Here is a 115,343-nt window from a genome sequence, read left to right on the forward strand (position 1 = left end):
CACGCTGGTGAAGCTGGGCCGTCTGTACGCCGAGCGGGGTGAGCGCGCGCAGACCTCGCTGGCGCTGGAGAGCGCGGCCCGGATGTACGCGCGCAGCGGTGACCGGATGGCTGAGGCGGCCAGCTGGCAACTGCTCGGCGAACTGGCCGCCACCCAGCACAACGCCGACACCGCGCGCGTGCACCTGAACGTGGCGCTGCGCCTGTGGCAGGACTTCGGCGCCGACGACCAGGTCACCGAGCTCAAGTCGAAGCTGCACCGCCTCCCGCACTGACGTCGTTTCGCCCCTGACCCCGCAGCCGCACCGGCAACCGGCTGTACCCGGTGAACAGGGTGGAGTAGATCCGTTCCGGGGTGCCGCGGCGCTCGATTCCGCCCACCTGCCGCCGGAACCCGTCGAGCAGGGCGTGCAGTTCGACCCTGGCCAGGTAGGCGCCGATGCAGAAGTGCGGGCCGTAGCCGAAGGTCAGGTGGTTGTTGGGGGTCCGGCCCAGGTCGAACTCGTCGGGCCGGTCGAACGCGCGCTCGTCCCGGTTCGCCGAACCGGCCCACAGCGTGACGATGTCGCCCTCGGCGATCGGCTGCCCGGCGATTTCGAGGTCCTGCTTGGCGACGCGCCCGTAGTACTGGGCGGGGGTGGTCCAGCGCAGCACCTCTTCGACCGCGGTGTCGAGGCCGGCCTCGCCGTCGCGCAGGGCCCGCCACTGCTCCGGGAAGTCGATGAGCGCGTCGATCCCGCCCGCCATGGCCAGCCGGGTGGTCTCGTCACCGCCGAGGATCAGGTTGTAGCAGTTGAGCACCACCTCGCTCTGGCTCAGGTGGCGGCCGTCGACCTCGCTCGTGGCCAGCAGGCTGACGATGTCGGCGTGCGGGTTGTCCTTGCGCTCCTCGGCCAGTTCCGCGAAGTAGAACAGGATGTCGTTCTTGGCCATCCAGCCGTCGGTGGCGGTGGCGTCCGGGTCGTCCGAACTGACCGCGGACTTGGTCAGCCGCAGCAGTTCCGCGCGGTCGGCGTCGGGGATGTCCAGCAGGTCGCAGATGGTGGCGAGCGGCACGTGCGCGGCCACGTCGGCGGCGACGTCGCAGTCCCCCGCCTGCACCGCCTCGGCGATCAGCCGGTCGGTGCTGGCCCGCACGCGGTCGACGACGATCCCCAGCGCCCGTGGCGAGAACGAGCGCAGCAGCAGCTTGCGCAGGTGCGTGTGCCACGGCGGATCGGAGGTGGTCAGCATCTTCCCGCCGGACGGGTCGGTGCCGAGCAGGAGGGTGTCCAGCGAGTTGCCGCGTTCGGAGGTGTAGCGCTTGACGTCGCGGGCCGCGGCCTGCACGTCGGCGTACCGGCTCACCACCCAGAAACCCGGCCCGCGCGCGGTCTCCGGGTGCCGGTGCACCGGCTGCTCGTCGCGGAGGTACCGCCACAGCCCGGACAGGTCGTGCCGAACGTAGGTGTGGGGATCGGTCAGGTCGATCGAGCCGAGTCCGGCCACGCTCTTCACACCGTCACCTCGCCTTTCCCGTCGTCTTCCTCGGTATGGCCGGAGAACCGCCGCAGCGTCCGGTTCAGCGCCGCGAGCACGGCAGGCACCAGCAGCAGGGCCGCGCAGCCGAACAACGCGGTCCGGCCGGAGGTGAACTGCACCAGCACCGAGCCCACCAGCGGGCCGAGCGCGGCCGCCACGTTGTCGAACACCCCGACCGCCGCGGACACCCGGCCGCGCAGGCCGTCCGGGGTCAGCACCAGCTGGTAGGTGATGATCGTCGTGTTCGCCAGCGGGACCAGCGCGCCGACCAGCGCGAACACCACGCCGGCCACGACCATGTTCGAAGTCAGCGCGAGCAGCGGGGTCAGCAGCGCGGCACCCCACAGCACGGCGCTGATCGAGACGTAGGGCCGCAGCACCCGCTGCAGGCGCCCGGCCAGCAGCGCGCCGACCAGCGCGCCACCGCCGAGCATCGCCACCACCACACCGACCTGCCCGGACGGCACCCCCGCGGCGTTGGCGATCAGGATGAAGGCGGTGAGGAAGGCGCCGAAGCCGAGGTTCACCAGCACCCCGCAGGCGGTGATCACCCGCAGCGTCGGGTGCCGCAGCAGCCAGCGCAGGCCGCCGGTCAGCTCCGGCCAGAACCGCCGTGCACTGTCCACTGAGGACGTCTCCCGGCCGTGGTGGCGCGGGATGCGCACGAACAGCAGCGCCAGCGTGGCCAGCAGCTGGAGCACCGCGTTCGCCGCGAACGGCAGCGCCCTGGTGAGCCCGTAGAGCACGCCGCCGAGGCTGTTGCCGCCCATCTGCCCCACCGACGACCGCGCGGTGTTCAGCGCGATCGCGTCCGGCAGCTGGCCGGTGGTGACCACCTGGGGCAGGGCGGCCTCCTCCGCCGGGAAGATCGCCGCCAGCGCGAGCCCTTCGACGATGGCGACCGCCAGCAGGTGCAGGTAGGACCCGGCGTCCAGCCAGATCGCCACCGCCAGGCTGCCGTGCGCGAGCGCCCGCGCCGCGCTGGCCAGCACCAGGATCAGCCTGCGGTCGTAGCGATCGGCCAGCAGCCCGGCGGGGAGCCCGAAGGCCAGTTGCACCCCGGTCGCCAGGAAGCCCAGCAGCCCGGCGGCGATCGGCAGGTCGGTCAGCGCCACCGCGAGCAGCGGGTAGGCGATCAGGAACACGTGCTGGCTCAGCTCGGACCCGGTCTGCGCCAGCCACAGCAGCTGGAAGTCGCGATTGCGCGAAAGCGGGACGGCGGTGGCGGGACGGCCGCTCACCGGCCCGCACCTCGGATACCCATGTCTGGCTCCTCGTCAGGCGATGATGCGCGAACGCGTGTCGCTGATCGCGTAGAGGCGGCGGATGTCGCGGATCAGGTTGAGCCGCTTGAGCCACCGGTCCTTGCCGTCGTAGCGGGGCACGAAGGGCTCCCGGCCGTGCACGACGCGGTAGTTGTCCACGAACACCGCGTCCCCCGGGGCCAGCACGACCCGCTCCACGGACCTGGCGAAGCAGTCCACCGCGGTGCGGATGGCGTGCTCGGCGTCGTCGTCGGCGCCGGACATGAAATCCACGTCGAAGCGCAGGTACGGGCGTTCGGCCGGACCGAAGATGGCCGAGCCGGGGTCGTACTCGCGGTCGGTCACCCTGGCGTCCGCGGTCTCGTCCCCGTCGAGGGCGTTGAGCACCGCGCCCACGTGGGAGTCGTCCGGGTAGAAGCGGAAGCGCTGTTCCGCCAGCGTCCGGCGGGTGTCCGGTGGCAGGTCCAGCGCCCCGATCCGGACGAACGTGGTGCCCACGGCGTCCGGGTTGCGCAGGCAGAACAGGGACACGTAGTCACCGCGGCACGGGTGGTGCACGTCCTCGGTGTGCAGCGACAGCGCGACCTCACTGCTCGCGCTGGTCAGCGACTTCTCCATGCCCGGCGCCGGGCACACGTCGTGCACCACGCGGCCGTCCTGCTGGGTGGCCCAGCCGAACGGGTCGCCGAGCACCGCGCCGCACAGCAGCAGCACCAGTTCCTCGCGCTGCCCGGCGCCGGTCTTGGCGGCCAGGTCCCAGCCGACCGGCGTGGGCACCAGTTCCTCGTCCACCGGCAGTCCGGAGATCACCGTGATGTCCGATTCGCTGATCCGCGAGTGCACCAGGAACTCCCGCAGCCGCAGCGGCAGGCGCTCGGCGAGGCCGGTCACGTCGTCGACCAGTTGCAGGGGGTCCCACACCTCGACCCCGCTGAGCACCTCGTCGGCGAGTGCGGCGACTTGGGCGCGTTCTTCGGCCTCCAGGACGATTCTGCTCACTTGTCTGCTCCGTTCTCGAGTTCTTCCACCTGCCGCACGAGCGCGCGCAGGGCTTCGATGACCGAGCCGGCGACGCGCCGCACGGTGGCGTCGTCGTGCACGTTGCGCGAGTAGGTCCAGCCCAGTTCCAGTTCGCCGCCCTGCACGCCGCCCAGCACCTCCAGCAGGTGGGTCCGGATCTCCTCGCCCGGCTGGTCGGTGCCGATCTCGGACACCTGTCGCCGGATGACGCCGCCGGGCGTCATGGCGGTGTCCCACTGGCCGAGGTAGTTGAGCGCGACCTGCGCACCCGGGCCGTCCACGAGGCCACCGCCCGCCGAGAGGTACTTCAGCGCGCCGTAACCGACCCCGCGGCCGGGTACCGCACGCAGTTGCTTCCGGATCGACCTCGCCAGCGCGGGCCAGTCCGGTTCGTCCCCGGCCGGGTCGACCGACAGGGCGACCGGGTAGATCGCGGTGAACCAGCCGACGGTCCTGGACAGGTCGGCCCCGTCGAGCAGTTCCTCGCGGCCGTGGCCTTCGGCGTCGATGGCGACCGTGCGGTGGCCGGTCCACCGGGCCAAGCCGTGGGCGACCGCGCCGAACAGGATGTCGTCGATGCGGGTGCGGAACCGGCCGGGGACCTTGCGCAGCAGCACTTCGGTCTCGGACGCGGTCAGCCGGGTGGACACCGTCGCGGCGGACCCCACCGTGTTCAGGCCGCCGTGGTCGATCGGCACCGCGGTCGCGGCGACCGTGGCGTCCACTTCGGACCAGTGCGCCAGCTCGTGGTCCAGTTCGCCCGCGGCCACGTGCTCGGCGAGCCGGTTCGCCCAGTCCAGGTAGGAGGTGGTCTTGGCACCGAGCGTGGGCCGCTCCCCCGCCAGCAGCTGCCGGTAGGCGACGTCGAAGTCGTCGAGCAGGATGCGCCACGACACCGCGTCGACCACGGCGTGGTGCACGCCGAGGAACAGCGTCGGCGGCACCTCGCCGCCGGTGAACAGGACCGCGCGCACCACCGGCCCGCCGGTCAGGTCCAACCCGTCGCGAGCCGCGTTCACCTGCTCGCCGATCACCCGGTCCCGTTTCTCGGTGTCCACAGAGGACAGATCGACCAGGTCGAACACCGGGCGTGCCTCGGCCACCGGCAGCACCCGCTGCCGCCAGCCGTCGCCGGTGCGGACGAACCGGGTGCGCAGCGCGTCGTGGTGTTCGGTCAGCGCTTCGACCACGCCCTGGACGAGCTCGGCGTGGACGTCCTCGGCGAGTTCGACGAACAGCGACAGGTCGAATCGGTCGGGCTCGACCGGGTGCCGCCGCAGGAACCAGTGCTGGATCGGCGTGAGCGGGCCCTCGCCGGTGACCGGTTCCGCTTCGGCCACCGCCGAGGCCTCGGTCACCTTCGCCGCCAGTTCGGCCACCGTCTGGTGGGTGAACATGTCCTTCGTGGACATCTCCAGGCCGGTCCGGCGCACCTGGGTGAGCACCTGGATGCTCAGCATCGAGTCGCCGCCGAGTTCGAAGAAGTTGTCGAACGCGCCGACGCGCTCGATGCCGAGCACGCCCGCCCAGATCGCGGCGATGGTCCGCTCGGTCCCGTCGCGGGGTTCGACGTACTCCTTGCCCGCCAGTGCGCCGTCCAGCGGCGTGGCCTGCAGCGCGCGCCGGTCGACCTTGCCGCTGGGGGTCAGCGGGAGGTGGTCGAGCAGCAGGAACGCCGAGGGCACCATGTAGTCGGGCAGCTCCCGGGCCGCGAAGGCCCGCAGTCCGGCCACCTCGGGCTCCGCATCGGCGGGGACGACGTGTGCCACAAGCCGGGCGGTTTCCCCGTCGCGCTGGACGGTCACCGCGATCCCGGCGACCTGCGGGTGCCGGGCCAGCGCGGTCTCGACCTCGCCGAGTTCGATGCGGAACCCGCGGATCTTGACCTGGTCGTCGCACCGGCCCAGGTACTCCAGCCGGCCGTCGGGCAGGTACCGGGCCAGGTCACCGGTGCGGTACAACCGCTCCCCCGCCACCTCCACGAACCGCTCGGCGGTCAGCTCGGGGCGGTTCAGGTAACCACGGGCGACCCCGGCGCCACCGACGTGGACCTCCCCGGCCACCCCGACCGGGACCGGGCCACCGTCCTCGTCGAACAGGTACATCCGGTAGTTCGGCAGCGGGCGGCCGATCCGGATCCGGCCCGCCGCCTCGATCTCCGGCCAGTCCAGTTCCTCGAAGGTGACGTGCACGGTCGTCTCGGTGATGCCGTACATGTTCACCAGCCGCACCGGGGAGTCACCGAAACGCTCGAACCACTCACGCACGTGACCCGGCTCCAGCGCCTCACCACCGAAGACGACCACCCGCAGCCGAGAGGGCGCGGTGTCCGCCGAGCGCACCAGGCCGCGGAAGCTCGCGGGGGTCTGGTTCAGCACGGTGACGCCTTCATCGGTGAGCAGCCGCCAGAACTCCTCCGGCGCCCGCGTCACCGACTTCGGCACCACGACCACCCGGCCACCGGTGCTCAAGCCGCCCCAGAGTTCCCACACCGAGAAGTCGAAGGCATACGAGTGGAACATCGTCCACACGTCCTCGGTGCCGAACTCGAACCGGGGGGCGGTGGTCAGCAGCAGGTTGGTGACGTTGCGGTGCTCGACCTGGACCCCCTTCGGCTTCCCGGTCGACCCCGACGTGTAGATCACGTACGCCAAGTCCTCTGAAATAACGCCGGTTTCCGGTGCCGTGGCCGGGTATGCGGCGATGCGCTCGGCGTCCGCGGCCAGACCGGCGTTCGTGAGCACCACCCGTGCGCCGGAATCGGCCACCATGAACGCCAGCCGGTCCTCCGGGTAGTCCGGGTCCAGCGGCAGGTAGCCGCCACCGGCCTTCAGCACACCCAGCAGCGCCACCGGCAGACCGAGGTCGCGCTCCAGGCTCACGCCGACCAGCACACCCGGGCCGACACCTTCGGCCACCAGGTGATGCGCCAGCCGATTCGCCCGCGCGTCCAACTCCGCGTACGTCAGGCTTTCGCCGTCGAAGGTCACCGCGACCGCGTCCGGGGTCGCCGCCGCCTGCGCGGCCACCAACTCGTGCACACACCGGCTCGTGTCCACCGGAACGGTCGTCTCGTTCCAGGTGACCGTCTGCTCGTGGCGCTCTTCGGCGGTGAGCATCGGCAGTCCGGCGAGCGTGGTGCCCGGCTCCCCCGCGATACCGTCCAGCAGCCGGATCAGGTGGCCGGACATCCGGTCGATGGTGGCCGCGTCGAACAGGTCGGTGTTGTACTCGACCAGGCCGAGCAGCTCGCCGTCCCGTTCGGTGAACTCCACGGACAGGTCGAAGATCGCCAGCGCGGCGGGCAGTTCGTACTCGTCGATCACCAGTTCTCCGGACTCGATCCGCCCGCCCGGCGTCTGTTGCAGCACGACCAGGGCCTGCACCAGCGGGTTGCGGCTCGGGTCACGCACCGGGGCGAGCAGGTCGACCAGTTGCTCGAAGCCGACGTCGGTGTGCTCGAACGCCTCGATCGCGGTTTGCCGCACCTGGCGCAGGAACTCCTCGAACGTCAGCGCTGGGTCCACAGTGGAGCGAAGGACCAGCGTGTTGACGAAGAACCCGGCGATCCGCTCCAGCTCCACCCGGTCGCGGCCGGAAACCACCGTGCCGACGGCGACCTCGCGCTGCCCGCTGTACCGGGCGAAGAGCAGCTGGGTCGCGGCGACCAGCATCATGAACAGCGTGCTGTCACCGGCGTTCGCGACCTTCTTCAGCCGGGTGAGCAGCGCGGCGGGCACGTCGAACCGGTGCACCGCGCCGTGGGCCGTCTTGACCGGCGGCCGGGGCCGGTCGGTCGGCAGCTCCAGCGGTTCGAGTCCGGCGAGCTTGGCCTTCCAGTAGTCCAGTTGCTCCTGGCTGCTCCCCCGCTCCCGTTGCCACACCGCGAAGTCGGCGTACTGGATCGGCAACGGCTCGAGTTCCGCGGGCCCCCCGCGCACCCCGGCGGTGTACAGCTTCGCGAGTTCGCCGGTCAGCACGCTCATCGACCAGCCGTCGGTGACGATGTGGTGCAGGCTCAGCACCAGCAGGTGCTCCTGTTCGGACAGTCGTACCAGCCGGGCGCGGAACAACGGCCCGGTGCGCAGGTCGAACGGGGTGCCGACCTCGTCCGCGAGGGTCTGGCGCACGCGTTCGTCCGCGACTCCGACGCCGTATTCGGACAGGTCGGTCAGCGCGAGCGGCACCACGACCTCGGCGTGCACCCGCTGGACGCCGTGCCCGTCGACCGAATCGAACGTGGTCCGCAGCGACTCGTGCCGCTGTGCCAAGGCGTTCAGGGCCTCACCGAGCACATCGAGATCCAGCGGGCCGGTGAGCCGTAGTCCGGTGCAGCTGTTGTATTCGGCGCTGCCCGGCGAGAACTCGTTCAGGAACCACATGCGCTGCTGCGCGTGGGACAGCGGCAGATCACCGTCACGCGAAGCACGTGGGATCAGCCCGCTGCCGGTTCCGCCGGCCGGGATGGCGCGGGCGAGTCCTTCGAGCGTCGGTGTGGTGAACAGCGCTCGCGGCGTGAGTTCCGCGCCGAGCACCGAACGCATCCTGGAGACCACCTGGATGCTGAGCATCGAATCGCCGCCGAGTTCGAAGAAGTTGTCCAGCGCGCCGACGCGCTCGATCCCGAGCACGTCGGCCCAGATCCCGGCCAGCGCCCGCTCGGTCTCGTTCCTCGGTTCGACGTACTTCCCGCCTTCGAGTGCCCCGTCCAGCGGCCTGGTCCGCAGCGCGCGCCGGTCGACCTTGCCGCTGGGGGTCAGCGGCAGCCGGTCCAGCGGCACGAAGACCGAGGGCACCATGTGGTCGGGTAGTTCCCGCGCCGCGAACGCCCGCAGTTCGGCGACCTCGGGCTGCGCACCGGCGGGCACCACGTAGGCGACCAGCCGGGCCGTCTCGGCTTCCCGCTGCGCCACGACCGCCACCCCGGCCACCTGCTCGTGCCGTGACAGCACGGCTTCGACCTCGCCCAGCTCGATCCGGAACCCGCGGATCTTGACCTGGTCGTCGCACCGGCCCAGGTACTCCAGCCGGCCGTCGGGCAGGTACTTGGCCAGGTCACCGGTGCGGTACCACCCGTCCACGAACCGCTCGGTGGTCAGTTCCGGGCGGTGCAGGTAACCTCGTGCCACCCCGGCGCCACCGACGTGGATCTCCCCGGCCACCCCGACCGGCACCGGCGCTCCGTGTTCGTCACGCAGGTCGATCCGGTAATTCGGCAGCGGGCGGCCGATCCGGATCCGGCCAGTCGCCTCGATCTCCGGCCAGTTCAGCTCCTCGAAGGTGACGTGCACGGTCGTCTCGGTGATGCCGTACATGTTCACCAACCGTGCCGGGGAGTCGCCGAAGCGCTCGAACCACTCACGCACGTGCCCGGGCTCCAGCGCCTCACCACCGAAGATCACCGTCCGCAGCCGGGGCAGGGCATCTCCGGCCGACCGCACCAGCGCGCGGAAGCTCGCGGGGGTCTGGTTCAGCACGGTCACGCCCTCGTCGTGCAGCAGCCGCCAGAACTCCTCCGGCGCCCGGGCGACCGACTTCGGCACCACGATCACGCGGCCACCAGTGCTCAAGCCGCCCCAGAGTTCCCACACCGAGAAGTCGAAGGCATACGAGTGGAACATCGTCCACACGTCCTCGACGCCGAACTCGAACCGGGGTGCAGTGGTCAGCAGCAGGTTGGTGACGTTGCGATGCTCGACCTGAACACCCTTCGGCTTCCCGGTCGACCCCGACGTGTAGATCACATAGGCCAGATCTTCCGGCGTGACACCGGTTTCCGGTGCGGCGGCCGACCGCGCGGCGATCTGCTCGGCATCCCGGTCCAGGCAGACGACCTCCGCTTCACCGGCAGGCAGGCCGTCCGCCAGATCCGCGGTGGTGATCACCACCCGGGCACCCGAGTCGGCCACCATGAACGCCAGCCGGTCCTCCGGGTAATCCGGATCCAGCGGCAGGTAACCACCACCGGCCTTCAGCACACCCAGCAGCGCCACCGGCAGGTGCAGATCGCGCGCCAGGCCCACTCCGGCGAGCACGCCCGGGCCGACCCCGTGGGCGACCAGGTGCCGCGCCAGCCGATTCGCCCGCGCGTCCAACTCGGCGTACGTCAGGCTTTCCCCGTCACACGTCACCGCGACCGCGTCCGGCGTCGCGGCCACTTGCGCGGCCACCAGCTCGTGCACGCACCGGCTCGTGTCGACCGGAACCGAGGTCTCGTTCCAGGCGGCCAGCCGTGCCCGGTCGGCCTCGACCAGCATCGGCAGTGTCCGGAGTGGACGGTCCGGCTGATCGACCATCGCGGCCAGCAGATCACCCAGGTGGGCCGACAGCCGGCGGACGGTCTCGGCGTCGAACAGGTCACGGTCGTAGGCCAGTTCCAGCCCGAGCCGCCGCAGCGGGTAGGCCCGCAGGGTCAGCGGGAACGTCGTGTCGTCGAGCGCGGTAATGTTCCAGACCTGGAGCCCGTGCCCGGTCTCGCTGCCGTCGAACGGGAAGTTCTCGAACGCCACGATGCTGTCGAACAGGTTCGCCGCCGCGTCCAGTTCGCTCCAGTTCCCCAACTGCACCAGCGAGACGTGCTCGAACTGGCGGGCCTCGGCCTGCGCCTGCTGCAACCGGCGCAGCCACGGCACCAGCTCGTCGGCACCATCCACCCGCACCCGCACCGGGATCGTGTTGATGAAGATGCCGTCGATCTCCTCGGCACCGGGCAGGTCGGCGGGCCGCCCGGACACCGTGGCACCGAAGACCACGTCGTCCCCGCCGCCGTACCGCGACAGCAGCAGCGCCCACGCGCCCTGCACCACCGCGTTGACAGTGAGCCGGTGGCGCCGGGCGAACTCGTTCAGCCGCTCGGTCCGCGCGGGCGTGAGGTCGAGGCGGACGTTGTCGGTGGACCGGCTGGTGTGCGCGGCCAGCGGCGGCCGGTCGTAGGGCAGCGGGGTGGGCGAGTCGAAACCGCCGAGCACACCGCGCCAGTGCCGTTCGGCCTCGGCCGGGTCCTGCGCCGCCAGCCAGTCCAGGTAGGCGCGGAACGGGCGGCGGGCCGGTGCCGGGCGCTCCCGGCCGTCCCGGATCGCGGCGTACTCCTCGAACACGTCGGTGAGGATCTGCGCGTTGCTCCAGCCGTCCAGCAGGATGTGGTGCGTGCTGCGGACGAGCCACACGCTGCGATCGTCGGTCCGCACGATGTGGACGCGCAGCAGGGGCGGGGCCGCGAGGTCCACGCCCGCTGCGGCGTCCTCGTCGAGCAGGCGCCGCAGTTCGCGCTGACGCACCGGTTCCGAGCAGTGGCGCCAGTCGTGCTGGGTCACCGGTACCTCGACCGCGCGGTGCACCGCCTGCAGCGGCTGGTCCAATCCCCGCCAGTGCACGGAAGTGCGCAGGATCGGCGTGCGGTCCACCACCCGCTGCCAGGCCAGGGCGAGAGACTCGGGCTCGGACACGCCCTCCAGCAGCAGCGTCATCTGGTCGAAGTAGGTGTCGGCACCCGCGTCGACCATGCTGTGGAAGAGCATGCCGTGCTGCATCGGGGTGAGCGGGTACAGGTCCTCGAGGTCACGGCCACCGCCGAAGGCACCGAACACCTCGTCCAGCGCGCGCTGGTCGAGCTTGGCGAGCGGGAAGTCCGACGGGGTCCGCCCGCCCGCGCCGGGTCCGGCGCAGTGCTCGGCGATCCCGCGGAGGTGGTCCAGCAGCTTCTCGGCCAGCGACCGGATGGTGGCCTCGGCGAAAAGGTTCTCCGAGTAGAACCAGCTGATTTCGAGCTGCCCGGAGGTGGTGATGCCGACGACGTCGATCAGGTACGGCCGCGCCTCATCCGGGCCCATGTCCTGGCCGAGGTCGCCGAACCCGGCCGTGCGATAGAGCCCGGTGCCGTCCTCGCCGCCGTCCCACTGCCCGTGGTAGTTGAAGCTGATCTGCGGCAGCGGGTCCTCGCGTAAGGCGTGCCCGGCGGACCCCGGTGCGCTCAGGTAACGCAGCGCGTCGTACCCGAGCCCGCGGCCGGGAATCGCTCGCAGTTGTTCCTTGACCGCCTTGAGGACCCCGCCCCAGTCCTCGGTCCGCCGTGATCCCGGCACGGTCAGCGCGACCGGGAAGTGCGTGGTGAACCAGCCGACCGTGCGCGAGAGGTCCACGTCGTCGACGATCTCCTCGCGGCCGTGGCCCTCCATGCCGAGCAGCACGCGGTCGCGCCCGGTCCAGTCGGCCAGCACCGCGCCCATCGCGCCGACCAGCACGTCGTTGACCTGGGTGCGGTAGACCCCGGGCACCCGGTGCAGCAGGGCCTCGGTGGTGGCCGCGTCCAGCCGGACGGTCACCCTGGCCGCCGAGCCCGCGGTGTTCGCGCCTTCGGTGTCCACCGGCAGTTCGCCGACCGGCTCGTTCCGGATCGCCGACCAGTAGCCGAGTTCACCGTCGAGCGCACCACCGCGCACGTGCCCGGCGAGCTTGCCCGCCCATTCGGTGAACGAGGTCGACCGGCTGCCGAGGTCGATCTCCTCCCCCGCGCGGGCCTGCTCGTAGGCACGGGACAAGTCGTCCAGGATGATCCGCCACGACACCCCGTCCACGACCAGGTGGTGGATCGCCAGGAACAGCACCGAGGGGCGGCGGCCGCGGTGGAACAGCACCGCGCGGGTGAGCACTCCCCGCTCCAGGTCCATTCCGGACTGGGCGGCCAGCGCGGCTTCGCTCATCGCCGAACGCTCGGTCGCGTCGTCTACTTCGGACAGATTGACCCGGCGGAACACGGCGGTCTCGTCCAGCGGCGCGATGTCCTGACGCCACTGGCCGTCGGCCTTGAGGAAGCGGGTCCGCAGGGCTTCGTGCCGCGTGACCACGGCGAGCACCGCCGCCCGGACAGCGAGCTCGTCGGCGTCCTCGGCGAGTTCCAGCGACACCGACATGGCGTAGTGGTGCGGTTGTTCGGTGTGCGTCTCCAGGAACCAGTGCTGGACGGGGGTCAGCGGCGCGGCCCCGGTCTCCCCCGCGCGGGCCGGAGCCCGGCGCACCGGCGCGGTACCGGCCACGCCGGCCAGCGCGGCCACCGTCTGGTGGGTGAAGATGTCCTTGGCCACCAGGCGGAGCCCGGCCCGGCGGGCCTTCGACACCAGCTGGATGCTCAGGATCGAGTCGCCGCCGAGTTCGAAGAAGTTGTCGTCGACGCCGACCCGCTCGACCTTGAGCACCTCGGCCCAGATCGCGGCCAGCTTCTCTTCGACCGGTGTGCGGGGCGCGACATAGCCGGATTCGACGGCCGGGCGGGCTTCCGGACTCGGCAGCGCGCGCCGGTCCACCTTCCCGCTGGGTGTCAGCGGCAGTTCGTCGAGCGTGACGAACACCGAGGGCACCATGTACTCCGGCAGCCGCTGCTCGACGAACGAGCGCAGCGAGGCGGTCGTCGGGGCGGGATCACCGGGCACCAGGTAGGCGACCAGGCGCGGTTTGCCGTCGTCGTCCGCCCTGGCCACCACGGCGACCTGACGCAGCATCGGGTGCTCGGCGAGCACGGCCTCCACCTCGCCCGGCTCGATCCGGAACCCGCGGATCTTGACCTGGTCGTCGGCCCGGCCGAGGAACTCCAGCGTGCCGTCCGGGAGGTAGCGGCCGCGGTCGCCGGTGCGGTAGACGCGGCCGCCACCGCCGAAGGGGTTGTCGAAGAACCGCTGCGCGGTCAGGTCGGGCCGGTTCCAGTAGCCCCGGCCGACGCCGTCACCGCCGACCACGATCTCGCCGGGGATCCCGGTCGCCACCGGGTGGAGCTCGCGGTCGACCAGGTACACCCGGGTGTTGGCCAGCGGCCGCCCGATCGGCACGATCGGCGTGCGCCGCGCGGATTCGGCGGAGTCGAGCTGGTGGATCGTCGAGTCGACGGTGATCTCGGTGGAGCCGTAGGCGTTGACCACCAGCGAACCCGGCCCGACCCGGTCGAGCAGGCGGGCGCAGTCCTCGGCACGCCAGCCTTCCGAACCCACCGAAACCAGGCCCATCCGGGGCAGCCGGGTGCCGCGGTCGGTCAGTTCGGTCACCAGCGCGTTGGCGAGGCTGGGCACCAGTTCGATCGCGGTGCCGTCCCGCTCTTCGATCAGGTCGAGCAGCCGGGCCGGGTCGGTGACGACCTCGGCCGGGGCGATGATCATCGTGCCGCCGAAGAACGCCGACCGCAGCAGGTCCGAGAAGAACAGGTCGACCGCCAGCGTGGTCACCGAGACGAAGCGCAGCTGCTTGCCCGCCAGGTGGTAGCGGCGGTTCCAGGCGTCGGCGATGTAGGCGAGGTTGCGGTGCTCGATCATCACGCCCTTCGGCGTGCCGGACGAGCCCGAGGTGTAGACCACGTAGGCCAGGTCGTCCGGTCCCACCGCGGTTTCCGGCGGGGTCACCGGGTGCCGGTCGAGCCCGGGCCACGCCTCGTCCAGGCAGAGCACCTGGCAACCGGTGTCCGGCAGGCGGTCGAGCAGGCGCCGCTGGGTGAGCAGCACCGGGGCGGCGGAATCGGTGAGCATGAACGAGAGCCGGTCGGCGGGGTGCCCGGGGTCGAGCGGGACGTAGGCACCGCCCGCCTTGAGCACACCGAGCAGGCCGACCACCATGTCCAGTCCGCGCTCGACGCACAGGGCGACCAGCACGCCGGGGCCGACGCCGCGGGCGGCGAGTTCGTGCGCGAGCTGGTTGGCCCGCTCGTCCAGTCGCGCGAAGGTCAGCACACTGTCCTGGTAGGACACCGCGACGGCGTCCGGGGTTCGCGCGGCCTGGCGCTCGAACAGTTCGTGGATGGCGCCGGGCACCTCGTACCCGGCCGCGGTGTCGTTCCACTCCACCAGCAGCCGCCGACGCTCCGCCCCGGTCAGCCACGGCAGGTGCGCCAGCTGGGCGCCCGGGTCGGCGACGATGCCGCCCAGCAGCGTCATCAGGTGCTCGGTGAACCGCTCCATGGTGGCCGCGTCGAACAGGTCGGTGCTGTACTCCAGCGCGCCGAGCACCCCGCCGGGGCCGTCCTGGAACTCCAGGCTGAGGTCGAAGGTCGACGACTCCCGCGGCAGGTGGAACTCCCGCACGGCCAGTCCGGGCAGCTCCAGCGCGGCCTGCTTGGCCCCGCGGAAGGCGACCATGGACTGGAACACCGGGGTGCGGCTCGGGTCGCGGGGCAGCCGCAACGCCTCCACCAGCCGGTCGAACGGCACCTCGTCGTGCGCGAGCGCGTCCAGCACGGTGGCCTTGACCTCGCCGAGGAAGTCCGCGAAGGACTGCTGCCAGCTCAGTTCCGTGCGCACCACCACGGTGTTGGTGAAGAAGCCGACGGTCCCGCCCAGTTCCGGCCGGTTGCGCGCCGCGGTCGGGGTGCCGACGGCGATGTCGTCCTGCCCGGAGTACCGCGCGAACAACACCTTGCAGGCCGCGAGCAGCACGGTGAACAACGTCGTGTCGTGCGCCCGGCTCAGCTCCCGCAGCCCGGCGGCCAGCTCGTCCGGCAACCAGAACGTGCGCAGCGCCCCCGCCTGGCCGCGTTGCGGTGGCCGCGGCCGGTCGGCCGCCAGCTCCAGCGGGACGATCCCGGCCAGCCGCTGCTTCCAGTACGCCAGTTGCTCGTCGAGTGCCCGCCCGGACATCCGGTTCCGTTGCCACACCGCGTAGTCCGCGTACTGGACCGCCACCTCGGGCAGGTCCGCGGCACCCGAGTACAGCGCCCCGAGTTCGCGGAGCAGGACCTCCAGCGACCAGCCGTCGATCACGATGTGGTGCATGCCGAGCACCAGCAGGTGTTCCTGCTCGGACAACCGCACCGGCAATGCGCGGAACAGCGGCCCCTGACGGAGGTCGAACGGCTGGTTGAACCGGTCGAGTTCGGCGCGGATGCCCGCTTCCGGATCGTCCCTTCCGGACAGATCGACCAGCGGCGCCGACGGGTCGTACGGCGCCCGCACGTACTGCACCGCCTCGCCGTCGACGGTGTCGAAGGTGGTGCGCAACGCCTCGTGGCGGACAACCAGCTCACGCAGTGCGCCGGTCAGCGCGGCCCGGTCGAGTTCCCCGGTCAGCCGGACCGCGAAGCCGCTGTTGTACTCCACCCCGCCGCCGTCGAGCTCGTCGAGGAACCACAGCCGTTGCTGGGCGAAGGACAGCGGCAGCGGGCCGCGGCGGCCGTCCGGGGTGTCGTCGCCGACCCTGGTGATGCCGTCCTCCTCGGCCCGCGCCCGGCCTGCCAGCCGCTGGCGCAGCCGTTCGCGCAGGTGGGCAGGCAGTGCGGCGATGCGATCGGCGTGAGCTGAGGTGTCCACGTTTCCTCCTCGGGGTACGCGCTCGGTGGGTCAGCGGGCGGGGAACAGCCGCTCGTAGACCGGGTGCGCGCGGAAATCGGTCGGTCGGTGCCGGACGTGGTGCTCGCCGCCCGCCTCGCCGTCGGCGGTGTGCAGGCGCGCGGTCACCGAGTAGTCGGGGTGCACGCCGTCCTCGGCCGGTGCGTAGCGGAACCCGAGGTCCAGCCGGTCCCCCGGGCGCACCTCGCGGGGCCGGTCGAACAGCGGGAGGTACACCGGCATCCAGTTGGTGCGCATGGTCAGCGAGTTGACCGGCTCACCACCGGGCAGGCAGCGCAGCTCGATCCACAGCAGGAGCCCGTCCACCCGGCCGGGCCGGCGCACGGTCAGGGTCGCCGAGGTGTCCCCGGTGACCGCGAGGTCCCCGTTGAACTCCAGCTGCTCCAGCCGCGCGTGATCGGTCACCAGCGCTTCGGGTCCCGCGTTGGCCACGCCGAGCAGCACGTCGAACGGTCCGTTGTGGATGGTGAACGCCTGGCTCAGCAGGTCCAGCGACTCGGCGAAGAAGCCGGTCTCACCGCCGAAGATGTCGTCGAAGCAGGCGGCACCGGCGAAGGTGGCGCAACTGTCCGGCACGAACACCGCGTCCGGGGTGGTGAGGCGGCGCCGGGCGTCGGCGAGCACCACGGCCGCGCCCTCGGCACCGCCGATGTCGCCGATGATCTCGGAGACGCACAACTCGGCCCGGCGGTCCAGGCTCAGGTCGGTGGACAGGCCCTGGCACAGCTTGATCCGGTCACCCCATTCGAGGTCGGCGAGCCGTTCCCTGGCCATTTCGTAGGTTTCGGGCATGCCCTCCACGGCGACCACCTCGGTGGCGCCACCCGCCACCGCTTCGATGGCCCAGTTGAGGTCGCGGCCGGTGCCGATGTCGAGCGCCGAGCGGCCGGGTGCGGTGCGCTCCAGCGCGGTGCGGTACGCGGTGTTGCGCACCTCGTCCAGCGTCATCAGGTCGTAGAGCAGCTCGTCGTAGCACGGGTACATGCCCACCGACGGCCACAGCTGCGGCCGGCTCGCGTCCCAGCCCGCCGTATCGACCAGCACGTCGACCGCGCCACCGGCGTAGCCGATCCGGTTGGTCTCCACCACGTCCATCCCTCCCGGTCCCTCAGGCGCCCTCGGCGGCCAGTGCGCGTTCGATGTCCTCCAGCACGGCGACCTCCACCGCGGCGGCCAGCGCCCGCACGGTCCGCTTGTCGAACACGACGCGCGGCGAGAGCTTCACGCCGAAGAGGCCGCGGATCTCCGAAAGCAGCCGGATGGTCAGGATCGAATCGCCGCCGATGTCGAAGAAGTCGTCTTCCACGCCCACCCGCTCCACGCCGAGCACTTCGCTCCACAGCCCGGCGAGGCCTTCCTCGGTGGGCGTTTCCGGGGCCAGGTAGGCCGCGGCGAGTTCCGGGCGCCCGGCGGGTTCGGGCAGTGCGGCCCGATCGACCTTGCCGGTCGAGGTCAGCGGCAGTGCGTCGATGACCACGAACGCGGCGGGCACCAGGTAGTCCGGCAGCCGTTCGGCCAGGAAGTCCCGCACCGCGGCCACGTCGCAGGAACCGGCGGGCACCAGGTAGCCGATGAGCCGCCGCACCCCCGGCTGGTCCTCGCGCAGGGTCACCGCCGCGGCGGCCACGTCCGGGTGCCCCAGCAGCGCGGTCTCGATCTCGCCGGGTTCGACCCGGTGCCCGCGGATCTTGACCTGGTCGTCGGCCCGGCCGAGCATCTCCATCGTGCCGTCCGCGCGCCACCGCACCACGTCCCCGGTGCGGTAGAGCCGCGAGCCCGGCGGGCCGAACGGACTGGCCACGAACCGCTCGGCGGTCAGCGCGGGCCAGCCGAGGTAACCGCGGGCCAGGCCGTCACCGCCGATGTACCACTCGCCGGCCACGCTCACGGGGACCTGGTTGAGGTCGGCGTCCAGCACGTAGCCGGTGGTGTTGGGCATCGGCGCGCCGATCGGGATCAGCGGGCCGGTGTCGGCGGTGGAGATCTGGTGCGTGGTGGCGAAGACCATGCTCTCCACCGGGCCGCAGCCGTGCACCAGCCGCAGGTCCGGGTAGCGACGGCGGGCCGCCCTGATGTGCGGGGTGGACGCCGCCTCGCCCCCGGTGGCCACCTGCTTGACCTGGTCGAGCACGCCGGGGTGGTTGTCCACCACCGCGTTGAACAGGCTCGCCGACAGCCAGAGCGTGGTGACCCGGTGCCGCTCGATCAGCGAGATCAGCAGCGGCAGGTCGAGCTTCGGGCTGGGGCACACCACCGAGGTACCGCCGTGCAGCGTGGCGCCCCACAGCTCCAGTTGCGCGGCGTCCCAGGACATCGGCGAGTACTGCAGGAAGACCTCGTCCGGGCCGAATTCGAGGAAGTCCTGGCCGGTGAACGTGCGGACCATGGCGCGGTGCGGGGCGCACACGCCCTTCGGCCGCCCGGTGGACCCGGAGGTGAACATGACGCAGGCGAGGCTGTCCGGGGACGCGCCGCCGTCCGGCCGGTCGGCGGGCCGGGCCGCGATCGCCGCGGCGTCGCTGTCCGGGCGGACCACCGGCACACCTGCGTCCGGTACCTTCGCGGCCAGCTCCTCCTCGGCCACCACCACAGCCGGACGCAGGTCGCCGACGAGTCGCGCGATCCGGTCCTCGGGGTACTCGGGATCGACCATGGCGTACGCGCCGCCCGCCTTGTGCGCGGCGAGCATGCTCACCACCATGCCGAGGTCGCGCCGGCTCAGGATGGCGACCACGCCGTCGGGCCCGGCCCCCGCCTCGATGAGGTGGTGGGCCAGCCGGTTCGCGCGCTCGTCGAGCTCGCGGTAGGTCAGTTCGCCGTCGCCGCCGATCACCGCCACCTTGCCGGGCGTGCGGTCGGCCTGCTGCTCGAACAGGGCGTGCAGGGTGTGCTCGGCGGCGTAGTCCGTGGTCGTGTCGTTCCACCGCGCCAGTTGCGCGTGCTCCGCTTCGCTGAGCAGGCCGATCCGGGCCAGTGGCTGGTTGCCTGCCTCCACAATGGACTCGAGCAGGGCGGTGAGGTGCTCGCCGAGGCGTTCCATGGTGGCGGCGTCGAACAGCGTGCCGTCGTAGGCGAGCATGAACGAAGGCTCGTCCGCGGCGAAGAAGACCAGGGTGAGCGGGAAGTTGTTGGCGTCGGCGGCGTTCAGGTCGCGGATGCCGAGCCCGTGCGCCGCGGCCACGTCGTAGCGGACCGGGTAGTTCTCGAACACGACCGCGCTGTCGAACAGATCGGACCCGCCGTCTTCGAGCCAGCCGGTGAGCTGGCGCCGCGAAACGTAGCTGAACTGCCGCGACCGCGCCTGCTTGCGCTGCAGCTCGTGCAGCCAGTCCAGCACCCCGCCGGCCCCGTCGATCCGGGCACGCACCGGGATGGTGTTGATGACCATGCCGCAGATGTCCTCGACCCCGGCGAGGTCGCCGTCGCGGCCGGACACCACCGAGCCGAAGCACACGTCCCGCTGCCCCGAGTACCGCGACAGCAGCAGCGCCCAAGCACCCTGCACCAGGGCGTTGAGGGTGAGCCGTTCCCGTTTGGTGAACTCGGCCAGCCGACGCCGGAGTCCTTCCGGCAGCGCGCGGCGGACCTGCTCGGTGCCGCGGGCGCGGTGCGCCTGCACCGGCGGGCGGTCGTAGGGCAGCGCGGGTGGTTCTCCCAGGCCGGCCAGTTCCTCCCGCCAGTACTCCCCGGCCGCGGCTTCGTCCTGGCGCTCCAGCCAGGCGACGTAGTCCGAGAACGGACGGCGCCGGACGGGATCGGCGGCACCGGGCACACCGGACAGCCGGGCGTGGGCGGCGAAGAGCTCGGCCAGTACCTGCTGCACGCTCCAGCCGTCGAGCAGCACGTGGTGGAAGGTGAACACCACCGCGGCGCTGTCGCCGGGCAGCGCGGCGATCGCGACCCTGGCCACCGAAGGCTCGGCCAGGGTGAACTTCGCGGCCCGGTCGCGGGCCAGGTGGGCCCGCAGTTCCTCCCGCTGCCGGTCGGGGGTCAGCGCCGAGAGGTCGAACCGGGTGACCGGCAGCACCACCCCGCGGCGCACGACCTGCACCGGGGTTTCGACCTCCTGCCAGACCAGCGAGGTGCGCAGCACGTCGAGCCGGTCGGTCACCTCCTGCCAGGCCCGCGCCAGGGTGTCCATATCGGACACACCGTCCAGCACGAACTCGACCTGCGCGTGGTAGACGTCCTCCTCGGGCTCGGCCAGGCTGTGGAAGAGCATGCCCTGCTGCATCGCGGTGAGCGGGTAGATGTCCTGCACGTCCCGTCCGTCACCGGCGATGCGGTCGACCGCGTCCTGGTCCAGGTCCGCCAGCGGGAAGTCCGACGGCGTGCACCCGCGAGCGCCGCCGGCGCAGTGCGCGATCAGCGCGCCGAGTTCGTCCAGCATGAATTCGGCCAGCGCGGTGACGGTGTGCTCGGTGTGCGCCTCCGGGGAGTAGGTCCATTCGAGTTCCAGTTCCCCGGCGCGGATCGAGCCGACCACGTCGAGCAGGTGCTCGCGGCGGTGCCCGGGGTGCCGGTCGAGGCCCATGGCCAGCGAACCGCCGTCGTAGAGCGATCCGCCGTCGGCCGCGGAATCCCACTGCCCCAGGTAGTTGAAGCTGATCTCGGGGTTCGGCCGGTCCTCGGGCAGGCTGCCGTTGGCCAGCAGCGCGCCGTGGCCGAGCCCTCGCCGCGGGACCGCACGCACCTGCTCCTTCACCGACTTGAGCAGCGCGTCCTCGCCGATCCCCGGCGCCACGGTGAGCGGAACCGGGTACAGCGTGGTGAACCAGCCGGTCGTCCGAGACAGCTCGGTGCCCGCCGGGGCGATGTCGGCGCCGTCCTCGCGGCCGTGTCCCTCGACGTCGATGAGCAGGTCCGGGCTCCCGGTCCACGACGCCAGCGCGGCGGCGAGCGCACCGAGCAGGACTTCGTGGGGTTGCGCCCGGTAGGCCGACGGCACCTGCTGCACCAGCGCGCGGGTCTTCTCCGCGTCCAGCCGGACCGTGACGGCCTTGGCGGTACCGGCCGGCCCGGCTTCACCGTCACGCGGCAAGGGTGCCGGGGCGGACACGGCACGCCAGAAGTCGAGTTCGTCGTCGAACCGGCCGTCCCGTGCCGCGTCCGCGACCAGCTCGGCCCACGCCTTGACCGAGGTGGTCCGGCCCGGCAGCCGGAGTTCCCGGCCCGCGGTGAGGGCTTCGTAAGCGGTGCCGAAGTCTTCGAGCAGGATCCGCCAGGACACCGCGTCCATCACCAGGTGGTGCGCGATGAGCGTGAGCTTCGCGGGCCGGGTGAGCACGGCGCGCAGCAGCGGCCCGGCGGCGAGGTCGAACGAGTGCACGGCCGGGTCCACTTCGGACTGCTCCTGCTCGACCCAGTCGAGCGTGGTCGCCTCGGGGTCGAGGCGCTGCATCGGGCCGAAACGCAGCTTGAACCCGTCGTGGTGCCCGGCGGCCAGTTCGAGTGCCTGGCGCACCACGGCCGGATCGGCTTCCGGCGACAGTTCCACGCGCACCCACTGGTTGAACCGCTCCGGGTGCTCGGGGTGCCGGTCCAGGAACCACCGCTGGATCGGCAGCAGTGGCACCGGACCGGCGACGGGCCCCTCCGAGTTCTCGGCCACTCCGGCCGGAACCACGGCCGCGGCGAGTTCCGCCACGGTCTGGTGCCCGAAGATCAGCTGCGAACTGACCGCGAGCCCCGCCTGCCGGGCCTTCGAGACCACCTGCAGGCTCAGGATCGAGTCGCCGCCGAGCTGGAAGAAGTTGTCCGTGACGCCGAACGACGCGGTGCCGAGCACCTCGCCCCAGATCCGCGTGAGCGTCTCCTCCACCGGCGTGCGCGGCGCGACGTACTCCCCCGCGCCCGCGGCCCGGCCGGTGGGCGCGGGGAGCGCGCCGCGGTCGAGCTTCCCGTTGCGGGTCAACGGGATTTCCGGCAACACCACGATGTCGGCGGGCACCATGTACTCCGGCAGGCGTTCCGCCGCCACCGCGCGCAGGCTCGCCACGTCGAGTGCGTCCACCGCGTGACCGGCGGCGGGCGCGACGTAGGCGGTCAGCCGTTTGACGCCGGGTGTGTCCTCCCGCACCAGCACGGCCGCCTGGCCGACGCGGTCGTCGTCCGCGAGCACCATCTCGATCTCACCGGGCTCGATCCGGAAGCCGCGGACCTTGACCTGGTTGTCGGCGCGGCCGAGGAACTCCAGCAGCCCCTCGGTGGTCCACCTGGCCAGGTCACCGGTGCGGTAGAGGCGGTCGCCGGGCGCGCCGAACGGGTCGGCGACGAACCGCTCGGCGGACAGCGCCGGCCGGTTCACATACCCGAAGGCCACGCCGGGCCCGCCGATGTACAGCTCACCGGACACGCCGTCGGGCACCGGGCGCAGCGAGCCGTCGAGCACGTACAGCCGCCGGTTGCGCAGCGGCGGGCCGATCGGCACCAGCGGCCGGTCGTCCGCGACGTCGCGCGGCCGCACGCGGTGGCAGGCGGCGGCGACCATCGTCTCCACCGGGCCGTAGCCGTTGATCAGGCGCAGCTCCGGGTAGGTCCGGGCGACCGCGCGGATGTGTGCCATCGAGGCGACGTCCCCGCCGAAGAGCACCTGCCGGACGTCCCCGAACAGGTCGAGGTGGTTCTCCGCGAGCAGGTTGAACAGGCCCGCCGCCAGGCACATCGTGGTGACCCCGTGCCGCCGGACCTCGGAGACCAGCACGTCGGCGTCGATCGAGCGGCCGGGGTAGAACACCAGCGAGGCTCCGTGCAGCAGCGCCGACCACAGTTCGAGCGAGAGCCCGTCCCAGGACACGCCCATGCTCTGCAGGATCACTTCGTGCTCGTCCAGCTCGAAGAACCCGGTGCCGTACAACGCGTGCACGGTGGCGCGGTGCGGGGACACGGCGCCCTTGGGCCGTCCGGTGGAGCCGGAGGTGAACAGCACGCAGGCGATGTCGTCGCCGCTGACCGCGATTTCCGGAGCCTGCGCAGGCAAGTCGGGGTGGTCGGCGCCCAGCGGGACCGCGGTGGCGACCAGTTCGCGGTACTCGCCGAGGTGGTCGTCCCCGGCCAGCGCGACCGAGACCCCGGCTTCCTCGATCATGAACCGGGTGCGCTCGGCGGGCTGGCCGGGATCGACGGTCAGGTAGGCCGCCCCGGTCTTGAGGATGCCCAGCAGGCCGACCGGCAGGTCGATCCCGCGCTCGGCGCAGATCGCGACCACCTCGCCCGGTCGCACGCCCAGGCCGATCAGGTGGTGCGCCAGCCGGTTCGCCCGCGCGTCGAGTTCGCCGTAGGTGAGCCGCGCGTCGTCGTAGACCACCGCGGTGGCGTCCGGGCTCGCGCCGGCGTGCCGCGCGAACAACTCGTGCAGCGGCACGTCGAGCGGCTGCTCACCGGCGGAGTCGTTGTACTCCAGGGTGATCCGCCGCTGCTGTGCCGGGGCCAGCGAGGGCAGCCGGGACAGCGGACGGTCGGCGTCGGTGGCCACCGCGGTCAGCAACGTCAGGAAGTTCTCCGCCATCCGCTCGACGGTGGCGGGCTCGAACAGGCTCGTGTCGTAGCCGAGTGCGCCGTTGAGCCTGCCGCCGGACTCCTCGAAATCGAAGACCAGGTCGGTGACCGCCACGGTGTCCGGCAGGCTCGCTCGCTCGACGCGCAGGCCGCCGGTCTCGCGGCCGGGAAGCCAGTTGTCCTGCAGGGCGACCACGGCCTGGAACAACGGCGTGCGGCTGGGGTCGCGGGGCACGCCCACGGCGTCGACCATGCGGTTGAACGGCACGTCCTGGTGGGCGAGCCCGTCCCGGATGGTGGCCTTGACCGAGCGCAGGAACCCGGTGAACGACACCTGCTCGTCCACTGTGGACCGCAGCACCAGCGTGTTGATGAAGAAGCCGAGCATCCGCTCCAGCTCGGGCCGGTTGCGGCCGTCGGTCACCGTGCCGACGGCGATGTCACGCTCACCGGTGTAGCGGGCCAGCAGCACCTGCACCGCGGCGACCAGGGTGGCGAACAGCGTGGCGTCCGCACCCGAGCTGATCCGCCGCAGCCGGTCGGTGAGCTCGGCGGGGATCTCGAACTGGTGGCGCGCCCCGGCCCCGCGACGCACCGGTGGGCGCGGGTGGTCGGCGGGCACCTCGGCCATCGGCAGATCGGCCAGCTGCGCCCGCCAGTAGTCGAGGTGCCCGGCCGGATCACGCCACTGTTCGCGTTGCCACACCGCGAAGTCCGGGTACTGCACCGCCTGCGCCGGCAGGTCCGCCTCGGCGCCCCGCGTCCCGGCGTCGTAGCGGGCACACAGTTCCTCCGCCATCAACCGGATCGAGGTGCCGTCGGTGATGATGTGGTGCAGTGAGAACACGAGCACGTGCTCGGTTTCGGAGAACCGGTAGAGCCACCAGCGGCTCGGCTGCTCACGCCGCAGGTCGAAGGGGCGCACCAGTTCGGGCCGCACCTGGCGCTCGAAGGCCTCATGGCCGACGCCGGAAAGATCGATCAGCGGCAGGTCCACGTCCCGCGGCGGTGACACCAGCTGGTGCCCGGTGCCGCCGGTGGAAGCGAAGGCGGTCCGCAGCGAATCGTGTTCGGCGACCAGCTCGCCGAGCACCCTCCGCAGCAGGCCCTCGTCGAGGTCACCGTGGAAGCGCAGGCCACCGGCCACGTTGTACTCGAAAGATTCCCGGTCGAACTCCTGCAGGAACCACAGGCGCTCCTGGACCGGGGACAGCGGGATCGGGCCCTCGCGCGGAACACGGTCGATGGTGGACGGAGCCTGCCCGGCGAGCGCGTCGACAGCGGCTGCGAACCCGGCGAGCTTCGGCTCGTCGAACAGCACTTCGGGCGAGATGTGCACACCGAACACCGACATCGCCTGGCGCAGCACGCGCAGGGCACGCAGGGAATCGCCACCTTTGGCGAAGAAGTCGTCCTCCGGGTGGGCCTCGTCCAGTTCGAGGACAGCGCACCAGATCTCGGCGATCCGGCGCTCGGTTTCGGTGGCGGGCTCGGTGCGCGTGCCGCCGCGGCCGGCCAGCAGCGTCCCGGAAGACGGCTCGGGCAGCGCGTCACGGTCGATCTTGCCGTGCGGGGTCAGCGGGAATTCGTCGTGCAGCAGGTAAAGCGAGGGCACCATGTACGCGGGCAACCGCGCGCCGAGAAACTCACGCAGCTGGTCGCTGTCGAGCGCACCGGCATCGTTGGCCACCACGTGGGCGACCAGCCGCGGCTCGCCTTCACGGTCCTGGCCGAGCACCACGGCCGCGCGATCGACGTGCTCGAAGGCGGCCAGCGCCAGCTCGATCTCACCCAACTCGACCCGGAATCCGCGGATCTTGACCTGGTTGTCGGCGCGACCGGCGAACAGCCATTCGCCGCCGTCGGTCACCCGGACCAGGTCACCGGTCCGGTACATCCGCTCCCCCGGCGCCCCGAACGGGTTCGCCACGAACCGTTCGGCGGTGAGCCAGGGCCGGTTGAGGTAACCGCGGGCGAGCCCGGTCCCGGCGAGGTAGCACTCGCCGATCTCACCCGGGCCGACCGGCCGCAGTGAAGCGTCCAGCACGTAAGCCGTGGTGCCGTCGACCGGCGTGCCGAGCGGGGGCACCACCGCACCCCGCAGCGGTTCGCTGACCGTGGTGCAGATCGTGGCCTCGGTGGCGCCGTAGCCGTTGACCACGAACCGGCCCTGCGCCCACTTCTCCAGCAGCGTCGGCGCGAACGCCTCACCGGCCAGGTACAGCGACACCCCCGGCGGGAAGGTGCCAGGGGACATCGCGGCCAGCGCGGCGGGCGGGATGGTGGCGTGGGTGATCTCCTGCTCGACCAGCAGTTCGGCCAGCGCGAGGTCGGAACTCGTCCGCTCGGCGGGCGCGGCGACGATGGCGCCCCCGGTCAGCAGCGGCGTGAAGATGTCCCACAACGCCGCGTCGAAGCCGGTCGGGGCGAACTGCAGCGCCCGGCTGTGCCGGTCGAGGCCGAAGCGCCCGGCCAGCCTCGGCACGGTGTCCGCGCCGACGTGACTGATGATCACGCCCTTGGGCCGCCCGGTGGAGCCCGAGGTGTAGATGACGTAGGCGGTGTGGTCCGGCAGGACCGGCGCGGCGCGGTCGGCGTCGGTCAGGTCGCCGTCCGCGTGCGCCGCCAGTTCCGCCACGAGCGCGGGGTCGTCGAGCGGCACCCGGCCGGCCCGGTGGTCCGCCGGTACCGCGGCCTCGGTCCCGCTCTCGCAGACCACGAGCCGGGGCGCGGCATCGGCGAACAGGAACCGGATCCGGTCCTCGGGGTAGCTCGCGTCGATGGGCAGGAACGGTGCGCCCGCCTTGAGCGCGGCGAGCACACCGACCACGAACTCCGGCCCGCGCGGGAGCAGCAGCGCGATCAGCCGCTCCGGTTCGGCGCCCCTGGCCACCAGCGACCTGGCGAGCCGGTTGGCCCGCCCGTTCAGCTCCGCGTAGGTCCACGAGCGCCGCTCGTGGACCAGCGCGGTCGCCGCCGGGGACCGCCGGACCTGTGCCTCGAACAGCTCGGTGAACGTCGGTGGTGCGGCGCCATCCACTTCAACCTCCGCGCGCTTTCTCGGGCCGGATCGCCCATTCGGATTCGTGACTCGATCGGGGAAACGGTGACTCAGCGGCTGTCCATCCGGGCCGCGAGACTCACCGGGCGCATATCGGTCCAGTGGCGTTCGACGTATTCGCGGCACTCGTCCAGTCCCGCTTCGCCGTGCACCGTTTCCCAGCCCGCCGGAACGGCCAGGTGGGTGGGCCACAAAGAATGCTGACCCTCGTGGTTGCGCAAGACCAGGTAATTGCCTTCCGGGTTCTCGAACGGATTGGTCACGCGTGCTCCAATTCGAAGACGACGGACAGGGTCAGCGATTCGATGAGGTGCTTGTTCACGCAGCGCCAGCCACCGTCGGCGAACACGCCGTCCCACTCGTCCATCGTGGGCAGGTAGACGTCCATCATCGCGTGCCCGAGTTCGAAGCCGAGGGTGAACACCGGCACGTCGTCCTCGGTCACCGCGCCCCCGGTCTGCGGGTCGCCCAGCAGGATGCGCGTCGCGTCGCCGAGCAGGAACCGCCGCACCTTCGGGAACGCCTCGCGCAGTCGCCGCAGCGTCGCGACGCAGTTCTCCCGCGGCCAGAAGTCGTGGCCCATCATGAAGCAGGTCAACAGGTCCACGTCGGCGAACTCGTCGCGGTAGGTGATCTCGCGGGCGTCACCCTCGACGAAGGTGAGCCGGTCGGACAGGCCGCGCTCCTTGGTCTCGGCGACCGCCACCTCCAGCGCGGGCCCGGCCAGGTCCACCCCGATCCCGGTGGCGCCGGGATGCCGGTCGAGGATCTGCATCAGCCGCTCGCCGCTGCCGCAACCGAGGTCCACCACCGAGCTGAACTCGTAGCCCAGGCCGTCCATCGCGCCCCAGAACGCCGGGTCGAAGTACTGGGTGTTGATGTCGCGGCAGGCGTAGGCGATGGCCGCGGAGTCACGGCGATCCAGCGCGCCGGTCCGGTTCTCGTTGCGCAGCACGTACTGCATGCGGGAGAACAGCTGGCCCGAGCCGAGGCTGAGCCAGTGGAACAGCGACTTCGTCCGGTACGCCTCGTCGAAGTGGCGGCCCGGCACCACGGTGTCGCGGTCGCGCTCGACCACGCCCACCACCGCGAGCGCGGTGACCAGCCCCTGCGCCGAGCGGATGTCGAGGTCGTGCTGCAACGCGAAGCTCGGCAGATCCGCTTTCCGGTTTTCCCGCAGTTCGTCGAGTATGCCCAGTTCCCAAGCCGCACCGATCGCGGCCGAGGCGACCGCCGAGTTGAAGATGGACGCGACTGCCCGTTCCGAATCCGAATCGACAAAAGACGAAGTCATCTGCGTTCACTCCATTCACCGAGAGAGGCAAAACGGAAAAGTATTTTCGGGTTACCCGACCATATGGGCGCTCGCCGACGGGGGTCAAACACCTTAAGGGAGAGCTTAAAAAGGGCTAGCGCACCAGTTGCCTGCCGAGCACGGTAAGGCTGTGGTGCACGGTGTTCCGCTGCCGCGCGGTGGTGATCAGGCCCGCTTCACGCAGGATTCCGGTGTGCTGGCTGACCGTGGCCGCCGAAACGCCCGCGCGTTTCGCGAGTTCCCCGGTCGTGCAAGTGTCGCTCAACTGCCACAGCAGCGTCGCCCGGGTTCTCCCGAGCAGCGCGCTCAACGCGGCGACGGAGGGATCGCGCTCACGCGACCAGCGCAGGCGCCCGGCGATCTGCGGCAGCGCGGACACCACCAGCGCCGGCGGATCCGTCTCACTCCCCCGGCCGATCAGCACGGCGGGCGCGGAACTCAGGAAGGCCGAATGCACCACGGTCAGGCCCCGCCCGGCGAGCCGGATCTCCGCCGCCCGGTCGTCGTCGATGTCGAGAGCTGGGCCGTGCCAGCGGATCCGGGGGTGCAGCGTGCTCAGCAACGCGTGCACCCCGCCACCCGACTCCCTTTCCTTGCGCCGCACCATGGTGCCGAAGTGGTTCGCGATCGAGGGCCAGCACGGCACCACCACACCCTCGGCGAACTGCCGGGCGAGCGAAGCCACGCCTGATCCGGTGAGCCCGGCGGCGGCCAGCCGGTCGTCGTCCGGTCTCGCGCGCCGGTCGGTCAGCCACAACAGGTCCGGCACCGGCCGGAGTTGCCGGCAGAGCGCCGCGACGACGTCGGTCAGCTCGCCCAACCGCCGTACGGCCGTGCGCCGCCAGCTCGCGAGCGCGGTGTTCTGCTTGTCGGACAAGGCATCGAGGGCGAACACCGCTTCCTCGGCCGGGTTGAGCGATTCCGCCAGGCAGGTCCTTGCGATGTCGTCGAAGGTGAAGTGGATCCTGGTCATGGCGCGACCCGCAGGCGCGCGACCCGGCCGCTGAACTGCAGTGCGGCCACCTCCCCGCCGGGGTCACGCAGGAACCGGCCCACGTGCGTGCCTTCGTCCATGCCCAGCACCTGGACCAGATCGCCGTCGCCCACGCGCAGCACCGCGTCCAGCCCGGTGCCGTCGGACAGTCCGAGCTCCCCGTGCCCGCGTCGGCTGACGGTGAAGCACGTGGTGTCGTTGTGGTAGTCGCCGACGAATTCGGTGCCATCCGGCGGATTCGTGAACTCCACCCGCGGCGGCCGGTACGCCCCGACGCCGATCTCGGCGGCGATGCGCGTCCACAGGTCCAGCCCGGCGCTGCCGTTGGCCAGCAGCGCCACCGCGGTCCGGGACGGCGCGTGCACCCGGACCGAACAACTGCTCCCGGCCAGGGTGCCGTCGTGGCCGTACCACTGTCCGTCCGGCGAGTCATACAGCGCCCAGCCGAGCCCCCAGCCGTCGGCGACCCCGAACGGCTCCGCCGCCACCGGTTCCCGCATGGCCGCGGCGAACTCGGCGGGCACCAGTTTCCCGTCGAGGTGCGCCAGCGCGAACCGCACCAGCGCCTCACTCGTCGCGGCCAGCCCGCCCGCGGGGGCCCAGCCGGCGGGCAGCGCGGGTTCCACCGCGGTCAGGCCACCGGCCGCGGGCACGTGCGGCACCGCCATGCCGGGCGCCGGGTCGTCGATCCGGCTGACATCGAGCCCCAGCGGCGCGTTCACGAACGAATCGACCGTCTCCCACCAGTCCATCCCGGTCAGCCGCTCCACCAGGTGCCCGGCGAGCACATATCCGGTGTTGGAGTAGGAGAACGCGTTGCCCGGCCGCCACACGTCCGGGCGGTCCAGCAACGCCTGCACGTACCGGCGCGGGGAGACGGGACCGTCGGTGTCGAGCTCGAAATCGGAGATCACGCCGCCGGTGTGGCTGAGCGCCTGGCGAAGGGTGACCACGCGCAGCGCGCGGGACCGGGCGCCCGCCAGTTCGCCCAGGTACTCCGACAGCGGCGCGTCGAACTCGGCGTCGCCGTCCGCCACCAGTTGCACGGCCACGGTCGCGGTGAAGGTCTTGGTGACCGAGCCGAGCGGGAACATCGTTCGCGGTCCCACGGTCGCGGCGCCGGTGAGCGCCGGGCGTCCGCAGGTCACCGTCACGGTCTCGCCCGCCCGGTGCAGGGTCAACTGCGCCCCGGGCACGCCCGTCCGTTCGGCCAAGCTCCGGAAGGTCTCCGGCAAGTCGGCAAATCCCATGAGCCGCCCCTTCGCTGCGTCACTGTCCGGAGCGGGTGGCCGCCGCGCGCAAACGGCACCCCAGCCCCGCTTCCGTAACCTGAGCGTTACAGGGACACCTGTAGAGGGACTGTAGTCAACCTGTAGTAGTCGACATGTGGCCCAATGTGACAGATGCTATGGTGATGTACCGCCTGATTGCGCATCTAGTGATTTCCTCACTTGACTTGAGCAGCGTTCAGTCACCGAGGGTGGCGTCACTCGAAAGGGTGGCCTGCGCCTTCGCGTAGGCCTCGCCCCACTGCTCCAGCCAGTCGACCACCGGGCCGAGAGATCGGCCCAGCTCGGTGAGGGAGTACTCGACCCGGGGCGGCACCTCGGGGTAGACGGTGCGCGTGACGATCCCGTCGGTCTCGAGCTCGCGCAGGGCACGGGTGAGCGTGCGCGGCGTGACCTCTCCGACAGCACGCTGCAGTTCGCCGAACCGGTGCGTGCGCGTCAGCAGGTACCGCACGACGCTCAGCTTCCACGCTCCGCCGAGCACGGCGATCGACACTTCGACGGGGCACACGTCGAGCGCGGCGCGCACCGGATCCCGCATCCGAGCTCCTCACTATCCGAAGTGTCAGTATGTGCCGAGAATGTGCGTACTTGTCCCGAGCGTACTTCGTTCCTAGCGTTCGCCTCATGGACGCTTTCGTGGTCATCGCGCATCCCAGCGCCCACTCGCTCAACGTGCGCCTGGCCGAGGTCACCACCAAGACGCTGCCCGACCTCGGCTACGCGGTGACGACCTCCGACCTCTACGCCATGGACTGGAACGCCGCGGTGACGCCACAGGACTTCGGTGTACCCGCGCGCCCGGACCTCCCGGTCGGCGACCAGTCGGCAGAGGCGTACGAGCGCGGCTCACTGACCGAGGACATCGTCGCCGAGCAGGAGAAGCTCCGGCGCGCTTCGCTCGTGGTGTTCCACTTCCCGCTGTGGTGGTACGGCATGCCGGCGATCCTCAAGGGCTGGTTCGACCGCGTCTTCGTCAAGGGTTTCGCCTTCGGGCTCAAGGATTCGGCGGGTCGCACCCGCAAGTACGGCGACGGCGGCCTGGCCGGGAAGCGCGCCCTCGCCGTGATCACCGCCGGAGACCGCGAGACCGCGTTCGACCCACGAGGGATCAACGGCGAGGCGGGCGAGCTGTTCTTCCCGTTCCTGCACGGGATCTTCTGGTACACCGGCATGCAGCCGCTGCGGCCGCACCTCGTCGCGGGCACCGACCGCCCCGGCTGGAACCAGCTCGACCACGAGGCGGACCGCTTGCGTGCCCGCCTCACCACGCTCGGCTCGGAACCGCCCATCCCCTACCGCGCCCTGGCCGACGGCGACTACGACACCGATCGGCATCTTCGCCCTTCCGCAGCCCCGGGACGTGAGGGCTTGAGCATTCACTTGAAAAACCGCACAGAGCCGCGCTGAATAGGGCGTTATACACCCGTCTGGCTCCCGTTTCTCCAAGACCGCCGGGCGCCGAGCCGCGAGAATCGGCCGATGATCGAACGAATCCTCCCCTACGCCGGCGGGAAAGACGTGGCCGCGTCCCGGGAGTTCTACGTCGGCGTGCTCGGCCTCGAGGTCGCCATGGAAGACCCCGTCCTCTGCCTGCGCTCCCCCGGCAACCCCACGGCCCAGCTCATCATTCCCCCGCACGGCACGGAAAAGCCGGACTTCGGGATCGACGTGGGCACGGCGGCAGCGGTCGACGCGGCGCACGCCGAGGCCGTGCGCCGCGGGCTGCGGGTGGTCTATCCCCTGACCGACGAGCCGTGGGGCGTGCGCCGCTTCTTCGTCGAGGACCCCGGCGGCTCGGTGGTCAACGTGCTCGCCCACCTCGAGCCCGGCTGACCTACCGGCGGCGGGCGATCGCCACCCCGGCCAGGCAGATCGCCCCGCCGAGCAGGCCGTAGACGGTCGGGACCTCGGCGAGCAGCAGCCAGGACAGCAGCACCGACACGGCGGGCACGGCGTAGGTCGTGGCGCTGAGGCGGCCCGCGTCCATCCGCCGCAACGCGTAGGCCCAGGCGGTGAAGCCGATCGCGGTCGGGAACAGGCCGAGGTAGACCACACCGGCCACGGCACTGGCCGGAGCGGCGCTCAGTTCCGCGATCAACCGCGGTACCCAGGGCAGCAACACCGCGGTGCCGATGAGGCAGCCGAGCCAGATCGCGGTCAGCCCGTCCACCGCGCGCAGGGTCAGCTTCTGCACCAGCACACCGGAGGCGTACAACACGGCCGCGAGTACACAAAGGACCACACCGAGCCAGTCGCGCTGGGAATCGGCGCCCGCCGCGATGACGGCCACACCGCCCATCGCCACCAGGGAGCCGATGATCAGCGGCCGCGAGTAGCCCTCGCCGAGGACCTTCCCGGCCACGACGGCGACCAGTAGCGGCGCGATGTTCACCAGCAGCGCCGCGGTGCCCGCGTCCACGTGCCGTTCGGCGGCGTTGAGCGCGACGGTGTAGCCCGCGAGCCAGAGCACGGCGTACACGGAGATCAGCAGCAGGGACTTGCGCGCCGGCAGCACGATCGGGGCCCGGCGGTGCCGGAGCAGCACGAAGAAGGTGAGTGCGACGGCCGCGACGGCGAGCCGGGCCAGCGCCATGGGCGCGGGCGAGATCGTGTGCCCGACATCGCGGATGGCGACGAAGGCCGAGGCCCACAGCACCACGGTGAGCACCACGGCCGCGGCGGTCTTGACGGTGTCCGGCGCGCGGCCGGCGGAAACGGCGGGGGCGGTCTGGAGTTCGGTCACGCGGCCATCGTCACCCGGCAGGTTTGGACAGCACAAGCGATTAATACTGCATGATTGTTAAGTCACACTGTACAGTTGCCGCCATGCTGGATCTCCTCAGACTCCGCGTACTGCGTGCCGTCATCGCGACCGGTTCGATCCGGGCGAGCGCCACCGCGCTCGGGTACACCCCGTCCGCGGTGAGCCAACACCTCGCCACGCTGCAACGGGAAACCGGGCTCCGGCTGTTCGAACGAGCCGGGCGCGGCATCGAAGCGACGGCTGCCGGACGCACCCTGGCGGCCGAGGCCGAGACCCTGTTCGAGGCGCTGAGCCAGCTCGAGCAGGTGGTCGGCGACCTGCGTGCCGGGCGGGTGGGCAGCCTGTCGATCGGCTACTTCGGCTCGGCGGGTGAAAGCTGGCTGGCACCGGTGGTGGCCACCCTGCGGGCCGAATTCCCCGAACTGCGGCTGGACCTGCGCATGACCGAGTTCACCGGCGGCGACCCGGACGTGGACATCTTCGTCGAGGACGCGTCGGTCGAACGAGCCGCCCACGTCGAGGTGCACCGGCTCGTCGACGACCCCTACCTCGCCGTCGTCCGCACCGACGACCCGCTCGCGGGCTCGGCGGAGGTCCCGCTCGCGGACCTGGCCGAACGCTCCTGGGTGGACAACGACCTGCGGCAGGGCGCCTGCCGTCAGATCCTGCTCACCGCGTGCGCGCAGGCTGGGTTCTCCCCCAGCTTCGCCGTCGAGACCCACGACTACCGGACCGCGATCTCCTTCGTGGCCACCGGAATCGGCATCACGGTGATCCCGGAGCTGGGCATCCGCGAACTCCCCGGCGGCCTGACCACGATCCCGGTGGTCGCCCCCCGGCCGGTGCGGCACATCAGCGCCGCGGTGAAGAAGTCCGTTGTGGACCATCCGGCCGCGCGGCGGACCGTCGACCTGCTGAAGACCTTGATCGGCTGAGCGCGTCGGCGAGTTGCGCGCGGACGGTGTCCAGCGCCGCGAGCTTCTCTTCGACCACGGTGAGCCGGCGGGCGATGATCCGGGCGCTGTCCTCGCAGACAGGACCGGTGAGTTCCCGGTCCAGGCACGGCAGCAGGGCACGGACGTCCTCGGCGGTGAGGCCGCTCGCGAGCAGCAGCCGGATCTTGCCCACGCGGGCGACCGCGGTCTCGTCGTAGTCCCGGTAGCCGTTCGGCGCGCGGCCGGACCGGAGCAGGCCCTGCTGCTCGTAGTACCGCAGCGCCCGGGTGGTCGTCTTGGCCCGGTCGGCCAGCTCACCGATCAGCATCAGCCCGCAGCACCCAGCCCTCCGTCGACGCGGACGATCGTACCGGTCAGGTAACCGGCTTCGGGGCGCGTGACGTTCACGATCCACCAGGCGATCTCGTCGGGCTGGGCGATCCGGCCGAGCGGGATCCGGCGCCGGAGGTCCGCGGCCGCCGCGTCGATCCGCTCGGCGGACCAGCCCGCGTGGCCGAGCACCGGCGTCGCGGTGATGCCGGGGGCCACCGAGACCACGCGGATGCCGCGCCCGGCGAGTTCCACCGCCCAGGTGTGGGTGAGGAAGTCGAGTGCGACCTTCGTGGCGCCGTAGACGGAATTGCCCGGCCAGCCCTGGTGGGGCGAGTTGGAGGTGATGTTGACGATGGTGCTGCCGGAATCCAGGTGGGGCAACGCCTGCTGGGTGAGGAACAGCGGCCCCAGCAGGTTCGTCGCCAACTGTTCTTCCGCCACTTCGCGGTCGATCGTGCCGAGGGCCGCGGGCCGGGTGATCGCGGCGTTGTTGACCAGGACGTCGAGACGGCCGAACGCGTCGAGCGCGGCGTTGACGATGCCCTCCGGATCCTCGGCCACATCGGCGACGCAGGTGCGGATGTCCGGGTGATCCTCGGCGGTCTCCGCCAGCCTCTCGGCGGTCCGGCCGACAACGAGCACATCGGCCCCTTCGGCGGCGAACCGGCGGGCGGTGGCGCGGCCGATCCCGGTGCCCGCGCCGGTGACGAGCACGGCTTTCCTGGTTTCCATGGCGCGGACGCTAAACCTTGACGCCGGGGTCAAGGTCAAGCGCGAGCTATCAGCTCTCCTTATGGTGGTCTTCGGAATTGCCGCCTACCGGGGGCGATGTTCCTGTGTTCTGCTCTCGCAGCAAGGCGTGGTCGCGACGAGGCGGCCTGGCGGGAGAGGATTCGCACGTTGATTGTGTTGCACACGGCAATCGCGATTGTCGTCGTGGTGCTGCTCATCCTGGTGACCAGGGTCGACCCGGTCATCGCACTGGTCATCGGCTCGCTCTACCTGGGGCTCACCGGCGGACTCGGGTTCGACGGCACCATCGAAGCCATCGCCGGGGGATTCGGCGACATCATGGCCGAAGTCGGCTTGCTCATCGGCTTCGGCGTCCTGCTGGGCTCGTTGCTGCATTCGATGGGCGCCCTGCGGAAACTGGTCGAACTGCTGATCCGCGGATTGGGGCCGCGCAAAATCCCTCACGTACTCGGCGTGGTGCTGAGCACCATTTTCCCGTCCATCTACGTGGACGTGCAATTGGTGCTCGCCGCTCCGCTGGCCCGCGCGGCGGCGCCCCGGATGGGCCGCGACGGGCTCGCGATGATGGGCGGCGCGCTCACCGCCGGGATCCTGGTCGGCTACGTGTTCGTGGTGCCGGGGCTCGGCACGGTCGCCATCGCCGGACTGCTCCACCTGCCGCTCGGCACCATGCTCCTCTACGGGTTCGTGCTCGGCCCGATCACCGTCGTGCTCACCATGCTGGTCTACGGCCGCCTGCTCAAGCGCGGGTTCTGGAACGCGGCCAAGGACGAGGTGTCCGACGCGCTCCCGCTGGAGGCCGACGACACCGGGGAGCCGGTGCGGGCCAGGCTGCCGCTGGCCGTCTCGCTCCTGCCGATCGTGGTCCCGCTGCTGCTCATCGCGACCGGCGCGATCACCGAAGCCGCCGGTGTGGGGTCCAGCGTGCTCGCCTTCCTCGGCGACCCCGTGTTCGCCCTGTTCACCGGCCTGCTCGGCGCCTACCTGCTGGCGCGCCGGACGCTCGGCCGGGAGCGGGTCGCCGAGTCGATGACCAAGGGGTTCAACTCGACCGGGCAGATCCTGCTGATCACCGGCGTCGGCGGCTCGCTGGGCGCGGTCATCGGCAAGGCCGGGCTGGAGGACGTGCTCGGCGGGTTCTTCTCCGCCGAAGCCGGGGTGCCGGTGGTGGTGACGATCCTGCTCGCGTGGCTGGTCGCGGCCGTGCTGCACCTGGCCATCGGCTCCATCTCCGTCGCCGCCATCACCGCCGCGGGCATCCTGGCCCCGATCATGGGCGGGCTCGACGTGCCACCCGCGGTGCTCGGCCTCGCGATCGGCTCCGGCGCGTTGTTCGCCTTGCACGTGAACAGCAATTTCTTCTGGATGTTCCAGACCATGCTCGGTGTCACCACGCGGGGCGCGTTGAAAGCGCTCACCTTTGTCACCGCGCTCGCTTCGGTGATTTCCCTGGTGCTCGTCTCGGCCCTCAGTTTCGTGGTCTGATCCCCTTTTCTACCCAGGAGCAGGATATGCAGCCCCTCCGTGGTGTGACCGTCGTGTCGCTGGAACAGGCGATCGCCGCTCCCTATGCCAGCCGCCACCTCGCCGATCTCGGTGCCCGGGTGATCAAGGTGGAACGGCCGGGGGCCGGCGATTTCGCCCGCGCCTACGACACCCGCGTCAACGGCCTGAGCTCCCATTTCGTCTGGGTGAACCGGAACAAGGAATCACTCACCCTGGACATCAAGAAACCACGCGGGAAGGAGATCCTGCGCCGCTTGCTGGCCGACGCCGACGTGTTCATCCAGAACCTCGCACCCGGCGCGGCCGCCCGCGCCGGGCTCGGCGCCGAAGAACTGCGGGCCGAACACCCGCGGCTGATCGTCTGCGACATCTCCGGCTACGGCACGCCGGGCCCGTACGAGACGATGAAGGCCTACGACCTGATGGTGCAGAGCGAAGCCGGGCTGGTGTCGGTCACCGGCAACGGCGACGACCTGGCCAAGGCGGGCATCTCGGTCTCTGACATCGCCGCGGGCATGTATGCCTACAGTTCCATCCTCGCCGCCCTGCTCGAACGCGGCCGGACCGGGAAGGGCGCGCACGTCGACGTGTCCATGCTCGAGGCCACTGTGGAATGGATGGGTTTCCCGCTCTACTACGCCTACGACGGCGCCCCGCCGCCGGTGCGGGCCGGGGCCGCGCACGCGACCATCTACCCCTACGGCCCCTTCGAAGCCGGGGACGGCGGCGTGGTGATGATGAGCATCCAGAACGACCGCGAGTGGCGGGCCTTCTGCGAGCGATTCCTGGGCCGCCCGGAACTCGCCACCGATCCCGACTACGCCACCAACGCCGACCGCAACACCCATCGCGAGGCGCTGGGTTCGCTCATCTCCGCCCGGTTCGCCGCGCTGACCGGCGCCGAGGCGATGGACCTGCTCGCCGCGATCCCGGTCGCGCACGCCAGGGTGAACTCGATGGCCGAGGTCTGGGCGCACCCGCAACTCGCCGCACGCGGGCGCTGGCACGAGGTCGGCACGCCGGCGGGCCCGGTCCCGTCGCTCTCGCTGCCGGGCCTGGTCACCGGCGAGCCGCGCATGGACCCCGTGCCGGAACTCGGCGAGCACACCCGCTCGATCCTCGCCGAACTGGGTCTGGCCGAGGCGGACATCGACGCGCTGATCGCGGAGGGCGCGGCGTGACCGGCCCGCTCGCCACCGCGGTCAGCTGGCTGTTCGTGCCCGCGTCCCGGCCGGAGCGGTTCGCCAAGGCCGCGGCCGGCGGCGCCGACGTGGTGATCATCGACCTCGAAGACGCCGTGGCCTCGGCGGACAAAGCCACCGCCCGCGTCGCCCTCCGGGAGCACTGGCCGGTGGAGTCGCCGGTGCCGGTGGTCGTGCGGGTCAACGCCATCGGCACGCCGGAAGCCGCGGAGGACCTGGCCGCCTGCCGTGCGTTGTCTCCGGCCGCTGTCGTGGTGCCCAAGGCGGAGAGCGCCGAAGACGTGCGGGCCGCCGCCGAGGCGGCCGGGGTCGCCGTGCTGCCGCTGATCGAGTCGGCACGGGGGCTGGTGAACCTGGCCGGGATCGTCGCGGCCGGGCCGGTGGTCCGCCTGCTCTTCGGCAGCATCGACCTCGGGCTCGACCTCGGCGTGACCGCGGACGCGGCGCTCGACCCGTCGCGCGGCGATCTCGTCCGCTGGTCGGTGGTGGGTTCGCTGCCCGCCCCGGTCGACGGGGTGAGCACGGCCATCCGGGACACCGAGGCCGTCAGCCGGGAGGCGGCGCGGGCGAAGGCCTGGGGGTTCGGCGGCAAGCTGTGCATCCACCCGGTGCAGGTGCCCCTGGTCCACGCGGCTTTCGCGCCGCCGGAAGCCGAGGTGGGCTGGGCGCGCCGGGTGCTGGCCGCCGACCACGGAGGGGCGGCGGCGGTGGACGGTGAGATGATCGATCGTCCGGTCGTCGAACGGGCCAGGCGGATCCTGCGGGAGGCGGAGCGGGGCCGGTGAGGGAAGGTGGGAGCGTGGACATCGCCCATCTGCGCGACCTCATCGCCGTCGTCGAATCGGGCAGCCTGTCCCGCGCGGCCACGCGGCTGCACGTCTCGCAGCCCGCGATCAGCCAGCGGATGGCGCAGCTGGAAGCGCACCTGGGCGTGCGCCTGCTGGACCGGGGCCCGCGGGGCGTGGTGCCCACTTCGGCGGGCCGGGCGCTCTACCGCGACGCCCAGCAGCTGGTACGGCAGTTCGACCGGCTGTCCGAGACCGCCGCCGACGGGCGGCACCACATCCACGGCCCGGTCGCCGTCGGCCTGCCGACGACGGTGGCCACCCCGCTGGCCGCTGCCCTGTTCTCGTGGACCAAGGCGCGGCACCCGGGGATCCACCTGCAGTTGTTCGAGTCGATGAGCGGGTACATCCACGAGTTGCTGCTGGTCGGCAGGCTCGACCTGGCCGCGGTCTATCCCGAGACCGACGCGCCACGGCCGGGTGAGACGCCGCTGTACTCCGAAGAGCTGTACCTGATCGGCCAGCCGTCGCCGAGGCCACGGTCCGAGGACGAGGTTTCGCTGGTGGAGCTGCGGTCGGTGCCGCTGGTGACCCCCGGCGGCCGCAGCAACCTGCGGACGCTGATCGACCGCGCGTTCGCCGCACACGGCCTGGCACCGACCGTGGTCGCCGATGTGGAGTCGCTCGGGACCATGGTGCGCATCGCGGAGAGCGGACAGGCGTGCACGATCCTGCCGCTGTCCGTCGTCGCCGGGCACGGCGACTCGCGCGACCTGGGTGTCCGGCGGATCACCGACCCCGGCCTGCGACGGCACGTGGCCGTCCGGGCTTCCACCGAACTCTACGAACCCCGGGACCCGGTGGCCGCGGTCCGTGAAGGCATCGTCGAAGTCACCAGGGAACTCGCCGCCGAGGGCCGCTGGCCGGGCATCCGTCTGTCCTCAGTGGACTGAAACCGTCGTCGGCGCGCTCGGTCCCCGGGTGACGGGGTGCGGCACCCGGGGACCTGGCGTCAGGCCGAAGCCAGGAAGAACATGACGATGCCGATCAGCGCGAGCACTTCGACGATGGCGAAGGTGGTCCACGCCAGGCTGAGCAGTTTGCCCTGCGCTTCCGGCTGACGGGCGGTGCCGTTGATGACCGCGGCGAAGATGAGGCCCACACCGATACCGGGCCCGATGGCCCCCAGGCCATATCCGATGGCCGCGAGGCCGGGGTTGAGGTCGACGGCGGCTTGGGCGAGAACCAGATTGTTCATCGGAATTCCCTTTCGTGGATCCGCGTACTCCTGGCTCCTCCAGAATGGCGGATCTTCCCCGGCCACCGCCACCTGCTTGTCAGGTGGCTCGAGCCACTTCCCGACCTCGGAAAAGCAGTGCCGGGAACGGGACCGTCCTAATCGGACCCAGCACGCACGACGTCCGGCATGGGCGGAGGTTGCTTTCGGGGGGCCAATCCCACAACCACGCATCGCGGGCACCCACTGGAACATCTTCTTCGTGTCAGGGATTCACCAGGCGGGAGGAGAACCATGCGGAACAGGCGAGTGGCGCTCGGGACGACGGCGGTGGCGGGGGTTTTCGCGCTGGCGGCCTGTGGTCCGGGCACCGCGGCCCCGCAGCGGCAGCCGCAGGCCGGGGGTGGCGGGGCCGCGCCGAAGCTGGTCAGCGACGGGAGCACGCCGAGGTGCGGCACCGCTGATCTGTCCGTCGCGCTCGGCGTGCCCGAGCAGCGCGACGAGGGCTCCGGCCAGTACGAAGTGCCGCTGACCTACACCAACACCTCCGGGCAGACCTGCGGCCTCCACGGCGTCCCCGGCGTCGACCTGGTCGGGCCGGACGACCCGATGGGCACCGTCTACCACCTGCCGCGGGTGGACAACAGCGTGCCCGCCAACGACGTCCCCGCCGGGAAGACGGCGACCGCGACCATCACCGTGCTGACCCCGGCGCCCGAAGCGGGCCCCGGCTGGACGCCGACGCACCTCGTCACCATCCCGCCGGGCCAGACCGAGCCGCTGAGCGTCGACTGGCCGTCGGACCTGCCGGTGCTGCGCCAGGACGCGGCCACGCACCCGGGCACCTACGTCCACGGCATCCTCGCCGACCCGCTCTGAACGCCGACACGGCTCAGGGGCGCGAGCCGGTGTTGATCCGGTAGGTGACCAGCGACCGCGCGGGCACGGTGGCGGTGAAACCACCGTCGCTGATGCGAACCGGCGCCTGCGCCGCGGTGTCGTGGGTGTCGTCGGTCAGGTACGGGATGGCGGCTCCCTTGGTGACCCCGGTGTTCGGCAGGCTGTACGAAACCGGTGCGGCACTGCTGCCGGTGTTCAGCGCCACCACGGCGAGCGAGCCGTCGGGATTCCGGAAGGCGGACAGGGACAGGTTCGCGTCGCCGGTGGTGGCCCCGATGCGGGTGGCTTCCGGCCGGATGAACCGGCTGTAGTTCGCCAGCGCCCACAGTCGTTTGGACACGCGGTAGCCGTCGCCGTTCATCTGGATCAGGCCCCGGGTGGTACCCACGGAGGCGCCGTACCAGTAGACGTAACCGGAGGCGTTCCCGGTGGTGAGCGCGGTGTGCACGGCCTGGGCGATGGTGATGCCGTCGTAGCCGCTGCCGTCGTCCCAGTTCTCGTTCCAGGTGGTGCCGTTGGGCGACCACTCCGACATCCACGTCGGGCGGGTGGTCGGCAGCGGGCCGGTGACCGGGCTGGCGTAGGTGTGCCCGGTGTGCGTGGCGACCAGGTCGCGCGCCACCGGGTCGGCCTCGATCGCGGTGGTGTAGTCGCGCTGGTGCGTCCAGCCGTAGGAATCGCAGCAGGCCACCGCCAGCCCGGCCTTCGCCGCGATCGGCCCGAGCACCTTGGTGAATTCGACCGCCTGAGCCGGGGTGAACCGCATCGAGGAGTAGGTGGCGGTGTAGTCCGGTTCGTTGGTGAAGCCGAGATCGGTGACCCGGATGCCTTCGCCCGCGTAGAATTCCGCGTACTTGACCAGATAGTTGGCGTAGGCGGTGCGCCAGTCACCACTCGCGCAGGACGTGCCGGAGAGTCCGCAGAGCGTGCCGCCGTTCGCCTCGTCGCCGTTGGTCTTCATGTAGCCGGGCGCGCTCCAGGCGTTGGCGTAGAAGCGGTCCACGCCGTACGCCTTGGCTTCCTTGGCCAGCCACACCTGGCTTTCGTCGTCACCGTCCCAGACGTACTGGGGTTCCGCGTCCGGTCCACCCGGATCCACGGGCTGGATCGAGGCGGCGGGCGTGGAAACGATGTGCAGCCGCAGGATGGACAGGCCCGCTCCCCCGGTCCGGGAGAGCAGCAGGTCGAGGATCTCGCGTTGCTTCGGCTCGGAAAGTCCTTCCGAGCCACGCATGATGTCCGCGCGGGCGAACGCCTCGGAGAACCCGAAGCCGTCGATCGGCTGGTGCAGGCGCGCGCCGTCGATGATCGCCGACGACGCGCCCTGCGCTCCGGCCGGGGCGACGCCCGCGCAGAGGGCGGCCAGCACCGCAACGGCCGTGGATCCGTGGAGCAGTCGCCGAAGGGAGCCGGCCATGATACGTCCTTTCCTGGGAGTGCCGAGGATCAGCTGATGGCGAAGCTGGGGTGCGGCGGCTGGTTGTAGCCCGAGTTCTGCCACGCGATCGCCAGGCGGTACTGGCGGTCCTGCATCAGCGACGGACGGCTGATGCTCGTGCTGTCGGTGGTCGAATAGATCCGCAGCGCCCGGTTGTCGGTGGTGCGCCAGATGACCTCTTCGCGCCAGTCGCCGAGGATGTCGGCCGAAAGCGCGGGGTTGGCCTTCGTGCCGTTGTTCGACGCGACGCCGGAACCGGTGAGCAGACGGGTGTCGCCGCCGGTGCCGTACTTGTCGATGTGCGTGCCGTCGAGCAGTTCGCGTTGCGCGTCGCCGTCCCACCAGAGCACGAAGTTGATCGAGCCGGGTTTGCGGGAGGCGACCTGGTTCCCGTTGGTACCACTGCGAAGTCCGCCGACGGAGGCGGACCACGCCTCGGCACCGGCGTTGCCGGACCAGATGTCCGCGGCCACCGCGCGCCCGTTGTCGCAGCCACAGGAGGGCGCGCTCCAGATGAGCTGCCCGGTGCGGGCGTCACCCATCCAGTGCGTGGGCTCGCTGGTCCACTCCGAAGGCTTGAACACCTCCAGGCCCGCGCGGGACGGGATGAAGTCGCCGACGTGGTAAGCGTCGCCGTGGTGGGTGTTGTTCTGCCACAGGCCCCCGCCGTTGTCGTCGATCGCCATCGAGCCGTACATGATCTCGTCGCGGCCGTCGGCGTCCACATCGGCGATCGAGAGCTGGTGGTTGCCCTTGCCGGTCCAGGCTTCGCCGTTGGTGGACGAGTTGGAGTCGAAGGTCCACCGCCGGGTGAGCTGGCCGCCGCGGAAGTCCCACGCGGCGACCACGGACCGGGTGTAGTACCCGCGGGCCATGATGATGCTGGGCCTCGAACCGTCCACATAGGCGGTGCCCGCCAGGAACCGGTCGACGCGGTTGCCGTAGTTGTCGCCCCAGGAGGCCACGTTCCCGCGCGGCGGCGCGTAGTCGGCGGTGGCCAGCACGGCTCCGTCCGTACCGCGGAAGACCGACAGGAACTCGGGTCCGGCGAGGATGTAGCCGCTGGAGTTGCGGTGGTCGGCACTCGAGCTGCCGATCACCTGACCGGTGCCGGACCGGGTGCCGTCGGCGGTCTTCACCGCGACCTCCGCGCGGCCGTCACCGTCGTAGTCGAACACCTGGAACTGCGTGTAGTGCGCGCCGGACCGGATATTGCGGCCGAGGTCGACGCGCCACAGCCGGGTGCCGTTCAGCTCGTAGGCGTCCAGGTAGGTGTTCCCGGTGTAGCCGGACTGCGAGTTGTCCTTGGCGTTGCTGGGTTCCCACTTCAGCACGAGCTCGTACTGGCCGTCGCCGTCGAGGTCGCCGACGCCGGCGTCGTTGGCGTTGTAGGTGTAGCTCTCACCGGAGGGCGTGGTGCCGCCGGGCGGGATCTGCAGCGGCACGTCCATCGACGACGCCATCGGGAAGGCCAGCGACTCCTCGGCCGCGGCGGACCGCTGTTCGGCGCCGTTCACCACCGGGTGCACGGTGTACCGCGACTCCCCCGGCGCTCCTTCGTCGAGCCAGCTGGTCACGCCGGTGACCTGGGTGAGGTGCGTGCCGTCGCGATAGACGTTGAAGGCGGTTTCGGAGGGGTCACCGGCGAGCAGCCGCCAGCTGACGAAGTTCCCCTTCTCCGAGCGGACGCTGATCAGGCCGCGGTCGAGCTTCTCCGTCGTGGACGGGACGGTGGACGGGGTGGCGGGGGTCGCCTGCACCGGCGCGCTGAGCAACGCGCCGAAGAGGACGAGCACCGCGCCGAAGGTCGCGGGGCGCGCGGTTCTGGGCATGGGCATTGGCTGAACTCCGAATCGCGTGGGTACGTGAGATCGGGTTCGGCCCCGCTGCCGGAGACGGAGCCGGCGGGCTGTTGGGAGCGCTCACAGTATTACCGCGCCCGCTCGGGTGTCAACGGTTGATCACTCACCGTCACAGGCGGCAAACGCGTTGAGCCGATCGGTGTCCCCGGGCATGATGCCGTGATGGATCTGGTCGCCCTGCTGCCCGCCTTCGCACTGGCCGTCGTGCTGATCTCGGCCTCACCGGGGCCGGCGATGGCGCTGATCCTGCGACGGGCCGCGGTGCACGGGTTCCGCGGTGCCGTGCCGACGGTGCTCGGCCTCGAGGCCGGGCTGTACCTGTGGGCGTTGTTCGCCGCGACCGGGCTGGCCGCACTGGTCGCCGCCTCCGAGATCGCCTACCTCGTGCTGCGTGTCCTCGGCGCGGTTTTCCTGGTGTACCTCGGTTTCAAGGCCTGGCGTGCGGCCTGGCGCAGCCGGGAGCACGGGGACGCGCCCGTCCAGGAACTGCCCGCCGCCCCGGCGAAGGGCTGGGCGAAGGCGTTCGGCGAAGGAGCGGTGGTCATGCTGGCCAACCCCAAGGCCGCGGCGTTCATGATCGCCTTCTACCCGCAGTTCGTCCCGGCCGGGCGGCCGCTGTTCGCCACCACCGCCGTGCTCGCCCTGATCCAGGTGGCCATCGAGATCGGGCTGTACCTGGCGCTGGCCGCCGCCGTCGGCCGGGCGGGCCGCTGGTTCCGCCGCTCGGAGATCCGCCGCAGGCTGGACGCGGTCAGCGGCACCGTGCTCGTCGCGCTCGGCGTCCGGATGGCCGTCGACAGCAAGTAAGGCCAGCGTCACGCCTCTGAGCGGGGAACGAGCAGGCCGCGGTTGAACGCCTCGCTGACCGCGGCCGCGCGGTCGCCGACGTCCAGCTTGCCGTAGATGTTCAGCAGGTGGGACTTCACGGTGGCTTCGGTGATGAACAGCTTCGCGGCCGCCTCGCGGTTCGTGGCACCGGCCGCCACCAGCTGGAGCACTTCGAGTTCGCGCGGGCTGAGCGGGCCCGCGGCGGACGAGCGCACGCGGTTCATCAACAGGGCCGCCGCCGAGGGCGCGAGCACGGCTTCACCGCGTGCCGTGGCGCGGACCGCTCGCAGGAGTTCGTCACCGGGGGCGTCCTTGAGCAGGTAGCCGGTGGCGCCCGCTTCGATCGCGGGAAGCACATGGCTGTCGGTGTCGTATGTGGTGAGCACCAGCACGCGTGTGCCGAGACCTGCCAGTTCCCTCGTCGCGCGCACGCCGTCCATGCCGGGCATGCGCAGATCCATCAGGACCACATCGGGCCGCAGTTCGCCGGCGAGCCGGACCGCCTCGGCGCCGTCGGCCGCCTCACCGACCACCTCGCAGTCCGGATCGCGCGAGAACATACTGCTCAACCCATCGCGGACCACGGGGTGATCGTCGACGATCAGCAGCCGGATCACGACGTACACCCCACGACGGGAACGCGAGCCGAAATGCCGGTCCCGGCTCCCAGTTCCGACTCGATCTGCAGCGTGCCGGACAGCCCCTCGATCCGCTGCCGCATCGCGACGAGCCCGAACCCGGAGCCAGTGACGTCCGGATCGAACCCGCGGCCGTCGTCGCGCACGTCCAGCGCCACTTCGTGGTCCAAATAGGACAAGGTCACCCCCACCCGGCTCGCCAGCGCGTGCTTGGCCACATTGGACAGTGCTTCCTGGGCTGCCCGGAGCAGGGCGACCTCGGCTTCCGGCCGCAACGGACGCGCGGTCCCCGTCGTCGTGACCTGGACCGGGACGTCGTGCAGCGCCGACCAGCGATCGGCCACGCTCGCCAGCGCTTCCTCCAGTCGTGCCGTCCGCAGCGGTTCCGGGCGCAGCGCGTCCACCGATCGCCGCGCCTCGGTGAGACTTTCCCGTGCCAGCCCGGTCGCGGCGGCGAGATGCCGGTTCCGGCTCGCGGGGTCGTCACCGGCGTGCTCGGCCGCGCGGAGCTGGCTGATGATGCCGGTGAGCCCCTGCGCCAGTGTGTCGTGGATTTCGCGTGCCATCCGCTGCCGTTCGTCGTGCACGCCCGCGTTCCTGGCCTGCACCACGAGTTGCTCGTGCAGCGCCGCGTTCTCCACCAGCGACTCCTCCAGCCTGCGGTTCGCCTCACGCGCCTCGTCCAGCGCCCGCACGCGTTCCTCGTTCCGCAGGTCGCCGCGCCGGGCGTACCAGGCGAAGGCGCACAGGGGGATCACGTTCGCGGCCACGACCGCGACGTAGGTGAGCAGCCCCAGGTGCGTGCTGCGGTCCACGGCGTAGGCCTGCGCGGTGCCGGCCAGCACCGCCACCGCGCCGACCCCCGCCAGCTGCCACGGCCACGGCAGGACCCGGAACGCGTACAGGTACGCGGCCGGGGTGAAGAAGCCGAACCACGGCGCCCGGATCACCAGCACCGCCAACAGCACGACCAGCACGGCGAAGAAGACCGCCATCACCGACGGGCGCTCTCGCCAGGCGGGGTGCCGGTTGACCACGTGCAGCCACCCCGCCACCAGCGCGCACAGGACGAGGTCGGCGACCGGGGACCGGCCGTCCGCCCACCGGATGGGCACGGTGGCCACGGCCAGGACCGCCAGCAGGGCGAAGGGCACGACGCGCAGCACCACACCGTCCATCCCCGCGCTCCTCCCGGGCTCTCGCCCGCCCATAATGGCCGGTCAGGCGGGCGGTTCGACGGCCAGGGCGTGCCGGAACAACCCGCGCGGGTCCCAGCGGGCCTTGATCCGCTGCAGGCGCGGATAGTTGTCCTTGTAGTAGAGCGTGCGCCCCGGCACGCCGGAGGTGTTCCACACCGGATCGACCAGGTCGGTGTCGGGGTAGTTGATGTAGGAACCGTCGTTGACCTCGTCCGGCACCGGCACGCCACCGGTGGCGGCGTAGACGTCGCGGTAGAAATGGCGGACCCAGGCGAGGTTGGCCGCGTCACCGCTCTCGTCGGCCCAGGTCGTGTAGTAGACCGCCTTCATCACCACGTCGCGCTGGGCGACCGCGGTGGCCTCCGGCGCCACCGCGCGCACCTGACCGCCATAGCCGATCAGCAGCATCCCGGCTTCCCCGGCCGCCGTGTCGTTGGTGAGGTGCCGGTGTGCCGTGGCGAGCTGCTCGTCGCTCAGCGACCGGCGCAGGTACGCGGCCTTGTTCTTGTACCGGCGGGTGCCCGCGTCCCCCGCTTCACCGGTGCCCGGCCAGGTCATCTTGTGCAGCCACGGCAGCGTCTGCCGCGAGTGGTGGATCGGCTCGACTCCGGTCCCGGCGGTCACCGCGGCGACGAACTCGGTCACCAGCTCGTCCGCGCCGGGCAGGCTCGCGTCGATCTGCACGGCGAGTGAGAAGTACCCGGAATTCCGGTGCGACAGCAGGAAGATCGCGTACAGCCCGGCGGACGGCGAGCCGGGCTCGCTGTGGCTTTCGTGCCAGGCGCCGAAGTTGCGCAGCAAAGTGGTGAACGCCTGCTCGGTCATGCCCTCCCACGCCCAGGCGACCACGCATTCGAGCATCTCCCGCGGCGACGCGGGCAGCAGTCGCGACGGGTCACCGGTGGCGCCGGGCGAGCGCAGCCAGTACCGGGTGACCACGCCGAAGTTGCCGCCGCCCCCGCCGGTGTGCGCCCACCACAGGCCGCGGTTCGGGTCGCCGGGTTCGCGGGTGGCGACCACCGCGCGGGCGCCGCCGTCCCGGTCGGCCACCACGACCTCCACGCCGTACAGGTGGTCGACCACCGAGCCGTACCGGCGGGACAACGCGCCGTACCCGCCGCCCGCGAAGTGCCCGCCCGCGCCCACCGCCGGGCAGCTGCCGCCCGGGACGGTCACGCCCCAGCCCCGGAACAACGCCCGGTACACCTGCCCGAGCGTGGCACCCGGTCGCACCTCGAACGCCCGCATGGCCGGGTCGTAGCCGATCGCGTCCATCGGGGAGAGGTCCAGCAGCACCCGCACCCCGGGGTTCGCGGTGAAGTCCTCGAAGCAGTGGCCACCGCTGCGCACCGCGACCCGGCGGCCGGTTCGCGCGGCTTCGGTCACCGCGCCCACCACCTGCTCGGTCGACGCGGCCACGCGAATTTCGTCCGGCCGGCCCACGAAGCGGAAGTTGTTGCCCCGCAACAGGCTTTCGTACCGCGGATCCCCGGGCCGGATCTTCACCGCCGGGGCGGGCGCCGAGGCGGCCGCGTGACCGGTCATCACCGCGCCACCCGCCACCGCGCCCGCTCCGGCGAGCACCACCCGTCGGCTCACCTGGTTGCGTCCACTCATCCCGATCCCCTTCACGTGCTCCGGCTCAGGTGCTCACCGTCGCAGCGCGGGGACCGGGCGCGCATCAGCCGAGCTGCCGGGAGGGCGGCTGAACCGCCGCCCCCACCGGACGGCTGAGCCGCACCCACCGATCGGCTGAGCCGGGGCTCACTGGTAGAAGGCCGCGATGAGCTCCGCGTTGTTGGTGGCGACCACGTTCCGCTTGACCTTCATCGACGGGGTCAGCTCGCCGGATTCGATGCTGAGGTCGTGGCCGAGGATCTCCCACTTCTTCACCGTCTCCCAGCGGTTGAGGCCCTCGTTGAGCTGGTCGACGTAGCCCGCCACCATCGCGCGTGCCTCGTCCGAGCGGACGATCTCCGAGTAGCTCTTGCCCGCCATGCCGTTCTCCCCCGCCCAGGACGCCATGGCGTCGGGGTCGAGGGTGATCAGCGCGACCACGAAGTTGCGCTCGGCGCCGAAGACCAGGAACTGGCTGGCGTACGGGCAGATCGCGGCGAACTTGGACTCGATCGAGGTCGGCGCCACGTACTTGCCGCCGGAGGTCTTGAACAGGTCCTTGAGGCGGCCGGTGATGGTCAGGAAGCCGTCCTCGTCGAGGCTGCCCTTGTCCCCGGTGCGCAGCCAGCCGTCCTCGGTGAACGCACTGGCCGTTTCCTCCGGGAGGTTGTGGTAGCCCTCCATCACGTGCGGGCCGCGCAGCAGCACCTCGTCGTTCTCGCCGATCTTGACCTCGGCGCCGGGCAGCGCGCGCCCGACCGTGCCGAACTTGTTGGTGTCCGGGTGGTTCACCGCGGCACCCGCGGTGTTCTCGGTCATGCCGTAGCCCTCGAGGATGAGGATGCCCGCGGCGTTGAACCACTGCGCGATCTCGCGGTTGAGCGCCGCCGAGCCCGAGATGAAGAACCGCACCCGCCCGCCGAAGCGGTCCCGCACCTTGCTGAAGACGAGCTTGTCGAACAACGCGTGCTTGACCTTGAGCGGCAGCGGCACCGCCTTGCCCTCGCGCTTGAGTTCGGCCACCCGCAGGCCCGTTTCGAAGGCCTTGTGGAAGATCTTCTCCTTCGCCCCGCCCTCGGCGGCCTGCATGGTCTGGATGCGCCCGTACGCCTTCTCGAAGATGCGTGGCGCCGCGCCCATGAAGGTCGGCTTCACCTCGGCGCAGTTGTCGACGATCTTGTCCACCCGGCCGTCGATCGCCGTGGCGAACCCGCAGGCGAGCTGCGAGGAGAGCAGCACCTTGCCGAACGCGTGGGCCATCGGCAACCACAGCAGCTGCAGGTCCTGCTCGCCGAGGATGCCCTGGACCTTGATCGCCTCGCCCTCGTAGACCCAGCCCCGGTGCCGCAGCCGGACGCCCTTGGGCTTGCCGGTGGTGCCGGAGGTGTAGATCAGGGTCGCCAGCTGGTCGGGCTTGATCGCCGCGGCCGTGGTCTCGATGACGTCGGGGTGCTCGGCGAGGTAGGCGTCACCGAGCTCGCCCAGCGCGTCGAGCGTGATCACGGAGTCGCCGTCGGCGGTGCCGTCGAAGGTCACCACCTTCACCAGCTCGGGCAGCGACCCGCGGTGCTCGGCGATCTTCGCGAGCTGCTCGTCGTCCTCGGCGAAGAGCACGCGGCACTCCGAGTCGCCGAGGATGTAGGCCGTGTCGCCGGCGTTCGTGGTCGGGTAGACCGTGGTGGTCGCACCACCGGCGCACATCACCGCCAGATCGGCGAGGATCCACTCGTAGCGGGTGTTCGACGCGATGCCGACGCGATGCTCCTGCTCCAGGCCGAGCGAGAGCAGCCCGGCGGCGAGCCTGCGGACCTCGTCGCTGGCCTGCCGCCAGGTCACCGACTCCCAGCCCTCGCCCCGGGGGTAGCGGAAGGCCTCGAGGTCCGGGGTCTCGGCGACCCGGTTGAGGAACTGGACGGCCACGTTGGGGTCGAGCCGGTCGAGGAAATCGGCGGTCATGGGGCTCCTTGTCTCGGGGGAATTCGGGTGGGTCAGCGGCCGGTCCAGACCGGCGACCGGCGCTCGGCGAAGGCCGCCACGCCTTCGCGCGCGTCCTCGGACAACAGCACCGGACCGGCCAGCTCGCTCTGGCGGGCGAACCCCTCGCCATCGTCCCAGGTGACGGCGGCGTCGATCATTTCCTTTCCGACACGAACCGACAGCGGCGCGTTGGCGGCGATCTTGCCCGCCATGCGCAGCGCGGCGTCGAGCGCGGTACCGGCGGGCACGACCTGGTTGACCAGGCCGAGTCCGGCGAGCCGGGTGGCGGGCAGCGGTTCGGCGACCAGCGCGAGTTCGAGCGCGACACCCCGGGGCAGCCTGGTGGCCGTCCGCCAGAGCCCGCCCGCGGCGGCCAGGAGACCTCGTTTCGCCTCGGGTAGCCCAAAGACCGCGTCGTCGGCGGCCACGATGAAGTCCGCGCAGAGCGCCAGTTCGAAGCCACCGGCCAGCGCCGCGCCTTCGACCGCGGCGATGGTCGGCTTCACCGGCGGCTCGGCGGTCAGCCCCAGCGGACCGCGGCGATCGGTGACCGGTACGGCGCCCCGGTTCGCCTCGGCCAGGTCCATCCCGGCGCAGAACGTGCCCCCGGCGCCGGTCAGCACGAGCACGCGCACGGTCGGGTCGGCTTCCGCGTCGTCGACCGCCTGCTCCAGGGCGAGCGCCAGGCGCCGGTCCACCGCGTTGCGGACCCGGGGGCGGTCCAGCGTGATGACCACGACCTCGCCGTCCGCCCCGTGGCGGCTCGTGCGCACGGGCGCGGCCGGTGGCGGTGGCAACTCCTGGCGGTCCGCGTCGGCGACCTCGATCCGGCCGTCGGTCACGCGGATGCGCCGTCGCAGCAGGTCGGTCTCACGCAGGTCCGGATCCTCATTGCGCAGCAGCACGCGCGCGCCGTCCTCGGCGAGCACGCTCAGCAGCAACGCTTCCGGTTCCCCGTCGCCGCGGTGGACGAGGGTGGTCGCCTCGACAACACCGGTGCCGTCCAATTCGGTCGACGCGGGACGCGTGGCCGGGCGGTCGAAGGCCGGGCGGAGGTGGGCGAACGCCTTCTCCGGCGGGGTCGCGGAGTAGACGCCGACGGAATGCTTGGTCGCGTACCACCCGAGCGAGGTGGTGAGCCCGATCTCGGCCGGGGCGTCCCGGAGTCGCGGGACCATCGTGGCCACCGCGTGGGTGCCGTAGTTGTTGCCGGGCCCACCGGCCGAGGTGAGGCCGCCGGTCACGCTCAGCGGGCGTGACGGGTCGTCCCACGGCAGCCCGAGCGCGTTCGCCGCCAGCTGGACCGCCGAAGGGAAGCACGAGTACAGGTCCACCGGGCCGAGGTCGTCCACGGAGACGCCCGCGTGGCCGAGGGCCGCGGCACCGGCCGCCGCGATGGCGGGCGATTCGGCGAGGTCGGCGCGCTCCGAGACGAACCACTGCTCGGTGGCCGACGCCCCGGCGTGCACGAACACCCAGCGGTCCTGCGGGATGCCCGCCGCATGGGCCGCCGCGACGCTGGTGACCACCAGCGCGGCGGCCAGGTCGACCTGGAGGTTGGCGCACATCAGCTTGGTATACGGATCGCTGACCCAGCGGTTCCGCTCGCCCGGCGTCGCGATCTCCTCCGGTGTGCGCGCGGTCGGGTCCCACGCGTACGGGTTCGAGGCGGCCACTTCCGACATCCGCGACCAGAGTCCGGCGATCCGGGTGCGGTGCTCGTCGGGGTCGCTGCCTTCGCGGCCACGCAGAGCCGACTCCAGCAGCGGATAGACGAAGATCGGCGCACCTAGTCCTACGGCCGTCTCGGCTTCGTTGTTGGCGGGGCGGTCCTGCCCGATCTTCCGGTCGGGAGCGGCGTCGCCGGATTGCCGGGTCCAGCGGGGTTCGGTGCCCGCGCGCTGCAACGCGGCCATGGTGGCGCCTGCTTCCGCACCCGAGATGAGCGCGATTTCGGCCCGGCCGTCGACGATCTCCTGGGCGGCGTCGTTGACCGCGAGCTGTCCGCCGTCGCCGCCTTGGGCGCTGGTCTGCACGGTCGTCGCGCGCGAGGCACCGACGAGTTCGGCGACCGCGCCCGCTTGATCGGCGTAACTCCACGAAGCACTCGGCACGGCGTAGACGAGGTCGGCCTGGGCCAGCAGGTCGATCGCGGCACCCGAGTCGCGGGCCGCCTCCCGCAGCGCCTCGGCGGCCAGGTCGACCGGCTCGCGGGGGGCGTTCAGGTCCGGCCGCCGGTTGACCACCTGACCGACGCCGACCACCACCGGCGTGTGCGGATCGAGGAGCCGGCCGGTCCGCTCGTGGCGGATCGGCTCGTCCGGCACCGACAGCCGCCTGCCCGGAGCGCCCTGCGCGAGCGCCGCGAGCGCGGAAATGGAGTCGGCGAGGGCCAGTTCGACGCTGCGCACGGCCGTCGACCCGACGGGCCCGCGCACCGGCGCTCCGTCCAGGGCGCCGTCCAAGCGGATGACCGTGCCGCCCGGCGCCGGGCGCACCGTGCACCAGAGCCCCAGGGTGATGCCCATCGGACCGGTCCCGCGCAACGCGAACCCCTCGTCGTCCGCGCGCTCGACCACCCACCTCGCCTGCGCGGGGATGTCCATCAGCCGGATCTGCTGCACGAACTCCGCGCCCGGCTCGATCCGTTCGGGACGGTCACCGCGCCAGGCCGCGTGCAGGGTGAGCCACTCGTGGGCACGGCCGAGGTCGCGGGCGAGGTCGACGACCACGGCGGGCTCGGCGGCGATCGCCCCGAGCGCGGTGACGTGCCGGGCGTAGCCGTCCACTCCGGACGGCGCGGGCACCTCCGGCAGCCCCGCCGCCGGGCTCCGGCGCGCGATCGCGTTGCGCACGAGCGCGGTCACGACGGAACGGGCAGCGCGCAACGCACCGAGGCGCCTGCTCATCGATCACCTTCCACAAAGCAGTCCGACCAGACTGTTTCGCGATCGTGCCACTAGAGTGGCGCGGTGTCCACACCCCGCCCGCCCCAGCAGGACCGCGCCACGGCGACCCGCGCACGGGTGATCGAGGCGGCCTACGCGTGCCTGGTGGAGGGCGGTTACGCGGCCACCACGGTCGGCACGGTGCAACGGCGGGCCGGGGTCGCCCGCGGCACGCTGCTGCACCACTTCCCCACCCGCGCGACGCTGATGGCCGCGGTGGTCGACGACCTGGCCGACCGCCGGATCTCCGTGCTCGACGGCGATCCCCCGGCCGAGTCCGGTTGGGACGGTGTGGTCGACCTGGTCTGGCGCGATCTGCAGAGCCCGGCTTTCGCCGCGGCGCTGGAGTTGTGGGTCGCCTCGCGGACCGATGCCGAACTGCGCGCCGCACTCGCCCCGGTACAGCGGCGGGTGTTCACCTCGATCCGCCGCGCCATCACCGCCTTCGTCGGCGAGGACGACCCCCGCGTCCCGACCCTGGCGCAGTTCACCGTCGACCTGCTGACCGGCACGGCGATGAGCCGCGTGGTCGACCCCGGTGCCGACGTGTCGGTGGTGATCGACCGGTGGAAGCGCACGCTCGCCGTGCTCAGCTCCGGGGACGCCGTTTCATCGGGAATTCATCGCTCGTCCCTACCCTGACCGTCCATGACGGAGAGTGGCCTCGCGCCCGGTGGATCAGCGTCGGCCCTCGCCGCGGCACACGGCCTCGGCGAGTGGGCGCAGGCGACGTATGTGGCCAAGAAAAGACTGTTCTCCCAACGATGGGCCGACGCCCGCCTGCACTTTTTCGCGCGGGGCCTGGTGATCACCGGTCCCGACGGCTTCGAAGCCGCCTACGACTGGGCATCGGCGCGCGTGCTGCAGAGCATCACCACCGTCAACGGCGGCGCGGCCGACGCCAGGTACACCCTCATCGACCCCGACGGCGCCGCGGTCTCCATCGGCCGCGGCAACGACCTCCTGCTCGCCCGCCAGCGCGACCGGCTCGGCATCACCACCCTCGTGCGCGGCGCCCCGTTCACCTACGAAGGCACCTGGGGCCCGCACATCCAGCAGAGCATCACCGAAGCGCAGTCCCCCGGCACGCTGGCGGCCCTCGCCCGCGGCGAAACGGCCGGCTTCGGCACGGTCAAGCTGACCCGCGAGGGCGTCTCGGTCAAGGACCGGGCCGCCGCCTGGCCGGATCTCGAAGGCGTCCACCCGAGCAACGGCCTCCTCAACTTCTCCGGCACCCACCGCCGCCTGGTTCTACCTCCGGTGCCGACCCACGAGATCGTGAACCTGGGGCTACTGCTCGCCCTCTGCCACCACTTCACCGCCTAGCCCCCTGAACTGGTCGGCCCGGCGTCATTCCACGGCGGGCCGGATCTTGCCGGTGACCTCGCCGAAGCCGATTCGGCCACCGGTGGCGCCGGGTGCGGTGGCGGTGATGGTGACCTCGTCGCCGTCGGCGAGGAAGGTGCGTTCCTCGCCCTTGACGGTGATCGGTTCGCGGCCGCCCCAGGTGAGTTCGATGAACGCGCCGCGCTGGTGCTTCTCCGGGCCGGAGATGGTGCCGGAGGCGAACAGGTCCCCGGTGCGGGCCGACGCGCCGTTGACGGTCAGGTGGGCCAGCATCTGCGCGGGCGACCAGTACATCTCCCGGTACGGCGGCCGCGCCACCGTTTCGCCGTTCCACGCCACGGCCAGGTCGATGTCCAGACCCCAGTCCCCGCCACGCAGGTACGGCAGCGGCTCGGGGTCCTGGCCGGGCAGCGGGACGCGAGCGGCGGCGAGCGCGGCCAGCGGCACCACCCACGGCGAGATCGAGGTGGCGAAGCTCTTGCCCAGGTGCGGGCCGAGCGGCACGTACTCCCAGGCCTGCAGGTCGCGGGCGGACCAGTCGTTGACCAGCACCGCACCGAAGACGTGGTCGTCGAACTCGTCCACGCCGATGCGCCCGCCCAGCGGCGACCCGGAGCCGACGACGAAGCCGAGTTCGGCCTCGATGTCCAGGCGGCGGCTCGGCCCGTAGGTCGGCGCGGTCTCGTCCGGTGCCTTGCGCTGACCACACGGGCGCACGATTTCGGTGCCGGAGACCACCACGGTGCCGGCGCGGCCGTGGTAGCCCACGGGCAGGTGCTTCCAGTTCGGCATCAGCGGCTCGGAATCCGGCCGGAACAGCCGCCCGAGGTTGGCGGCGTGGTGCTCGGAGGCGTAGAAGTCCACGTAGTCCGCGACCTCGAACGGCAGGTGCAGCTCCACTTCGGCGACCGGGTGGACCGCCTCATCGGGGACGTCACCGGTGAGCAGTTCGCCGAGCCGGGCGCGCACCTGGTCCCAGCGGGCGCGGCCTTCGGCGAGGAACGGGTTGAGCGTGGGAGCGGCGAACAAGTCATCGCCGAGCAGGATCGCCAGGTCCACGACGGAGTCGCCGAGGCGGACGCCGGCCCGCCGCGAAGACACTGCTTCGCCGGGGCGCGAGAACACCCCGTACGGCAGGTTGTCGTGGCCGAACGGCGAGCCGTCCGGGAGCTCGATGACGGTCATGCGGTCGATCCTTTCGTACCGGCGCCGGGTCGCGGCGCGGTGACAAGGCCCAGCTCCACCAGTTCGGTGAGCGGGTCGGTGATGCTGCAGGTGCCGAACGAGGTGAAGGCCGCGCGGGCCGCCGCGATCCGCTCCGGCCCGAGCGCCGCGAGCGTACCGGCGATCTTGGCGCCGTCGCGTCCGGCCAGGATCGCGGCGGCGTCCTCGGTGGAACCACCGTCCAGCACGCTGTCCGTGGCGAGCAGGACGTTGAGGAAACCGTGCTGCTCGAACCCGGTCTCCGGGTCGGTGTTGCGCACGGCGTGGTGCAGCCCGGCGGTCGCCTTGAACGGCACGCCCGCCTTGACCACCGCGGTGATCGCGGCGGCCAGCTCGGCTTCGCCCGGGTACATCTCCGCCCGCACGCCGCCGGTCCGGAACTTGGCCCGGTACCGTCCGGCGATCCCGTCCAGGATCTCCGGACGGCGGTCGTCCCGCGGGACCTCCACGTAGACATCGAGCTCGGGCACACCGTCGAGCCGGGACAGGAACTCGCTCGTGGACAGTTCGCCGGGCACCGCGACCTCCACCGAACGCACCTCGACCGGCAGCCGGGCCGCTGTCGCCAGTGCGTCGGGCAACCCGGCCGGGCCTTCCGGCAACGTCACCGACAACGGCAGCCGCGAGCCGTCGTCCGGCAGGAGCGGGCCGAGCTTCGGCAGCTCCGCGGCCGACAGCACGAGCGGGCCGACCAGCTCCACGTACCAGGCCTCAGCCCGTTCGCGGTAGGCCCGGACGGCGTCCGGGAGCGGGGCCAGGCCGGGCGGGAACACGGCGGCGTCGTCGCAGAGGTGGCTTACGACAGCGGGAATCAGCACTGAGACATCCTCGACATCCTCGTCAGTCGGTAGCGGCGGCAAACGGGCTTCACTCTAGCGAGCCGAGTGCCCGCGCGAGTGCCGCCGGAAGGCCGGCCGGATCGGTGAGCACAGCGGCGATGTGGGCGTCCGGGCGGACAAGCCAGGCCTCCTCGGGCCGGGCCCCCAGCGCGGTGGTGAGCGCTCCTCCCGGATCGATTTCGGGCAGCTTCAGCACGCGGACGGCTTTCGTGGTGCCGAATCCGGCACCGGCCAGCAGGAGGAAGCCGTCCCGCGCGAGAGCCCGGATCCGCGTCGGGCCGGTGCCCGGCAGGACGACGGGCGCGTCCGGCAGCAGCACCCCCGGCCCGGCCGGTGGCGCCTCGCCACGCGCTGGGCGGCCGGCGAACGGGCGCCGCGGATCCGGTGTGGTCAACGGGGAATCGACGTACCAGAACGGCTCGGCCAGCCGCCCGGAGTCCACGCTCGCCCGCGCGTCCTGGTCCGTGGCCGCCCGTTCGAGCACCTCGGTTCGCCGCCGTGCCCGGGTCTCGTCCGAGGGCACGAGGAAATCCATCGTCGCGGTGGTCACGGCGAGGTTCTCTAGTGCCGCGGCATGCCGCTCGTCGTGGTAGGTCTCGAGCAGGTCCTCCGGGGCCCAGCCGTGCCCGGCGTAAGCGAGCTTCCAGGCCGCGTTCTCCGCGTCACCGACGCCGGAATTCAAGCCACGCGCGCCGAACGGCGAGACCAGGTGAGCCGCGTCCCCGGCGATGAGCACCCGGCCGCGGCGCATGCGGTCCACCACCCGTGAGTGGAAGCGGTAGACCGATTTCCAGACGATCTCGTAGTCGCGGTCGCCGATGATCCGGCGGATCCGCGCGTCCAGCGCGCCGGATTCGACCTCGGCCTCCAGCTCGTAACCGGCCGCCACCTGCCAGTCGATCCGGAAGGTCGACCCCGGGCACGGGTGGATGAGCACCTGGCGGCCGGGGTTCCACGCCGGGTCGAAGTAGAACCGCCGTTCCGTGGCCCAGCCGGGCAGCTCGGCGCGGATGTCGCAGATCAGGAACCGGTCGTCGAAGGACTCGCCCTCGAAATTCACGCCGAGCAGGCGGCGCAGCTGGTCACTGCGTGCCCCCGCGCACACGACCAGGTAGGACCCGCGCAGCGTCCGGCCGTCGGCCAGGTGCACGGTCACGCCGGCCGCGTCCTGGTCGATATCGGTGACCTCGTGGCCCCAGCGCAGCTCCACCAGTGGTTCGGCGGCGATCCGCTCGTCCAGAATTTCCTCGGTGCGGGTCTGCGAAAGGTTCACGAACGGCGGGAACACCGGCTCGCCGGGCTCGGCGAACTCGTAGCTGAACAGCTCGGCGTCCCGGTGGAAGGTGCGGGCGGTGGTCCAGGTGACACCTTCGGCGGCGATCTTGCGGCCCGCGCCGACCGCCTCCCAGACGTCGAGCACGTCCCGCTGCTGGCAGATCGCCTTGGACCCGGCCAGATCGCGCGCCGGGCGCCGGTCGAGCACGATCGACGGCACCCCCCACCGCGCGAGCAGCAGGGCCGTGGTCTGGCCGACCGGACCCGCGCCCACGACGAGCACCGGCTCGAGCGGCCAGGATTCGTTGCGCATCAAGCTTCCCTCCGGTCAGCCCTGCAGCTGCGCCCACACCTCACGGTCGCGTTCGGCGGTCCAGATCACCGGCCGCTCGACGCCGGACAGCTCGTCCCAGAGCCGCGACACGTCGAACGGCAGGCAGTGCTCGAAGATCGGCCAGTGGCCGTAGTCGCCGACCAGCGCGGCGTGCGTGGCCTCGAAAGCCTCCTTGAGCGTGCCACCACGCTGTTGTACAGCACCGACTTCGCGGATCATCACGTCGAGGAAGCCACGCGTCTGCTCGATCGCGGCGTCGACGGCGTCCCGGCCCCGGCTGACCGCGCCACGGCCGCCGACCAGTTGCTCGGCGCCGAGCGCCTTCACCGCGTCCAGCGTGCCGGTCGCCCAATCACGGTGGAACGCGTCGCCGGTGTACAACGCGGCCTCGGCCTCCACGAGGTCACCGGCGAAGAGGATCTTCTGCCGCGGCAGCCACGCGGTGATGTCGCCTTCGGTGTGCCCGCGGCCGTGCCACTGCAGCACCAGCTCACCGCGATCGCCCCCGAGGTCGATGGTGAGGCGGTCGGCGAAGGTGAGCGTGGGCCAGGTGAGACCGGGCACCGATTCGGCGGCCTCGGCCAGCCGCGGCATCCGCGCGAACTCGCTTTCCCAGTCCTGCAATCCCCGTTCGGCCACGAGTGCGGCGGTGGTTTCGTGCGCGACGATCGTTTCCGCGTCGAACGCGCTGGCACCGAGCACCCGTACCGCGTGGTAGTGGCTCAGCACCAGGTAACGCACCGGTTTGCCGGTGTGCTCGCGCAGCTTCGCCAGCCATTTCCGCGCGGCGACCGGGGTGGCGAGCGCTTCGAAGCAGACCAGGAAGTCCTCGCCCTCCATCGCGCCGATGTTCGGATCACCCTCCGCGGTGAGGGCGTAGACGCCGTCGGCGAGCACCTCGAGGGTCTGCTCCTTGACGGCGGTGTCGGCGGACGAGGCGAATGGCTTGGCCATCGGTTTTCCTTTCGCAGTGCGGTGGTCAGTCGGTCGCCAGCACGAACGCCTCGCGCTCGGCGGCGGGACGTTCCCGTAACGCGAGCACGGCGGCGAGGGTGACCAGGCAGGCGAGCAGCATGTAGGCCGACACCGACAAAGAAGTGCCGGTGACGCCGATCAGCCACGTTCCGACCAAGGGCGCGAACCCGCCGCCGAGGATCGCGCCGAAGGCGTACGCGAAGGAAACGCCGCTGTAGCGGACCGAAGCCGGGAACAACTCCGCGTAGGTCGCGGCCTGCGGGCCGTAGGTCAGGCCGAGCCCGAACGCGAGTACGACCACCGACAACAACATCAGCGGCATCGAGCGGGTGTCGAAGAGCAGGAAGAACGGGAAGGTCCACGCCGCCATCGCGACCGTGCCGACCAGGTAGGTGCGGCGGCGGCCCCAGGTGTCGGACCACCGTCCGGCGAGGATGGTGAACACACCCCAGGCCACGGCGCCGACCATGCCCGCGAACAACATCGACGAGCTCGACAGGCCGAGGGTGCGGGTGCCGTAGGAGTTGATGAACGCGATCAGGATGTAGCCGACCATGTTGTTGGCGATGAACAGGCCGATTGCGACGAGCAGTTCCCGCCGGTGGGCCCGGAACAGCCGCGGCAGCGGAGCCGACCGCCGGGTCCGCCGGTCACGCAGTTCGGTGAACACCGGGCTCTCGGAAACCCTGGCGCGGACGAAGAACCCGACGCCGATCAGCACCACCGACAGCAGGAACGGCACGCGCCAGCCCCACGACTGGAACTGCTCCTCGGTCGTCGTGGCCGAGACGGCGAAGAAGACCAGGTTCGCCAGCAGCAGGCCGATCGGCACGCCGATCTGCGGGAACGAGCCGAAGAACCCGCGACGGCCGGGCGGCGCGTGCTCCACCGACATCAGCGCGGCCCCACCCCACTCGCCACCGGCGGAAAGTCCTTGCAGCAGGCGGAGAACGACGAGCAGGACCGGCGCGGCCACGCCGATCGAGGCGTATGCGGGCAGCAGGCCGACGCCGACCGTGGAGACGCCCATCAGCAGGAGCGTGGCCACCAGCACGACCTTGCGCCCGTACCGGTCCCCCAGGTGGCCGGCGACGATGCCGCCGATGGGCCGGGCGACGAAGCTGACGCCGAGCGTGGCGAACGAGGCCAGCAGCGCCGCCGTGCCGTCGAGCGCCGGGAAGAACTGCTTGCCGAACACCAGGCCGGCGGCGGAGGCGTAGATGAAGAAGTCGTACCACTCGATCGTGGTGCCGACCAGGCTGGCGCCCACCACGCGCCGCAGTTGCGCTGGGCTGGTGGGGACGGTTCGGGGGCTGAGCGTCATTGGCAGTCCCTTCCCGGCATTGGGAGGTAATCAAAGGTTTGATTAGCGGGGAACGTACGGGACCGCCGCGGGGAATGCCAGTGATCTGGGTCACAACTCCGGTCAGAAGCGGAGGTTGACCCAGTCCTCGGTGTGCGCGGCCGACGCGAGCTTGCCGAGGACGCGGTTGAGCACTTCGAGTTCGCCGGGTTCGAGCAGTCCGGCCCAAGCCGCTTCACGCTCGTTGTGACGGCGGAAGGTCGCCTCGAGCCGTTGCCTGCCGGTGTCGGTGAGCGCCAGCAGCACGGTGCGGCGATCGCGGTCGTCGGGCACCCGGTCGAGCACGCCGGAGGCGGTGAGCGTCTTGGCGAGGCTGGACACCGCGGCCCGGCTCATCCCGGTCAGCTCCGCGGCTCGGCTCGGTTCCTGCGGCCCGGAGACCCACAGCGTGAACACCAGCCGGAAGGCCGACCAGCTCCACCCGGCGGGCCGGTGGACGGTGGATTCGAGGTCGTAGACGAGCGCGTTCGCCACCCGGTGGATCATCAGCACCATGGCCATCGCCGCGCGGTCCGTGCCGGGCAGGCGCTCCTGCGTCCGATCGAGCGCGACCTCCACGAACGACAACAGGTCATCCGGCGCATCGGTTCCTCGGGGCTCGACCACCCGCCGATCGTAGGCGCCGCGTGCCAGGATCAGCGCATGACGCCACGACTCGACGTCCGCTGGCACCCCGGGCACCCGGTGCCGAAGTTCGACACCGCCCCGCCACTCCAGGTCCACACCTACGACGAGCGCACCTGGATCCTCCGCCAGAACAAGGCGCTGAACTACGAGGCGCCCTTCCTGTTCCTGCTTTCCGGGCAGCGGCGCGCGCTCCTGCTCGACACCGGTGCCACCGCCGAAGCCGAGTTCTTCCCGCTGCGGGCCACCGTCGACGAACTCATCGGCGACCGCGAACTCGTCGTCGCGCACACCCACGGCCACGGTGATCACGTCGCGGCCGACGGGCAGTTCGCCGACCGGCCGCGCACCACCATCGTCGGCAGGAGCAGGGACGAGGTGATCGCGTACTTCGGCTTCACCGACTGGCCGAACGAGCGCCGTGAGTTCGACCTCGGCGGCCGGGCGCTCGACCTGATCCCGGGGCCGGGCCACGAGTCCGCCGCGATCGTGATCCACGACCGCGAGCCACCTACCAGCCGGACGAGCCACCGCTGCAGCTCGCCCCGGGACACCTGCACGACCTGCGAGCCGCACTGACCGAAGTGGCCGGAAGGCACGGCATCCACGTCTTCGCCGACTTCGTCATCCACCACCACGAGGTACACCAGCACCTGTGACCCCGCGCGGCCCCAGGTAGCTCCTTCGAATGCTATGAATGGGGCATTACTAGCGTTTAACGCAAGTAATGCCCCATTCATAGCATTCAGCCGGGCGTCAGCCGGGTGGCGAGCGGGGCGAGGAGTTCGTAGGAGCGGCGTCGGTCCTCGTGGTGGTACACCGGCGTGGTGATCATCAGTTCTCCCGCGCCGGTCCCGTCCAGGACGGCTTGCAGTCGCGGCAGCAGCGTTTCCGGGCTTCCGCACAGCACCCGGGCCCCGGTGTCCGGACGGTCGTAGCGGTGTCCGGCGGCGTCTTCCGGGCTGGGCAGCCGGATTCGGGTGCCGCGGAGCCGGCTGTGCACCTTCATCCGCGTCGAACCGGCGAGCCATTCCGCGCGCTCGTCGGTTTCCGCGGCGATGACGGACACGCTGACCAGCGCCGCCGGTCGCAGTTCAGGGTTCAGGTGGTGGGCGAAGGCGTAGGGCAACCCGAGTTCGGCGGCGAGTTCGGCGCTGTCGCCGGACGAGCCGAGCAGCCAGAGCGCCGGGACGTTCCCGCCCGCCACGGGGATCGCGGGAACGTCCGCTTCTTCGGCGAGATACGCGCGCAGTTCTTCCACTTGCGCGCGGAACGGCCCGGCGGTCCGCCCGGAACGGACGGCCGCCACCGCCGCCGGTGGTCCTCCCGGCGCCCGGCCGATCCCGAGGTCGATCCGTCCCGGGTGGAGCGCGGCCAGCGTGCCGAACTGCTCGGCCACCACGAGCGGGGCGTGGTTGGGCAGCAACACCCCACCCGCCCCGACCCGCAGGCGCCGGGTCACCTGGGCGAGGTGGCCGACGAGCACGGCCGGAGCCGAACTGGGGACACCGCGCATGCCGTGGTGCTCGGGCACCCAATACCGGTGGTAGCCCAGCGAATCGGCCAGTACCGCGAGGTCGGCCGCGTGCTCCAGCGCCTGCTTCGGCGTGGACCCCTGCACGATCGGCGCGGTGTCTGACACGGAAGAGGTCACTGGTTCAATCCCAGTATCGCGCACCACATGTTGTCGCAGGTCAAAGCCCTGTCCCTCCTCATCGGGGACAGGGCTTTACTGTTCTGAAGGCGATGAAAAGGCGATGGCCTTCTTCGCCGGTTCCAGCGCTGTTTCAGGCCTGGTCGGCCTCAAGTGCGGGAACCACTCCCCCAGCTTGACCCGCTCCGCCGGGGTGAGTGCGTTCAACGACTGCAGCCACCGCGCTTCGAGCACCTGGATGACCTGCCGCCGCATCTCCGGCGTCACGTGGTCGTATACCCGGGCCATGCCCTTCATCCGCTGACCCAGCCGGGCCCGCCGGGCCACCTCGGCGATCCCGTCCTCGGTCAGCCAGCTCGCGTGAGTGTGACGTCCCTCATGAAACGTGAACTCCGGCAGGATCGGCGGAGCCACCTGAGCCTCCCCCATCTCCGTGGTCTCCGTGCCGTCCCACACCGGGCGCAATGCCGGGCCCGGAAGTTGGACCGGCGCCACGGCTTGCCCTCCGGCGTGCACATCACAAATGGGTCTCGATGGCTGTCCATCAGCTCCTCATAGAACACCGCGATCCCCGGCGGCAGTTCCACCCACCGCGTCCCGGCGGGCGTCTTGGTCCGTCCCTTCTTCCTGCCTTTGCCTCGCCGCTTGCCCGGCCTCGCCGGTGTTGGGTGCGAGGGCGCGCCGTCGGCGTGGTCAGCGCGCTGCCCGCCCTTGAACACCTTCCCGCTGACCTCCTTGAGCGGCGCGCAGATGCGGATACGTCGAGCCTCGGCGTCGTACTCGTGCCGCTGCTGCCCGACCAACTCCCCCCAACGCGCCCCGGTGCAGGCATCCATCAGGCACAACGTGAACCCGCCCAAGCCCAGTCCGCGCTCATACAGCCGCATCGCCGCCCGCAGCACCGGCGTGGCCACCAGCCGCTCCTCGTCGTAGGCACCGGAGCTGACCCGCACGCCCAGACACGGGTTGGCGGGGATGCGCTTGTCCCGGAAGGCCGCGTTCATGATAGTGGAGAACAACAATCCCCAGGCCATGCGGGCGTTCGGATACTTCCAGGTCGAGGCGTACTGCCCAGACGACGTGGTACGACAAAACGAGCACGCGCTTCGCGAGTTCGCCTCCGAACACAACCTACAACTCACCGCACTCTTCCTCGAAGAGACCGTCGGATCGCATCAGGCTTTCGACACAATGGGGAGCCAGTTGCAGCAGGAGAATGCCCACCACGCTGTCGTGCCGTCGATTCAACACTTCGCGCTCAGCCCGCTCTTACAGAACATGATTCTTCACCGGCTCCGGTACGCCGCCGACGCCGAAGTACTGGCCTTACGCGACGAAGCTACGGCCCCCGCGAGGCCGCACCGCGCACAAATCCGGGTTTCAACCTTCACAATATCGCGGTCTCGACCGACAGCCTGGTCTCATCACGACATTCCTTTGAAAGGAATATTATCGATCATGCGTAAAGATAATTGCCCGATGACCACCGGAAGGTGGCGCGTCGAGCCAGAGCCCTCGGGGGGACGCGCCAGCCCAACTGGTTGAGTTTGCTCCGGGCGCGTGCCGAGCGACTCAGCCGAACAACGTCGCTGCGGCGCCGGTGAGTTCGGGCAACACCACGGTCGCGCCGGCGTCGCGCAACTCGTCCATGGAGCTTTTACCCGTGGCTACCGCGACAATTCGCACGCCTGCGGTCAACGCGGCCTGCACGTCGTTGGGCGTATCACCGATCAGCACCGTGTCGGCGTTGTCGAACCGGCCGCCAATGCGTTCTCGTGCCCGGCCCTGCGCGATCTTCACCAGCTCAGGTCGACTCACGTGGTCGTCCCCGTAGGCGCTGCTGTCGAGGCCGAGGAAGCGCTCCAGCCCGAAGACCTCCAACTTGATGCGCGACACGGCTCGCAGATTGCCGCTGAGCACCGCCTGATGCACCGTCGGATTCCTCGCGAGTTCGGCCAGAGTCTCCTCGGCACCAGGTAGTGCACGACCGACCGTTGCCAGTTCCTCCCGTGCGTCCTCATAGCCTTCGGTGAGCGCGGCCGCCAAGCGGTTCACCATCGCCTCCGTCGGCTCGAGGCCGTTCACGCGGAGCGACTCGCGCATGATGTCGAGTTCCGTACGGCCGGAGATAGACGCCAGCTTGGCCAGAGGCCGTCCCGTCGCCGCTGGGAAAGCCCGGTCGTAGATGGCGCGGCCGACACCGCGGGTTTCGATCAGTGTGTGGTCGATGTCCCAGAGCAGCAGGGTCTGGGGCGGCGCAGTGGGCGCGGTCATGACGAAAGTCTGCCACCCGTGACGGGCCGCATCGCGCGAGCTACTATTTGCACTGGTCAGGCCTGCGCGATGAGGGGCGGACGCGATGAGTGAGCATCTGGCGCGCGTGGTGGGAAGCCGGATCCAGTTCTACCGGTCGGCCGCCCACAAGTCCAAGACGGTCGTTGCCGGATTGGCCGGTATCACCCCGGACTACCTGTATCAGATCGAACTCGGTAAGAAGCTCCCTGCGATTCCCGTACTGGTCCAGCTCGCCGAGGTGCTCGGAGTCGAGTCGGGTCAGCTGCTCAGCCATCTCCCGGTGCACCACCGCCCGCCGACATCCGGCACCGCGGGCGACGCCCTTTGCCGTGCACTTACCGGCCCGGCGCCGAAGCCCGCCTCCTCCCCTGACCTCGATGTCTTGCACGGGGACGTCTTGGCAGCGTGGTCCACCTGGCAGACCTCCCCCGAGCGCTACAGTCGGCTGACCGCTGGCCTTCCTGAGCTGATCACGCGTACCGAATCCGCGCTGCGAAGTCCCGAGGCCCGCAGCCGGCGCGTCGCCCACCAATACGCCGCTGACCTGTACGGGCTGGTGCGCACGGTCACCAAGCGCATCGGCCGGAAAGAGCTGTCTCTGCTGGTCGCCGACCGCCCTTCGGACCGCTGAAGCCGCGGACGACCCAGTCCGGCTGGCGGCAGCTCACTGGAACATGACCCAGGTGCTCTTGGCGGACAAAGAAGCACAGGGCGCCGAGGACGTCGCGGTCCGGGCCAAAAACAGTTTGAAAGAACTGGTCGCTCGCGGTGACGCCGACGCGATCGCGCTCACCGGTTCGCTCCTCCTGGTTGCCGCCATCGCCGCAGTGCGCAGCGGCAACGCCTGGACCGCTCGTGATCGACTTCGCGAAGCTGTCCCGCTGGCCCAGCACGTCGGCGAACGCAACACCTGCTGGACGGCGTTCGGACCCACCAACGTGGCGATGTACGCCGTCAGTGTCGAGGTGGAATCCGGCGAGGCGGTCGAAGGCCTGAGACTCGCTGAACGGATCAATCACGATCGCTCGCCCTCTATCGAGCGCCGAGTCGCATTCCTTCTCGACCAGGCAAAGGGTTACAAGCAGCGCCGCGACTACGCCAGTGCGTTGCTTCTCCTCCAGACGGCCGAACAGGAAGCCCCTGAAGACGTCCGCAACCGCCCTGCGGCCCACGACCTCATCCGAGAGGTGGTCGGCAATGGACGTCGCACGGTCTCCAGCGAAGCAGTCCGCCTGGCCACCCGCGTAGGTGTATTCACCCGGGACGTTGTGAACGTGGCGACACGTAGCCGGATGATCTTGGAATGAGGGAGGGCCTCCGGGTTCGGTGTGGATTGCGACATCTGCACCGAAGCAACGGAGGCCCTCATGACCCACGCTAACGCACCCTTGACCCCGGCAGGCAGGCTGCGGCTGGCTCGCTGTGTCGTGGACGAGCGATGGCCGCTGCGACGTGCGGCGGAACGGTTCCAGGTCTCGGTGTCCACCGCGCAGCGGTGGGCCAGCCGTTACCGCGCCGAGGGACAGGCCGGGATGCGCGATCGCTCCAGCCGACCCCACCACAGCCCGCGCCGCACACCCGCGCGCACCGAACGGCGGGTGATCAAGGTCCGCCTGGCACGCCGGTGGGGACCTGCCCGTATCGGCTACCTGCTCGGACTCAATCCCGCCACGGTCCACCGCGTGCTGACCCGCTACGGCCTGGCCCGCCTGGCCCATCTCGACCGCGCCACCGGCCGGCCGATCCGCCGCTACGAACGCGCCACCCCCGGGGAACTCATCCACGTCGACATCAAGAAACTGGGCAACATCCCCGACGGCGGCGGCCACAAAGTCCTCGACCGCGCCAGCGCCCACCGCAACAAGCAAGCCACCACCACCGCCCGCTACCCGCACGGCAAACCCCGGATCGGCTACCACTACCTGCACAACGCCGTCGCCGACCACTCCCGCCTGGCCTACACCGAGATCCTGCCCGACGAGAAGAAAGACACCGCGGTCGCGTTCTGGCGCCGCGCCCACGCCTTCTTCACCGCGCACGGCATCACCGTCACACGGGTACTCACCGACAACGGCGCCTGCTACCGATCCCGAGCCTGGCGCGAGGCCCTCACCACCGCCGGCATCACCCACAAACGCACCCGCCCCCACCGACCCCAAACCAGCGGCAAAGTCGAACGCTTCAACCGCACCCTGCTCGACGAATGGGCCTACGCACGCCCCTACCACTCCGAAACCGAACGCCGCGCAGCCCTACCACGATGGCTCCACACCTACAATCACCACCGCGGCCACACCGCACTCGGCGGCCACCCACCCACCAGCCGCGTTCCCAACCTCCCAGGTCAGTACACCTAGACGGCCCCCCGTTCGGCGTCCGGCGGTTCGCGCCAGGCCCGAAGCAGGCGCTCGGCTTCCCGGCGGCGCCGTCGGGTCCGAACGATCAGCCACACCACCGCGACGACGAGCACCACCAGCAGCGCTCCCCCGCCGATGTACCAGCCCTGCATCCACGGGTCGGTCTTGGTGAAGGTCTCCGAGCGCACGTCCTTGTCGGGGAAGGCCAGGTCGGCGTTTCCGCGCACGCTCGCACCCGGCTCGATGAGCTCCGTGTCGTCGACGAAGGCTTCCAGATCCGGATAGCTCGCGCCGTCCGGCGCGACCACCACGCAACCTCCACCGGGTTTGCACGCCACGACCAGGCTCAGCCAGCTCATCTCGCCGTCCGGCGGATGCACCAGCACCCGATTCTGGTACACCTGAGCATCAGGTCCGGCGAAGCTCTCCACCGCCTTGATCACCGCGTCCGGTGAGGCACGACCGGTGGACCCCGGACCACATCCCGCGACCACGCAGGCGATGACCAGCACCAGCCACGTCAAGTGTCTTCTTCCCGTAGTCACGCCGTCCCTCTTCCTCGACACGTCGATCAGGTGCACAGCCGGCGCTCTCCCGCGAACGGGATTTTACCGTCCTCAAAGGCTTCGGCTAGCACATGGAGGAAGCTCGAACGTCGGACGAGCGGAGCTGTCTCGGCCGGAGTCACCGTCGTCGCGGTCGGCGCAGCGCGTTACCACCATGGCCGCTGAGCCACGGCGAGTGCACGCCGTCGTAGAAGAACGAACCCGCCAATGCCGGGACGCTGATCGCACGCGGCGAGCAAGCCTGCCCCCAGCAGGCGCGATGACGACTATTCGGATCATGACGTGCAGTAGACGCGCATTGTGCGGGACCGGTCCCCCACCGTCCTTCTGCGGCCAACTCAGCAGCGGGACGTGCCGACCCGGGTGGCGTCCAGGTCGGCACCGGTGTTCCTAGTCGACGGGGTGGTGGACGACTTCCAGGGCGGGTTCGGGCTGGTTGTAGTGCTGGGTGACCACGAAGAGGCGGTCCTGGTCGTTGGTCCAGGCGAGGCCGCGCGGGCGACGCTTTCGCCGGAATCCAGTGCCACGGTTTCGACCGGGGTGATACCGCCGTCCTCGTAGATCAAGATGTCCTTGGCATCGGTGGTGAGCGCTCCGGTGGCCAGGTGAACGAGGTCCGCGGAGGCGAAGGCTTCGACCCGGTCCCGCGAGCCGGCCGCGCTGAAGAAGCTCGTGCCATCGGGGGAAAGGACGAGGTCGGTGAGACCGGCGCCGACGACGTCGCCCGTGGCCTTGGCGCTCAGCGTGCCGCCACCGGCGGTGCAGGTCTGCACGGTGGACAGGCTCAGAGCGAGTTCGGTCAGGAAGGTGACCCTCACCTTGTCGTGCGGGGTGACGGTGACCAGCCCTTCGGCACAGCGGGCAGCGTCGCGAAGCAGCCGGTGATGAGCTCGACCAGCCGCGCCTCGGCCGTAGAGACGAGTTCGGGTGTGGGCTGGTAGTTCAGTGCCACTCCCGGCGCTCGCCGGTCGGTGTGACGGGCGGCCAGCGTTTCCGGCGGCGCGGCGAGGTACCGGGAAACGACGCCGCCAACCTCGTAAACCGCCGGGTACACCACAACTCCCCGCCGATGGGGACGGTGGCGGCAGCGAGCGACGCGGTGGTGAAGGCGGACTCGCCGGACCGGACGCTCACCAGCACGAGCAACGGGTCGAGCACCCGCCGCTCATCCAGCACGATCGCCGTGGTGCCCGCACGCTCGACCAGGAGCACCGCTGTGCTCCGGGCGCTCCCCAGGGTGTAGATGACTTCGACGGGCACCACGTCCGCAGCGGAATCAGCGCTGAACTCCAACGCCACCTCATCTAGTACTCCAGTCGTAGTTCGTGATGGTCATGGTTCGTGGATCGATTGTCGCTGGTAGTGGCCTTGCTGGGCTCGGTGTTGGTGGCGTCTGCGCCAGCTTGAGCAGCGGATCCGGTGCGCGGCATCGAGAACGGGTCGGCTGATGAGTGTGGTGAACAGGTGGTGGATTTCGTTGCAGGTCAATGAGATCCACCCGCCGGTCGAGGACTTGGGGTTTCGTTCGGACGATGCGACAACGGCGAGGAAGGCGTGGGCGAGCATCGCCATGACCGTCCAGCGGTGCCAGGAGGTCCACCGTCGGACCTGGTGCTGGTCAAGCCCGGTGAGGCCTTTGCTGGTCTGGAAGGATTCCTCGATCGTCCACCTGCGGCCCGCGACTTGAACCAGGATCCGTAGCGGCACGGGCTCGGGTGCGTAGCAGCGGTAGAACGCCAGTTCGCCGGTGGTGCGGTGGCGGCGGATCAGCAGCCACCGGTGCCCGTCGGGCTCGGCGGTGTCGATGTCGGCGAAAGCCCAGTCGTAGTAGCGATGTCCTTTCGCTCCAGCGCCGGCGGGGAGGCGTTGCCAGACGTGCTTGGGCAGCCTCGCGGCGACACCGTCAGCGCGCAGCACGCCTGCTGGAGTGCTGACCCGGCGGTCGCGGCCGATGGCGAGAACGTAGCCGACTCCGCGTTGTTCGAGGTTCTTGCGCAGGTGGGGGTCGGCTCCGTAAACCTCGTCCCCGGCGACCCACTGTGCACGGACGCCGGCATCGAGGGCGCCCCCGATCATGGTGGTCGCCAGCGCGGGTTTCGTCGCGAATGCGGTGTCGTCGGGGATTCCGGCGCCTGCGCGGCGGTCGGGATCGGTGGTCCAGGATGTCGGGAGGTAGAGGGCTCGGTCGATGAATGCGTGGCCGGTGTCGGTGGCGTAGGTGAGGTAGACCGCGACCTGGGCGTTCTCGATGCGACCCGCGGTGCCGGTGTATTGGCGTTGCACTCCGACGGTGTGGACGCCTTTCTTGAGGTCGCCGGTTTCGTCGACGACCAGCACGGCGCCGGTGTCGCCGAGGTGTTCGGTGACGTAGTCGCGCAGGTCGTCGCGGACCTTGTCGGCGTCCCAGACCGCTTTGCGCAGCAGGTGTTGTATCCCGTCGGGGGTGTCGTCGCCGGCGTGTTCGGAGATAGTCCAGCAGTTCTTGTCCGGCAGGTCCGACAGCAGCCCGAGCAGCAGTGTTCGTGCTCGTCGGCGGGGTTCGACGCGGGTGAACCGGTCGGCGATCCGGCTGATCATCTCCTCGAACATCACCGCCCATCGGTCGGGGTTTACGCTGGGACCCGCGGCCACCAGCCGTTCAGGGTTAGTCCACACAACCGACCATGATCAACTGGTGGCCGCACCTGTCTACGGGCAGCCCACCAGCGACATCACGAAGTCCGGCTGGAGTACTAGTACTCCAGCCGTAGTTCGTGATGGTCATGGTTCGTGGGTGGATTGTCGCTGGTAGTGGCCTTGCTGGGCGCGGTATTGGTGGCGTCTGCGCCATCGTGAGCAGTGGATCCGGTGTGCGGCATCGAGAACCGGGCGGCTGATGAGGGTGGTGAATAGGTGGTGGATTTCGTTGCAGGTCAGCGAAACCCACCCGGCGGTCGCAGACTCGCGGGTTCGTTCGGTAGACGCGACAACGGCGAGGAAAGCGTGGGCGAGCATGGCCATGACCGTCCAGCGATGCCAGGAGGTCCAGCGTCGGACTTGGTGCTGATCAAGACCGGTGAGACCTTTGCCGGTCTGGAACGATTCCTCGACCGTCCACCTCCTGCCCGCAACCTGCACCAGGGCCCGCAGCGCCACCGGCCGAGGCGAGTAGCAGCGGTAGAACGCCAGCTGATCGGTGGTGCGGTTGCGGCGGATTAGCAACCAGCGACAACCGCCGCGCTCGTCGTTGTCGATGTCGGCGAAAGCCCAGTCGTAGTAGCGATGTCCCTTCGCTCCGGTACCCGCGGAGAGGCGCTGCCAGACATGTTTGGGCAGCCTCGCGGCGACACCATCGGCGCGCAGTTCGCCTGCCGGTGTGGTGACGCGGCGGTCGCAGCCGATGGCGAGGACGTAGCCGACGCCGCGTTGCTCGAGGTCCTTGCGCAGGCTGGGGTCGGCGCCGTGGACCTCGTCACCAGCGACCCACCCGACCTGGACACCGGCGTCGAGGGCACGCCCGATCATGGTCTTCGCCAGCGCCGGTTTCGTCGCGAACACGGTGGTGGCAGGGATTCCGGCGTCGGTGCAGCGGCCGGGATCGGTTGTCCAGGATTTCGGCAGGTACAAAGCCCGGTCGATGAACGCGTGCCCGGTGTCGGTGGCGTAGGTGAGGTAGACCGCGACCTGGGCGTTCTCGATGCGTCCCGCGGTGCCGGTGTACTGGCGTTGCACGCCGACGGTGCGGACGCCTTTCTTGAGGTCGCCGGTTTCGTCGACGACCAGCACCACGTCTGTATCGCCGAGGTGTTCGGTGACGTAGTCACGCAGGTCGTCGCGAAGTTCGTCGGCATCCCACACTGCCTTACGCAGCAGGTGTTGCACGCCATCGGGGGAGCCGTCGCCGGCGTGTTCGGAGATAGTCCAGCAGTTCTTGTCCGGCAGGTCTGAGAGCAGCCCCAGGAGCAGTGTTCGTGCTCGTCGGCGGGGTTCGACACGGGTGAACCGGCCAGCGATCCGGCTGATCATCTCCTCGAACATCACCGCCCACCGGTCAGGGTTTACGCTGGGGCCCGCGGCCACCAGCCGATCAGGGTTAGTCCACACAACCGACCATGATCAACTGGTGGCCGCACCTGCCAGCGGGCAGCCCACCAGCGACGTCACGAAGTCCGGCTGGAGTACTAGCCCGTTACAAGCCTTGTTACAAGCGAAGGTGTCGGGATCGTATGATCACGATTTCCGCGCCCTCCTCTTCAGCACTGACGCTGCGAGGTGCCCTCGTCGCGGCTGCGGTCGTAGCCGTCCAGACAGCGAACCACCGTTCGCCGGGTGCCCCGAGACCAGGTCTCTTTCATGGGCGGACACCGGGTTCCAAGACGGTGACCTCCGTGTCGCTGATCCTGACGCGTACTCCCAGTGGCAGGGTGACCATCGGGTCGGTGTGCCCCGCGTCGAGTCCCGCGATCACCGGGTAAGAAGTATGTTCGGTCGCTTGCTCCACAGATCGGTGCAGCAGTTCGATTTCCGCGGGAGTTTCACCCGGTGCCCGCGCTACCACCAGGGCGGCCAGGTCGTCGAGGACTCCCGCGTTGCGCAGGTGCCACAGGTCCCGATCGGCGTCCGCTGGTCGATACGCGTCCGGGATATCCAAGAAGAATACGGTTCCGTCGTAACTCGGTTGCCAGAGTGTGCCAAGCAGCTGGGTGCAGGTGGGCAAGCAACCCGCGAGTGCCGGCCCCTCAGCCTCCCCCGGCCGCAAGGCCGTTCTGGAGTAAGCCGGACGACGTTGCCGAGGACGGGATTCGTCGTCTGCCCAATCGAGGAATTCCTGTACGTACCACTCGCTCGGAGCTATGGCGCCCAGCGGTTCAGTGCTCATCGTCGCACGCCGGAAATGCTCGAGGGTATAGGCGAACGGTTCGGGCCACTCGCCGAATTCCATGAGCAAGGACGGTCCGTGGAAAGTGCGCAACCCCACTTGGCCGTACAGGGCGTGGTGCAAGACAGTGGCGTCGGAATAGCCGCAGAAAACTTTGGGGTGGGCCCGCACGAGATCCAGGTCGAGCCGGTGCAGCAGCTGGGCGCAGTGATCGCCGCCGATCGAGCACAGGATGCCGGCGACGTTCGGGTCCGCGAAGGATTCGTGCAGATCGGCGATGCGCTGGTCCACTGAGCCGGCCGTCCAACCGGAGATTTCCCGGGACCGTGGCGCCATGCGCACCCGGAGGCCCAGCCGGTTCTCCATGGCGCGGACAGCCCGTGTGACACGCCGGGGATGCAGCGCGGCGGCACCTGAGCTGGGCGAGATGACGGCGACGGTGTCGCCTGGCCGGAGCACGGTTGGCATAAGCATGAAACTCCTACGAACGAAACCGCGCCTCGCGCAGGGCGGTGAGGGCCGGGCGGTTCGGGGACAGTGGCAGGTGCTCGACCAAGTCGATCGCGAGGGCACGAAGGCGCTCGGCGAATTCCTCGAACAGTTGGTAAGCGGAGACGCCGGTGACCGGCATGACATCGGCCCGATCCTCGAGACCGGCGTCGTAGTCGGTGATCAATGCGATACCGCAGCAGGCGATCTGGAGTTCGCGGGCCAAGGCGACTTCGGGGTACTGGGTCATGTTGATGAGTTCCGCGCCTGCGGCCTTGTGGGCACGGGATTCGGCCCGAGTGGCGAAGCGTGGCCCCTCGATCACGACGACGGTGCCGCGATCGTGCACCGGGAGCCCCATGGCTTTGGCCCGTGCCACGGCCGTGGCACGCATTTCCTCGTCGTAGGGGTCGGCGAGGCTGACGTGTGTGATGGGTATGCCGTCGCAATAGGTGTCGACGCGGCGCTTGGTCGCGTCGATCACTTGGTCGCACACCACCAGGTGACCCGGCGCCACGGCCGGCGACAGGCTCCCCGCCGAGCACAGCGTCATCAAGTCGGTGACGCCCGCTTCGCCGAGGCACCACAGGTTGGCCCGGTAGTTGATCGCATGTGGAGGAAACTGGTGGTCGACGCCATGGCGTGGCAGGAAGGCGACCCGGCGCCCGGCGATCGTGCCGAAGGTGACCGGAGCCGATGGGGAGCCGTACGGGCTGGTCATCTCGGCCGTCTCGGCGTCCTCGAGCAACCGGTAGAGCCCGGTGCCCCCGATGATCCCGATCCGGGCTGGTTCACGACTCACGCGGGCCTCCGGAGGTGTGGTCGATGCCTGTGGTGGCGGACGTGCGCGACCGCCACCGTTGTGGTGATCACGGCGCACAGCGCGGCTGCGGCGAGAGACGGGCCCGCGTATCCGGCAGGGACGAGCACACCAGCAGCGGCCAGGCCGATGCTGGATCCGGTGACGGTGCACATGCTCAGCACCGCGAACGCCTGCGTGTGCGCCGCTTCAGGTACTCGTCGCACGATGACAAGACCCGCCAACGCGTTCAGCGGTGCCAGTGGAGCCCCGAACAGGGCCATGGCCAGAAGCAACGTCGGGAAGTCCGGCCCCACGGCGAGCAGGACGACCGCGATCGTGGCCAGCGCGAACAAGACCGTGGCCGTCCTACGGCTGTGGCCGTGGAGGCCACCGCGCGCGGTGATCACCGCGCCCACGATTCCGCTCGTGGCCGACATGACGCTGAACAGGAGGCCCGCGGCGGCAGCCGCCCAGCCGATCTGAAGCAGTTTCGCGGGCACACCGGCCTGCAGCAGTCCGAGCACCGTGCCGGAACCCGCGGCCACCACGAAGACCGGCAGTGCCGGTGAGAGTCGGCCAACGCGCCCGGCGGCCGTTGCGGATTTCCGACCAGCCGGGAGGCGACGGGCGGCAACGGCCGCCGTAAGAGCGAACACCACACCGAGCAGGAAGACCACCGCGGGCGAGAACAGGGTGATGACTCCAGCGGCCAGGACCGGGGACACCACGAAGGAAACCTCGATGATGACCGCGTCGGCGGTGTATGCCGCCGGTAGCAGCGGGGCTGGGACGATCTGGGGCAGTGCGGCCCGGTAACCGGCGCTGACCGCGGACCCGGCCGCACCAGCGAGTGCGGCGATCACCGTGAGACCGGCGGTGGGCAACGGTAGGACGACGACCAGGACAAGGATCGCCTGCGCGGTGGCGCTCAACAGCGCCTCCTTGCCCAGTCCCCGGCGTGCGCCGGTCCGGTCGAGGGCTTTGGCGCGCCAGACGGCCGCGGTGACCGTGCCGAAGGTGAAGCACCCGGCAACGAGTGCACCTCGACCCTGGGCGAAGGCCAGGATGAGGGTGATCGGCACCATGTTTCCCGGCAACCGGGACAACACCGCGCCACTCGCCCACCAGAGCCATCCCTCGCGGCGCACCAGTGACCGCAACGGGTACTTGGGCTTGTCCTCCCGATCGGCGGGTGGAGATCCGATCATCGTGGCCCCCGTGTGGAGATGCCCGCGGGAGTCAGCAGCCAGTCCCGTCCGGGCAGCCAGTGGATACGCGGGCTCATCGGCGCACCGTCGGGCGCCCAGACGAACAACGCCGCCGGTGATGGACCTCGCCAGGTGTCGTCGAAGTGTTCCTTGGCTGACACGGAGAGCACCAGGACGACGTCGTCCAGCTCAGCGGGTCCATCCGGTTTCGACACCCGGACCGTGCTGTTCGGCAACACGGACATCGCGGCTTCGAGCGCCTCACTGGATACCGAATCGTCGAGGACGACAGGCGAACCATCGAGCGTTTCCAGTATGCGGCAGGTCGAACGGCGCACGCTGGGCTGGGGGTCGGGGGGCTTGGCGAGCAGATCGTTCAGCGCGGAGCGCAGCTTCGCCATGCCGTGGCGGGCCGAGTTCACCACCCGCTCCCGGGCTGCCGCACCCATGCGCTGCCAGTCGTCGACGGGCTCGTCGAGCACGGCAGGCAAGGCACCCGGGTCAGTGAGCACGTGGCATTCCCGGCCGGGCACGAGGTCTTGCTCGATCCCCGGGTACGGCTCGGTGATCACCACGCTGCCGGCGAAAGCGGCTTCGAACATCCGGTTCGGCGGAGTGTGCCCGAAGCGCAGCGCCGGTCCCCGCAGGAGGTTCAGGGTGTACCGCGAACGAAGGTAGAGCTTCTGCAAGGCGATCGGGTCGCGTGGCGCGAGGTGTTCAATTGGTGCGCCGATCCCGGGCTGCGGTGGCGCCACCACGGCGACCCTGCGGCCCGCGAGCGCAGCCGCATCGATCCACGCGGGGAGCCGAGCTTCTCGCGCGGAAACCTTGCCGACCGTGACCAGCAGATCGATGTCCCTGGCCGTGGCGCGCGGCGACTCGGTCCGCCCTCCGGTGGACGAGTCGATGCTGCCCAGCGCGAACGTGGTGATGGCGGGTGGCACACGGACAACCGCGGGCGCCCCGAGGGAGAGGTAGCGTTTCTCCGCCCGTGCGCCGCCAGCGAGCAAGAACACCACGTCCAGGCGGGGTAGCAGGTCACGCAAGTAGAAGCGGGCGGGCATCCGGTCCAGCCGTAACGCGGCATCGCCGTCGAGGTAGGCGACCCTGGCCCCGGCACGGCGAGCCAGATCCATTACCTCCACGTCGAGCACGTGGTCTTCGTCGCGTCCCGCCCCGACGCACTTCACCACCACGTCGCCCGGCTTCAGCGTCGCCTCAACGGCCTCGACCAAGGCGCGGAGGTTCAGGTGCGTGCACACACGCAGGCGCGACACTTCCGAGTCCGCGGGCGCGGTGACCGAGTCGGGGAAGAGCTGGTGCACCTGGGTCGGGCCGGTGCTCGCGCAGGCGAGTGCGATGGCCCGGTAGCCGTTGGTGCCGCCCTTGGTGACTCGGTGGTCGGTGACGTGCGGGGCCAGGACGTGCAGCGTCCGCTCAGCGGGACTCATCGGAAGTGTTCTTGCGCCCGACGACAAGAAGGTTGTTGCCCCTCGCGGCGAGCGATGCGTCGCCGAGCAGCCGGCGTTCCAAAGCGTGCACCGCATCGTACTCGGCCGGTTCGTCCAGCCACTCCCCGAGCGACGCGCTCTGCCCGTGCAACTGGGTCTCCTGGTACCCCGGATAGACCAGCACCGGGAAACCGGTGAGCAGGTGGGGGACCACCCCGGCCGCGCGGAACGCCTCGCTGATCCCGGCCGGGGTGAAGAGCCGCATCATCGGCATGTCCCGCGTGAATCGCCCGCGGCGCTCGGCGATGGCGCGCTCAGCTTCCCCTACCGCCCGGAGGGTGAGGTTGAAGAAGGCGGCGTGGTAGGCGTTCGGCACGACGACGACCAGCTGACCGCCGGGAACCAGCAAGGCGGCGAGGTCTTCGATCGTCCGCTCGGGTTCGGGCAGGAAGCCGAGCACGTTGTGGAAGCTGATCACCAGCTCGGCCGATGACGGCGGCACCGACGTGGACACCTCACGCAGATCCGCCTCGACCGGGGTGACGCGATCGACGTACTGCCCGCCTCGGGCCTTGGCCGCCGCTTCCGACAACATGTCCGGCGACAGATCGACGAGGGTCGCGGTGAGGTCGGGCCGGGCTCGCAGGATACGGTCACTCCAGCGTCCGGTCCCGGCGCCCGCGTCGACCATGCGGCCGTGTCCGGGCACGGCGGGCAGGACGTGATCGTGCAGGGCGTCCCACAGCAGTGCATCGGACAAGCGCCAGTAGGCCTGGGCGTCGACGTCGTCGTAGCTCGCCGCCTTGGCACGGAAGTACTCCAGTACCTCTACCCGGTCGCCCACGCCGCCGGTGATTCGCACTGTCTCGCTCATGATTCCCTTCTCTCCCATTCGTGCCGGCCACCCGCCTCCACCCCCGGTCACGGTCCCGGCGCGGCGTCCGGAGTGCGTTCGACCAGCGGGATGTCACGGATGTCGTCGTGCCGCAGCACCCACATCAGGAAACGTTCGACACCGAGACCGAACCCACTGGTGAGCATGGGGAACTCGGCCTTGACGCGCAGGTACCAGTCGTACTGACCAGCGGCCACGTGGTGCTTCTCCAGCGCGAGCCTCGTCTGCTCGGCGGTGATGTGCCGTTCACCGGCGCCCACGGTCTCGCCCATGCCGAAGAGCAGATCGGCGTTCTTGGCCAGCTCAGTGCCGTCCCCGTCGAATGCCTGGTAGAACGGCACGCTGAGGTGATCGAAGTGGGTGACCCACACGAATTCGCCGACCCTGCGCATCAGCTCGTGCTCGCCGGCCCTGGTCATCGTCCGCCACGACGCTTCCCTGCGGATATAGCGCTCATCGCCGCCGAGGATGCGCTCGGCCTCGTCGAACGTCACCGAACCGAACGCGCCTTCGCGGTCGGCCATCCGCTCCAGGTGGGAAACGTCGCCGACGATCCGGTGCAGCTCACTGCCGTGTTCTTCGATCATGCCCGCGACCAGGAACCGCAGGTAGTCTTCGACGACTCGCTGCAACGTCGGTAGATCGACCGGGAGTTCCGCTTCGCTGTGCACGAACTGGCTCAGGTGGGATCGATCGGGCTGCTCGCCCCGGAATGAGGGCATGATGTAGTAGCAGCCTTCCGCGTTGAGCCGGCACCCGTATTCCAGCAGGAACTGCATGGAATCCGCCAGGTACGTGTCCTCTTCGCCGATCTTGACCTTGACCGGCAGTGAGTCGCTGCCCAGCCCCATCGGGCTGGAGACGGCGCCGGTGGTCACCGGCAGTTGCATCGCCTTGGCACCCCGCCCACGCCAGAATTCGATGGTGCGCACCGTGATCACGTCGTGCAAGCCGACGATCAACCGGTACCACGGTGAACGGGGGACGAGCAGGAACCGGTCGGCTCGCCCACGCCACGAACCCGGTGGGGCGATCACCCCCGCCTGCCCGTCACCGCCACCTCCGTCTATTGTGGACGTTCTGGCCGAGTGGTCGATCCGCATCGCGCTCCTCCTGCCCTCGTACCGCCGCCTTCGGTCGTGGCCATCAGTGTCGGACGGAACCTCGTGTGCCGTCTTCACCAGTCAGGCCGAAAAGAAAGGCGCCGCTTTGGACGCATTTCCCCCGAGCGGGCTCACCCGGAAGGTGGAGAACCAGTCGCACCATTGTGGGGAAGACACAGTGTCCACCCTGGTGGAAACTCGAACCGATGAATCATGATCCCGGCCCGCTGATCGTGGTGATGGCGCGGCCACCGGACGCAGCCGATTGCAAGACGCGACTGGCTGCGGCACGCGGGCGGGCGGAAGCCCGTCGCATCTACACCCAGTGCCTCAGCCAGGTGCTCTCGGTCTGCATCGGCACGGGGTGGCCTGTGCGCATCACAGTCGCCGGTCACCCGCTCGCGCTCGCTGGCCTGGCAGCCACCTTTTCGACGGACGTCGAACTCGTCCGGCAGCAAGGTAACGGGCTTCCCGAGCGCTCGGCGCACGAAATCGTACGTGGTCTCGCGGACGGCTATCGACCTGTCACGCTGGTCGCTTCGGACCTCTGGCAACTCGAAGCGGATCAAGTCCGGTGGGCGGTGCGCACAGCGCTCACCGGACGAGTCGCCGTGGTGCCCTCCCCCGACGGTGGCTACGGCGTTCTTTCGGCCACGGACCCGGTGCCGGAACTGACAAAGCTGATCATGAGCGATGCCCGCACGCTCGACCGGCTGCGTCACACCCTGACCGAATCCGGCCGTGGAACCGAACTCTGCCCGAGCACTGTCGCCGACATCGACGACGGTGCCGACGTCGCAGAATACATCGTTCAAACCCGAGGTTGATCCGAGGTTAATTCCGAATGGCGCCGGGTAGCCGGTCATCACGTCACCACTCGGAGACCGCTCGGGGGGAAGATGTCCATCAATGTTGTGCTCTGCGACCAGGACGCTCTACGCCGGATGGGCATCCGCAAGATCTTCGATGACGAGCCGGACATCGCTATCGTCGGCGAAGTCGCCGAGGGAACCTCCGCTCTCAACATCATCAATCGGACCAGCCCCGATGTCGTACTGGTGGATGCCGACTTGCCGCGGTTCGGCGGGGTGGAACTCACCCGGTTGCTGCGCAATGGAATCCCCCGCTCGCCGCAAGTGGGCTTGCTGGTGACTCACGATCTCGATCTGGTGCTTCCAGCCCTGAGGAACGGCGCAGCGGGTTTCCTGTTGAAAACGAGGCCGCCCGAGGAACTGATCAACGGAGTCCGTGCGCTGGCCGCGGGCGACGCCGCACTCGCACCCCCGGCGGCTCGCCGGCTTCTCGACCACCTGGAAGGCAATCTTCTCGCCAGCAGCGTTCCCAATCCGGATCTCAGTGTCCTGACGGGCCGGGAAAGACAGGTACTGCATTACATCGGCCGCGGAATGCCCAACCTGGAGATCGCCGACCAACTCGGCGTGGAACCCTCGACAGTCAAGTCGCACGTCGCACACCTGCTCGCGAAGCTCAATCTGCGGAATCGGGTCGAAGCCGCCCTGCTGGCCCGAGAGTATTCCGGCTTCAACGGTTCACGCCCGGGTTTCGCGGTCCACGCCACCACGTGCACGCGAACAGGAGCAGTACGCAGCACCACCACGCCGTTGCCCCACTAGTCTGAGGGTTGATCGGGGCCGCAGCCACGCCGGAAAGACGCGGATCGAGGCTCGGTCAGGTCCCGCGTCCGGGGTGTTCGGCCAGCAGGCGCAGCATCGGCCCGGTCAGCGCGGTGGTGAGCAGCGTGAGCACCAGTATCGCGCTGAACAGGGTGCCGGAGACCAGTCCGGCACGGAGACCGGCTTGCAGGATCACCAGTTCGGTCAGGCCGCGGCAGTTCGACATGGTGGTCAGGATCGCGGCGGCACGCGGAGCCAGTCCGGTGAGCCTGCCTGCCGCGTACACCCCCAGCGCTTTCCCGCCCAGGGCACCTGCCAGCAGCCAGCTCAGCACCACCCAGTCCAGCGTGCTTCCGGTCGCCTCGAGGTGGAGGCCGAGCACCGCGAAGAACAGGGGAAGCAGGAACTGTTTCGCCGGCCGGCGCACGCGGCGGGCCAGCCATTCGATGTCGGGCGATCGACGTGGAGTGATGATCCCCGCTACGAAGGCGCCGAAGATGGCGCCCACCCCCAGCCACTCCATGGTCGCCGCCGCACCGAAGGCGGTGGCCAGCAGTACGACGGCGAGCACGGCGCGGGACGCGCGGCGCGCGAGTGCCGCCAGCGCCGGCCTGACCAATACCCACAGGACGAGCGAGAAGCCACCGACGAGGGCCAGTACGCCGACGGCACCAGCGGGTGAACCGCTTTGCACCTGTGCGGTCGCGACGATGAGCAAGGACCAGACGCACACGTCGCCCACTCCGGCGGAGGCCAGGCCGACGGCTCCGACATCGGTGGTGCGCATACCCCGCTCGGTCAGGATGTGGGCCAGCACGGGCAAGGCCGTGGAACCGAGCAGGACCCCGATGAACAACGCGAACGCCATCGCCGGCGATGGCGATGGGCGGAGGGCGGTGAGCGGCCCCATGGCGAGCACGACGCCGATGAGCAACGGTAGCGCCAGCCCGGCCAAGCCGGTGGTCAGTACCGTCGCCCTCCGGTGACCGAGCGACTGGAGCGGGAGTTCACGGCCGACTTCGAACATGAAGATCACGACGCCGAGCTGCGCGAAGACGTCAAGCACAGATAGGACGTCTTCGCTGAAGACCCGCCGATGCAGGTCGGGCCAGAAGGCGCCGAGCATGCTCGGCCCGAGCACCAGCCCACCGATCATCTGGCCCACGACGGCCGGCTGCCCGAGCCTGGCCGCCAGCCAGCCCGCTGCCCGGACCACGACCACGGCCACCACCGCCGCGGGCACGATCATGGGCAGCACGCCGTCGCCACCGGATGGTGACGGCGGCGTCATCGCCGTCGTACGGGTCGGAGAGCTCTCGAACCGGCAGAGCAGCACAACTGCCGTCACCGCCGGCACGAGCACCAAGGCGGTGGCGCAAACCGTCGATCGACGGCCCACTAGCGGGATCTTTCTCGCCATCGCTCGCGGCGCCTCCTTGCCGAGCACGTAACCGGACCCGGATCGGGTACTCGGGATCGGACGGGGATCGGTCCACCGGGTGGGAAGGCCGGGACATGCGCGCGGAAGCCGGGAAACCGAAGCGCCGCTGGTGGGGGTTCGGCGCCCTGTGCGCGGGCCAGTTCCTGGTGGTGACCGATTCGTCGGTGGTCAACGTCGCGCTTCCGGAGATCGGGCTCGCGATGGGGCTGGACACCGCCGTGCTGCAGTGGGTGATCACCGCGTTCAGCCTCGCCTTGGGCGGCACGCTGCTGGTGGCCGGGCGGCTGGCGGACCGGACCGGCCACCGCGCGGTCTTCCTCGCCGGGCTGGTCCTGTTCACGATCGCTTCGGTGGTGGCGGGCGTGGCGGCCGATCCGGCCACGCTCCTGAGCGCACGAGCGGGTCAGGGCATCGCGGCGGGCTTGGTGACGCCGTCGGCGATGGCGCTGATCAACTTCCTGTTCCGCGAGCACGCGCAGCGGTCGAAGGCCCTGGGCATCTGGGTGCTTACCGGCGCGTCCGGCATCGCGATCGGCGTGGTGGCCGGTGGTGTGCTGACCGCGCAATGGGGTTGGCGCTGGATCTTCCTGACCGCCGTACCGGTGTCGCTCGCGGCGATCGTGGTCACAACGGTGGCGGTGCCTGCCCCCGGCCGTTCTGCTGAGCGTGGGAGTCCGGACGTCCTCGGAGCGGTGTTGCTGGTGACCGGGCTGGCCGCGGTGATGTACGCGATCGTGCAAGCCGGTGAAAGGCAGCGGACCGGCCCGGTGGGATGGGGCTTGGTGTCGCTCGCCAGCGGGGGGCTGTTGCTCGCCGGATTCGTTCTCCAGCAGCGCCGTGCCCGCCAGCCGCTGGCCGATTGGGCACTGTTCCGGCGACGCCGGTTGCTCGGGGCGAATCTCGCCGCGCTGACCCAGGGCACCGGGCAGGCCGCTGTGCTCTTCCTCTGCACGATCTACCTGCAGGAGAACCGGGGCTGGACGGCGATGCAGACCGGCCTCGCCTTCCTGCCCTACGCCGCCGCGGCGGCCGCGGGCGGGCCGCTGGCCGCCCGGTTGACCGGTTCCCACGGGCCGCGGGCCGCCGCTTCGACCGGGTTCACCGTGCTCACAGTGAGCTTTCTCGTCCTCGCTCAACTGCCGCGGACCGACGGGTACTTCGGTTTGATGGCCTTCGGCACCGTGCTCGCCGGACTGGGCGTCAGCTTCACCTTCACCGCGCTCGCCGCGGCCGCCACCGGGGATGCGGGCAGCCAGGAAGGTGTCGCCGCTGGGGTGTTCAACACCGCGATCCACGTGGGCGGCGCGCTCGGCCTGGCGATGCTGACCACCGTCATGGCGGTGGCTGGTGGAGGGCCGGAGTCGGCGCGCGGATACGCCGCCGCGTTCCTGAGCGGTGCCGGGATCGTGCTCGCCGGGGGTTTGTGCGCGATGCTGCTCCCCTCGGGCAGGACGATCGGTTCGCGAGCACCGTGACCCCGGGACGATCACCGTCGCCGCCACGACGGCAGCACGTGCTCGGCGACCAGTTCGAGTTGCTCGTCGTCGGGCAGGCCGAACCCGTAGGGCACGGCGAACGCGACGGTGACCTGGTCGGCACCGGCGTCGGCGAATTCCCGCAGGCGGGCGAGGATCTGCTCGGGTGTGCCGGTGAGCGTCCGCCGCGCCCAGTCGCGCAACGAAACGTCGTCAAGCAACCCACCGGGCACCCATGCCTGCAGGCGCCGCCAGCGCTCGGCCAGGTCATCGGCGTCCCGGCCGATCAAGGTGTACAGGCCGACCGACCGCCGTACCTGGTCCGGGGGCCGGCCCTGCGCCACGCAGGCGGCGTCGAGCGCGTCTTGCCGCTGGACGAACTCGGCGACGCCGGTCTCCCACACCTGGTTCCAGCCGTCGGCGTGCCGGGCGGTCAGGTCGAGCGTGCGGCTTCCGCTGCCACCGACCCAGAGTGGTACCGGTGACTGGACGGCCGGTAGCAGGCCCCTGAGCCCGGTGGTGTCGGCTGCGGCCGCGGCCAGATCGGCTCGGATGCTCTTGAGCGCGTTCTCCAGGTCAGCGCAGCGACGGCCGAACGCGGGGAATTCGAAGCCGTGCTCGGTGAACTCCGCGGCGTGCCAGCCGGACCCCAGGCCCACGTCGAGTCGCCCGCCGGAAAGCTGATCGACGCCGGCCACGATCCGCGCGAGCAACCGCGGGTTGCGGAAGCCGACCGGGCTGACCAGCGAACCGATCCGGACCGTCTGGGTGCGGCAGGCGATCCCGGCCAGCAGCGACCAGCATTCCGGGCTGGCGGTGCGGCCGGGATGACCATCGACGCCGTCGAGTTCGGTGATCTCGAAGAAGAAGTGGTCGGAGACCCAGACTTGGTCGAAGCCCACCTCCTCGGCACGAACCGCCCACTGGACCGCCCGCTGAGCCAGCGGTGAAGCCGACGGCGACCCGAAGTCGTAGTGCGGCAGGGCGAATCCCAGGCGCATCGGTGTGCTCCTTTCACGGTGTTCACGCCGAACGGGCCGGGCGCTGCCATGGCCAGTGGTCCTGTTCCGGCAGCACCCAGTCGCGGCCGGGGATCCAGCGCGCGTTCGCCGCGTCGGAGGTGTCGGAAGCATCCGCGATCACCGCGGGCACCACGCGTTCGCTGCGACGAAGTTGTTCGTCCATCTCGTTCTTCGCACCCGCCGCCACCACGAGCAGGGCTCCGGGAGCCAAGTCGGTGAGGTCGTCCACCCGCCGGAAGCGCAGATCGGGCAGCCGCGACCGGAGTAGTGCGACGAACCGCTCGGACGTTGCCGGTAGCACCGCGGCCCACGCACCCGGCCGGTACGCCGCTCGGGGCGGCCACGTGGGCGGCACAGGTGAAAGTCCGGGCTGTTCCGGTGGTCCGGTGCCGGCCAGTTCGCTGACGATCGCGGCCAGTTGCCGCGCTGCCCGCCCGATGGCGGGCACGACTCGTTCCCTGGCGCGTTGGGCCATGCGCCTGCGTTCGGCTTCCGTGGTCTTCAGCAGGGCCGGAACCTCGTCGAGGGCGCGGAAGGTGAGGCACTCGACGCCGGGCTCGAGGTATTCGGCGAGTCCGTCGAACTGCTCGGTCACCAGCACAGATCCCGCGAGTGCGGCTTCGAACAGCCGGGCGGGCACCGTGTCGGTGTATCCGGGGAACTCCGGCCGGAGCAGATTCAAAGTGAACTCGGCTCGTCGATAGGTTCGTTGCAGCACCAGGGGATCGACCATGGGCAACCGGATCACCCCGGGCAGCGCGCTGGTGATCGGCCAGTCCCCCACCAGCCCGACCCGCACCCCGTTGGCGTTCCGGACCAGCTGGCCCAGCCACCGGATGACACGGCTTTCCCGTGACGAATGTGCCGCCACCGGCACGAGCAAGGTCAGGTCGCGGTGCCGGTCGAGGTCGTGGTCGCTGATCCCGCCTGGGAGCGTGAAGCCGTACAGCGCTGGGGAAATGTGCGTGACGTCAGGAGCGGTACCGCTGCACAGGAGCCGGTACTGCTGCTCGGCGCGGGATCCGCCGGCGAACAACAGGATACCGCTGTAAGACGGCAGGGCCTGAGCCAAAGGGTGTGCCGCGCTCAGGTGCGGCAAGCGAAACGGCGCGTCGGCGTCGAGGTAGAGGCTGTGGGCACCGAGGTCAGGCACCAGGAAGTCCGCCTGGCTGTCGGTGGCCACGCCCAGCGCGCCGGCGCACTTGAGCACGACGTCCCCTCGGCGGACGTGGTGGCGGAGGTCGTCGCCGAGCTGCCCGACCGAATCCTGGCGTGGGTTCGGTCTGGCGCCCTCGTAGCAGCGGACCGGGCCCGCCAGTGCCGCCGCTTCGACGACGGAGCGGTAGAAGCAGGTGCCGCCTTTTGCCACGGCGGGGTCGTGGACGGACGGCACCACGACGTGGGCCACGGGTGTCCTCGTCATGCCGGCGTCCATTTCGGTTCGGGGCCGTAGTGGCGGTCAGTGCGGACCGCGGGATGCAGCACTTCGAGACAAAGCCCCCATGGGGAGCGGAAATACACCCATGGGTTGTCCGCGTCCGCGGGTTCCGGCCCGGCCAGCACCTCGATGTCCGGTCGCGCGCGCAGATACTGCACGGCTGCCTCCACGTCGTCTGCGTAGAGGGCGATGTGGTGGCCGCCGACCAGGTCGTTGCGCTGCGGCTGGTAACCGGCGTCTTCGCTCAGCAGGAGGGTGGTCACCGGGCCCAACCGGACCTCGGTCACGCCGTCACGGCGACCGGTGGCCACCGCTCCCAGGAGATCGGTGAAGAAGGCCACGGCCGAGTCCAGCTGCGGCACGGACAGTCCGATGCGATCGGCCTCGCGGGCTCCGGGAACACCGCGGGGGTGCTGCCCGCGCACCAAGTCGGACTGGTCGTCGCGATTGCTCCACCGGCGCCCGGGTCCGTCACCGCACCGGACCTCGACACGCAGGCCCCACGGCGCCAGGGCGATGAGCTCGCCGGACGGCCTGGCCCATTCGAGCCGCACCTCGTGCTGCTCCGCCAGGTACGCCCTCGCGGCCCCCACTTCGTCCACCACGAGGCCGAGGGAGACGGCGTCCGCGGTAGCCGGGCCGTCCGACGGGGTGTCGAACTCGAAGAGCTCGAGGTTCATCGTGGGGCCGAGCCGGACCAGCGCGCCCCACGCCACGGCGCGGGCCGGTACGCCGAGGCGCCGGGCCAGCCAATCACCACGGGGATCGGCGACCGGCCCGAACGCGGAGAGGAACTCACCGCCCAGCACATCGGTGAAGAACCGCACCGCCTGACCCAGGTCTGGCACGGTCAACCCGAGGTGATCGATGTTGCGGGCACCGGGGATCACGAGGCGGCCCTCTCGGACTCGGCGAGGCATCGGCGCAACCGTTCGCAATCGGCGCTCCGGCCGCCGCCTGGCGCGGTCCAGCGGCGCCGGTAGGCCGACGTTTCCACAGCGGCGAACAGATCCACCATCTCCCGTGGGCTGCTGGGGGCACCGGCCGCGCCCCCGGGCTCTCGAATCCTCCGCACCACGGACTGGACCAGTTCCCGTTGCGCCCGGGGTTCGCGCGCCTCTAAGTCGGCGAGCGCCCCACCGGAACCGCTGTCGGTCCGGTACCACCAGCCGCGGTTGAGGCTCAGTCCGGCGATGCCGCCGTCCGCGACGACCTCCACACCCAGCTGGTGCCAAGCGTTGTCCGTGCCGGTCCAGCCGGGAGCGCCGAGGCCACACGCGAAGGCGAGCTGCACCCCGGCGGAGCACTCGATGATGCCGCAGACGGTGGCCGGTGTCCCCTTGGTCGGCCCCGTTTCCACCAGGCCGGTCGCCTGCGCCAGCACGCGGTGGAAGGTAAATCCGTCCCCGAGCACGGCTTGCACCAGGTCGAACAGGTGACTGCCCTGCTCGTGGAGGTCGCACCGCGTGCCGGCCCGCACCGCCCTGATCCGGCCGATGGGCGCGCCGGCGAGGAAGTCGCGCAGCTCGACCGCCGTGGACAGGTGCCGCAACTGGTGGTTGAGCACCAGTTCGGCACCGGCGGCCGCGCACTCGTCGATGATCGACTCCGCTTCATGAGGGGTCAGCGCCAACGGCTTCTCGACGATGACGGCCCTGGGCTCGCCCCGCAGCACAGCACGCACCACCTCCAGCCTGCCGGCCGGTGGCGTGACGACGTGCACCAGATCAGGGCGGATCTCTTCCCGCATCCGGGCCACATCCGTGTACCGGCCGGGGATGCCGAAGCGTTCGGCCAGCGCGCGGGCGCGTCCGGCGTCGAGGTCGCAGCAGGCGGCGACCGTCACCCCCGGCGTGCCATCGCAGGCGGTGGCGTGGGCGGGGGCGCGGACCCCGCACCCCACGACCGCCGCCCTCAGCTCACGCATCGTCCGGTCCGTGGCCGTTGCGGGGCGAGACCGGGCTGTCGGCCTTCGCTTCACCGCCGGGTGGCCCGTACCTGATGGTCCACATCAGACAATCCTCGGACAGGTCGAGCAGGCGGTGCACGACGTAGGCGGGGACGAACAGCACATCACCGCGCTGGAACCGCTGGTATGGGGTGTCACCCCGGCTGTGCGCGCCGTGGAACAGCAGTCCCGAGCCCTGGAGGATGACGTAGAGCTCGTCGCGGTCGTGACGGGACTCGGCGTCCTCGCCACGTGGCTGGTACAGCCGCACCATCAGGCTGCCGTGCACCATCACCGGGGTCGACAGCTGCCCGGCCGGAAGCTCGCCCGTCGCGTCGGCCACCCCGACGTGGAAACGGTTGTCGAGGGTGAGCCCTCCCGTGTCGAGCCCGTCCGCGGTTTCGGCTTCAGCGCGAACGCTGTACTGCCGGTTGTAGGTCAGCTCTTTGTTCATCCGTCCTCCCGTGGTGCGGATCGTCCAGATCTCCCGCTTGGTCGACGTCGCGCACGACGAAGGGGGCGACGACGCGGCTGTACCCCGTGCGGTCCAGTGCAGCCGACAACTCCCGGCAGGTGTTCGTCGTGCTCATCGGGACCGCGGCGAGCACGGGCAGCTCGACGCGGCTGGCCAGCAGGGAATAGCCCCCGTCATGCGCGGGGACGATCGCCACATCGTGCTCCCCGGTCCGGCTCAAGCACCAGGTCACCGCCTCGAGGCTGAGAGCGGGCAGGTCGGAAGCCACGAGGACGACGGGACGATATCCGTCATCGAGGCCTCGCCGGACTTCGCGCGCCTGCCGTTCCCCGAAGGAGGCACCGCGCTGGCGGACCAGTTCGGCGGCTGGTGCCCGGTCGGCGGCCAGCGGCGCGAGCGCCAGGGGCTCGCCCGCGACGGCGATCCTGACGTCCGTGCCGGCCAGTGAGACCGTGCCGAGCACCGATTCCAGCATCCCCCGGTAGCGGGACACGGCTTCGACACGGCCGATGTCGCGCGCCAAGCGGGTTTTGCAGTCGGGGGCGTCCGGCGGGCGGCAGAGCACGACGATGAGCGGCTTGGCCGTGTTCGCCGGATTCACTCGTGCACCCTGGCGTCAACGAGCTCGATTTCCGTGCCCCGGCGGACGCCGATGTGTTCGGCGAGGTTGCCCTGGTTGAGGGCGAACGAAAGCTCGTCACGGCTGTTGAAGTAGGCAAGCGGTTCCCCGAGGCCCACCTCGGAGAAGGTGGAGACCAACGGCCACTGGTGCGTGTGCCCGTCCATGCGGACTTCCAGCCGGTCGGCTCCTGCCAAGCCGGCCTCGCGCAACTGTCCTCGCGTGACGTCACTCCACAGGTTGCCGAAATTGACGTCCACCAGTGCGATCGCCGCTCGGAGGTACCCGTCACCGATCTGCACCTCGGGGACGGATTCGGTCAGCTTCGCGACGTCCGCCCGTTCCGGCCCCACTTCCTGGATCGGGAAACCCGCGGCGAGGTGGGCAGCGCAGGCCACCACCACATCGCGGCCCCAGAACGACGGTGAAGGCGGGTTTCGCTGAACGCGTTCGTCGCGCACCTCGTGCACGCGGCGAACTCCCGAGCGGTCCATGATGTGCGTGTAAACACCATTGTCCGGGCCGACCAGGTATTGCCCTCGTTCGTTTTCCACGACGATGGTCGGACTGGTACCGGTCTCCGGGTAGATTATGCAGCAGAACACCGTATCAGCCGGGAAATATTCGGCGAGATCCTTCAGGTAACGGGCACCGACCTGAACGTCGAATGGTGCGACCTCGTGGGTTATGTCCACGATCTGCGAAGAAGGGCTGATGTCGAGCATCATTCCCTTGCACATTCCGACGGCGTCGTCCCGCAACCCGAGGTCGGTGATGAAAGCAATAGTTCTTCCGGACATGGATGACCGCCAAGAGGGTTTGATGGTTAACCGGATTCGCGCTTCGAGCGTCTTCGACGTTATCGGATCTTGAACAGCGTCGTCGAGGTACGGTCCGCACCTCGGTCAGCTACCTTCGGACCGGGCGATGGTCCGAAAGGACCGCCGTCACCGGGTAGACACGCACTCCTGCCCGGTGGGGCTGGACCATTCAGGGGAACTTGGATACACGGTGACGAGAACGGGTACAGCGGGCCCAGCACGTGCCTGCTGGTTTCTGAACCACGTGACAGGGGGGACGATGGCCGTCAAAATGCTGGTCATAGATCCACATCCGGTTTCCCGCGCGAGCGTGACGGCGATGCTTTCCAGTACTGGGCAGTTGGAAGTGCTGGCGGGCGTCGCTCCGGACCGTCAGGCTGTGCAGCAGGCGGTAGCCCGGGAATCGGTGGTGATCATCCTCCCGATACTGGACAACATGCCGGAACAGCTCGCCCGAGTCCGCCGATTGCGCGCTGTGCGCACCACCAGGGAAAGCAGAATCGTCCTGCTCGGAGAAGTCGGCACGGCCACCGCGTTCGTCGAAGTCGTCGAAGCCGGTGTCAACGGATGTGTGTCACCGATCGTCGCGCAGTCCCAGCTCGTCGCCGCGGTGACGCTGATCGCCGGCGGCGCCACCGTTTTCCTTCCCGAACCGCCGCGGATGCCCTGCGAAGACGTCCAGGCCGAGTCGTTCGCCAGCAGACCCGGACCGGGTGAAGTGGCACTGACCGAGCGAGAACGGGCCGTGCTCGGCGCGCTGGGGAAAGGGCTGAGCAACGGCGAGATCGCCCAATACCTTCACTTGGCGGAAACCACCGTCAAGAAGCACCTCACCCAGGCGATGCGCAAAATCGGGGTGCCCAGCCGGCTGCGAGCCGGGCTCTACGCCCGCCGCCACTACCTGCACGAGAGCGAGTTCGGGGAGCCCCGGATCACGGCTTCGGTGGAGCTCCGCACAGCCGCTGAAAGGCTCGCTCGCGTTCCCGGTGGCGGTGGTGGTCGCGTCGGCTGATCTGCATCGCCAGCTCGGCAAGCCGCAGCGGAGGGCCGACCAAGTCGTACCGGCTCGCCGCTTCGATGCGGGACAACCACATCCGGGGCACCGCGGACAAGCCGTGCAACGCGCCCGCGATGGCTCCGCCCATAGCCGCGATCGAATCCGAATCCCGGCCGTAGTTCACCCCGCCGAGCACGGTGCCGCGGTACGCCCCGCCCGCGAGGACGAACATCCCCAGCGCCATGGGCAACTCCTCGATGGAGTGCAGACGGCTGGGACGCCGGGCTCCCAGCGGGCTGAGATCGGTGTAGTCCTCCCCCATCGTGTCGTACGGAGCCATCGCCGCGCGCAGCACGGCGAACACACCCGGCTCATGCCAATCACCGCAACCCTTCGCGGCGGCGCACACCGCGGTGATGGCTTCGCGTGTTCCGTCCTTGGCGAGCCGGAGGCACTCGCCGACCACGGAATCGACCGTGGCTTCGGGGTGCAGGGCCGCCGCCACCGCGGCCGCGCAGACGCCCGCCGCTTCCCGGGCGAAGCTGCACTGGTGTGCCCCGGTGACGTCGATCGCTTCCCGGTAAGCCGCCTCGGGATCCGCCGCGTTGACCACGCCGAACGGTGCCGCGTACATCGCCGCACCGCAGTCCATCATGTTGCCGACGCCCGCTTCCCGAGGCTCGACGTGGCCGTAGTACAGCCGCAACGCGAGCCACTTCACCGACAGGAACAATCGCTGAAGCGGCACCGTCTCCTTGTCGAGTTCGGGAATCCACCGCTTCACGCTCATCAGCCGCGGGAGCACGTACTGCGGCACGTCGTAGGCGTCGAGGTGGTCACCCTTTTCCAGGTAGGCGTCCACGATGGCCTGAACCATCAGCGTGTCGTCGGTGATCCTGCCGTCACCCTGGTAGTACGGCGCCAGCGGGCGGGCCTCCCGCCAGTTCTCGTGCCAGGGTTCGACGATGTCCTCCACCCACCCGCCGTAGCGCTGCCGGATCTGCTCGGGTGTGCGGGTTTCGGTGGGCGCACCCAGCGCATCCGCCACCGCCGCACCCGCCAGGCAACCGGCCACGCGATCAGCGAACTGGTTGGACGGGCGAGCGCCTCTCGCCTCGGCATCGGTCATTTCTCAGCGTCCTTCCCGGCGGCGGTTCGATGTTGGGTACGGCCGATGACCCGGATGACCGGCACGAGGCCGGCCGTGCCGGCGATCAGGATCGCCAGCGCCGCGGTCAGCGCCGACGGACTTCCGGTGCCGCCACTGCTCTGCCCAGTGAAGAACGTAGTTCCGACCACGGTCACGCCCAGCACATTGCCCAGCTGAGTGGCCGTCAGCAGCGTCCCGGACGCGACCCCGGCGTCATCGGCGGGCACCACCGACAGCACCAACCCCAGCAAGGGGTTCACGGCCAGCCCCTGGCCGATTCCTGCCACGAACAGCAGGCAGGCCAGTGCGGCCGGCTGCGCACCGACCGGCGCGGCCCAGACCAGCACGAGCATCGCGGACAAGCAGGCGGCGACCAGCGTTGCACCCCAAGCAGGCACCGCGGTCGTTCCCGGTTTCGCCCACCGCGGCACCAAGGACGAAGCGAGCGCGAAGCCGATTCCCAGCGGCGCGAACAGCCAGCCGGTCAGCGTCGCCGAAAGTTCGATCGTGGATTGCAGGTAGAAGGTCAGCACGAACAACAGCGGGGCGCCGGCACCGGCGAAGAACAACAGCAGCACGGCGCCGATGCCGGTGGTGAACCGCCGGTCGCCGGCCAGCACCGGGGGAAACAACGGCAGGCGCCCGTTGCGGGCCAGCGTCCTGTTCCGGATCACGAAGGCGGTCAGCGCCAGCGGGGCGAGCGGGAGCACGGCGGCGATCGGCCAGCGCCAACCGACTTCGCTGAGCCAGGTCAAGGGGCCGAGCAGCGCGGCCAGGCCGAGGGACAACAACACCGCACCGGCCGCGTCGAGGTCCGGCACCGATGCCGAGCGCGACTCGGTGACCAGCCAGCGCGCACTGACCGCCGCGGCCAGCGCCACCGGCACATTGACCGCGAACAGCCAGCGCCAGCCGTCCGGATCCGACGCGGCCGTCAGGAGCACCCCGGCCAACACCGGCCCAATGCTCACCCCGGTTCCCACGACGGCGCCGTACCAACTGATCGCCGATTGCCTGCGGCGGTCCGGAAAGCTGTGCCGGATGACCGCCAGTACCTGCGGCAGGGCCACGGCCGCGGACATTCCGTGCGCCAGCCGTGCAGCGACGAGCACCGTCGCATCCGGGGTGAGCGCGCACACCGCCGAAGACGCGGCGAACGCCGTCATGCCCACGACGAACATCCGCCGCCTGCCGTACCGATCGCCCAGGCGTGCCCCGATGACCAGAGTGACCGCGTAGGCCAAGCCGTAACCAGCGGCCACCCACTGCGTCTGGCCTTGACCGGCTTCGAGAGCATGCTGGACCGACGGAAGTGCCACCGTCACGACGTAACCGTCGAGCACCCCCAGGAAGGTGCCGATCAGCAGAACCGGCAGGGCGAGTCGTTGCCGGAGCCCTTCCCGCCCCGACATCGCCACCCCGCCGTCACCAGCCGACCGCCGCTCCGCGCGCACACGTCCGGATGCCCGCGCGAACAGCGACTCACACCTGGCACAGCGGACATCCTCGACCGTGCTCGCGACGTCGAGAAGGACCTGCGTTCCACTGCCCGCAAGGCCTTGGACACCGACGATGACGAAGACGATCGGGTTCCGGCGGCCGATATTGCGTTCCTGCAAGCGGCCCTGGCCGTGCTGACCGCCAAGGTCGACGACGCCGCGCTGCAGAAAGCGGGAGACGACACGGACCAGCGCAAGGGTCAAGCAGGACCGGTCTCGGCAAAATCTTGATTCACACCACGAAGTGGGATGAGACCCGTCACGGCGGTCACGGTCGGCCACCGGGCAAGGCCTGACAGAGCCAGTCGCCGGCCGATGGCCGCCTTTGCTACGCGGCCAGACTCAATCGAGCTGTCCGACACGATCATCGTGGGGTCGCTACTCCAGCACGCTCACACACCGCCAGCGGGCCATCGGCCTGACGAAAACTTCTCGGCCGCAAGGAGAATAGCTTTGCGCGAACACCGCCTGCGCGCCTTGACGGCAGCGATGGGAACGCTCATGCGTTCCGAGCTCCACCACGCTGTCCCGGCCGAGAACGACCCCAGCCCCAATCAGCGCCGAGCCCGCGAGTTCCGCCTCGCAACTGGAACGGTTCGGCGACCTCCGCCTGACCACTACCCTGCTCAACCGCGTCCTCGCCCACGGCAACGGCGCCACCCAGCAACGCCACGCCTTCTCCGCCTGCGGAACGGTCACCGACACGCTCGCCCACCTCGAACGGCTCACCATCCAGGACCTGCCCTCACCGACCACCCCACCGCACCGCCCAAAGCGGTTCAGGACTGACCGCCCCTGGTGGTCAGCCGCGGTCGAGCGGGAACCGCGCCCACACGGTCCCGTGGGCACCCGAGCACCGGACACCCCAGGACGCGGCCAGGCGCTCGAGAAGACAGCGACCGACGAACACGTCCCCACTCGGGCGCCCCGGCGTCAGAACCGGCTGATCGAAGTAGTCCACCTCGACCGACAGGTGCGCCGCCCCGGAGTCTTCACGGGCCAGCCGCACGGCCCGCAGGGTGGCCGGGGCGCGAACGACATCGGTGAGCAACTCGTCCACCAGCAGCAACGCGTCGTCGACCACCGCGTCCGGGCACCCGCACAACAAATCGCGCAGCAGGGCCCGGGCGTGCGCGGGCGCGTTGCGCACCTCCACCCGGGACGCGTCACCCGGCAAGGTGAATGAACGGGTGTGCCTGACCACCCTGCCCTCCAGAGGCGTACCGGCCCAGCCGCTGAACCAGGTCGTCGTGGTCCCCCGCCCGGCGCAGCACGGGCGGCTCCGGGGAGGTCAACCGCACCGCACTCAGGGGCAGGCACGCGAACCGCGCGACCACCGCGGGCGGGGAAGCACGTCGCCACCCAGGTAGGCCAGCACGATCAAGTCCTCCGCCGAGGCGGTCTCCACCGCCAGCGCCCAGCCGTGCTCCTCGTCCCACACCAGCGCCAGATCACGGTCCGGAAAGCGGGGAAGCCGCTCGTCGATGGCCACGTAGGCATGGGCAGGCGAATCCAGCTGAACGAAGAAACACCCGCCGCCCAGACCGAGTTCGGCCGCCACTTCACGCACGTACCAGGCCAGGCCGCGAGCTGCGACCAGATCGAATTCGATGTTCATGGCGTGACCGCCTCTCACCGGAACCGAGAGTCGCCACCTGCTTGACGAAACGCCGGGATACCCACCCGCACGCGGCGTCAACCACGGTTCCGGCGTGTATTCCGCCCGCCGATGGGTACCAACGCCAGGCGCCGCCGATCCCACCGGTGGCCAGTCCGGAGAAGAGGTGTTCGGGGATGCGGAAGAATCTGCACCGGCGAGGACGGCCGCCGTTCGGCAAGGCCTACTCGTTCGCGATCATCACCTTCGCGTTGTTCCTGCTCAGCTGGGTCGGCCAATTCGTCACCCAGCTGATCGAGGTGTCGAACAACGCGGAAGAACACGGGCAGGTTTTCACCTGGGCGGATTTCGTGCCGCAGTTCCTGTCGGCGACGTTCGAGAACTGGCAGTCCGAATTCCTGCAATTAGTGTGGCAGGCCATGGGCCTGGCGATGCTCTTCTACTGGGGCTCGTCCCAGTCACGCGAGGGCGACGACCGCCTCGAGGCCAAAGTGGACGCCCTGCTCCGGGAGCGGGGCATCGACGTCGAGGCGATCGACGCGGCCATCGTCGACGACGTGAGCGGGCGCTCGAAGAAAGGCGATCCGGCCGCGGAGAGCACACGCTGACCGGCCGTGGTTCCCGGCCGGAATCGTGGGTAGCCCGAGCGTGCCCGCGGTGGTCTTACCGGTCACCGCGGGTCACGAAACCGGACCGGCTACCGCGCCGGCCACAACGGGACCCAGGCCGCGAACACCCGCTCGCCCGGCGTTCAGCGGCCCTCCTCGCACCAAGGTTACGCGCCCCCGCGCGGGGTAGCCGGTACCCGTTCACGTCGCCGACGGACGACACGCGCAGGGAAAGGACACTCCGATGGCCGGCAGGAACCCGCAAGCCACCCGTACCGCCCGCAGGCCCGTCCAGCTCGCCGCACTGGCCGTCTCGGTCGTCTTCCTGCTCGTCGGGATCATGGGCTTCATCCCCGGCATCACCCAGGACTACGACACGATGACCTTCGCCGGGCACCACTCCGAAGCGATGCTGCTCGGTATCTTCGCCGTCTCGATCCTGCACAACCTCGTGCACCTGGCCTTCGGGGCCCTCGGACTCGTACTCGCCAGGTCGGTCGAAGGCGCCCGCAACTTCCTCATCGGGGGCGGGATCGTCTACCTGGTGCTGTGGATCTACGGCCTGGTCATCGACCACGACTCCACGGCGAACTTCGTGCCCCTCAACCACGCCGACAACTGGCTCCACCTCGGCCTGGCACTGGGCATGATCGCGATGGGCGTCCTGCTCATGGACAAGACCGCCAAACCTCGCTCCGCGAAATAGGACGAACTCGACCACGATGACCCGGCAGCAGCGCCGGTCCCACCGGGTCCGCTGGGACGTGGTGGCGGGCGATCGGCGGGTACGCAGCCTCGAAGCAGGGCCACCGCACCGGGCCACGGCCCCGGTCGTGCTCGTTCCCGAGCTCGGCGCCCTCGGTTATCTGCTGGACACCGTCGACGCCTGCAGTACCCGGTCCCGCGCCTTTCTCCTCGACGTCCCCGGTTTCGGGCACCGGCCGCCGCGGCCCTGCCCGGCCGAGGTCCCCGCCGTCGGCGAAACCGTGGGAGCGTGGCTTTCCGCGGTGCCCACGGAACCGGTGGTGCTGGTGGGTCACTCGACCGGTGCGCAGGCCGCCCTCCACGCGGCGGTGGCGGCACCGCACCTGGTGCGCGCACTCGTGCTCATCGGACCGACCATCCCCCCGGCGTTGGGTCCCTTCCCCGCACTGGTCCGCGCCTTCGTCCGCAACTCCCGGCACGAGCCACCCGGGGAAATCCCGGTCACCTGGCCGTACTACCTACGGGGCGGGCCGCGGCTGATGACGCGCTTCATCCGATCGGCCCGGCAGGACCGGCCAGAACGGTTGATCGGCGCGGTGTCCTGCCCCACCCTCCTGATACGGGGCGAGCACGACGCCTTCGCCCCGCGCACGTGGCTCGACCAGCTCGCGGCCGCGTGCCCGAACGCCCGCACCGAAACCGCCCCCGGCGCCCACGCTTTCCCTTACCAGTACGGTGGTCTGACCGCCGAGCTGATCGCCGGCGCGGCGCACTGAGGCCCGGACCCCTTACGTCGGCGACATCGAGCGGCGCCACGTCGCCGCGGCGATGACCCGTCCGCCCGGTCGAGTTCGGTGTGGCGCCGGGCGAGGGTCTCGGCGACTTCGACGAGTTTGACGTTGAGGTCCTGCGAGGTACGCCGGAGGAGGTCGAACGCCTCGTCCGGGCTGAGGCCGCGGCGGACCATGAGGATGCCCTTGGCCTGGCCGATGACGTCGCGTGAGTCGATCGCCCGCCGCATCCGCTGCTGGTCCAGCTGGTCAGAGGCTATTTTGATCTTCCCCAGCACGGAAAGCCGCACCTTGCCCGTCGTCACGGCCCCAGTGTGCCGCTACCCCGCGGTCAGCGCGGTGATCAGGCCGATGGTCAGCGCGGTCCGGTGCGGGATGTGCGCCACCAGCACGTGCTCGTGCCGGGCGTGCGCGCCGCCGCCCACCGCGCCCATGCCGTCCAGCACCGGGCGGCCCAGCGCGGAGACGAAGTTGCCGTCGCTGGCGCCGCCGACCGTGGCGTCTTCGAGCGACCAGCCGAGGTCTTCCGCCACCGCCTGCGCCTTCTCGAACAACGCCTGCGAAGGCGCGTTCGAGGTCATCGGCGGGCGGTTCCAGTCGCCGGCGGCTTCGACGGTGACGAGGGGGTCGCTTGCCCGCAACCCGGCGAAGACCTCGTCGATGCGCTGCATCTCGGACGGCTCGGCGACCCGCACGTCGATCCCGCAGACAGCCTGTCCCGCCGTCACGTTCCGCCCGGTGCCACCGCTGATGGTGCCCACGTTCACCGTCGTACCGCGCTCGCGCGAGCCCGCCGCGGCGATCTGCGTGACGATCTCGGCCAGGCTGTGGATCGCGCTCGCACCCTTGTACGGGTCGAGCCCGGCGTGCGCCTCCACGCCGGTGACCGTCACGTCGAACAGGCCCACACCCTTGCGGGACGTCTTCACCTTGCCGTCCAAGGACGCCTCGAAGACCAGGTTCGCCAGCGTGCCCTCGCTGGCCGCCTCGATGTGCGGCCGGGAGAACGTGCTGCCGATCTCCTCGTCCCCGTTGAACAGGAACTTGACCGACGGGTGCGGCAGCCCCAGTTCCCGCAGCCCGCGCAGCGCCCACACCGACTGCACCAGGCCGAGCTTCATGTCGAACGCGCCGGGCCCGCTGATCCGGCCGTCCTCGATGGTGAACGGCCAGCCGGCGAGGGTGCCCGTCGGCCAGACCGTGTCGTAGTGGCTCATCAGCAGGACAGATCCGGGCGCGGTACCCGGATAGGTCAGTTCGAGCACGTCGCCACGCGTGTCATCGCTGTGCCGGGTTTCGTGCTCGGGCTCGCCGAGCCGCTCGGCGATCCACGACCGGAGGGTGTCGAGCCCGCGGTCGAGCAAGGGCTTGTCGTAGCTGTGCGTCTCCAGTTCGACGATCGTCTTCAGGTCGTCGAGCATCGCGGGCAGGGCGCGCTGGGCCCAGTCGGCAGGTGACACGGCTTTCCTTTCTAGCGGACGGGTGCGCCGGGGCCGAGCGGGATGCCGAACACCCAGAACACGAAGAACAACACGGTCCAGACGGCGAGCAGGGTCAGTGCCAGCGGGATGGTCATCGACAGCAGCGAGCCGATGCCTGCCGAGCGGCGGTAGCGCTGCAGGAAACCCAGCGCCATCACGAAGTAGGGGCTCATCGGGGTGATCGCGTTGGTGCAGGAGTCGGCGATGCGGTAGAGCGCCTGGGTGGTCTCCGGCGGGATGTCGAGCAGCATCAGCATCGGCACGAACACCGGGCCGACCAGCGCCCACTGCGCCGAGCCGCTGGTCACGATCAGATTGATCACGGTGACCACGAGCAGGATGCCCAGCAGGATCACCGGACCGGACACGCCGGCGGACTTCAGCGCGCCGGCGCCGTGGATCGCGGTGATCTCCCCGATGCCGGTCCACTTGAAGTAGGCCAGGAACTGCGAGATGGCGAAGAACAGCACCAGGATCGGCGCCATCTCCTTGAATCCGTGCGCCATGAACCCCGGGATGTCGCGGCTGCTGGTCACCGTCCCCGCCGCCTTGCCGTACGCCCAGCCCACGGCCAGGAACGCCAGCGCGAGAAAGATCGAGATCGAGGTGAGCAGCGGCGATTCCACGATGCTGCCGTCCTCGCCACGCAGCGGTGACCCCGAGGGCAGGACCGCCAGCACGAGCGCGAGCACTACGGCCACCAGCGCGATGAGCGCGGCACGCAGCCCGCGCCGCTCTTCGGCGCTCAGCTCCAGCGAGCCGAGGTCGTCCTGCTCGGCGTCCTCGTCCACCGGCATCGCCTCGGCCCGGCGGGCCAGCACCTTCTCCGTCACCAGCGTGATCACCGCGGCCAGCACGAACGACGACGCCAGCGAGAAGAAGTAGTTGTCCAGCGGTGTCACCACGTACGTGGGGTCGATCGTGTGCGCGGCGGCGGTGGTCAGCCCGGACAGGATGGCGTCGGACGGGGTGATCAGCGGGCTGGCGTCGTACCCGGCCGAGATGGACACGAACGCGACCACGATGCCGAGGATCGGGCTGCGGCCCACCGCCCGGAAAGCCATGGCCCCCAACGGGATCAGCACCACGTACGCGGCGTCGGAGGCCACGTGCGAGACCATGCCGGTGAACGCCAGCGCGAAGGTGACCCACCGCGGTGACACCTTCGACACCCCGGACCGGAGCACCGCGGCGAGCAGCCCGGAGCGCTCGGCGACCGCCACGCCGAGCATGACCACCAGGATCGTGCCCAGTGGCGGGAACGCGGTGTAGTTCTTGACCACGTCCTCGACCATCATCCGCACGCCGTCGGCGGAGAGCAGGTTCTTCGCGGCGACGGTCTTGTCCGTCGCCGGGTTCACCGCCGACACCCCCGCCGCCGACAGGCCCCAGCTGGCCAGCGCCAGCACCCCGCTCAGGATGACGAAGAGCCAGAAGGGGTGCGGCAGCTTGTTGCCGAGGCGCTCGACCCCGTCGAGGGCGCGCAGCAGCAGGTTCAGCACTCTCGAGGCCGGCTTGGCTTGACTGGTGCTCATCGGCGGCGTCTCCTTCCCGGGGCTTGCGGGCTCATTAGACGGGCACCTGGCCGAATAGTGCAAGCTTGAAGCGGAGAACGCGGATTTCAGTCACAGAATCCGTCAGTCCGGGTGATACAGTCAGTCGTGCCCAACGAAGCCGATCTCGACCTGGTCGCCGCGCTCCAGGTCGCCCCGCGGGCGTCCGTCGCCGTGCTGGCCGACGCGCTCGGCATGTCCTCCAGCACGGTCGGGCGCAGGCTGGCCCGGCTGGAGGAGCAGCGGATCCTGCGCGTGATCGGCCAGGTCGAATGGGCGGCCAGGGCCGAAGGCAATCCGCGGCACGTCTGGGTGACCACGCAGCCAGGCGCGGTGGGCCAGGTGGCGCACGCACTCGCGCGACTCCCGGAGGCCCAGCTCGTCGCGGAGACCTCCGGCCGGTCCGACGTCTACCTCGCCGTCCACGACACCGACCGCGCGCGGGCGCGGGAGCTGCTGACCGAGCGCATCCCGAGCGTGCCCGGCGTCGCCGGAACACACTCGGAACTGGTCCTGCGCGCGTTGACCAGAGCCGATTCGTGGCGGCTGCACCGGCTCGACGACGCCCAGGTGGCCGCGCTGTCCCAAGCGGCGGACGCCATCACCCCACCGGACAGCCCCGGTGGCTCGAAGGCCGGCGAGGACGAGCGCCGGGTGATAGCGCTATTACAACAGGACGGGCGGGTCACCGCGGCGGAGGCGGGCCGGGTGCTCGGCCTCAGCCAGTCCACCACCTACCGGCTGATCCAGTCGATCCTGCGCCGCGGCCTCGTCCGGCCGCGGGTCGAGGTGGAGCCCGCGTTGCTCGGCTACGGGCTGGAGGTGATCATCGCGTTGACCATCTCCCCCGGCGCCATCCAGGCGGTCGCGGAGGAACTGGCCCGCCACCCGTCCGCGCGCTACGTCTCGATCGTCGCGGGCACCACCTCGGTGATCCACCAGGGCGTCTTCCGCAACGAGGACGAGATGGCCGACTTCCTCACCAGGGACCTCGCTCCACTGCCCGGGATCAGCGCGCTGCAGGTGTCCGTGGTCCTGCGCATGCTGCGCCGGTACTGGATCCACCGGGAGGACGGCCGGTTCGCCTGATCACAGCTCCCGGCACCGGATCTCGGGCGCGGGCCTGGTGTCTTCCGAAGCGATCACCGTCATCCCGAGTTCCACGGAACCACCGGCGGCGATCGAGACGTTGTAGTCGGCGTTCGTGACGGTCACTGCCTCGCCGTCCTGCGTGAACTTGCCGTTCCAGAGGTGCGCGATGCGGTGTCCGCCGGGCATTTCCCAGCTCAGCTCCCAGCCGGTGAGCCGGCCGGAGCTGCCGTTGCGCACGCTCACCCCTGCCTGATAGCCACCCGGCCAGGTGCCCGCCACGGTGAACTGGGCGGTGCACGTCGGCGCCGGCGGTGAAGACGAGGAAGCCGGGGCGGCGACCACCGGCGTGCCGGTCGAGCCCGGGCCGTTGATCAGCACGCCGACCACCACACCGGCCGCGACCAGCGCCGCGGCCGCCACACCGGTGACCGCCGTCCGGCGGGAGACCCGGCGCCGAACGGGTAAGAGGAGCGTCTGCGGTGACGGTGGCGCAACCGGGCGGCCTTCGGCAGCGGCGGCCAGCACCTCCCGCGCGGCCCGCATGGTCGGGCGCGCGTCCGGGTCGCGGTGCAAGAGCCACTGCAGCGCGCCGGTCAGCTCACCCGCCCGACGCGGCGGGGTGATGGTGCCACCGGCGACCTTGTGCAGCATCGCGATCGCGTTGTCGTCGACACCGAACGGCGGGCCGCCTTCGAGCACCGCGTAGAGCGTGGCGCCGAGGGAGTACACGTCCGAGCGGTTGTCGGCTTCGCCGCCGCGCGCGACTTCGGGGGCCAGGTAGGCGGGCGTGCCCGCCAGGACCCCGGTCGCGGTCACCGAGGCGTCGCCCGCCGCACGGGAGATGCCGAAGTCGGTGATCTTCGCGGTGCCGTCCTCGGCGATCAGGACGTTGTCGGGCTTGATGTCGCGGTGCACGATGCCCGCCTCGTGCGCGGCCTCCAGCGCGGAGGCCAGTTGCGTGCCGATCTTCGCCACTTCGCGCGGCCCCAGGTCCGGCAGCGCGCCGAGGCTTTTCGACGGCAGGTACTCCATCACGAGGCACGGGCGCCCCTGGTGCTCGGCCACGTCGTGCACGGCGATCGCGTTCGGGTGCCGCAGGCGCCCTGCGTTACGGCCTTCGCGCATCGCCCGCGCGACGGCGTCGTCGGCGTTCCCGGTGTCCACCAGCAGCTGCTTCACCGCCACGCGGCGATCGAGGCGGTCGTCGTGCGCCAGCCACACCACGCCCATCGCGCCCCGGCCGAGCAGCGACACCAGCCGATAGCGGTCCGCGATCACCTCACCAGGTTCCACCGCACGAACCCTAGTTGAGGACCAGCGCCGGAAGCTCCGCCGCCGGGCACAGGCGCAGCGTGCCGCCGGGGTGGACGGCGGTGCTCAGGATCCGGTTGTGCCGGTCGACGACCTGCTCGGCGGTCAGGCCCGCCTCGGGATCACCCTCGGTGGCCGGGGCGTGCCCGTCGCTGACCAGCACCACGTCCAGGCCGTGGCTCAGCGCGGACCGCGCGGTCGCGTCGACGCAGTAGTCGGTGGCGAGCCCGGTCAGCACGATCGTGTCCACGCCCCAGCCGGTGAGCAGGGCGGCGAGCTCGGTGTCGTAGAAGGCGTCGGTCGCCGTCTTGCGGATCACCACGTCGGACGGCTCGAGACCGAGGCGCGCGCTGACCGGCGACTCGGGGTCGAAGACCTGCTGCAACGCCACCACCGGCGTGCCGCCCCGCCGGAGTCCCCGCGCCAGCGCGGCGATCCGGTCCGCCAGTTCCTCCCCGCGCCAGACGAGCGGGAGCAGCGTCTCCTGCACATCGACGATCACCAGCGCCGCCTTCATGACCAGGCAGCCTATCCGCGTCGTCACCGCGATGGGGGCGGTACGCGGCCGGTAACGTGGTGCCTCCCGATCGCAGGCAGGAGGGCATCGATGACCGCACCGGCCGAGCTCCCCGGTGGCGGTGTCCGCGAAGTGAAGTCGGCGGCCCGCACCCTGGAGTTGCTGGAGCTGCTGGCCGCCCGGCGGAACCGCCCGGCGCGGCTGCGTGAACTCAGCGAAGCGCTCGACATGCCCCGCAGCAGTTGTTACGCCCTGCTGCGCACCCTGGCCAAGTACGGCTGGGTGCGCACGGACGCCTCGGGCACCCTCTACGGCATCGGCATCCGCGCCCTGCTCGCCGGCACCACCTACCTCGACACCGATCCCTGCGTCCGCATCGCCAAGCCGGTGCTGGACACGCTCGGCGAGCAACTCGACGAGACCTTCCACCTCGGCAGGCTCTCCGGCGACAAGGTGGTCTACCTCCTCACCCGCGCCTCCAGCCAGTACCTGCGCCCGCGCAGCCGCGTCGGCCGACACCTGCCCGCCTACTCGACCGCGCTCGGCAAAGCACTGCTCGCCGAACTCGGAGCGGACGAGGTGGACGAGCACCTGCCCGCCGAGCTGACCGCGCTGACGCCGAACACGCACACCGACCGGGCCGCCCTGCTCGGCGACCTCGCCGAGATCCGCGAGCGCGGGTTCGCGGTGGACCGCCAGGAGAACAGCCTCGGGGTGCAGTGCTTCGCCCTGCCGCTGCACTACTCGGCTCCGGCCACGGACGCGATCAGCTGCTCGGTCCCGCTGGCCCGCCTCACTCCCGAACGCGAGGCCGAAATCCTCGGTGCGATGCGCAAAGCCCGCGAAACCATCGACGAAGCCGCGATGGCCACCGAGCTCGGGAGTACCGGAGACGCCTGATCTGTCTTCGTATGTATCAGCTGTCTTCACATGTGGACAGGTAGCGGTTAGGCTGCCCGGGACCGTCCGTCCGCCGGGAGGTTCCCTGTGCCGAACACCGAGTCCCACCGCATCCGGGAAGTCCGCGTCACACCGGTGGCGTTCGCGGACCTGCCGCTGCTCAACACGGTCGGCGTGCACGAACCGTTCGCCCTGCGCGCGATCGTCGAACTGGTCACCGACTCCGGGCTGACCGGACTCGGGGAGACCTACGGCGACGCCGGGCACCTCGAGCGCCTCCGGCTGGCGGCCGCCGAACTCGACGGTGTCGACGTGTGGCACGTGCAGGAGATCGCCCGCCGGATCCACGTGGCGCTCGCCGCGGACACCAGCACGGGCGGGCACGGGATGAGCGGGATGGTCACCGGCAGCCGGACCGCGGACCGCGTGCTGTCGCCGTTCGAGGTCGCCTGCCTCGACATCCAGGGCAAGGCGATCGGCCGCCCGGTCAGCGATCTGCTCGGCGGCGCGGTGCGCGACCGGGTCGACTACAGCGCCTACCTGTTCTACAAGTGGGCCGGGCACCCCGGGGCCGCCGACGACGCCTGGGGAGCCGCGCTCGATCCTGGGCAGCTGGTCGCCCAGGCCGAGCGGATGATCGGCGGATTCGGCTTCAGCGCGATCAAGCTGAAGGGCGGGGTGTTCGCACCGGAGGCCGAGACCGAGGCGATCCTGGAGCTGCGCAAGGCTTTCCCCGGCCATCCACTGCGGATAGACCCGAACGGCGCCTGGAGCGTCGAGACCTCGATCCGGGTCGGCCGCGAACTCGACGGCGTGCTCGAGTACCTGGAGGACCCGACCACCGGCGTCGAGGGCATGGCGGCGGTGGCGCGCGAGGTGTCGATGCCCTTGGCCACCAACATGTGCGTGGTCGCCTTCGACCAGGTGAAGCCGGCCGTGGCGGCGGACGCGGTGCAGGTGATCCTGTCCGACCACCACTTCTGGGGCGGGCTGGACCGGTCCCGGTCGCTGGCGCGGATCTGCGACACCTTCGGCATGGGCCTGTCCATGCACTCCAACTCGCACCTCGGTATCAGCCTCGCCGCGATGACCCACCTCGCCGCGGCCACGCCGAACCTGAACTACGCCTGCGACACGCACTGGCCGTGGAAGGATCCGGCCGACGACGTGATCGTGCCCGGCGCGCTCGCCTTCGAAGGCGGCTCGGTCGCCGTGCCCACCGCACCCGGCCTCGGCGTCGAACTCGACCGCGACGCACTGGCGCGCCTGCACGAGCAGTACCTCTCCTGCGGCATCCGCGAACGCGACGACACCGGCTACTTCCGCCGCTTCGAGCCCGGGTTCGACCCGGCCGCACCGCGCTGGTGAGGCTCGGGACATGACCGTCGATGGCGCCGTGCTCCAACTCTGCCCGCTCCTGCCGTCACTGGAGTCCGCGCTCAGCACCCACCACCACACCGTGCGGTTGTTCGACCAGCCCGATCCCACCGCCTACCTCGCCGCGTACGGCCAGGAGTTCGCCGCGGCCATCACCAGCGCGCGGATCGGGGTGCCGGACGAGGTGATGGACGCACTCCCCCGCCTCGGCGCGATCGTCCACTTCGGAGTCGGGTACGAGACCACGGACGTGGCACGGGCCAGGGCCCGCGGGATCGACGTGAGCAACACCCCGGACGTGCTCACCGACTGCGTGGCGGACCTGGCCGTCGGCGGCCTGATCGACGTGATGCGCGGGCTGGCCGCCGCCGACCGCCACGTCCGGCGCGGCGCCTGGCCGGGCGGCGGGGTCCCGCTCGCCACCAAGGTCAGCGGCAAGCGGATCGGCATCCTCGGCCTGGGCCGGATCGGCCGGGCGATCGCCACCCGCCTCACCGGGTTCGGCGTCGACCTCGCCTACCACTCCCGGAACCCGGTCGACGGGGTGCCGTACCGCTACGCCGGTTCACCCGCCGCGCTCGCCGCCGAGGTCGACGCGCTGGTGGTCGCCGTGGCAGGCGGCGACGGCACCCGCGAACTGGTCTCGGCCGACGTGCTCGACGCGCTCGGCCCGGAAGGCTTCCTGGTCAACGTGTCCCGCGGTTCGGTCGTCGACGAACCCGCGCTCGTCAAGGCTTTGGTGGACGGGAAGCTGGCCGGTGCCGCGCTCGACGTGTTCGTCGATGAGCCCCACGTTCCCTCGCCGCTGCTCGACCTCGACAACGTGCTGCTTCTCCCCCACATCGCCAGCGCCACGCGGGAAACCCGGGAAGCCATGGGAAAATTGGCTTTCCAGAACCTGCACCAGTTCCTCACCGAAGGCACCCTGCGCACCCCGGTGCCGTGATCAGTGGACGTAGGGCCAGACCGCCGCGCCGAAGCCGAGCCAGTTGATTTCGAGCAGGGCCGCGCCGGTGTTCGCGTAGTAGGGGTAGGCCAGGGTCGATCGCGTTGAAGTCGTTCGACGGCCCCGATTCGATCACCAGGCCGTGGTTCGTCCAGCTCCCCGGTGGTCACCCCGGGATTCGGGTAGGCCGCCGCGACTGGGAGCGTTCCCGAGCACGGTAGCCCGACTGTTCCGAAACCGGCAAGCCGCTGGTTGAGTATCCCGCCCCCATGCTGTTAGCGTTAACAACTCTTTCATCCGTGCAGTGTCGCAGGGAGAAACCATGACCAGGCTCGCCCTCGTGCTCGCCATGATCGCCACCCTGCTCGGCAGCGGCCTCACCGTGCCGCGCCCGGCCGAGGCGGCGACCGTGGACCCCAACGCCACATACGTGCTGGTGAACCGGCACAGCGGCAAGGCGCTCGACGTCTACGACCTGGCCACCGCCGACGGTGCCCGGATCGCCCAGTGGACCCGCAACGACGGTGCCTGGCAGCAGTGGCGATTCCTCGATTCCGGCGGTGGCCACTACCGGCTGAAGTCGCGGCACAGCGGGAAGGTGCTCGACTTCGCCGGTTCGTCGATGTCCGACGGAGCGGACCTCGTGCAGTGGACGGACGAAAACCGGCCCAGTCAGCAGTTCCGGCTCGCCGACTCGGCGGACGGTCACGTGCGCCTGCTCAACCGCAACAGCGGCAAGGCGCTCGACGTCTTCGAGTTCTCCACCGCCGACGGCGCCAGGGTGGTGCAGTGGCCCGACCTCGGTGGTGTCAACCAGCAGTGGCAGCTGGTGAAGCTGGGTGCGGGCACGTTCACGAATCCGGTCAAGGCCAACGGCCCCGACCCGTGGTTGCAGTACCACGACGGCTTCTACTACCTCGCGACCACCACCTGGACCTCGAAGATCACCATGCGCCGGTCGGCCACGCTCGCCGGGCTGGCCTCCGCGCCCGAGACCGTGGTGTTCGACCTGGCCGGGCGCCCGAACGGCTGCTGCAACCTGTGGGCGCCGGAGTTCCACCTGATCGACGGGCGCTGGTACCTGTACTACGTGGCCGGGCAGAACGTGTCCGACTACGTGCCGACGCAACGCCTGCACGTCCTGGAAAGCGACGGCACGAACCCGATGGGGCCCTACCGCTTCAAGGCCGACCTCGGTGACACCTGGGAACTCGACCCGAGCGTGCTGCGGGCGAACGGCAAGCTGTACCTGCTCGGCAGCGCGATGGACGGCACGCAGAGCCTCACCATCACCCCACTGTCCACTCCTTACACGATCAGCGGAGCGCGGCGGACGATCAGCCAGCCGACGCTGGCGTGGGAGCAGCAGACCGCGGCGGTGAACGAAGGCGCGGAACCGCTGTACCGCAACGGGAAGACGATGATCGTGTACTCGGCCAGCGCGTGCTGGGGGCCGGACTACAAACTGGGCCTGCTCACCTTCACCGGCACCGACCCGCTGAACCGGGCGCACTGGACCAAGGCGCCGGACCCGGTTTTCCAGCGCAACGACGCCCACGGGGTGTTCGCGCCGGGGCACAACGGTTTCTTCAAGTCACCGGACGGTACCGAGGACTGGATCGTCTACCACGCCAACAACTCCGCGAGCGGCGGCTGCGACATGAACCGGTCGACCCGGGCGCAGGAGTTCACCTGGAACGCCGACGGCACGCCGAACTTCGGCACGCCGGTCCCGCTGGGCGTCCAGCTTCCCGCGCCTTCCGGCGAAGCGGGCTGACCCCGGTCAGGTTCCGCCGACCCGCCACAGCCGGACACCGTGGTCCGCGCTCGCGGTGACCAGGAGTTGTTTGCCCGGCCCTGGCAGGGCGAAGTCGGCGAGCTCGCCCGGCACATCGGCACGACCCGCCAAGCCGAGTTCGACCGGCTTGGCGGGATCGGCCACGTCCCACAGCTCCACGCCCTCGGCGGTGTTGGTCACGGTCAGCACGTCACCGTCCGGGCCGAAGCGCACTGGTTCGGTCAGGATGCCGCCGTACAGCGGCGTGGTGGTGAAGCTCGCCGGTGGCTCGGTCAGGGCGGAAATCCGCCACAGGTTCACCTTGTCGTCGGCGCCGACGGTCGCGACCGCATCCCCGGCGGGGCTCAGCACGGCCTGGTTGATCCGGACCCCGCTGCTGCCGGCCAAGGACTCGAGCAACGGCAGGATCTGCCCGGTATAGGTGAGGTCCCAGGACTGCACCTCATCGGTGACGGTGACGGTCACCAGCGACTGGCCGTCCTCGCTGAACACCATCGACTCCGGTGCTTTCTTCAGCACGATCGCCTCGGCCACCGGCGTCGCCGTCGCGGCAGGGTCCCACAGCCGGAGCCGTCCGGCCGAGTCCGCCGTGGCCAGCTGCCGTCCGTCCGCGCTCAGCGCCACCGCCCCGAAACCCTCACCCGCGATGGGTGAGCCGATCGGCGTAGCGGGTATTCCGGGAGCGGAGTTCCACAACCGCACCGAATCCCCATCGGCCACCGCCAGCGTCCGCCCGTCACGGGAGAAAGCCGCCGAATACCGGCCCGCCGCGCTGGCCAGCGGTTCGCCGAGCACCACGGGATCGGCCGGATCGCTTACGTCCCACAACCGCACCGGCCCTTCCTCGCCGATCGTGACCAGTGTCCGGCCGTCGGGAGCGAGCACGATGGCCCGCGTGCCCGTCGTCCCCGCCAGCACCCCACCGACCGGCTTCACCGCGACGGTGGCAGGGGGACCCGGCGCGGCCGGACCCCAGTCCATCGCGAGCGCACCGAGCGCGAGCACGCAGACCACGCCGATCGCCGCGATGGCCCAATAAAGACGGCGAGGGCTCTCCTTCACCGTGGTGTGCGGGATCGTCGGCGCAACGGCGGGCGCGAGCAGTTCGAGCGCTTTCCCGGCGGACATCCGCTTCCCCGCGTCACGGGTCAGCAGCCCGGAAACCACGTCGGCCAGCGAGTGCGAGCAGTTCAGCGGAGGCAGAGAGGCGTAGAGGATCGCGTGCACGGTGGCTGCGGTCGACTCACGGCTGAACGGCGGCTGTCCGGTGATCGCATGGCAGAGCGTCGCCCCCGCGGACCACAGGTCCGAAGCCGGTGCCGGCTCCTCGCCCTGGAACAACTCCGGCGCCATGTACGCGGTCGAGCCCATGATGCCGTCGCGGGTCAGCCGGGTGTCGTCCATGGTGTGCGCGATGCCGAAGTCGATCAGCTTCACCTGGTCGCCGGGCAGCACCATGATGTTGCCGGGCTTGACATCGCGGTGGACCACGCCGAGCCGGTGCGCGGCGTCCAGCGCGGCCAGGATCCGCTTGCCGAGCACGCGCACCCTGGCTTCCGGCAACGCGCCGCGCTCCAGCAGGTCCGCGAGCGCCGGCGCGTCGACCAGTTCCATGACGATGTAGATCGCGTCGTCGTCGGCGGTCGCGGGCAGGATGTCGTGGATGGCGATCACGCCGGGGTGGTCGATCCGGCCCGCTGTGCGGACTTCGCGCAACGCCCGCCGGTTGAGCAGGGCGCGTTCCCCGGCGTCGAGCCCGCCCGGCGGCCGCAGTTCCTTGACCGCCACCGCCCGCCCGATCAGCTCGTCGGTGGCCCGCCAGACCGCGCCCATGCCGCCGCGCCCCGACAGGCGGTCCAGCCGATACCGGTTCGCCACCAGCCGGGACTCCTGCATGGCTGGTCACAGTAGCGGAAAACCGGCCTAGAACAGGCGTTCCCGGGTACGGGCCGGTGCGGTCGCCGGGATCCCGGCGAGGATGTCGGCGAGGCTGACCCCGGCCAGGCTCTCGCGCCACGCCTGGTGTGCCTCGGCCATCTTCACCGCGAGGATGCAGGTGTCACGGCAGTCCTCGGCGGGCAGGGCGCCCCGGCCCTGCTGGCGGATCTCGCGGCACTCGTAGGGCGCCGACGTGCCGTCGATGGCTTCGACGATCCGCAGCAGTGAAATCTCGGCGGCCGGGCGAGCGAGCCGGAAGCCGCCGCGCGGCCCGGTGGTCGCGGTGAGCACCCCCGCGCGGACGAGTGCCTGCAACTGCTTGGCGAGGTACGGCGCCGGGAGGTCGAAGTACTGCGCCAGCTGGGCCGTCGAAGCCGAGGTCCCCGGCTCCAGCTGCGCCAGCGTCGTCGCGCAGTGCAGCACCCATTCGGTGCTCGCGGGCAGTTTCACCACCCCAGTCTATCGTAGATATTGCGGATCTGTTTAGTCTCTAATAGCTTGGAGACACCCCCAGAGAGGAAGACCGTCATGCGGATCGCCATCGCCGGCGCGACCGGCAACATCGGCGCGCTCACCAGCGCCGCCCTCACCAGGGCCGGGCACGAGGTGGTGCCCATCAGCCGTTCGCTCGGCGTCGACCTGGCCACCGGCGCGGGCCTCGACGGCGTGCTGGCCGGAGTCGCCGCGGTCGTCGACGTCACCAACGCGCCCCCGGCCGACGAAGCCGAGACCGTCGCCTACTTCGGCACCACCACGCGGAACCTGCTCGCCGCGGAGGAGAGAGCAGGCGTGCGGCACCACGTCCTGCTGTCGATCGTCGGGATCGACCGGATCGGCGGCAACGCGCACTACGCCGGGAAGCGCGAGCAGGAACGGCTCGTCACCGCGAGCCCGGTGCCGTGGACCATCGTGCCGGCCACCCAGTTCCACGACTTCGCCGCGATGGTGACGGGCTGGACAGAGCAGGACGGGGTGGCCACCATCGCCCCGCTGCTGGTGCAGCCGATCGCGCCCGCGGACGTGGCCGGGGTGCTCGCCGAGATCGCCGCGGGCGAACCCCGCGGCCGCTACGCCGATCTGGCGGGTCCCGAACCGCAGGACCTCGTCGACATGGCGCGGCGCACCCACGAAGCGCGGGGCCGCACGGTCAAACTGGTGCCGACGTGGTCCGGCCCCTTCGGCCCGACCATGGCGGGCAACGCCCTGCTCCCCGGCGACGGCGCCCACCTGGCCCCGACCACCTTCGACGAGTGGCTCGCGACCCAGCGCTAGGCGTTGTCGTCGGTGTCGCGAGGATGGGCACGCAGTGAACCCGGGTGTGCCTTGGCACTCGGGTCACGCTTGGTCTTCAGCAGGCTGGCCACGGTGACCACCACCAGGATGCCGATGATCACGCCGAGGCTGAGCGGGGTCGGGATCTCCGGCACGGCCGGGTCGATGTCCACGTGCGCCCAGTGCAGGATCAGCTTGACCCCGATGAACGCCAGGATCAGCGCCAGCCCGGCCGAGAGGTACACCAGGCGGTCCAGCAGGCCCTTCACCAGGAAGAACAACGCACGCAACCCGAGCAGGGCGAAGGCGTTCGCGGCGAAGACGATGTAGGCCTCTTCGGTCACCCCGAACACCGCCGGGATCGAGTCCAGCGCGAACAGCAGGTCGACGCCGCCGATGGCCACCAGCACCACGAACAGCGGGGTGACCATCCGGCGGCCGTCCACCCTGGTGGTCAGCCTGCCGCCGACGTAGTCCTCGGTGGTCGGCAGCACCCGGCGCGCGGCCTTGACCACGACGTTGTTCTCCACGTCGGGGTCCTCGTCGCGGTGGCGGAACAACTGCACCGCGGTGAAGATGAGGATCAGCCCGAAGATCAGGAACATGAAGGAGAACAACGACAGCAGCGTCGCGCCGACGGCGATGAACAGCGCCCGCATCAGCAGCGCCAGCACGATGCCGAAGGTCAGCACCTTGTGCTGGTGTTCCTCCGGAACCGCGAACGTGGTCATGATGATCACGAAGACGAACAGGTTGTCGACCGAGAGGCTCTTCTCGACGATGTACCCGGCGAAGTACTCGGTCCCGGCCTCTCCCCCGTAGGCCAGCATGAACCAGACGCCGAAGCCGATCGCGACCAGCACGTAGAACACCGACCACGCCGTGGCTTCGGCGAACCCGACCCGGTGCGGCCGCACCGCGGCCAGCACGAGGTCCACCGCCAGCAGGACGATCACCAGGCCGATCGTCACCAGCCAGGTGAGGACGCCGATCTCGAGCATGCGGACTCCGGGGTTCGTGGAACGTCGTTCACCACCTTACGGACGCGCCCGCCATCCGCCACCGGAGTCCACTCCGGACACCTCAGGTGCCGTTCTGCCGTTCCAGGGCACGGCCGATGGCCCGGGCGCCGTCGGGGAAGCGGCTTGGGTCCGGGCCGGTGTAGTTCAGCCGCACGTACGGGCCGGACGGCTCGGCGGGGAACCATTCCGCGCCGGGCGCGATCAGCACGCCGTCGGTCTCGCAGTCGCGGGCGAGCCGGTCGAGGTCCGTCCCGTCCGGCAGCCGTGCCCACAGGTGCAGGCCGCCGCGGGGCACGTGCTCGAGGTGCGCCTGCGGCACGTGCTCGGCCAGGCTGCCGACGAGCAGGTCCCGCCGGGTCCGGAGTTGCTGCCGCAGGGCCCGCAGATGGGTGCGCCACCCCGGCTGGGTCACCACGTCCAGCGCGGCCGCCTGCAGCAAACCGCTGACGTACATGGATTCCGCGCCCCGGTCGGCGAGGATCCGGTCGCGCGTGGGACCGCGGGCGATGACGGCGGCCACGCGCACGGACGGCGACACGTTCTTGGTCAGGGAACGCAGGTAGATGACGTGACCGGCGTCGTCGTGCACCGCCAGCGGCCGGGCGGTGGTTTCGATGCCGAAGTCGTGGGCCCAGTCGTCCTCGATGAGGAAGGCGCCCCGGGCACGCACGATCTCGAGGATCCGCTCGCCGCGCTCGTCGGTCCATTGGGCGCCGGTGGGATTGGCGTAGTTCGGCTGGGCGTAGAAGGCCCGCGCGCCCGTCTCGTCGAACGCACGCGCGAGTTCGTCCGGATCGGGACCGGCGGGCCCGCTGGGCACGGGAACGACGTGCACCCCGGCCTGCGCGGCGGCGAGGATCGCGCCCCAGTAGGTCGGCGATTCCAGCAGCAACGGCTGCCCGAACCCGACCAGCGCACGGAAGAGTGAACTCAGCCCGCTCTGGCTGCCCGGCAGGATCACCACGTCGCGGGCGGTCGGCGGGGTGAGACCGGCCGGGATGGCTTCGGCGAGTTCGGTGGCGAACCAGGCGCGCAACGCGGGCAGGCCGGCGGCGTCCGGCCGGGACAGGGCCGACTCCCCGCGGGCCGCGCGCGCGAACGCCGCCCGCACCAGGCGTTCGGGTAGCAGTGTCTGATCGGGATAGCCCGCGTGCAGGCCGATCGCGTCGGGCGAGGTGCTGCGCAACGGCGTCGACAAAGCGGGAATGCGGGCTTGCGGTGAACGCAGCGCCCCGGTCTGCCAGCCGAAGTCGAGCGGACGTGCGGTTCGCACGGCACGCACGAACGTGCCCACACCCGGGCGGCTTTCGATCAGCCCGAGCGCGCCCAGTGCGCGCATCGCCTTCTGCACGGTGATCGGGCTGGCGCCGTACTCGGCCACGAGCGCCCGGTTGGACGGCACGCGGGCGCCCGGCGGTGCCTGCGCGATCCACGCGCGCAGCCCGTCGACGATGCGAGCGGTGCTATCGTTGGCCATGTCAGCACAGAGTAGCGTTATCCGAAATCCGGCGGCAACGTTATCGCCGTCGCGGGCCGGATTGGCGTGGGGAGTGCTCGGCGTTTCGGCGTTCTCCTTCACCGTGCCCTTCACCCGCGTGGCCGTCGGCAGTCTCTCGCCGCTGTTCGTCGGCTCGGCGCGGGCGGCGGTGGCGGCGCTGCTGGCCGCTGCCGCGCTGGCCTTCACCCGGCAGCACCTGCCGAACAGACGCCAGTGGGCGCGGCTGGCCGTGGTCGCGGGCGGGGTCGTGGCCGGGTTCCCGCTGCTCACCTCGTACGCGCTGACCACCGCCCCGGCCAGTCACGGCGCCGTGGTGATCGCGCTGCTCCCGGCGGCGACAGCCGTGCTGGCCGTGGTGCGCGGCAAGGAACGCCCGCCGCGGTCGTTCTGGGTCATGGCGGGGATCGGCGCGGTGGCCGCGCTGGCGTTCGCTTCCCTGCAGGGCGGCGGTTTCGGCCGGTTGCACTGGTCGGACCTGCTGTTGTTCGGGGCCGTGGTCGCCGCCGCGGCGGGGTACGCCGAGGGCGGGCTGCTCGCCCGCGAACTGGGCTCGTGGCAGACGGTGTCCTGGGCGCTCGTGCTGGCTGCGCCGCTGATGTTCGCACTGACGGTCGTCGCGCTGACCCAGCAGGCGCAGGTGGGCTCGGCGAAGGAATGGGCGGCCTTCGCCTACCTCGCGGTGGTGAGCATGTTCCTCGGGTTCTTCGCCTGGTACCGCGGCCTGGCGATCGGCCCGATGGCGCAGGTCAGCCAGGTGCAGCTGGTCCAGCCGGTGCTGACCATCCTCTGGGCGGCGCTGCTGCTCGGCGAAGAACTGACCTGGCCCACCGTGCTCGGCGGACTGGCCGTTTTAGGCTGCGCCGGTGTCGCCGTGCGCATCCGCCTCGACCGCACCGCTTAGGAGAAAGATCTTGTTCACCGGACTCAGCGCGTTCCCGCTCACGCCCGTCACCGACGACGGCATCGACGAAGCCGCCTACGAACGCCTGGTCGGCAGGCTCGCCGAGGCGGGCGTCGACTCCCTCTGCGCGCTCGGCTCGACCGGCAGTTATCCCTATCTGAACCGGGAAGAGCGGGCGCGGGCCGCCCGGCTGGCCGTGCGCGGCGCCGGTTCGGTGCCGGTGATCGTCGGCGTGGGTGCCCTGCGTACGCGTGAGGTGCTCGCGCACGTCGAAGACGCCCAGGAAGCCGGCGCCGCCGCGGTGCTGGTGCCCACGATGACCTACCAGCCCCTCACCGACGACGAGGTGTTCGGGCTGTACGAGGAGGTCACCGCCCAGCTGTCGGTGCCGTTGATCGTCTACGACAACCCGGGCACCACACACGTCGAGTTCACCGACGAACTGCACGCGCGGATCGCCCGGCTGCCCCGCGTCGCCTCGATCAAGATCCCGCCCGGCGCGCGCGACCGGATTCCCGGCCTGCGCTCACTCATCCCGGACACCGTCAACCTCGGCATCAGTGGCGACGCCGTCGCCGCCGAAGGCCTGCTGGCCGGTTGCGAGGTCTGGTACAGCGTCCTGGGCGGCCTGTTT

94 protein-coding genes and 1 pseudogene (2 of these 95 only partly in view) are annotated in these 115,343 nt (G+C 70.4%); 32 read left to right on the forward strand and 63 right to left on the reverse strand.

Going from position 1 to position 115,343, the window contains the following annotated elements; genetic code table 11:
• A protein-coding gene (locus tag L3Q67_RS35800) for an AfsR/SARP family transcriptional regulator (protein ID WP_499185839.1) crosses the window boundary here: on the forward strand, positions 1–274 show its final stretch. 2,654 nt of this gene lie to the left of the window's left edge; 274 of the gene's 2,928 nt are visible here — the last part of the coding sequence; the start codon falls outside the window, past its left edge; it ends in the stop codon at positions 272–274.
• Here the strand turns inward: L3Q67_RS35800 and L3Q67_RS35805 are convergent.
• From L3Q67_RS35805 to L3Q67_RS35855, 11 genes are all read right to left on the reverse strand, one after another.
• Complete coding sequence (locus L3Q67_RS35805; protein WP_499185840.1) at positions 243–1,496, reverse strand: cytochrome P450; 1,254 nt, start codon at positions 1,494–1,496, stop codon at positions 243–245. The two genes, L3Q67_RS35800 and L3Q67_RS35805, sit on opposite strands and share 32 nt — an antisense overlap.
• On the reverse strand, positions 1,493–2,761 hold the full coding sequence (locus L3Q67_RS35810; protein ID WP_499185841.1) for an MFS transporter: 1,269 nt from the start codon (positions 2,759–2,761) through the stop codon (positions 1,493–1,495). Before L3Q67_RS35810 ends, L3Q67_RS35805 begins: the two co-directional genes overlap by 4 nt.
• A 36-nt stretch (positions 2,762–2,797) precedes the next feature.
• Positions 2,798–3,784 carry a Fe(II)-2OG oxygenase family protein gene (locus L3Q67_RS35815; RefSeq protein ID WP_499185842.1) on the reverse strand — a complete coding sequence of 329 codons (987 nt, stop codon included), beginning with the start codon at positions 3,782–3,784 and terminating at the stop codon, positions 2,798–2,800.
• Positions 3,781–16,083 (reverse strand): non-ribosomal peptide synthetase family protein, encoded by a 12,303-nt coding sequence (locus L3Q67_RS35820; protein WP_499185843.1) that lies wholly within the window; start codon positions 16,081–16,083, stop codon positions 3,781–3,783. Before L3Q67_RS35820 ends, L3Q67_RS35815 begins: the two co-directional genes overlap by 4 nt.
• Positions 16,084–16,113: 30 nt before the next feature.
• Positions 16,114–17,217, reverse strand: a complete 1,104-nt coding sequence (locus tag L3Q67_RS35825; RefSeq protein ID WP_499185844.1) for an SAM-dependent methyltransferase — start codon at positions 17,215–17,217, stop codon at positions 16,114–16,116.
• Positions 17,218–17,230: 13 nt separating this feature from the next.
• Positions 17,231–26,659, reverse strand: coding sequence for a non-ribosomal peptide synthetase (locus L3Q67_RS35830; protein ID WP_499185845.1), 9,429 nt, complete (start codon positions 26,657–26,659; stop codon positions 17,231–17,233).
• Between the two features lie 71 nt (positions 26,660–26,730).
• Complete coding sequence (locus L3Q67_RS35835) at positions 26,731–26,943, reverse strand: MbtH family protein (protein WP_499185846.1); 213 nt, start codon at positions 26,941–26,943, stop codon at positions 26,731–26,733.
• Positions 26,940–27,974 carry a class I SAM-dependent methyltransferase gene (locus L3Q67_RS35840; RefSeq protein WP_499185847.1) on the reverse strand — a complete coding sequence of 345 codons (1,035 nt, stop codon included), beginning with the start codon at positions 27,972–27,974 and terminating at the stop codon, positions 26,940–26,942. The genes L3Q67_RS35835 and L3Q67_RS35840 overlap by 4 nt, the downstream gene beginning before the upstream one ends.
• A gap of 115 nt (positions 27,975–28,089) precedes the next feature.
• Positions 28,090–28,968, reverse strand: a complete 879-nt coding sequence (locus tag L3Q67_RS35845; protein ID WP_499185848.1) for an ArsR/SmtB family transcription factor — start codon at positions 28,966–28,968, stop codon at positions 28,090–28,092.
• The gene (locus L3Q67_RS35850) at positions 28,965–30,239 is read right to left on the reverse strand and encodes a serine hydrolase domain-containing protein (protein ID WP_499185849.1); all 1,275 of its coding nucleotides are present in this window, start codon (positions 30,237–30,239) and stop codon (positions 28,965–28,967) included. Before L3Q67_RS35850 ends, L3Q67_RS35845 begins: the two co-directional genes overlap by 4 nt.
• Before the next feature lie 217 nt (positions 30,240–30,456).
• Positions 30,457–30,819 carry a winged helix-turn-helix transcriptional regulator gene (locus L3Q67_RS35855; protein ID WP_499185850.1) on the reverse strand — a complete coding sequence of 121 codons (363 nt, stop codon included), beginning with the start codon at positions 30,817–30,819 and terminating at the stop codon, positions 30,457–30,459.
• Between the two features lie 86 nt (positions 30,820–30,905).
• Here L3Q67_RS35855 and L3Q67_RS35860 point away from each other — a divergent pair, with 86 nt between their 5' ends.
• Positions 30,906–31,688: an NAD(P)H-dependent oxidoreductase gene (locus L3Q67_RS35860; protein WP_499185851.1), complete on the forward strand. Its 783-nt coding sequence runs from the start codon at positions 30,906–30,908 to the stop codon at positions 31,686–31,688.
• A gap of 72 nt (positions 31,689–31,760) precedes the next feature.
• Entirely contained in the window at positions 31,761–32,114 is a 354-nt protein-coding gene (locus L3Q67_RS35865) for a VOC family protein (protein WP_499185852.1), read from the forward strand.
• A 1-nt stretch (position 32,115) separates the two neighbouring features.
• Here the strand turns inward: L3Q67_RS35865 and L3Q67_RS35870 are convergent, their stop codons facing one another.
• Positions 32,116–33,024 carry a DMT family transporter gene (locus L3Q67_RS35870; RefSeq protein WP_499185853.1) on the reverse strand — a complete coding sequence of 303 codons (909 nt, stop codon included), beginning with the start codon at positions 33,022–33,024 and terminating at the stop codon, positions 32,116–32,118.
• Positions 33,025–33,107: 83 nt separating this feature from the next.
• Here L3Q67_RS35870 and L3Q67_RS35875 point away from each other — a divergent pair, with 83 nt between their 5' ends.
• Entirely contained in the window at positions 33,108–33,980 is an 873-nt protein-coding gene (locus L3Q67_RS35875) for a LysR family transcriptional regulator (protein ID WP_499185854.1), read from the forward strand.
• On the opposite strand, the gene L3Q67_RS35880 is transcribed toward L3Q67_RS35875, so the two are convergent.
• The gene (locus L3Q67_RS35880) at positions 33,898–34,308 is read right to left on the reverse strand and encodes a MerR family transcriptional regulator (protein ID WP_499185855.1); all 411 of its coding nucleotides are present in this window, start codon (positions 34,306–34,308) and stop codon (positions 33,898–33,900) included. The genes L3Q67_RS35875 and L3Q67_RS35880 overlap by 83 nt on opposite strands.
• Entirely contained in the window at positions 34,308–35,045 is a 738-nt protein-coding gene (locus L3Q67_RS35885; RefSeq protein WP_499185856.1) for an SDR family NAD(P)-dependent oxidoreductase, read from the reverse strand. Before L3Q67_RS35885 ends, L3Q67_RS35880 begins: the two co-directional genes overlap by 1 nt.
• Before the next feature lie 174 nt (positions 35,046–35,219).
• Here L3Q67_RS35885 and L3Q67_RS35890 point away from each other — a divergent pair, with 174 nt between their 5' ends.
• The 4 genes from L3Q67_RS35890 to L3Q67_RS35905 are packed head-to-tail and all read left to right on the forward strand — an operon-like array spanning position 35,220 to position 39,512.
• Positions 35,220–36,551 (forward strand): GntP family permease, encoded by a 1,332-nt coding sequence (locus L3Q67_RS35890; RefSeq protein WP_499185857.1) that lies wholly within the window; start codon positions 35,220–35,222, stop codon positions 36,549–36,551.
• Between the two features lie 26 nt (positions 36,552–36,577).
• The gene (locus L3Q67_RS35895; protein WP_499185858.1) at positions 36,578–37,753 is read left to right on the forward strand and encodes a CaiB/BaiF CoA transferase family protein; all 1,176 of its coding nucleotides are present in this window, start codon (positions 36,578–36,580) and stop codon (positions 37,751–37,753) included.
• Complete coding sequence (locus tag L3Q67_RS35900; protein ID WP_499185859.1) at positions 37,750–38,559, forward strand: HpcH/HpaI aldolase/citrate lyase family protein; 810 nt, start codon at positions 37,750–37,752, stop codon at positions 38,557–38,559. Before L3Q67_RS35895 ends, L3Q67_RS35900 begins: the two co-directional genes overlap by 4 nt.
• A 14-nt stretch (positions 38,560–38,573) precedes the next feature.
• Positions 38,574–39,512 (forward strand): LysR substrate-binding domain-containing protein, encoded by a 939-nt coding sequence (locus tag L3Q67_RS35905; protein ID WP_499185860.1) that lies wholly within the window; start codon positions 38,574–38,576, stop codon positions 39,510–39,512.
• 59 nt (positions 39,513–39,571) lie between these two features.
• On the opposite strand, the gene L3Q67_RS35910 is transcribed toward L3Q67_RS35905, so the two are convergent.
• Complete coding sequence (locus L3Q67_RS35910) at positions 39,572–39,817, reverse strand: ATP synthase subunit c family protein (RefSeq protein WP_499185861.1); 246 nt, start codon at positions 39,815–39,817, stop codon at positions 39,572–39,574.
• Positions 39,818–40,090: 273 nt separating this feature from the next.
• Here L3Q67_RS35910 and L3Q67_RS35915 point away from each other — a divergent pair, with 273 nt between their 5' ends.
• On the forward strand, positions 40,091–40,675 hold the full coding sequence (locus L3Q67_RS35915; RefSeq protein WP_499185862.1) for a DUF4232 domain-containing protein: 585 nt from the start codon (positions 40,091–40,093) through the stop codon (positions 40,673–40,675).
• A gap of 13 nt (positions 40,676–40,688) precedes the next feature.
• On the opposite strand, the gene L3Q67_RS35920 is transcribed toward L3Q67_RS35915, so the two are convergent.
• Complete coding sequence (locus L3Q67_RS35920) at positions 40,689–42,113, reverse strand: glycoside hydrolase family 30 protein (protein WP_499185863.1); 1,425 nt, start codon at positions 42,111–42,113, stop codon at positions 40,689–40,691.
• A gap of 29 nt (positions 42,114–42,142) precedes the next feature.
• Positions 42,143–43,966, reverse strand: a complete 1,824-nt coding sequence (locus tag L3Q67_RS35925) for a rhamnogalacturonan lyase (RefSeq protein ID WP_499185864.1) — start codon at positions 43,964–43,966, stop codon at positions 42,143–42,145.
• Positions 43,967–44,158: 192 nt separating this feature from the next.
• On the opposite strand from L3Q67_RS35925, the gene L3Q67_RS35930 reads away from it, so the two are divergent.
• Positions 44,159–44,803, forward strand: a complete 645-nt coding sequence (locus L3Q67_RS35930) for a LysE family translocator (RefSeq protein WP_499185865.1) — start codon at positions 44,159–44,161, stop codon at positions 44,801–44,803.
• Positions 44,804–44,811: 8 nt separating this feature from the next.
• Here L3Q67_RS35930 and L3Q67_RS35935 read toward each other — a convergent pair whose 3' ends face one another.
• The 5 genes from L3Q67_RS35935 to L3Q67_RS35955 form a co-directional block, all read right to left on the reverse strand.
• A complete protein-coding gene (locus L3Q67_RS35935) occupies positions 44,812–45,441 on the reverse strand; it encodes a transcriptional regulator (RefSeq protein ID WP_499185866.1) in 630 nt (209 codons plus the stop codon).
• On the reverse strand, positions 45,438–46,640 hold the full coding sequence (locus tag L3Q67_RS35940) for a sensor histidine kinase (protein ID WP_499185867.1): 1,203 nt from the start codon (positions 46,638–46,640) through the stop codon (positions 45,438–45,440). Before L3Q67_RS35940 ends, L3Q67_RS35935 begins: the two co-directional genes overlap by 4 nt.
• Before the next feature lie 42 nt (positions 46,641–46,682).
• Positions 46,683–48,278, reverse strand: coding sequence for an FAD-binding oxidoreductase (locus L3Q67_RS35945; protein WP_499185868.1), 1,596 nt, complete (start codon positions 48,276–48,278; stop codon positions 46,683–46,685).
• 147 nt (positions 48,279–48,425) lie between these two features.
• A complete protein-coding gene (locus L3Q67_RS35950; RefSeq protein ID WP_499185869.1) occupies positions 48,426–50,234 on the reverse strand; it encodes an AMP-dependent synthetase/ligase in 1,809 nt (602 codons plus the stop codon).
• Between the two features lie 32 nt (positions 50,235–50,266).
• Complete coding sequence (locus L3Q67_RS35955; RefSeq protein WP_499185870.1) at positions 50,267–53,164, reverse strand: crotonase/enoyl-CoA hydratase family protein; 2,898 nt, start codon at positions 53,162–53,164, stop codon at positions 50,267–50,269.
• A gap of 63 nt (positions 53,165–53,227) precedes the next feature.
• Here L3Q67_RS35955 and L3Q67_RS35960 point away from each other — a divergent pair, with 63 nt between their 5' ends.
• Complete coding sequence (locus L3Q67_RS35960) at positions 53,228–53,845, forward strand: TetR/AcrR family transcriptional regulator (protein ID WP_499185871.1); 618 nt, start codon at positions 53,228–53,230, stop codon at positions 53,843–53,845.
• 6 nt (positions 53,846–53,851) lie between these two features.
• Positions 53,852–54,529 (forward strand): hypothetical protein, encoded by a 678-nt coding sequence (locus L3Q67_RS35965; RefSeq protein ID WP_499185872.1) that lies wholly within the window; start codon positions 53,852–53,854, stop codon positions 54,527–54,529.
• 24 nt (positions 54,530–54,553) lie between these two features.
• Here L3Q67_RS35965 and fahA read toward each other — a convergent pair whose 3' ends face one another.
• From fahA to L3Q67_RS35995, 6 genes are all read right to left on the reverse strand, one after another.
• Complete coding sequence (gene fahA / locus L3Q67_RS35970) at positions 54,554–55,735, reverse strand: fumarylacetoacetase (protein WP_499185873.1); 1,182 nt, start codon at positions 55,733–55,735, stop codon at positions 54,554–54,556.
• On the reverse strand, positions 55,732–56,592 hold the full coding sequence (locus L3Q67_RS35975; protein WP_499185874.1) for a hypothetical protein: 861 nt from the start codon (positions 56,590–56,592) through the stop codon (positions 55,732–55,734). The genes fahA and L3Q67_RS35975 overlap by 4 nt, the downstream gene beginning before the upstream one ends.
• Positions 56,593–56,641: 49 nt before the next feature.
• Positions 56,642–58,201, reverse strand: a complete 1,560-nt coding sequence (locus L3Q67_RS35980) for an FAD-dependent oxidoreductase (protein ID WP_499185875.1) — start codon at positions 58,199–58,201, stop codon at positions 56,642–56,644.
• A gap of 15 nt (positions 58,202–58,216) precedes the next feature.
• Positions 58,217–59,176 carry an MBL fold metallo-hydrolase gene (locus L3Q67_RS35985; RefSeq protein WP_499185876.1) on the reverse strand — a complete coding sequence of 320 codons (960 nt, stop codon included), beginning with the start codon at positions 59,174–59,176 and terminating at the stop codon, positions 58,217–58,219.
• A 25-nt stretch (positions 59,177–59,201) separates the two neighbouring features.
• Positions 59,202–60,521, reverse strand: a complete 1,320-nt coding sequence (locus L3Q67_RS35990; protein WP_499185877.1) for an MFS transporter — start codon at positions 60,519–60,521, stop codon at positions 59,202–59,204.
• Positions 60,522–60,623: 102 nt separating this feature from the next.
• The gene (locus tag L3Q67_RS35995; RefSeq protein WP_499185878.1) at positions 60,624–61,166 is read right to left on the reverse strand and encodes a MarR family winged helix-turn-helix transcriptional regulator; all 543 of its coding nucleotides are present in this window, start codon (positions 61,164–61,166) and stop codon (positions 60,624–60,626) included.
• Positions 61,167–61,202: 36 nt separating this feature from the next.
• Between L3Q67_RS35995 and L3Q67_RS36000 the strand changes: the two genes are divergently transcribed.
• A complete protein-coding gene (locus L3Q67_RS36000) occupies positions 61,203–61,763 on the forward strand; it encodes an MBL fold metallo-hydrolase (RefSeq protein WP_499185879.1) in 561 nt (186 codons plus the stop codon).
• A gap of 166 nt (positions 61,764–61,929) precedes the next feature.
• On the opposite strand, the gene L3Q67_RS36005 is transcribed toward L3Q67_RS36000, so the two are convergent.
• The 3 genes from L3Q67_RS36005 to L3Q67_RS36015 form a co-directional block, all read right to left on the reverse strand.
• On the reverse strand, positions 61,930–62,838 hold the full coding sequence (locus L3Q67_RS36005) for an LLM class flavin-dependent oxidoreductase (protein ID WP_499185880.1): 909 nt from the start codon (positions 62,836–62,838) through the stop codon (positions 61,930–61,932).
• Positions 62,839–62,913: 75 nt separating this feature from the next.
• Positions 62,914–63,252: a site-specific integrase gene (locus L3Q67_RS36010; protein WP_499185881.1), complete on the reverse strand. Its 339-nt coding sequence runs from the start codon at positions 63,250–63,252 to the stop codon at positions 62,914–62,916.
• Positions 63,253–64,410: 1,158 nt separating this feature from the next.
• Positions 64,411–65,112 (reverse strand): HAD family hydrolase, encoded by a 702-nt coding sequence (locus tag L3Q67_RS36015; RefSeq protein ID WP_499185882.1) that lies wholly within the window; start codon positions 65,110–65,112, stop codon positions 64,411–64,413.
• Positions 65,113–65,197: 85 nt separating this feature from the next.
• Here L3Q67_RS36015 and L3Q67_RS36020 point away from each other — a divergent pair, with 85 nt between their 5' ends.
• The 3 genes from L3Q67_RS36020 to L3Q67_RS36030 are packed head-to-tail and all read left to right on the forward strand — an operon-like array spanning position 65,198 to position 67,490.
• Positions 65,198–65,764, forward strand: coding sequence for a helix-turn-helix domain-containing protein (locus L3Q67_RS36020; RefSeq protein WP_499185883.1), 567 nt, complete (start codon positions 65,198–65,200; stop codon positions 65,762–65,764).
• Between the two features lie 43 nt (positions 65,765–65,807).
• The gene (locus tag L3Q67_RS36025) at positions 65,808–66,440 is read left to right on the forward strand and encodes a hypothetical protein (RefSeq protein WP_499185884.1); all 633 of its coding nucleotides are present in this window, start codon (positions 65,808–65,810) and stop codon (positions 66,438–66,440) included.
• 60 nt (positions 66,441–66,500) lie between these two features.
• Positions 66,501–67,490: an IS481 family transposase gene (locus tag L3Q67_RS36030; RefSeq protein WP_499185885.1), complete on the forward strand. Its 990-nt coding sequence runs from the start codon at positions 66,501–66,503 to the stop codon at positions 67,488–67,490.
• Here the strand turns inward: L3Q67_RS36030 and L3Q67_RS36035 are convergent.
• The 11 genes from L3Q67_RS36035 to L3Q67_RS36085 form a co-directional block, all read right to left on the reverse strand.
• Positions 67,487–68,014, reverse strand: a complete 528-nt coding sequence (locus tag L3Q67_RS36035; RefSeq protein ID WP_499185886.1) for a hypothetical protein — start codon at positions 68,012–68,014, stop codon at positions 67,487–67,489. The genes L3Q67_RS36030 and L3Q67_RS36035 overlap by 4 nt on opposite strands.
• Positions 68,015–68,394: 380 nt before the next feature.
• Entirely contained in the window at positions 68,395–68,874 is a 480-nt protein-coding gene (locus L3Q67_RS36040; RefSeq protein ID WP_499185887.1) for a hypothetical protein, read from the reverse strand.
• A gap of 124 nt (positions 68,875–68,998) precedes the next feature.
• Positions 68,999–69,349, reverse strand: coding sequence for a hypothetical protein (locus L3Q67_RS36045; RefSeq protein ID WP_499185888.1), 351 nt, complete (start codon positions 69,347–69,349; stop codon positions 68,999–69,001).
• A gap of 39 nt (positions 69,350–69,388) precedes the next feature.
• The gene (locus L3Q67_RS36050; RefSeq protein WP_499185889.1) at positions 69,389–70,645 is read right to left on the reverse strand and encodes an IS701 family transposase; all 1,257 of its coding nucleotides are present in this window, start codon (positions 70,643–70,645) and stop codon (positions 69,389–69,391) included.
• 171 nt (positions 70,646–70,816) lie between these two features.
• Complete coding sequence (locus L3Q67_RS36055; RefSeq protein ID WP_499191722.1) at positions 70,817–72,073, reverse strand: IS701 family transposase; 1,257 nt, start codon at positions 72,071–72,073, stop codon at positions 70,817–70,819.
• 313 nt (positions 72,074–72,386) lie between these two features.
• Positions 72,387–73,388, reverse strand: coding sequence for a S66 peptidase family protein (locus L3Q67_RS36060; RefSeq protein WP_499185890.1), 1,002 nt, complete (start codon positions 73,386–73,388; stop codon positions 72,387–72,389).
• Between the two features lie 7 nt (positions 73,389–73,395).
• Complete coding sequence (locus tag L3Q67_RS36065; protein ID WP_499185891.1) at positions 73,396–74,151, reverse strand: MTAP family purine nucleoside phosphorylase; 756 nt, start codon at positions 74,149–74,151, stop codon at positions 73,396–73,398.
• Positions 74,152–74,201: 50 nt separating this feature from the next.
• Positions 74,202–75,413 (reverse strand): MFS transporter, encoded by a 1,212-nt coding sequence (locus tag L3Q67_RS36070; protein ID WP_499185892.1) that lies wholly within the window; start codon positions 75,411–75,413, stop codon positions 74,202–74,204.
• A complete protein-coding gene (locus tag L3Q67_RS36075; RefSeq protein ID WP_499185893.1) occupies positions 75,410–76,864 on the reverse strand; it encodes a CgeB family protein in 1,455 nt (484 codons plus the stop codon). The genes L3Q67_RS36070 and L3Q67_RS36075 overlap by 4 nt, the downstream gene beginning before the upstream one ends.
• Positions 76,851–77,738, reverse strand: a complete 888-nt coding sequence (locus tag L3Q67_RS36080; protein WP_499185894.1) for a class I SAM-dependent methyltransferase — start codon at positions 77,736–77,738, stop codon at positions 76,851–76,853. The genes L3Q67_RS36075 and L3Q67_RS36080 overlap by 14 nt, the downstream gene beginning before the upstream one ends.
• A 47-nt stretch (positions 77,739–77,785) precedes the next feature.
• On the reverse strand, positions 77,786–78,862 hold the full coding sequence (locus tag L3Q67_RS36085; RefSeq protein WP_499185895.1) for an amino acid--tRNA ligase-related protein: 1,077 nt from the start codon (positions 78,860–78,862) through the stop codon (positions 77,786–77,788).
• A gap of 206 nt (positions 78,863–79,068) precedes the next feature.
• Here L3Q67_RS36085 and L3Q67_RS36090 point away from each other — a divergent pair, with 206 nt between their 5' ends.
• Together L3Q67_RS36090 and L3Q67_RS36095 are read left to right on the forward strand one after the other, a co-directional pair.
• Entirely contained in the window at positions 79,069–79,689 is a 621-nt protein-coding gene (locus L3Q67_RS36090; RefSeq protein ID WP_499185896.1) for a glycosyltransferase family protein, read from the forward strand.
• A 117-nt stretch (positions 79,690–79,806) separates the two neighbouring features.
• Entirely contained in the window at positions 79,807–80,496 is a 690-nt protein-coding gene (locus L3Q67_RS36095) for a transcriptional regulator (protein ID WP_499185897.1), read from the forward strand.
• A 55-nt stretch (positions 80,497–80,551) separates the two neighbouring features.
• Here L3Q67_RS36095 and L3Q67_RS36100 read toward each other — a convergent pair whose 3' ends face one another.
• Complete coding sequence (locus L3Q67_RS36100) at positions 80,552–81,844, reverse strand: cation:proton antiporter (RefSeq protein ID WP_499185898.1); 1,293 nt, start codon at positions 81,842–81,844, stop codon at positions 80,552–80,554.
• Positions 81,845–82,011: 167 nt separating this feature from the next.
• On the opposite strand from L3Q67_RS36100, the gene L3Q67_RS36105 reads away from it, so the two are divergent.
• On the forward strand, positions 82,012–83,412 hold the full coding sequence (locus L3Q67_RS36105) for an MFS transporter (protein WP_499185899.1): 1,401 nt from the start codon (positions 82,012–82,014) through the stop codon (positions 83,410–83,412).
• An 11-nt stretch (positions 83,413–83,423) separates the two neighbouring features.
• Here L3Q67_RS36105 and L3Q67_RS36110 read toward each other — a convergent pair whose 3' ends face one another.
• From L3Q67_RS36110 to L3Q67_RS36140, 7 genes are read right to left on the reverse strand one after another with little or no spacing between them, the layout of a single operon-like run.
• Complete coding sequence (locus L3Q67_RS36110) at positions 83,424–84,413, reverse strand: LLM class flavin-dependent oxidoreductase (protein ID WP_499185900.1); 990 nt, start codon at positions 84,411–84,413, stop codon at positions 83,424–83,426.
• A gap of 22 nt (positions 84,414–84,435) precedes the next feature.
• Positions 84,436–85,857: a CgeB family protein gene (locus tag L3Q67_RS36115; protein ID WP_499185901.1), complete on the reverse strand. Its 1,422-nt coding sequence runs from the start codon at positions 85,855–85,857 to the stop codon at positions 84,436–84,438.
• Positions 85,854–86,792, reverse strand: coding sequence for a VOC family protein (locus L3Q67_RS36120; protein WP_499185902.1), 939 nt, complete (start codon positions 86,790–86,792; stop codon positions 85,854–85,856). The genes L3Q67_RS36115 and L3Q67_RS36120 overlap by 4 nt, the downstream gene beginning before the upstream one ends.
• Entirely contained in the window at positions 86,759–87,799 is a 1,041-nt protein-coding gene (locus L3Q67_RS36125; protein WP_499185903.1) for a Gfo/Idh/MocA family protein, read from the reverse strand. Before L3Q67_RS36125 ends, L3Q67_RS36120 begins: the two co-directional genes overlap by 34 nt.
• Positions 87,792–88,274, reverse strand: coding sequence for a cupin domain-containing protein (locus L3Q67_RS36130; RefSeq protein ID WP_499185904.1), 483 nt, complete (start codon positions 88,272–88,274; stop codon positions 87,792–87,794). The genes L3Q67_RS36125 and L3Q67_RS36130 overlap by 8 nt, the downstream gene beginning before the upstream one ends.
• Positions 88,228–88,896 (reverse strand): TIGR04282 family arsenosugar biosynthesis glycosyltransferase, encoded by a 669-nt coding sequence (locus tag L3Q67_RS36135; RefSeq protein ID WP_499185905.1) that lies wholly within the window; start codon positions 88,894–88,896, stop codon positions 88,228–88,230. The genes L3Q67_RS36130 and L3Q67_RS36135 overlap by 47 nt, the downstream gene beginning before the upstream one ends.
• On the reverse strand, positions 88,893–89,642 hold the full coding sequence (locus L3Q67_RS36140) for an SAM hydrolase/SAM-dependent halogenase family protein (RefSeq protein WP_499185906.1): 750 nt from the start codon (positions 89,640–89,642) through the stop codon (positions 88,893–88,895). The genes L3Q67_RS36135 and L3Q67_RS36140 overlap by 4 nt, the downstream gene beginning before the upstream one ends.
• A gap of 247 nt (positions 89,643–89,889) precedes the next feature.
• Here L3Q67_RS36140 and L3Q67_RS36145 point away from each other — a divergent pair, with 247 nt between their 5' ends.
• Positions 89,890–90,747, forward strand: a complete 858-nt coding sequence (locus L3Q67_RS36145) for a response regulator transcription factor (RefSeq protein ID WP_499185907.1) — start codon at positions 89,890–89,892, stop codon at positions 90,745–90,747.
• Here L3Q67_RS36145 and L3Q67_RS36150 read toward each other — a convergent pair.
• Complete coding sequence (locus L3Q67_RS36150) at positions 90,668–91,861, reverse strand: ADP-ribosylglycohydrolase family protein (RefSeq protein ID WP_499185908.1); 1,194 nt, start codon at positions 91,859–91,861, stop codon at positions 90,668–90,670. The genes L3Q67_RS36145 and L3Q67_RS36150 overlap by 80 nt on opposite strands.
• Positions 91,858–93,294 (reverse strand): MFS transporter, encoded by a 1,437-nt coding sequence (locus L3Q67_RS36155; RefSeq protein ID WP_499185909.1) that lies wholly within the window; start codon positions 93,292–93,294, stop codon positions 91,858–91,860. Before L3Q67_RS36155 ends, L3Q67_RS36150 begins: the two co-directional genes overlap by 4 nt.
• 147 nt (positions 93,295–93,441) lie before the next feature.
• Between L3Q67_RS36155 and L3Q67_RS36160 the strand changes: the two genes are divergently transcribed.
• On the forward strand, positions 93,442–93,612 hold the full coding sequence (locus L3Q67_RS36160) for a hypothetical protein (protein WP_499185910.1): 171 nt from the start codon (positions 93,442–93,444) through the stop codon (positions 93,610–93,612).
• Between the two features lie 571 nt (positions 93,613–94,183).
• Here the strand turns inward: L3Q67_RS36160 and L3Q67_RS36165 are convergent.
• Together L3Q67_RS36165 and L3Q67_RS36170 are read right to left on the reverse strand one after the other, a co-directional pair.
• The gene (locus L3Q67_RS36165) at positions 94,184–94,585 is read right to left on the reverse strand and encodes a hypothetical protein (RefSeq protein ID WP_499185911.1); all 402 of its coding nucleotides are present in this window, start codon (positions 94,583–94,585) and stop codon (positions 94,184–94,186) included.
• Between the two features lie 102 nt (positions 94,586–94,687).
• Complete coding sequence (locus L3Q67_RS36170; protein ID WP_499185912.1) at positions 94,688–94,999, reverse strand: DUF6292 family protein; 312 nt, start codon at positions 94,997–94,999, stop codon at positions 94,688–94,690.
• A gap of 176 nt (positions 95,000–95,175) precedes the next feature.
• On the opposite strand from L3Q67_RS36170, the gene L3Q67_RS36175 reads away from it, so the two are divergent.
• The 3 genes from L3Q67_RS36175 (at position 95,176) to L3Q67_RS36185 (ending at position 97,088) form a co-directional block, all read left to right on the forward strand.
• Complete coding sequence (locus tag L3Q67_RS36175; RefSeq protein WP_499185913.1) at positions 95,176–95,607, forward strand: DUF6766 family protein; 432 nt, start codon at positions 95,176–95,178, stop codon at positions 95,605–95,607.
• 244 nt (positions 95,608–95,851) lie between these two features.
• Entirely contained in the window at positions 95,852–96,313 is a 462-nt protein-coding gene (locus L3Q67_RS36180; RefSeq protein ID WP_499185914.1) for a DUF4383 domain-containing protein, read from the forward strand.
• A gap of 16 nt (positions 96,314–96,329) precedes the next feature.
• On the forward strand, positions 96,330–97,088 hold the full coding sequence (locus L3Q67_RS36185) for an alpha/beta fold hydrolase (RefSeq protein WP_499185915.1): 759 nt from the start codon (positions 96,330–96,332) through the stop codon (positions 97,086–97,088).
• A gap of 68 nt (positions 97,089–97,156) precedes the next feature.
• Here the strand turns inward: L3Q67_RS36185 and L3Q67_RS36190 are convergent.
• The 3 genes and pseudogenes from L3Q67_RS36190 to L3Q67_RS36200 form a co-directional block, all read right to left on the reverse strand.
• Positions 97,157–97,333: pseudogene (locus tag L3Q67_RS36190) on the reverse strand (ANTAR domain-containing protein); the annotation flags it as partial.
• A 90-nt stretch (positions 97,334–97,423) separates the two neighbouring features.
• Entirely contained in the window at positions 97,424–98,524 is a 1,101-nt protein-coding gene (locus L3Q67_RS36195; RefSeq protein WP_499191723.1) for a M20 family metallopeptidase, read from the reverse strand.
• Positions 98,525–98,574: 50 nt separating this feature from the next.
• Positions 98,575–100,119: an AbgT family transporter gene (locus tag L3Q67_RS36200; RefSeq protein WP_499185916.1), complete on the reverse strand. Its 1,545-nt coding sequence runs from the start codon at positions 100,117–100,119 to the stop codon at positions 98,575–98,577.
• Between the two features lie 126 nt (positions 100,120–100,245).
• Between L3Q67_RS36200 and L3Q67_RS36205 the strand changes: the two genes are divergently transcribed.
• A complete protein-coding gene (locus L3Q67_RS36205; protein WP_499185917.1) occupies positions 100,246–101,226 on the forward strand; it encodes an Lrp/AsnC family transcriptional regulator in 981 nt (326 codons plus the stop codon).
• Here L3Q67_RS36205 and L3Q67_RS36210 read toward each other — a convergent pair whose 3' ends face one another.
• Together L3Q67_RS36210 and L3Q67_RS36215 are read right to left on the reverse strand one after the other, a co-directional pair.
• Positions 101,227–102,522 carry a serine/threonine-protein kinase gene (locus L3Q67_RS36210; RefSeq protein WP_499185918.1) on the reverse strand — a complete coding sequence of 432 codons (1,296 nt, stop codon included), beginning with the start codon at positions 102,520–102,522 and terminating at the stop codon, positions 101,227–101,229. It abuts the gene before it with no gap.
• A 10-nt stretch (positions 102,523–102,532) separates the two neighbouring features.
• On the reverse strand, positions 102,533–103,057 hold the full coding sequence (locus L3Q67_RS36215; RefSeq protein ID WP_499185919.1) for a cysteine hydrolase family protein: 525 nt from the start codon (positions 103,055–103,057) through the stop codon (positions 102,533–102,535).
• Between the two features lie 90 nt (positions 103,058–103,147).
• Between L3Q67_RS36215 and L3Q67_RS36220 the strand changes: the two genes are divergently transcribed.
• From L3Q67_RS36220 to L3Q67_RS36235, 4 genes are all read left to right on the forward strand, one after another.
• Complete coding sequence (locus L3Q67_RS36220) at positions 103,148–103,957, forward strand: IclR family transcriptional regulator (RefSeq protein ID WP_499185920.1); 810 nt, start codon at positions 103,148–103,150, stop codon at positions 103,955–103,957.
• Between the two features lie 87 nt (positions 103,958–104,044).
• Positions 104,045–105,325, forward strand: coding sequence for a glucarate dehydratase family protein (locus L3Q67_RS36225; protein ID WP_499185921.1), 1,281 nt, complete (start codon positions 104,045–104,047; stop codon positions 105,323–105,325).
• A 10-nt stretch (positions 105,326–105,335) separates the two neighbouring features.
• Positions 105,336–106,280, forward strand: coding sequence for a 2-hydroxyacid dehydrogenase (locus tag L3Q67_RS36230; RefSeq protein WP_499185922.1), 945 nt, complete (start codon positions 105,336–105,338; stop codon positions 106,278–106,280).
• 322 nt (positions 106,281–106,602) lie between these two features.
• Positions 106,603–108,057 carry a family 43 glycosylhydrolase gene (locus L3Q67_RS36235; RefSeq protein WP_499185923.1) on the forward strand — a complete coding sequence of 485 codons (1,455 nt, stop codon included), beginning with the start codon at positions 106,603–106,605 and terminating at the stop codon, positions 108,055–108,057.
• 6 nt (positions 108,058–108,063) lie between these two features.
• Here L3Q67_RS36235 and L3Q67_RS36240 read toward each other — a convergent pair whose 3' ends face one another.
• Positions 108,064–109,974, reverse strand: a complete 1,911-nt coding sequence (locus L3Q67_RS36240; protein ID WP_499185924.1) for a WD40 repeat domain-containing serine/threonine protein kinase — start codon at positions 109,972–109,974, stop codon at positions 108,064–108,066.
• A 27-nt stretch (positions 109,975–110,001) separates the two neighbouring features.
• Positions 110,002–110,466 (reverse strand): RrF2 family transcriptional regulator, encoded by a 465-nt coding sequence (locus L3Q67_RS36245; RefSeq protein WP_499185925.1) that lies wholly within the window; start codon positions 110,464–110,466, stop codon positions 110,002–110,004.
• A gap of 78 nt (positions 110,467–110,544) precedes the next feature.
• Here L3Q67_RS36245 and L3Q67_RS36250 point away from each other — a divergent pair, with 78 nt between their 5' ends.
• Positions 110,545–111,288: an SDR family oxidoreductase gene (locus tag L3Q67_RS36250; RefSeq protein ID WP_499185926.1), complete on the forward strand. Its 744-nt coding sequence runs from the start codon at positions 110,545–110,547 to the stop codon at positions 111,286–111,288.
• Here L3Q67_RS36250 and L3Q67_RS36255 read toward each other — a convergent pair.
• Both L3Q67_RS36255 and L3Q67_RS36260 read right to left on the reverse strand, forming a co-directional pair.
• Positions 111,285–112,289 carry a TerC family protein gene (locus L3Q67_RS36255; protein ID WP_499185927.1) on the reverse strand — a complete coding sequence of 335 codons (1,005 nt, stop codon included), beginning with the start codon at positions 112,287–112,289 and terminating at the stop codon, positions 111,285–111,287. The genes L3Q67_RS36250 and L3Q67_RS36255 overlap by 4 nt on opposite strands.
• Before the next feature lie 82 nt (positions 112,290–112,371).
• Entirely contained in the window at positions 112,372–113,787 is a 1,416-nt protein-coding gene (locus L3Q67_RS36260; RefSeq protein WP_499185928.1) for an aminotransferase-like domain-containing protein, read from the reverse strand.
• Between the two features lie 73 nt (positions 113,788–113,860).
• Between L3Q67_RS36260 and L3Q67_RS36265 the strand changes: the two genes are divergently transcribed.
• Both L3Q67_RS36265 and L3Q67_RS36270 read left to right on the forward strand, forming a co-directional pair.
• Complete coding sequence (locus L3Q67_RS36265; RefSeq protein ID WP_499185929.1) at positions 113,861–114,709, forward strand: DMT family transporter; 849 nt, start codon at positions 113,861–113,863, stop codon at positions 114,707–114,709.
• Between the two features lie 10 nt (positions 114,710–114,719).
• Positions 114,720–115,343: the 5' portion of a dihydrodipicolinate synthase family protein gene (locus tag L3Q67_RS36270; RefSeq protein ID WP_499185930.1), read on the forward strand. Its footprint extends 264 nt past the window's final position; the window shows 624 of its 888 coding nt (coding positions 1–624); the start codon lies at positions 114,720–114,722; its stop codon lies off the right edge, out of view.

Origin of the sequence: Saccharothrix sp. AJ9571 (assembly GCF_021725495.1) — a bacterium.
Taxonomy (GTDB): Bacteria; Actinomycetota; Actinomycetes; order Mycobacteriales; family Pseudonocardiaceae; genus Amycolatopsis; species Amycolatopsis magusensis.

Coding starts and splice junctions, on each gene's coding strand:
- L3Q67_RS35825 (WP_499185844.1), bottom strand. CDS start 17,217: ATGGACGTGGTGGAGACCAACCGGATCGGCTACGCCGGTGGCGCGGTC.
- L3Q67_RS35840 (WP_499185847.1), bottom strand. CDS start 27,974: ATGACTTCGTCTTTTGTCGATTCGGATTCGGAACGGGCAGTCGCGTCC.
- L3Q67_RS35845 (WP_499185848.1), bottom strand. CDS start 28,968: ATGACCAGGATCCACTTCACCTTCGACGACATCGCAAGGACCTGCCTG.
- L3Q67_RS35850 (WP_499185849.1), bottom strand. CDS start 30,239: ATGGGATTTGCCGACTTGCCGGAGACCTTCCGGAGCTTGGCCGAACGG.
- L3Q67_RS35855 (WP_499185850.1), bottom strand. CDS start 30,819: ATGCGGGATCCGGTGCGCGCCGCGCTCGACGTGTGCCCCGTCGAAGTG.
- L3Q67_RS35860 (WP_499185851.1), top strand. CDS start 30,906: ATGGACGCTTTCGTGGTCATCGCGCATCCCAGCGCCCACTCGCTCAAC.
- L3Q67_RS35865 (WP_499185852.1), top strand. CDS start 31,761: ATGATCGAACGAATCCTCCCCTACGCCGGCGGGAAAGACGTGGCCGCG.
- L3Q67_RS35875 (WP_499185854.1), top strand. CDS start 33,108: ATGCTGGATCTCCTCAGACTCCGCGTACTGCGTGCCGTCATCGCGACC.
- L3Q67_RS35880 (WP_499185855.1), bottom strand. CDS start 34,308: ATGCTGATCGGTGAGCTGGCCGACCGGGCCAAGACGACCACCCGGGCG.
- L3Q67_RS35885 (WP_499185856.1), bottom strand. CDS start 35,045: ATGGAAACCAGGAAAGCCGTGCTCGTCACCGGCGCGGGCACCGGGATC.
- L3Q67_RS35895 (WP_499185858.1), top strand. CDS start 36,578: ATGCAGCCCCTCCGTGGTGTGACCGTCGTGTCGCTGGAACAGGCGATC.
- L3Q67_RS35910 (WP_499185861.1), bottom strand. CDS start 39,817: ATGAACAATCTGGTTCTCGCCCAAGCCGCCGTCGACCTCAACCCCGGC.
- L3Q67_RS35915 (WP_499185862.1), top strand. CDS start 40,091: ATGCGGAACAGGCGAGTGGCGCTCGGGACGACGGCGGTGGCGGGGGTT.
- L3Q67_RS35920 (WP_499185863.1), bottom strand. CDS start 42,113: ATGGCCGGCTCCCTTCGGCGACTGCTCCACGGATCCACGGCCGTTGCG.
- L3Q67_RS35925 (WP_499185864.1), bottom strand. CDS start 43,966: ATGCCCAGAACCGCGCGCCCCGCGACCTTCGGCGCGGTGCTCGTCCTC.
- L3Q67_RS35930 (WP_499185865.1), top strand. CDS start 44,159: ATGGATCTGGTCGCCCTGCTGCCCGCCTTCGCACTGGCCGTCGTGCTG.
- L3Q67_RS35940 (WP_499185867.1), bottom strand. CDS start 46,640: ATGGACGGTGTGGTGCTGCGCGTCGTGCCCTTCGCCCTGCTGGCGGTC.
- L3Q67_RS35945 (WP_499185868.1), bottom strand. CDS start 48,278: ATGAGTGGACGCAACCAGGTGAGCCGACGGGTGGTGCTCGCCGGAGCG.
- L3Q67_RS35950 (WP_499185869.1), bottom strand. CDS start 50,234: ATGACCGCCGATTTCCTCGACCGGCTCGACCCCAACGTGGCCGTCCAG.
- L3Q67_RS35955 (WP_499185870.1), bottom strand. CDS start 53,164: ATGAGCAGGCGCCTCGGTGCGTTGCGCGCTGCCCGTTCCGTCGTGACC.
- L3Q67_RS35965 (WP_499185872.1), top strand. CDS start 53,852: ATGACGGAGAGTGGCCTCGCGCCCGGTGGATCAGCGTCGGCCCTCGCC.
- fahA (WP_499185873.1), bottom strand. CDS start 55,735: ATGACCGTCATCGAGCTCCCGGACGGCTCGCCGTTCGGCCACGACAAC.
- L3Q67_RS35980 (WP_499185875.1), bottom strand. CDS start 58,201: ATGCGCAACGAATCCTGGCCGCTCGAGCCGGTGCTCGTCGTGGGCGCG.
- L3Q67_RS35985 (WP_499185876.1), bottom strand. CDS start 59,176: ATGGCCAAGCCATTCGCCTCGTCCGCCGACACCGCCGTCAAGGAGCAG.
- L3Q67_RS35990 (WP_499185877.1), bottom strand. CDS start 60,521: ATGACGCTCAGCCCCCGAACCGTCCCCACCAGCCCAGCGCAACTGCGG.
- L3Q67_RS36000 (WP_499185879.1), top strand. CDS start 61,203: ATGACGCCACGACTCGACGTCCGCTGGCACCCCGGGCACCCGGTGCCG.
- L3Q67_RS36015 (WP_499185882.1), bottom strand. CDS start 65,112: ATGACCGCGCCCACTGCGCCGCCCCAGACCCTGCTGCTCTGGGACATC.
- L3Q67_RS36020 (WP_499185883.1), top strand. CDS start 65,198: ATGAGTGAGCATCTGGCGCGCGTGGTGGGAAGCCGGATCCAGTTCTAC.
- L3Q67_RS36025 (WP_499185884.1), top strand. CDS start 65,808: ATGACCCAGGTGCTCTTGGCGGACAAAGAAGCACAGGGCGCCGAGGAC.
- L3Q67_RS36030 (WP_499185885.1), top strand. CDS start 66,501: ATGACCCACGCTAACGCACCCTTGACCCCGGCAGGCAGGCTGCGGCTG.
- L3Q67_RS36050 (WP_499185889.1), bottom strand. CDS start 70,645: ATGTTCGAGGAGATGATCAGCCGGATCGCCGACCGGTTCACCCGCGTC.
- L3Q67_RS36055 (WP_499191722.1), bottom strand. CDS start 72,073: ATGTTCGAGGAGATGATCAGCCGGATCGCTGGCCGGTTCACCCGTGTC.
- L3Q67_RS36060 (WP_499185890.1), bottom strand. CDS start 73,388: ATGCTTATGCCAACCGTGCTCCGGCCAGGCGACACCGTCGCCGTCATC.
- L3Q67_RS36070 (WP_499185892.1), bottom strand. CDS start 75,413: ATGATCGGATCTCCACCCGCCGATCGGGAGGACAAGCCCAAGTACCCG.
- L3Q67_RS36075 (WP_499185893.1), bottom strand. CDS start 76,864: ATGAGTCCCGCTGAGCGGACGCTGCACGTCCTGGCCCCGCACGTCACC.
- L3Q67_RS36080 (WP_499185894.1), bottom strand. CDS start 77,738: ATGAGCGAGACAGTGCGAATCACCGGCGGCGTGGGCGACCGGGTAGAG.
- L3Q67_RS36085 (WP_499185895.1), bottom strand. CDS start 78,862: ATGCGGATCGACCACTCGGCCAGAACGTCCACAATAGACGGAGGTGGC.
- L3Q67_RS36090 (WP_499185896.1), top strand. CDS start 79,069: ATGAATCATGATCCCGGCCCGCTGATCGTGGTGATGGCGCGGCCACCG.
- L3Q67_RS36095 (WP_499185897.1), top strand. CDS start 79,807: ATGGGCATCCGCAAGATCTTCGATGACGAGCCGGACATCGCTATCGTC.
- L3Q67_RS36105 (WP_499185899.1), top strand. CDS start 82,012: ATGCGCGCGGAAGCCGGGAAACCGAAGCGCCGCTGGTGGGGGTTCGGC.
- L3Q67_RS36110 (WP_499185900.1), bottom strand. CDS start 84,413: ATGCGCCTGGGATTCGCCCTGCCGCACTACGACTTCGGGTCGCCGTCG.
- L3Q67_RS36115 (WP_499185901.1), bottom strand. CDS start 85,857: ATGACGAGGACACCCGTGGCCCACGTCGTGGTGCCGTCCGTCCACGAC.
- L3Q67_RS36120 (WP_499185902.1), bottom strand. CDS start 86,792: ATGCCTCGCCGAGTCCGAGAGGGCCGCCTCGTGATCCCCGGTGCCCGC.
- L3Q67_RS36125 (WP_499185903.1), bottom strand. CDS start 87,799: ATGCGTGAGCTGAGGGCGGCGGTCGTGGGGTGCGGGGTCCGCGCCCCC.
- L3Q67_RS36130 (WP_499185904.1), bottom strand. CDS start 88,274: ATGAACAAAGAGCTGACCTACAACCGGCAGTACAGCGTTCGCGCTGAA.
- L3Q67_RS36140 (WP_499185906.1), bottom strand. CDS start 89,642: ATGATGCTCGACATCAGCCCTTCTTCGCAGATCGTGGACATAACCCAC.
- L3Q67_RS36150 (WP_499185908.1), bottom strand. CDS start 91,861: ATGACCGATGCCGAGGCGAGAGGCGCTCGCCCGTCCAACCAGTTCGCT.
- L3Q67_RS36155 (WP_499185909.1), bottom strand. CDS start 93,294: ATGTCGGGGCGGGAAGGGCTCCGGCAACGACTCGCCCTGCCGGTTCTG.
- L3Q67_RS36170 (WP_499185912.1), bottom strand. CDS start 94,999: ATGAACATCGAATTCGATCTGGTCGCAGCTCGCGGCCTGGCCTGGTAC.
- L3Q67_RS36175 (WP_499185913.1), top strand. CDS start 95,176: ATGCGGAAGAATCTGCACCGGCGAGGACGGCCGCCGTTCGGCAAGGCC.
- L3Q67_RS36180 (WP_499185914.1), top strand. CDS start 95,852: ATGGCCGGCAGGAACCCGCAAGCCACCCGTACCGCCCGCAGGCCCGTC.
- L3Q67_RS36185 (WP_499185915.1), top strand. CDS start 96,330: ATGACCCGGCAGCAGCGCCGGTCCCACCGGGTCCGCTGGGACGTGGTG.
- L3Q67_RS36195 (WP_499191723.1), bottom strand. CDS start 98,524: ATGCTCGACGACCTGAAGACGATCGTCGAACTGGAGACGCACAGCTAC.
- L3Q67_RS36200 (WP_499185916.1), bottom strand. CDS start 100,119: ATGAGCACCAGTCAAGCCAAGCCGGCCTCGAGAGTGCTGAACCTGCTG.
- L3Q67_RS36215 (WP_499185919.1), bottom strand. CDS start 103,057: ATGAAGGCGGCGCTGGTGATCGTCGATGTGCAGGAGACGCTGCTCCCG.
- L3Q67_RS36220 (WP_499185920.1), top strand. CDS start 103,148: ATGACCGCACCGGCCGAGCTCCCCGGTGGCGGTGTCCGCGAAGTGAAG.
- L3Q67_RS36230 (WP_499185922.1), top strand. CDS start 105,336: ATGACCGTCGATGGCGCCGTGCTCCAACTCTGCCCGCTCCTGCCGTCA.
- L3Q67_RS36235 (WP_499185923.1), top strand. CDS start 106,603: ATGACCAGGCTCGCCCTCGTGCTCGCCATGATCGCCACCCTGCTCGGC.
- L3Q67_RS36240 (WP_499185924.1), bottom strand. CDS start 109,974: ATGCAGGAGTCCCGGCTGGTGGCGAACCGGTATCGGCTGGACCGCCTG.
- L3Q67_RS36250 (WP_499185926.1), top strand. CDS start 110,545: ATGCGGATCGCCATCGCCGGCGCGACCGGCAACATCGGCGCGCTCACC.
- L3Q67_RS36255 (WP_499185927.1), bottom strand. CDS start 112,289: ATGCTCGAGATCGGCGTCCTCACCTGGCTGGTGACGATCGGCCTGGTG.
- L3Q67_RS36260 (WP_499185928.1), bottom strand. CDS start 113,787: ATGGCCAACGATAGCACCGCTCGCATCGTCGACGGGCTGCGCGCGTGG.